The organism is Proteus sp. G2300, from assembly GCF_009915965.1.
Classification (GTDB): Bacteria; Pseudomonadota; Gammaproteobacteria; order Enterobacterales; family Enterobacteriaceae; genus Proteus; species Proteus vulgaris.
In genome coordinates, this window is sequence record NZ_JAABNK010000014.1 from 57672 (window position 1) to 173014 (window position 115343).

95 protein-coding genes, 1 tRNA gene and 1 pseudogene (2 of these 97 cut by a window edge) are annotated in these 115343 nt (G+C 36.7%); 32 read left to right on the forward strand and 65 right to left on the reverse strand.

The features are described from left to right. From GWI97_RS08100 to GWI97_RS08110, 3 genes are all read right to left on the reverse strand, one after another. Positions 1–180: the beginning of a lysophospholipid acyltransferase family protein gene (locus GWI97_RS08100; protein ID WP_036934744.1), read on the reverse strand. 543 nt of this gene lie to the left of the window's left edge; the window shows 180 of its 723 coding nt (coding positions 1–180); its start codon is at positions 178–180; its stop codon lies beyond the left edge, outside the window. A 3-nt stretch (positions 181–183) separates the two neighbouring features. Further along, positions 184–846, reverse strand: coding sequence for a CDP-alcohol phosphatidyltransferase family protein (locus GWI97_RS08105; RefSeq protein ID WP_036934743.1), 663 nt, complete (start codon positions 844–846; stop codon positions 184–186). A 942-nt stretch (positions 847–1788) separates the two neighbouring features. After that, a complete protein-coding gene (locus tag GWI97_RS08110) occupies positions 1789–2424 on the reverse strand; it encodes a response regulator transcription factor (RefSeq protein WP_036934742.1) in 636 nt (211 codons plus the stop codon). Positions 2425–3704: 1280 nt separating this feature from the next. Between GWI97_RS08110 and GWI97_RS08115 the strand changes: the two genes are divergently transcribed. The 3 genes from GWI97_RS08115 to purT all read left to right on the forward strand — a co-directional run bounded on the left by GWI97_RS08115 (position 3705) and on the right by purT (position 7098). Beyond that, complete coding sequence (locus GWI97_RS08115) at positions 3705–4652, forward strand: aminoimidazole riboside kinase (protein ID WP_161751900.1); 948 nt, start codon at positions 3705–3707, stop codon at positions 4650–4652. Positions 4653–4878: 226 nt separating this feature from the next. After that, positions 4879–5790 (forward strand): EamA family transporter RarD, encoded by a 912-nt coding sequence (rarD, locus tag GWI97_RS08120; protein WP_036934740.1) that lies wholly within the window; start codon positions 4879–4881, stop codon positions 5788–5790. 123 nt (positions 5791–5913) lie between these two features. Beyond that, positions 5914–7098, forward strand: a complete 1185-nt coding sequence (gene purT / locus GWI97_RS08125) for a formate-dependent phosphoribosylglycinamide formyltransferase (RefSeq protein WP_123822365.1) — start codon at positions 5914–5916, stop codon at positions 7096–7098. Between the two features lie 43 nt (positions 7099–7141). Here purT and GWI97_RS08130 read toward each other — a convergent pair whose 3' ends face one another. Beyond that, positions 7142–7861 (reverse strand): substrate-binding domain-containing protein, encoded by a 720-nt coding sequence (locus GWI97_RS08130; protein WP_123822364.1) that lies wholly within the window; start codon positions 7859–7861, stop codon positions 7142–7144. A gap of 11 nt (positions 7862–7872) precedes the next feature. Beyond that, positions 7873–8925 (reverse strand): ABC transporter substrate-binding protein, encoded by a 1053-nt coding sequence (locus tag GWI97_RS08135; protein ID WP_161751901.1) that lies wholly within the window; start codon positions 8923–8925, stop codon positions 7873–7875. Between the two features lie 197 nt (positions 8926–9122). On the opposite strand from GWI97_RS08135, the gene htpG reads away from it, so the two are divergent. From htpG to GWI97_RS08160, 5 genes are all read left to right on the forward strand, one after another. Further along, complete coding sequence (gene htpG, locus GWI97_RS08140) at positions 9123–11006, forward strand: molecular chaperone HtpG (protein WP_036934733.1); 1884 nt, start codon at positions 9123–9125, stop codon at positions 11004–11006. A 181-nt stretch (positions 11007–11187) separates the two neighbouring features. Further along, on the forward strand, positions 11188–11832 hold the full coding sequence (adk, locus tag GWI97_RS08145) for an adenylate kinase (protein ID WP_036934729.1): 645 nt from the start codon (positions 11188–11190) through the stop codon (positions 11830–11832). Between the two features lie 163 nt (positions 11833–11995). Beyond that, positions 11996–12976 carry a ferrochelatase gene (hemH, locus tag GWI97_RS08150; RefSeq protein WP_036934727.1) on the forward strand — a complete coding sequence of 327 codons (981 nt, stop codon included), beginning with the start codon at positions 11996–11998 and terminating at the stop codon, positions 12974–12976. A gap of 163 nt (positions 12977–13139) precedes the next feature. Then, complete coding sequence (gene wzz(fepE) / locus GWI97_RS08155) at positions 13140–14258, forward strand: LPS O-antigen length regulator Wzz(fepE) (RefSeq protein ID WP_036934725.1); 1119 nt, start codon at positions 13140–13142, stop codon at positions 14256–14258. 103 nt (positions 14259–14361) lie between these two features. Then, positions 14362–15672 carry an inosine/guanosine kinase gene (locus tag GWI97_RS08160; protein WP_036934723.1) on the forward strand — a complete coding sequence of 437 codons (1311 nt, stop codon included), beginning with the start codon at positions 14362–14364 and terminating at the stop codon, positions 15670–15672. Between the two features lie 119 nt (positions 15673–15791). Here GWI97_RS08160 and ybaL read toward each other — a convergent pair whose 3' ends face one another. Then, entirely contained in the window at positions 15792–17552 is a 1761-nt protein-coding gene (gene ybaL, locus GWI97_RS08165) for a YbaL family putative K(+) efflux transporter (protein ID WP_161751902.1), read from the reverse strand. A gap of 238 nt (positions 17553–17790) precedes the next feature. Beyond that, entirely contained in the window at positions 17791–19026 is a 1236-nt protein-coding gene (locus tag GWI97_RS08170) for an MFS transporter (RefSeq protein ID WP_082239443.1), read from the reverse strand. Positions 19027–19287: 261 nt separating this feature from the next. Between GWI97_RS08170 and ushA the strand changes: the two genes are divergently transcribed. Beyond that, positions 19288–20952 (forward strand): bifunctional UDP-sugar hydrolase/5'-nucleotidase UshA, encoded by a 1665-nt coding sequence (ushA, locus tag GWI97_RS08175; protein WP_036934719.1) that lies wholly within the window; start codon positions 19288–19290, stop codon positions 20950–20952. A gap of 120 nt (positions 20953–21072) precedes the next feature. On the opposite strand, the gene ybaK is transcribed toward ushA, so the two are convergent. The 4 genes from ybaK to copA all read right to left on the reverse strand — a co-directional run bounded on the left by ybaK (position 21073) and on the right by copA (position 27182). Next, positions 21073–21552: a Cys-tRNA(Pro)/Cys-tRNA(Cys) deacylase YbaK gene (gene ybaK, locus GWI97_RS08180; RefSeq protein WP_036934717.1), complete on the reverse strand. Its 480-nt coding sequence runs from the start codon at positions 21550–21552 to the stop codon at positions 21073–21075. Between the two features lie 34 nt (positions 21553–21586). Further along, positions 21587–22396: a TraB/GumN family protein gene (locus GWI97_RS08185; protein WP_036934715.1), complete on the reverse strand. Its 810-nt coding sequence runs from the start codon at positions 22394–22396 to the stop codon at positions 21587–21589. Positions 22397–22505: 109 nt separating this feature from the next. Then, complete coding sequence (locus GWI97_RS08190) at positions 22506–23858, reverse strand: YadA-like family protein (RefSeq protein ID WP_161751903.1); 1353 nt, start codon at positions 23856–23858, stop codon at positions 22506–22508. A gap of 381 nt (positions 23859–24239) precedes the next feature. Then, positions 24240–27182, reverse strand: a complete 2943-nt coding sequence (gene copA, locus GWI97_RS08195; protein WP_161681367.1) for a copper-exporting P-type ATPase CopA — start codon at positions 27180–27182, stop codon at positions 24240–24242. A gap of 134 nt (positions 27183–27316) precedes the next feature. On the opposite strand from copA, the gene cueR reads away from it, so the two are divergent. Further along, positions 27317–27721, forward strand: coding sequence for a Cu(I)-responsive transcriptional regulator (gene cueR, locus GWI97_RS08200; RefSeq protein WP_036934712.1), 405 nt, complete (start codon positions 27317–27319; stop codon positions 27719–27721). On the opposite strand, the gene GWI97_RS08205 is transcribed toward cueR, so the two are convergent. The 5 genes from GWI97_RS08205 to tesA form a co-directional block, all read right to left on the reverse strand. Then, the gene (locus GWI97_RS08205; protein ID WP_036938847.1) at positions 27681–28172 is read right to left on the reverse strand and encodes an NfeD family protein; all 492 of its coding nucleotides are present in this window, start codon (positions 28170–28172) and stop codon (positions 27681–27683) included. The genes cueR and GWI97_RS08205 overlap by 41 nt on opposite strands. Continuing rightward, positions 28172–29098, reverse strand: coding sequence for an SPFH domain-containing protein (locus GWI97_RS08210; protein ID WP_036934711.1), 927 nt, complete (start codon positions 29096–29098; stop codon positions 28172–28174). The genes GWI97_RS08205 and GWI97_RS08210 overlap by 1 nt, the downstream gene beginning before the upstream one ends. 39 nt (positions 29099–29137) lie before the next feature. Beyond that, positions 29138–29995, reverse strand: a complete 858-nt coding sequence (locus GWI97_RS08215; RefSeq protein ID WP_036934709.1) for a co-chaperone YbbN — start codon at positions 29993–29995, stop codon at positions 29138–29140. 84 nt (positions 29996–30079) lie between these two features. After that, positions 30080–30865, reverse strand: a complete 786-nt coding sequence (locus GWI97_RS08220; protein WP_036934707.1) for an SDR family oxidoreductase — start codon at positions 30863–30865, stop codon at positions 30080–30082. A 50-nt stretch (positions 30866–30915) separates the two neighbouring features. Beyond that, positions 30916–31545, reverse strand: a complete 630-nt coding sequence (tesA, locus tag GWI97_RS08225; protein WP_036934704.1) for a multifunctional acyl-CoA thioesterase I/protease I/lysophospholipase L1 — start codon at positions 31543–31545, stop codon at positions 30916–30918. Here tesA and ybbA point away from each other — a divergent pair. Beyond that, a complete protein-coding gene (gene ybbA, locus GWI97_RS08230) occupies positions 31516–32202 on the forward strand; it encodes a putative ABC transporter ATP-binding protein YbbA (RefSeq protein ID WP_036934702.1) in 687 nt (228 codons plus the stop codon). The two genes, tesA and ybbA, sit on opposite strands and share 30 nt — an antisense overlap. Continuing rightward, on the forward strand, positions 32199–34640 hold the full coding sequence (gene ybbP / locus GWI97_RS08235) for a putative ABC transporter permease subunit YbbP (protein WP_087803077.1): 2442 nt from the start codon (positions 32199–32201) through the stop codon (positions 34638–34640). The genes ybbA and ybbP overlap by 4 nt, the downstream gene beginning before the upstream one ends. Positions 34641–34728: 88 nt before the next feature. Here the strand turns inward: ybbP and GWI97_RS08240 are convergent, their stop codons facing one another. The 7 genes from GWI97_RS08240 to ppiB all read right to left on the reverse strand — a co-directional run bounded on the left by GWI97_RS08240 (position 34729) and on the right by ppiB (position 42495). Continuing rightward, positions 34729–36891, reverse strand: a complete 2163-nt coding sequence (locus tag GWI97_RS08240; RefSeq protein ID WP_123822361.1) for an ornithine decarboxylase — start codon at positions 36889–36891, stop codon at positions 34729–34731. 176 nt (positions 36892–37067) lie between these two features. After that, complete coding sequence (locus GWI97_RS08245; RefSeq protein ID WP_123822360.1) at positions 37068–38093, reverse strand: mechanosensitive ion channel family protein; 1026 nt, start codon at positions 38091–38093, stop codon at positions 37068–37070. Positions 38094–38162: 69 nt separating this feature from the next. Continuing rightward, entirely contained in the window at positions 38163–39422 is a 1260-nt protein-coding gene (locus GWI97_RS08250) for an MFS transporter (RefSeq protein ID WP_036934696.1), read from the reverse strand. A 123-nt stretch (positions 39423–39545) separates the two neighbouring features. Then, positions 39546–40613, reverse strand: coding sequence for a 5-(carboxyamino)imidazole ribonucleotide synthase (purK, locus tag GWI97_RS08255; protein WP_036934694.1), 1068 nt, complete (start codon positions 40611–40613; stop codon positions 39546–39548). Continuing rightward, complete coding sequence (gene purE / locus GWI97_RS08260) at positions 40610–41131, reverse strand: 5-(carboxyamino)imidazole ribonucleotide mutase (protein ID WP_036934692.1); 522 nt, start codon at positions 41129–41131, stop codon at positions 40610–40612. The genes purK and purE overlap by 4 nt, the downstream gene beginning before the upstream one ends. Positions 41132–41265: 134 nt before the next feature. Beyond that, complete coding sequence (locus GWI97_RS08265) at positions 41266–41988, reverse strand: UDP-2,3-diacylglucosamine diphosphatase (protein WP_036934690.1); 723 nt, start codon at positions 41986–41988, stop codon at positions 41266–41268. A 12-nt stretch (positions 41989–42000) separates the two neighbouring features. After that, positions 42001–42495 (reverse strand): peptidylprolyl isomerase B, encoded by a 495-nt coding sequence (gene ppiB, locus GWI97_RS08270; RefSeq protein WP_036934689.1) that lies wholly within the window; start codon positions 42493–42495, stop codon positions 42001–42003. A 375-nt stretch (positions 42496–42870) separates the two neighbouring features. On the opposite strand from ppiB, the gene cysS reads away from it, so the two are divergent. Further along, a complete protein-coding gene (gene cysS, locus GWI97_RS08275; RefSeq protein ID WP_036934688.1) occupies positions 42871–44262 on the forward strand; it encodes a cysteine--tRNA ligase in 1392 nt (463 codons plus the stop codon). A 97-nt stretch (positions 44263–44359) separates the two neighbouring features. On the opposite strand, the gene GWI97_RS08280 is transcribed toward cysS, so the two are convergent. From GWI97_RS08280 to folD, 4 genes are all read right to left on the reverse strand, one after another. After that, entirely contained in the window at positions 44360–44803 is a 444-nt protein-coding gene (locus tag GWI97_RS08280) for a hypothetical protein (protein ID WP_036934686.1), read from the reverse strand. Between the two features lie 236 nt (positions 44804–45039). Continuing rightward, positions 45040–45981 (reverse strand): 1-phosphofructokinase, encoded by a 942-nt coding sequence (fruK, locus tag GWI97_RS08285; protein ID WP_036934685.1) that lies wholly within the window; start codon positions 45979–45981, stop codon positions 45040–45042. A gap of 652 nt (positions 45982–46633) precedes the next feature. Further along, positions 46634–46846, reverse strand: a complete 213-nt coding sequence (gene ybcJ, locus GWI97_RS08290; protein ID WP_036934684.1) for a ribosome-associated protein YbcJ — start codon at positions 46844–46846, stop codon at positions 46634–46636. A gap of 3 nt (positions 46847–46849) precedes the next feature. Next, positions 46850–47722 (reverse strand): bifunctional methylenetetrahydrofolate dehydrogenase/methenyltetrahydrofolate cyclohydrolase FolD, encoded by an 873-nt coding sequence (gene folD, locus GWI97_RS08295; protein ID WP_036934683.1) that lies wholly within the window; start codon positions 47720–47722, stop codon positions 46850–46852. 190 nt (positions 47723–47912) lie between these two features. Here folD and GWI97_RS08300 point away from each other — a divergent pair. Beyond that, positions 47913–47989 (forward strand) — tRNA-Arg (locus tag GWI97_RS08300). A 21-nt stretch (positions 47990–48010) separates the two neighbouring features. Here the strand turns inward: GWI97_RS08300 and GWI97_RS18370 are convergent. Beyond that, positions 48011–48141, reverse strand: a pseudogene (locus GWI97_RS18370) (integrase); the annotation flags it as partial. Between the two features lie 260 nt (positions 48142–48401). Between GWI97_RS18370 and GWI97_RS08305 the strand changes: the two are divergent. Continuing rightward, the gene (locus GWI97_RS08305; protein ID WP_036935162.1) at positions 48402–49544 is read left to right on the forward strand and encodes an alpha/beta hydrolase; all 1143 of its coding nucleotides are present in this window, start codon (positions 48402–48404) and stop codon (positions 49542–49544) included. 284 nt (positions 49545–49828) lie between these two features. Here GWI97_RS08305 and GWI97_RS08310 read toward each other — a convergent pair whose 3' ends face one another. The 21 genes from GWI97_RS08310 to GWI97_RS18590 all read right to left on the reverse strand — a co-directional run bounded on the left by GWI97_RS08310 (position 49829) and on the right by GWI97_RS18590 (position 75778). Further along, complete coding sequence (locus GWI97_RS08310) at positions 49829–50722, reverse strand: hypothetical protein (RefSeq protein ID WP_087803150.1); 894 nt, start codon at positions 50720–50722, stop codon at positions 49829–49831. Positions 50723–51456: 734 nt separating this feature from the next. Continuing rightward, on the reverse strand, positions 51457–51783 hold the full coding sequence (locus GWI97_RS08315; RefSeq protein ID WP_036935158.1) for a helix-turn-helix domain-containing protein: 327 nt from the start codon (positions 51781–51783) through the stop codon (positions 51457–51459). 532 nt (positions 51784–52315) lie between these two features. Then, positions 52316–54052: a type VI secretion system baseplate subunit TssF gene (locus GWI97_RS08320; protein WP_161751904.1), complete on the reverse strand. Its 1737-nt coding sequence runs from the start codon at positions 54050–54052 to the stop codon at positions 52316–52318. Positions 54053–54100: 48 nt separating this feature from the next. Next, a complete protein-coding gene (locus tag GWI97_RS08325; RefSeq protein ID WP_115370711.1) occupies positions 54101–55432 on the reverse strand; it encodes a VasL domain-containing protein in 1332 nt (443 codons plus the stop codon). A gap of 39 nt (positions 55433–55471) precedes the next feature. Then, complete coding sequence (gene tssM / locus GWI97_RS08330; protein ID WP_087803155.1) at positions 55472–59020, reverse strand: type VI secretion system membrane subunit TssM; 3549 nt, start codon at positions 59018–59020, stop codon at positions 55472–55474. A gap of 2 nt (positions 59021–59022) precedes the next feature. Continuing rightward, entirely contained in the window at positions 59023–60486 is a 1464-nt protein-coding gene (gene tssA / locus GWI97_RS08335; protein WP_161751905.1) for a type VI secretion system protein TssA, read from the reverse strand. A gap of 5 nt (positions 60487–60491) precedes the next feature. After that, complete coding sequence (gene vasI / locus GWI97_RS08340) at positions 60492–61142, reverse strand: type VI secretion system-associated protein VasI (protein ID WP_036935145.1); 651 nt, start codon at positions 61140–61142, stop codon at positions 60492–60494. Next, positions 61139–61936 carry a Fis family transcriptional regulator gene (locus GWI97_RS08345; protein ID WP_161751906.1) on the reverse strand — a complete coding sequence of 266 codons (798 nt, stop codon included), beginning with the start codon at positions 61934–61936 and terminating at the stop codon, positions 61139–61141. The genes vasI and GWI97_RS08345 overlap by 4 nt, the downstream gene beginning before the upstream one ends. Further along, positions 61933–64569: a type VI secretion system ATPase TssH gene (gene tssH, locus GWI97_RS08350; protein WP_103004937.1), complete on the reverse strand. Its 2637-nt coding sequence runs from the start codon at positions 64567–64569 to the stop codon at positions 61933–61935. Before tssH ends, GWI97_RS08345 begins: the two co-directional genes overlap by 4 nt. Before the next feature lie 9 nt (positions 64570–64578). After that, the gene (gene icmH, locus GWI97_RS08355; RefSeq protein WP_103004936.1) at positions 64579–65334 is read right to left on the reverse strand and encodes a type IVB secretion system protein IcmH/DotU; all 756 of its coding nucleotides are present in this window, start codon (positions 65332–65334) and stop codon (positions 64579–64581) included. After that, a complete protein-coding gene (gene tssK, locus GWI97_RS08360) occupies positions 65327–66685 on the reverse strand; it encodes a type VI secretion system baseplate subunit TssK (protein ID WP_087803161.1) in 1359 nt (452 codons plus the stop codon). Before tssK ends, icmH begins: the two co-directional genes overlap by 8 nt. 2 nt (positions 66686–66687) lie before the next feature. After that, entirely contained in the window at positions 66688–67242 is a 555-nt protein-coding gene (tssJ, locus tag GWI97_RS08365; RefSeq protein ID WP_036935131.1) for a type VI secretion system lipoprotein TssJ, read from the reverse strand. A gap of 1 nt (position 67243) precedes the next feature. Beyond that, positions 67244–68485 (reverse strand): type VI secretion system-associated FHA domain protein TagH, encoded by a 1242-nt coding sequence (tagH, locus tag GWI97_RS08370; protein ID WP_087803163.1) that lies wholly within the window; start codon positions 68483–68485, stop codon positions 67244–67246. Positions 68486–68490: 5 nt separating this feature from the next. Continuing rightward, a complete protein-coding gene (tssG, locus tag GWI97_RS08375) occupies positions 68491–69540 on the reverse strand; it encodes a type VI secretion system baseplate subunit TssG (RefSeq protein WP_036935126.1) in 1050 nt (349 codons plus the stop codon). Continuing rightward, on the reverse strand, positions 69504–71288 hold the full coding sequence (gene tssF, locus GWI97_RS08380) for a type VI secretion system baseplate subunit TssF (RefSeq protein WP_036935123.1): 1785 nt from the start codon (positions 71286–71288) through the stop codon (positions 69504–69506). Before tssF ends, tssG begins: the two co-directional genes overlap by 37 nt. A gap of 1 nt (position 71289) precedes the next feature. Further along, on the reverse strand, positions 71290–71727 hold the full coding sequence (gene tssE, locus GWI97_RS08385) for a type VI secretion system baseplate subunit TssE (RefSeq protein ID WP_036935121.1): 438 nt from the start codon (positions 71725–71727) through the stop codon (positions 71290–71292). A gap of 5 nt (positions 71728–71732) precedes the next feature. Next, positions 71733–73211 (reverse strand): type VI secretion system contractile sheath large subunit, encoded by a 1479-nt coding sequence (tssC, locus tag GWI97_RS08390; protein WP_036935118.1) that lies wholly within the window; start codon positions 73209–73211, stop codon positions 71733–71735. Positions 73212–73231: 20 nt separating this feature from the next. Beyond that, the gene (gene tssB / locus GWI97_RS08395) at positions 73232–73729 is read right to left on the reverse strand and encodes a type VI secretion system contractile sheath small subunit (RefSeq protein WP_036935117.1); all 498 of its coding nucleotides are present in this window, start codon (positions 73727–73729) and stop codon (positions 73232–73234) included. Between the two features lie 744 nt (positions 73730–74473). Continuing rightward, the gene (locus tag GWI97_RS08400) at positions 74474–74620 is read right to left on the reverse strand and encodes a hypothetical protein (protein ID WP_158482376.1); all 147 of its coding nucleotides are present in this window, start codon (positions 74618–74620) and stop codon (positions 74474–74476) included. Beyond that, on the reverse strand, positions 74617–74958 hold the full coding sequence (locus GWI97_RS08405; protein ID WP_036935114.1) for an RHS domain-containing protein: 342 nt from the start codon (positions 74956–74958) through the stop codon (positions 74617–74619). Before GWI97_RS08405 ends, GWI97_RS08400 begins: the two co-directional genes overlap by 4 nt. A 691-nt stretch (positions 74959–75649) precedes the next feature. Further along, positions 75650–75778: a DUF2569 family protein gene (locus tag GWI97_RS18590; protein WP_115370967.1), complete on the reverse strand. Its 129-nt coding sequence runs from the start codon at positions 75776–75778 to the stop codon at positions 75650–75652. 739 nt (positions 75779–76517) lie between these two features. Between GWI97_RS18590 and GWI97_RS08415 the strand changes: the two genes are divergently transcribed. Next, on the forward strand, positions 76518–76811 hold the full coding sequence (locus GWI97_RS08415) for a helix-turn-helix domain-containing protein (RefSeq protein WP_036935109.1): 294 nt from the start codon (positions 76518–76520) through the stop codon (positions 76809–76811). A gap of 110 nt (positions 76812–76921) precedes the next feature. Here GWI97_RS08415 and GWI97_RS08420 read toward each other — a convergent pair whose 3' ends face one another. The 8 genes from GWI97_RS08420 to GWI97_RS08455 form a co-directional block, all read right to left on the reverse strand. Next, entirely contained in the window at positions 76922–77659 is a 738-nt protein-coding gene (locus tag GWI97_RS08420) for an ankyrin repeat domain-containing protein (protein WP_179951908.1), read from the reverse strand. Positions 77660–78465: 806 nt separating this feature from the next. After that, the gene (locus GWI97_RS08425) at positions 78466–79047 is read right to left on the reverse strand and encodes a DJ-1/PfpI family protein (protein ID WP_036935106.1); all 582 of its coding nucleotides are present in this window, start codon (positions 79045–79047) and stop codon (positions 78466–78468) included. A gap of 5 nt (positions 79048–79052) precedes the next feature. Next, the gene (locus GWI97_RS08430; protein WP_036935104.1) at positions 79053–79694 is read right to left on the reverse strand and encodes a bifunctional 4-hydroxy-2-oxoglutarate aldolase/2-dehydro-3-deoxy-phosphogluconate aldolase; all 642 of its coding nucleotides are present in this window, start codon (positions 79692–79694) and stop codon (positions 79053–79055) included. Further along, the gene (locus tag GWI97_RS08435; RefSeq protein ID WP_072024196.1) at positions 79675–80646 is read right to left on the reverse strand and encodes a sugar kinase; all 972 of its coding nucleotides are present in this window, start codon (positions 80644–80646) and stop codon (positions 79675–79677) included. Before GWI97_RS08435 ends, GWI97_RS08430 begins: the two co-directional genes overlap by 20 nt. Continuing rightward, a complete protein-coding gene (locus tag GWI97_RS08440) occupies positions 80643–81497 on the reverse strand; it encodes a tagatose bisphosphate family class II aldolase (RefSeq protein ID WP_161751907.1) in 855 nt (284 codons plus the stop codon). The genes GWI97_RS08435 and GWI97_RS08440 overlap by 4 nt, the downstream gene beginning before the upstream one ends. Positions 81498–81611: 114 nt before the next feature. Further along, a complete protein-coding gene (locus GWI97_RS08445) occupies positions 81612–83087 on the reverse strand; it encodes a DUF2264 domain-containing protein (protein ID WP_036935098.1) in 1476 nt (491 codons plus the stop codon). A 54-nt stretch (positions 83088–83141) separates the two neighbouring features. Next, on the reverse strand, positions 83142–84752 hold the full coding sequence (locus tag GWI97_RS08450; protein WP_087803165.1) for a sulfatase family protein: 1611 nt from the start codon (positions 84750–84752) through the stop codon (positions 83142–83144). A 38-nt stretch (positions 84753–84790) separates the two neighbouring features. Continuing rightward, complete coding sequence (locus GWI97_RS08455; RefSeq protein ID WP_036935092.1) at positions 84791–86026, reverse strand: anaerobic sulfatase maturase; 1236 nt, start codon at positions 86024–86026, stop codon at positions 84791–84793. A 535-nt stretch (positions 86027–86561) separates the two neighbouring features. Here GWI97_RS08455 and agaR point away from each other — a divergent pair. The 11 genes from agaR to GWI97_RS08510 all read left to right on the forward strand — a co-directional run bounded on the left by agaR (position 86562) and on the right by GWI97_RS08510 (position 96580). Beyond that, positions 86562–87341 (forward strand): transcriptional repressor AgaR, encoded by a 780-nt coding sequence (gene agaR / locus GWI97_RS08460; RefSeq protein ID WP_036935089.1) that lies wholly within the window; start codon positions 86562–86564, stop codon positions 87339–87341. A gap of 53 nt (positions 87342–87394) precedes the next feature. Next, positions 87395–88675: a tagatose-bisphosphate aldolase subunit KbaZ gene (gene kbaZ / locus GWI97_RS08465; protein WP_036935088.1), complete on the forward strand. Its 1281-nt coding sequence runs from the start codon at positions 87395–87397 to the stop codon at positions 88673–88675. A gap of 12 nt (positions 88676–88687) precedes the next feature. Next, positions 88688–89878, forward strand: coding sequence for an SIS domain-containing protein (locus GWI97_RS08470; RefSeq protein ID WP_036935086.1), 1191 nt, complete (start codon positions 88688–88690; stop codon positions 89876–89878). A gap of 24 nt (positions 89879–89902) precedes the next feature. Further along, positions 89903–90397 carry a PTS N-acetylgalactosamine transporter subunit IIB gene (gene agaV, locus GWI97_RS08475; protein ID WP_036935083.1) on the forward strand — a complete coding sequence of 165 codons (495 nt, stop codon included), beginning with the start codon at positions 89903–89905 and terminating at the stop codon, positions 90395–90397. Between the two features lie 47 nt (positions 90398–90444). After that, positions 90445–91212, forward strand: a complete 768-nt coding sequence (gene agaW / locus GWI97_RS08480) for a PTS N-acetylgalactosamine transporter subunit IIC (protein ID WP_036935079.1) — start codon at positions 90445–90447, stop codon at positions 91210–91212. Then, positions 91202–92092, forward strand: coding sequence for a PTS system mannose/fructose/sorbose family transporter subunit IID (locus GWI97_RS08485; RefSeq protein ID WP_023581442.1), 891 nt, complete (start codon positions 91202–91204; stop codon positions 92090–92092). The genes agaW and GWI97_RS08485 overlap by 11 nt, the downstream gene beginning before the upstream one ends. Positions 92093–92191: 99 nt before the next feature. Continuing rightward, positions 92192–92626: a PTS galactosamine/N-acetylgalactosamine transporter subunit IIA gene (gene agaF / locus GWI97_RS08490; protein WP_036935076.1), complete on the forward strand. Its 435-nt coding sequence runs from the start codon at positions 92192–92194 to the stop codon at positions 92624–92626. Further along, positions 92623–93792 (forward strand): N-acetylglucosamine-6-phosphate deacetylase, encoded by a 1170-nt coding sequence (gene nagA, locus GWI97_RS08495; protein WP_036935074.1) that lies wholly within the window; start codon positions 92623–92625, stop codon positions 93790–93792. The genes agaF and nagA overlap by 4 nt, the downstream gene beginning before the upstream one ends. A 43-nt stretch (positions 93793–93835) precedes the next feature. Further along, on the forward strand, positions 93836–94666 hold the full coding sequence (gene kduI, locus GWI97_RS08500) for a 5-dehydro-4-deoxy-D-glucuronate isomerase (protein ID WP_036935072.1): 831 nt from the start codon (positions 93836–93838) through the stop codon (positions 94664–94666). 79 nt (positions 94667–94745) lie between these two features. Continuing rightward, entirely contained in the window at positions 94746–95501 is a 756-nt protein-coding gene (gene kduD / locus GWI97_RS08505) for a 2-dehydro-3-deoxy-D-gluconate 5-dehydrogenase KduD (RefSeq protein ID WP_036935070.1), read from the forward strand. Between the two features lie 17 nt (positions 95502–95518). Then, positions 95519–96580: a glycoside hydrolase family 88/105 protein gene (locus GWI97_RS08510; RefSeq protein ID WP_036935067.1), complete on the forward strand. Its 1062-nt coding sequence runs from the start codon at positions 95519–95521 to the stop codon at positions 96578–96580. Positions 96581–97274: 694 nt separating this feature from the next. Here GWI97_RS08510 and GWI97_RS08515 read toward each other — a convergent pair. The 8 genes from GWI97_RS08515 to GWI97_RS08550 form a co-directional block, all read right to left on the reverse strand. Further along, positions 97275–100316 (reverse strand): chondroitinase family polysaccharide lyase, encoded by a 3042-nt coding sequence (locus GWI97_RS08515; RefSeq protein WP_115370714.1) that lies wholly within the window; start codon positions 100314–100316, stop codon positions 97275–97277. A gap of 54 nt (positions 100317–100370) precedes the next feature. After that, positions 100371–103436 (reverse strand): chondroitinase family polysaccharide lyase, encoded by a 3066-nt coding sequence (locus GWI97_RS08520; RefSeq protein ID WP_036935063.1) that lies wholly within the window; start codon positions 103434–103436, stop codon positions 100371–100373. A gap of 11 nt (positions 103437–103447) precedes the next feature. After that, positions 103448–105613, reverse strand: a complete 2166-nt coding sequence (locus GWI97_RS08525; protein WP_036935061.1) for an autotransporter family protein — start codon at positions 105611–105613, stop codon at positions 103448–103450. Between the two features lie 36 nt (positions 105614–105649). Further along, positions 105650–106534 carry an OmpG porin family protein gene (locus tag GWI97_RS08530; RefSeq protein WP_036935059.1) on the reverse strand — a complete coding sequence of 295 codons (885 nt, stop codon included), beginning with the start codon at positions 106532–106534 and terminating at the stop codon, positions 105650–105652. Positions 106535–106680: 146 nt separating this feature from the next. Then, the gene (locus GWI97_RS08535; RefSeq protein ID WP_036935057.1) at positions 106681–108237 is read right to left on the reverse strand and encodes a sulfatase-like hydrolase/transferase; all 1557 of its coding nucleotides are present in this window, start codon (positions 108235–108237) and stop codon (positions 106681–106683) included. A 326-nt stretch (positions 108238–108563) separates the two neighbouring features. Beyond that, positions 108564–109055: a hypothetical protein gene (locus GWI97_RS08540; protein WP_036935055.1), complete on the reverse strand. Its 492-nt coding sequence runs from the start codon at positions 109053–109055 to the stop codon at positions 108564–108566. A 228-nt stretch (positions 109056–109283) separates the two neighbouring features. Beyond that, positions 109284–110018, reverse strand: a complete 735-nt coding sequence (locus GWI97_RS08545; protein WP_269814802.1) for a YadA-like family protein — start codon at positions 110016–110018, stop codon at positions 109284–109286. A gap of 245 nt (positions 110019–110263) precedes the next feature. Beyond that, on the reverse strand, positions 110264–111094 hold the full coding sequence (locus GWI97_RS08550) for a MurR/RpiR family transcriptional regulator (protein ID WP_036935051.1): 831 nt from the start codon (positions 111092–111094) through the stop codon (positions 110264–110266). Between the two features lie 494 nt (positions 111095–111588). Between GWI97_RS08550 and GWI97_RS08555 the strand changes: the two genes are divergently transcribed. The 5 genes from GWI97_RS08555 to GWI97_RS08575 all read left to right on the forward strand — a co-directional run. After that, the gene (locus GWI97_RS08555; RefSeq protein WP_036935049.1) at positions 111589–111789 is read left to right on the forward strand and encodes a hypothetical protein; all 201 of its coding nucleotides are present in this window, start codon (positions 111589–111591) and stop codon (positions 111787–111789) included. Positions 111790–112111: 322 nt separating this feature from the next. Then, positions 112112–112666, forward strand: a complete 555-nt coding sequence (locus tag GWI97_RS08560; RefSeq protein WP_036935047.1) for a cytochrome b — start codon at positions 112112–112114, stop codon at positions 112664–112666. 33 nt (positions 112667–112699) lie between these two features. Continuing rightward, positions 112700–113278, forward strand: a complete 579-nt coding sequence (locus tag GWI97_RS08565) for a YceI family protein (RefSeq protein ID WP_036935045.1) — start codon at positions 112700–112702, stop codon at positions 113276–113278. A 244-nt stretch (positions 113279–113522) separates the two neighbouring features. Further along, the gene (locus tag GWI97_RS08570; RefSeq protein WP_036935043.1) at positions 113523–114608 is read left to right on the forward strand and encodes a linear amide C-N hydrolase; all 1086 of its coding nucleotides are present in this window, start codon (positions 113523–113525) and stop codon (positions 114606–114608) included. 22 nt (positions 114609–114630) lie between these two features. Beyond that, positions 114631–115343: the 5' portion of an NAD-binding protein gene (locus GWI97_RS08575; RefSeq protein ID WP_036935041.1), read on the forward strand. 460 nt of this gene lie beyond the right edge of the window; only the first 713 of its 1173 coding nucleotides appear in the window; its start codon is at positions 114631–114633; its stop codon lies beyond the right edge, outside the window.

The window sequence follows — 115343 nt, forward strand, 5'->3', positions numbered from 1 at the left end:
AAGACAAGACCAAATGACTAAGCCATCAAGATGGCTAGAGTGGTTAGCGTAATAAATACAAGGTGTATCCTTCGCAATGGGAGAGGTCTGTTTTGCACGAATTCCAGTTAGAAAACGGCAGATAGAAACTAATACAGATGAGACCACTTTTGCGTCTAAAGCAAGTTTTCCATTTTTCATTAATTAGGCACCTTGTGCTAAATCCCGTAAAATTCGACGGGTTCTGAAAATTGTAGTAAGTGTTGAACCTAAAATAATAATCCATAATGCAATAAAAAAGAGCCATATTCCCCAAAGGTTAGGAATCAAAGCGGCAATAACAGCAACCGAAGTGAGTAAAGCCATTCGATGTTGTTTCGCCATGGGGCCTGTAAAGTGTTGATCTAATCCACAGCTTCCACCTAATACTCGAACATAAGCGGTCATGACCGCAAAAAACGCACCTACCCAGCCTAAAGTTATCGCCATCGAAAAGTCAGCGGATAATCCATAGCCCACACCTAAAATAATCAGAGTATCTGCAATTCTGTCTGGTAATTCGTTATAAACAGCCCCAACAGGGCTTTTCATTCCGCCTTCAACAGCAACCATACCATCTAATAAATTACAAATAAGACGACCTTGGATCATTAATGCACCAAAGATCAACAAAAATGAGCGTAATAGACCATGAGAATAAGAAAGGGCAAAGAAGAGTAATAAGCTAGCAAGTAATGCAAATATAATGCTAAACACCGAAATACCATTGGGTGTTGCTCCTTTTTGCTGTAAGTAGCGACTACATTTTGTTGCCCAGTTTGTTTGTCTTGCTTTTATAGGACGGCGATTTTTATCTTGGTTATTCATTTTTTTTGTAAAAAAGCGAGTTAGGTGGATATAGCATAAGACTATTTGTTCAAAGTGAGAATAAGAAAAAACGTATAAGTTTATCTTATATTTCAAAGATACGAATTTATTCCATATTTAATAATCAAATTAAGACTATACATAAATTATCAATAAATATTTACTTTTCTAAGGGTTAGTACTTATCCCATGATAAGAGGTTATACTTACCTTGAGAGATCATTTAATGATAATCTTTATTGGAGTATTATTAAGTAGAAATGATAAATAATGTATTACATTAATTAAACTATAAAGAGAATAAATTTCTTAAGTAAGAGGGAGTATAAAGGGTAATAATAATTATTATTTCTTATTTTACTGCTAAAATGACGGTAATTAAAACACACTAGTTAGAATTTTCTTATTAAAAAAATTTTGTTTAAGTCAAAAATAAAATCGCATAAAAAATCTTTAAATGAACATAAAAAAAGAGACAAGGATTTCTTTTGTATTATTTTTTAATCGTTAATAATTTTCTTCGTGAAATAAGAATAAAGAATAATAAGAATTAAAAATGAGAAGATTCATATTTATAAAAAGTAAAAAATGATTTATATCAAATGAAATGCTTCATCTATTCTTATATTACTATTATTAATAAAAAACAGTGATTATAGTTATTAATAATAGCGATTATGAGAATAAAATATACAAGTGTTTTAAATTGAAATTAAGCGAACACTAATGAAAGGGTGGCATCAAAATAAGTTGCCGCCCCTTCTATCGTAGAATGGAGTCTAACGTATTAATTATTACCATATTAGGTACAAATCATCCAAAATAGAATGTTTTTAGAAGTACAGTTTTCTCTCATTAATAGAAAATAATGAAAATTGAACAGGCTATATCGTTATATCGTAGATATTAAACCTATTGATAAATAAAATTCACATGAGTAAATCAGCCAGCTTTTAAGTCATATTTCTTAAAGAAATCATATTCTTGAACCAATTGTGGTAGTGATCTTATTTTCAATTTTGTATACATATTTGAGCGATGTACTTCAACAGTACGAGGTGATAGCGAAAGTTTTTCTGCCGCTTCTTTACTCGTATTTCCCTCAAGGATCATCTCCATAACTTCTTTTTCTCTATTTGATAACTTACCAAATTTATCTTTTAAAGATATATATGTTCGAAATTGCTCTACTTCACTTTCATAATGTAGAAAGGATTCAGAGACAATATTAAGAAGCTCATTTACATTCAAAGGGCGAGTTAAATATTCAAAAGCGCCTGATTTAAATGCACTACGACAACTCTCAATGGAACTATCCCCAGAAATAATAATAACAGGGATGATGTTTTTCAATTTGTTGAGTTCTTTAATCAGTGCAATTGATGGTGCAGCACTGTTTTTTGTATTAATGATGATACACTCTTTATGCGCTCCTTTTGTTGAAGAAAAATAGTATTTCAAGAAAGCCTGTTCATTTGAATAGGTTTTCACATTAGCTGCTAAAGAAGAAAGAACAGCTTTAAGTTGAACTTTTGTACTGTCATCTTCAAAAGTGATTAAGTGGATTATTGATTCCATATGTTGCTCCTGGTTTTACTCAGCTCTTAACTAAAAAGTGAATAAGTAACGAAATTTGACTAATTTATAAGTTTTTTGTGTAGGGTAACATTCACGTAACGGAGCCATATTCAGAATATATCAAATTAAAAATGATTAATACTTCTGTATTATATTATAGATAAAATATCAGAACTTTGTTTTGTTTCAATATTTGTATTTTATAGATAAGAATAATTTATTTCTATAATGGATTTTCGGATAACTATTATTAATTGTAACTAAGTTTTTTACCGTAAGTGATTTTAACTATATTAAACGCAGTTAATAAGTAAAAAAATAATATATTTAGGTGCTTATTGGTAACGAATTTAATCGTAGTATTTAGTTACAATAAAATTCCTTTTGTGTTTGGTTGACTTTACTTCTTGTAAAATAGAACTTTATTTATATCTAACCTTGTTAATAACTTCATCGATCCAATACTGGGGGGTATCACTGAAAAAGGTAGCCCGACTTGAATCTATTTCTTTTATGATAGTCTTAAAGGCGATTAATAATCCTGCGTTATTAATACCAAAGACACTGAAATTTAATCAAAATACTATTGATCAATGTATCTATGTTCCAGATTATTCTGCATGAAAAATTTATGATGAGACACAACGTCTCTTCAATTGATGATGTTTTGAAAACAGATACCAGAGAGATATCATTTCTTATTGAAATAATCCCCCCTTAATCGAATGACAAGAAAATTTAGGGAGCGTTCATTTGTTGTCAATCTGATGGCACAGGATTGTTACAAAAAGACCCTTTAGTAACTTTTAGATCAGTGTTTTGACGCTATTATCTACACTATAATGGGGTTACGTATTCTATATCTGGATCTGGTTGCTGTTTTAGGATATGGCAATATGATGGAGTGCTGTTTTATTCGCTATTAACAACGATTCAATTACCTTGCTAATTAGCTGAACACGACGTTCTGTCAAAATTATGTTTTGTCATCGAGATAGCACTAGTATTTTTTTAAGTAGTCGATGCTATTTAACCGCGACTATTTACCTGATAACAACGTTACTTCACCACTCATAGCAAAAAGGTAAAAAACATGTGTCTTGTGGTGAAAAGACAATTACACATTCCTTTTCTTGATTAATGGAGAAGAAATCCAGGCACTCACTTATAGAGGTGTTATTAGTATGGATTGATGTGCAATATCTTCCTTTAATCGTTATGAATTGTGATAAAAACAGAATATAGTGAAGAAAAATAAATGCTTATCTTCAGGAGAGATTATGAAAGTCTGGTCTTTAGGTGATGCTGTTGTCGACCTGATCCCATTACAAAATATGCAATATGAGGCGTGTGCAGGTGGTGCTCCAGTTAATGTTGCTACTGGTGTAGCCAAGCTTGGTCAACAAAGTGGTTTTATTGGACGTGTTGGGGAAGATGCGTTCGGCCATTTTATGCAAAAAACATTGTTTGATTTGGGGGTTGATACTCGTGCAATGGAGTTTGATGAGTTTCACCGAACCAGTACTGTTCTTGTTTCTTTACAAGAAAATGGTGAGCGTGATTTCACCTTTTTAGTTGCCGAATCCGCTGATCAATTTTTAACAGAAAAGTCATTACCAATATTCGAAAAAGATATTTTGCATTTTTGTTCTTTGGCATTAGTGAATCCTATTTGTCGCTCAACCTTGGATACAGCAATCAATCGCATTAAAGAGACAGATTCATTGTTAAGTTTTGATATTAACTTACGTCCTCAAATGTGGCGTGATCACGAAGAAATGCGCAAAGTTATCGATGATTATGCACATAAAGCCGATATCTTGAAACTATCGGAAGATGAACTTACGTGGATGACTCAAGAAGTAACATTGGATCATGCACTAAAAAAATTAGAAGGTTATCCTGCGCGTTTAAAAATGATCACACAAGGCTCTAAAGGATGTTTAGTGTTAACTCCAAACACTCAGGTCGCATTTAGTGCCTTTACCGTTGAATGTATAGATACAACTGGGGCGGGTGATGCTTTTATGTCTGGTTTGTTAGCCGCACTTGCTGAATATGGTTTTGCTGAAGATGAACAATACTTATCAAAAATAGTGACGCAAGCAGCTGCTTGTGGCGCTTTAGCGACAACTCAAAAAGGGGCAATAGCCGCTGCACCGAGTCGTAAAAAATTACAGGATTTTGTTCAGCAACAACCACCTTTACATGTCAGGGACATTTTCTAACAACGTACTGATTTTTTCTGGTTGCGGTTTACAGTGGTTTTCCTTAATCGTATTTTCTTTCTCGCCATTAATAATTACTTTTTTCGAAGTGGTTATTAATGGCGTTTTTTATATCTTCTATGCGGTAGGGCGGATGTTTAATCAATCAGCGATGCTGATCATATTGTTTTATCTATTTTAAGCGTATGATATTAAATCATATCGACTTTTATTAATGGAATATTAAATGTGGGCTCAATCGGGGGCAGTATTAGCCATTTTTTCTTATATTCTTTGGGGGATCACACCTCTGTTTTATCGGCTTTTACCCGGCGCTCAACCGTTAGAAATGTTAGCTCAGCGTTTAATTTGGTCTATTCCTTTATTATTGCTGGTACGACTTTTTATTAAGAATAGAACTCAATGGCGCGCGATTTTCCAGGATAAACGTTCTGTTTTTATGTGTTTATTTAGTTCAATGGCTATGGCGGTTTCTTGGTGTACGTTTACTTATGCATTAACACATCAACAAGTATTAGAAGCGAGCTTGGGGTATTTTATTAATCCTCTTTTCTCGATTTTATTAGGTGTGATATTTCTTAAAGAAAAGCTTAATCCAGCAGAAAAATGGGCTGTTACCTTAATTTGTGCGGGTGTGGGATATCAGTTGTGGATGTATGGTGAGTTACCTATTTTAGCTATTATGATGGGGGGTGCATTTGCTGTATATGGGCTAATTCGTAAGTTTATTCGTTTTGATGTAATAACGTCTTTATTTATGGAAACGCTCTGGTTGATGCCATTAGCAATAGGTGTGACTGTTTGGTTTTTTATAACAGATAAAAGTGCACTTCCTTCAGCTGATAATTTGACTCGTTTTTATTATGTTTTAACAGCACCGGTTACAATATTACCATTATTATTTTTTACAGCAGCAGTGAAACGAACGACGTTAACAGTCATTGGATTAGCACAATATATAGAACCTACTATTCAATTTTTACTGGCTGTTTTCTTATTTCATGAAGCTTTTGATGAAGTTAAAGGTGTCAGTTTTTCTCTGATTTGGTTGGGACTTTTATGCTGTATTCTTGCACTGATCCGAAAACGTCTTAATTATCTAAAAATCCAAAAAGGGAAACGTAGTCAAACATTGTGATTTTTCACTTTTTTGTTTGATTATTTTTTTGTCTGACTATTTTTCTATCACGTAAAATCCGTTATGCTATATAAAAGCAATCGTTTGCGTTATTGCAATTTTTATTAATGGTGAGGATAGATAATGACTGTGCTGGGTACGGCTCTTACTGCAAATGCAACAAAAGTGATGTTATTAGGGGCAGGTGAGTTAGGTAAAGAAGTCGCTATAGAGTGTCAACGCTTAGGCGTTGAAGTTATTGCGGTTGATCGCTATTCCAATGCACCAGCCATGCATGTCGCACATCGTCATTATGTTGTAAATATGCTTGATAGCAATGCATTAAAGCTAGTTATTGAACAAGAGCAACCTGATTTTATTGTTCCAGAAATTGAAGCTATTGCAACAACGTTACTGGTTGAGTTAGAACAAAAAGGGCAAAAAATTGTTCCTTGCGCGCGTGCTGTAAAACTGACGATGGACAGAGAAGGGATCCGTCGTTTAGCTTCGGAAACGCTACTTTTACCGACCTCAAATTATCAATTTGTTGATGATGAAGTGAGTTTTAAAGAAGCTGCTTTAGAAATAGGTTTTCCTTGTATTGTCAAACCTGTTATGAGTTCATCAGGTAAAGGGCAAAGTGTTATTCGTAACCAAAATGATTTAGCTCATGCTTGGGCTTATTCGCAAGAAGGCGGTAGAGCAGGGAAAGGACGGGTTATTGTTGAAAAAATGATCCCCTTTGATTTTGAGATAACCTTACTTACTATTCATGCTGTCGATGGCATTCATTTTTGTGCTCCAATTGGTCATCGACAAGAAAAAGGAGATTATCGTGAATCATGGCAACCTCAAAAAATGAGTGATATTGCACTTGCTAAAGCAAAGAATATCGCGAGCAAAATAGTTGAGAACTTAGATGGTTATGGTTTATTTGGTGTGGAATTATTTGTGCAGGGCGATGAAGTATTTTTTAATGAAGTCTCTCCTCGTCCTCATGATACGGGATTAGTGACACTCATTTCACAGGACTTATCAGAGTTTGCGCTTCATGTCCGTGCTTTTTTAGGTTATCCCATTGGGGGGATTAGACAATTAGGTAATTGTGCTTCAGCAGTTATTCTACCAGCGCTTTATAGTACAAATATTATCTATTCCGGTATTGAAAAAGCATTAAAAGCGAATCGCCAGATCCGCCTTTTCGCTAAGCCTGAAATTGCGGGCTCTCGTCGTTTAGGGGTAGTGCTTGCCCACGCTGATACAATAAAACAAGCACTCGATGAGGCCAAAGATGGCGCTCATGCGATAGTTGTGGATGATGCTAAATAATAATATATCATCAGTTATCTATTTTACTGCTAAGTAAATACCATCAACTTAGCGGTAAAAATCCAGCTTTAATAAAATAGTCTTTTGCATAAGGGGATAAAATTTCCTGATATAAGCTATAAGCTTGTGAATGAATAAGTGTTGCACAATAGTGAGCCGTGGCATTAAAAGGTTTTGGAATAGTGAATATTTTTAATTCAGGAAATTCACTTAATTGTTTTTGATAGTGCTGGTAACCAATAAAGGCATCCGCTTGATGTGTGGTAATTAAATAGTGAGCAGCTATTCTACCTTGAGGAATGGTAAGTGAATGCTCACCTCCAACCAAAGAAAGAGCTCGCATCTTTAATGCCTGACTTAACTTTGGGTCAATCTGCGCAATATTATCAAACAGTTGCCAACTATAATCCCCTGATGGATCTGCTTTTGGTGTGGATATCCCTAATTTTAATACGGTATTTGATAATACGCTAAGCCAGTTATCTTCTTCATTTACATCATTACGCCGAGCTGTAATACAAAGCTGATTGGCAATAAAAGGAGCATATTGTAGTGCAAAACCTTTATTGATTAATTGCTGTGCATTATTCTCATCAGCAGAAAGAAATAAATGACAAACTTCCCCCTGTTCAATACGTTGGCGTAATAATCCTGCTGGCCCAAATGTAAGTGTCCACTTTTCACTAGTTTTTTGCTGATAATGCTCAATAAAAGCAGGTAGCGTTGCTTTTAAGCTACCCGCTGCAAAAAGGGAAAATGTCATTGTGCTATATCCTACTCTTTCCCTTGATATTGCGTGCGATAGAATTTTTGATACCAATCATTAGCGGCTTTTGGCATATCGATATCGCTAAATTTTTCAGGATATAATTTTTTAGCCATCCACAACTCACCAATTGCCATGGCTTCTGGCATTGGATACCCCCATGCTTTTGCATATTCAGGCATTAAATAGATTCGATTATTTTTAACGGCACTAATGACTTGCCAGCGTGTATCTTGTTTTATTTCATCAACGACTTGTGGGTATCTGTCTTGAACAAAGATAACTTCAGGATCCCAAGCAATAACTTGTTCAAGAGAAACTTGTTTATACCCTTTGACGGTTGATGCCGCGACATTGAATGCGCCCGCGTGCTCCATCATCAAGCCGGTATACTTACCTGAGCCATAAGTGGTTAAGTCAGGGTTTGCCATATAGGCTCGTACACGTTGTTCTTTAGAAATATCTTGTAAGCGCTGACTTACGTGCTCACGTTGTTTAAAAGTATCATTTACTAAGGCTTTTGCATTTTCTGATTTATTGACGATATTGCCAATCAGTAAAATTCCCTCTTTTAGCCCTTCGTTATAGGCTTGCTCTTCATTTTGTAATGTTGGATTAAGTGTTGATTTATCATCATTAATTTCTTTACGTAATGAAATAGCGACCACTGGAATACCAAGAGTTGAGATCTTATCGATCATTTCTTTAGGAGCATAATTAGTGACAAAAACAACTTGAGGTTGCAGTTTTACTAGGCTTTCAGCATCGAAACGAGTGAGATCGCCTACTTTGGGTATATTTTCCAGTGATGGCGCTAATTGCGCATAGCCATCACCTAATTGTTGTTTCCAGTTAGACATTACACCAACAATTTTATCTGTAGCATCAAGTTGAACCAGTAAGTTCAGCGTTTGATGTTGTAAAACAACAGTTCTTTCTACTTTATCTGGAATGGTTACGGTACGACCAATTTGGTCTACGATTTGTCTGTCTGCGTAAGAAAGTGACGAGAGAAAAAATAAGCCAATACCAAATAAACCGTATTGTAATAAAGATTTCATAATAATAAACCTGAGTAAATATCGCTGTATAATAAAATATACAACAAGTATTATTTTAGCTCAAACTTTAATCCTATAAGTTCTTTTATTGTTTTTATTGGCTTAATTTTTTACGTTACCCTTGAAACTTGCTTAACTATCCCCACTTTTTACTCATATTGATTTTTTTCGCCAAATTAGGATTAATTGAGGTAAAAATGAGTATGAAAGGTCAGGAAACAAGAGGATTTCAGTCAGAAGTTAAACAACTTCTTCAATTAATGATCCATTCTCTTTACTCCAATAAAGAAATTTTCCTTCGCGAATTGATTTCTAACGCATCAGATGCGGCTGATAAATTGCGTTTCCGTGCATTATCAGATGCAACTCTTTATGAAAATAACGGTGAATTACATGTTCGCATTTCCACTGATAAAGAGAATCGAACTCTGACTATCAGTGATAATGGTATTGGTATGACTCGCGATGAAGTCATTGATAATCTAGGTACTATCGCAAAATCAGGTACCAAATCATTTTTAGAATCTATCGGACAAGATCAAGCTAAAGATAGCCAATTAATTGGTCAGTTTGGTGTCGGATTCTATTCTGCGTTTATCGTTGCAGATAAAGTGACAGTACGCACTCGTGCAGCTGGCGAAAGTGCAGATAAAGGTGTTTTTTGGGAGTCTGAAGGCGAGGGTGATTACACCGTTGCTGATATTGAAAAAGCAGATCGCGGGACTGAAATTACGCTTCATTTACGTGAAGGTGAAGATGAGTATCTAGACGATTGGCGTCTGCGTAGCATTATTAGTAAATATTCCGACCATATTTCTTTGCCTGTTGAAATTGAAACGAAAAATGAAGAAGACGGCACAGTAACTTGGGAGAAAATTAATAAGGCGCAAGCACTTTGGACTCGTAATAAAGCTGAAGTAAGTGATGATGAATATAAAGAGTTTTATAAGCATATCTCTCATGACTTTGCTGATCCATTAAGCTGGGTACACAACCGCGTTGAAGGTAAACAAGAATACACAAGTTTATTATATGTGCCTTCAAAAGCGCCTTGGGATTTATGGAATCGTGAACAGCGTCATGGCTTAAAACTGTATGTACAGCGTGTTTTTATTATGGATGAAGCTGAGCAGTTTATGCCTAATTACCTACGTTTTATTCGTGGGTTAGTTGATTCTAATGATTTACCACTAAACGTTTCGCGTGAAATTCTGCAAGACAGCTCTGTTACACGTAACTTACGTAGTGCATTAACTAAACGTGCATTGCAAATGTTACAAAAACTGGCAGAGAATAAGCCTGAAGAGTATCAAGCATTCTGGAAAGAGTTTGGTTTAGTCTTAAAAGAAGGCCCAGCAGAAGACTCATCTAACATTGAAACTATTGCTAAGTTACTACGTTTTGCATCAACACATAACGACAGTGATGCTCAAACCGTTTCACTGGAAGATTATGTTAGTCGCATGGTGGACGGTCAGGAAAAAATCTATTACATCACCGCTGATAGCTACGCTGCTGCAAAAAATAGCCCTCATTTAGAGCTGTTCCGCAAAAAAGGCATCGAAGTATTGCTGTTATCAGATCGTATTGATGAATGGATGATGAATTATCTGACAGAGTTTGATGGCAAATCATTCCAGTCTGTTAGTAAAGCAGATGAATCTCTTGATAAACTGGCTGATGAAGAAAAGCAAGCTGAACAAGAAGAAACAGATAAACAATTAGCACCTTTCGTTGAACGCATTAAAACGTTGTTAGGTGACAAAGTGAAAGAGGTGAAATTAACACACCGCTTAACGGATACACCTGCGATTGTGACAACCAGTGCGGATGAAATGACCACACAAATGGCTAAATTGTTTGCAGCTGCAGGACAAGCCGTACCTGAAGTGAAATATAACTTTGAGTTAAACCCAAATCACCCATTAGTGAAACAAACATCAGAGTTAACCGATGATGCTTTATTTGCTGATTGGGTAAATTTATTACTGGATCAGGCATTATTTGCTGAAAGAGGCTCTTTGGAAGATCCAAACCAGTTTATTCGCTTAGTGAATCAACTTTTAGTTCAAAAAGCGTAACTGTTTTCGTTTTCAAACATTTAAACCACGTTTCTCTGAAAAGAGAGCGTGGTTTTTTCTTTTTCGACAAAAATAAAATGCAATCGCTACCGTGATTTCTTGAGCGATGACCTCACAAAATGGTATGGTAATGCGTTTTCGAGTTTAAATATAAAAAATTAAATGCAAGGGGATTTACGCGATGCGTATCATTCTGCTAGGCGCTCCAGGCGCTGGTAAAGGCACTCAGGCTCAATTCATTAAAGAAAACTATGGTATCCCGCAGATTTCAACTGGTGATATGTTACGTGCGGCGGTTAGCGCAGGTACAGAACTAGGACTGAAAGCCAAAGCGTTAATGGACAATGGTCAGTTAGTTACTGACGAATTAGTGATTGCGTTAGTTAAAGAGCGCATCAAACAAGACGATTGCCGTAATGGTTTCTTGTTGGATGGGTTCCCAAGAACAATTCCACAAGCTGATGCAATGAAAGAAGCAGGTATCAACGTGGATTTCGTACTGGAATTCGCTGTACCTGATGAAATCATTGTTGAACGTATTATTGGCCGTCGTGTTCATGCACCATCAGGTCGTGTTTATCATGTGAAATTTAATCCACCTAAAGTGGAAAATCGTGATGACGTGACAGGTGAAGAATTAACAACACGTAAAGATGACCAAGAAGAAACTGTTCGTAAACGTTTAGTTGAGTACCATACTCAAACTGCACCGTTAGTTTCTTATTACCAAAATGAAGCTAAAGCAAGCAATGCGAAATACTTCAAAGTTGATGGTACACAAAAAGTAAGCGAAATTAACGCTGAACTGAAAAGTATCCTTGGCTAATTTCGTCATTGTGATGACTAATCCCGGTTGAGCCGGGATTTTTTTTATCTAAATAAAATAGGGGAAAAGAACAATCCAATAAATTGACAAGCACAATCTATTATTTTCCTTTATTCTTCTACTCTTTGGTTATCCTAATAAAATAACTCTAAGGAGTCATAGTATGAATTATGCTAAGTATGGTGTTCTTTTGGTTAATCTTGGCACACCTGATGAGCCGACAACGGGTGCTGTTCGGCGTTATTTAGCACAATTTCTTAGCGATCCTCGTGTTGTTGATGTTTCTCCTTTGATTTGGAAACCAATATTACAAGGGGCGATATTACCGTTTCGCTCACCTAAAGTGGCTAAGTTATACCAACAGATTTGGATGGATGAAGGATCACCACTTTTAGTTTACAGCCGAGCGCAACAACGTGCTGTCGCTGAGCGATTACCTAATATCCCCGTAGAGTTAGGGATGTGTTATGGCAATCCATCGCTAAATGAAGGGGTTGAAAAGTTATTACAACAAGGTGTTGAAAAGATTATTTTGTTACCGCTGTATCCTCAATACTCTTGCTCCACTTCTGCTGCGGTATTTGATGGTGTTAGTCGCATTTTTAAAGATATGCGCACAATACCTTCTCTTCACTTTATTCGCAGTTATCCTACTCATCCGCTTTATATCAAAGCGCTTGTCACCTCTATTGAGAAAAGTTTTCAGCAATATGGCAAACCCGATCGTTTAATTCTCTCTTTTCATGGTATTCCTGAGCGCTTTATCAAAACGGGCGATATTTATTATGATGAGTGTTGCCTCACAACAGAAAAGCTAAAACAGCAATTAGAAGAACAGTTAGGTTATCCTAAAGAGCAAGTTATGTTGACATTCCAGTCCCGTTTTGGTCGCGAACCTTGGTTATCACCTTATACTGATAAAACCATGGAAAAACTGGGAAGTGAAGGCATTAAACACGTTCAAGTTGTCTGTCCAGGTTTTTCATCTGATTGCTTAGAAACATTAGAAGAAATTAACGAACAGAACCGCGAATTCTTTATTCATGGTGGTGGCCAACAGTATGAATATATTCCGGCATTAAATGATGATCCAACGCATATTGACCTGCTAGAAGCGTTGATCCGTGAGGTATGCAAAAAATAGTTACTGAATTCTATAAATAAAATTATCGGATTTGATGATATATTAATTTGATCATATTTCAGTTATATATAAACTTATCTTTTCTCATTTTTTAAGTGTTTTAGTGTTAGTCACTAAAAATGCTGATAAACGGACACTGCATTACATAAATTTAGGCAGGAAAATGAATAGTAAGCTTTCAAAACCACAATCTTCAGAAATTGATAAAGGGCAATTTGACGACTTTTATCTAAAACAGAATGATGAAATCGATCTTTTTGAATTATTTTCTGTTATTTATAAATCGAAATTTGTCATTATTGGTATCACGTTGTTATTTGCTATCGTTGGCTTTACTGTTGCAAGCTTTTTGCCACAAAAATGGACAAGTCAAGCTGCAATTACCAAGCCAATGCTCGATGAAATGAAGCAATTAAGAGCGACATTGACAGAGCTAAGCCTTGTAGATGTTGATACGGGTGTTAATGGCTCCTCCGTTTATCAAAAGTTTATCAATAACTATAACTCTCGTGTATTACGTGAAGAGTATTTGGTCAGTACAGATTATTACAAAAGCTTAATTGCTAAAATGGAAAATCCAACACCTCTGGATAAACGTCGATTAATTGAATCTATTGTAACGAAAGATATTAATTTAAAAGCTTCAGATGATAAAAAGAGTGAAGAAGAGTTTAGTGGTGAAATTAATCTAAGCTTCACTGCCCCAACGTCTGAAGAGGCTTATGATTTGCTGTCTGGTTATATTCGTTTTATTTCTACAAAAGTACGTATGGAAGTGAAAGATGAAATTGATGACCAAATTGAGCGTAAATTAAGTTTTGCTCAAAAAGCGTATGAAATGGATTTAGAACGTATTGCTAATGCACGTAATGTGAATGTGCAACGTTTGAAATATGCGTTAGAAATTGCTAATGCTGCTGGGGTTAAAAAACCAATTTCAAGCGAAGGCGCACAAATTAAAGATGATCCTGATTACTCTATTGCTATGGGGGCTGATGCATTAAGTAGTAAATTAGCTATCACCGAAGCTATCACTGATCCAACTACAGTCAGCACTGATCTGAAAAACCGCTTATATAACATGAAACAGTTAGAAAAAGTGAAATTAGATGAGCTTCAATTTGTCCCCTTCAAATATATGTTGAAGCCTTACGAACCTACTAAAAAAGATGCACCTAAGCGAGCTCTGATCCTAGTGGGAGCAGCCTTTGTTGGCTTCATTCTTTCTGTTATGGGTGTTTTACTGAGCTATATGGCAAGAAGCCGTCGTAAAACCGCATAAAAATATCTCTAAATAAGTAGGTGTACTGACGTACACCTACTGTCTCTCCTATAATATTGTGTTAACATTGCGCATCTTTTTTAGCTTTGTAGCATCGTTCACAATGAAATTCCCTGGCAAACGAAAATCCAAACACTATTTTCCCGTTAGTTTACGAGATCCTTTATTACAACCCATTATCAATATGACGGAGAGCGAATCCTCTCGCGCCTATATCGTTGGCATTGACCAAACATTGGTTGATATCGAGGCGAAAGTTGATGAAGCGTTTATTACCCGTTATAACTTGAGTCAGGGACACTCTCTCGTTATTGAAGATGATGTCGCAGAAGCGCTTTATCGTGAATTAACCGATAATAACTTAATCACTCACGAATTTGCGGGTGGCACTATCGGTAACACGCTCCATAACTATTCTGTATTAGCTGATGATCGCTCTGTATTATTGGGTACCATGTGTAACAATATTCAGATAGGTAGTTATGCTTATCGTTATTTATGCAACACCTCTAGCCGTACTGATCTGAATTACCTTCAAGGTGTTGATGGTGCTATTGGGCGCTGTTTTACGTTGATCACGGAAAATGGTGAACGGACTTTTGCTATTAGCCCAGGTCAAATGAATCAACTTGAGCCTGAAAGTATTCCAGAAGAGGTGATTGCAGAAGCTTCAGCACTTGTATTGACGGCTTATTTAGTGCGTTGTAAACCTGGTGAACCAATGCCTTTAGCCACCATGAAAGCGATTGAATACGCGAAAAAACATGATGTCCCCGTAGTGCTAACATTAGGTACAAAATACGTTATTGCTGATGATCCGCAATGGTGGCGTGATTTTCTCAAAGAGCATGTGTCTGTTGTGGCAATGAATGAAGATGAAGCGTTTGAGTTAACAGGGCATGCTGATCCTCTGCTGGCTTCTGATGTTGCTTTAGAATGGGTTGATTTAGTGCTTTGCACTGCGGGTCCTGCAGGGCTTTATATGGGCGGTTATACGGAGCATGATTTTAAACGCCAAACAACACATCCTTTGTTACCAGGTGCCATTGCTGAATTTAATCGTTATGAGTTTAGTCGTGCAATGCGCCGTAAAGATTGTGAAGAGCCTGAAAAAGTTTACTCTCATATTGAACCTTATATGGGGGGGCCTGAGAAAATCATGAATACAAATGGGGCGGGTGATGCTGCATTGTCAGCATTGTTGCATGATATTACGGCGAATAGCTATCACCGGATTAACGTACCAAATTCGAGTAAGCATCCTCGGACTTATTTAACTTATTCTTCTTTAGCGCAAGTGTGCAAATACGCTAATCGAGTGAGTTATCAAGTGCTCAGTCAACATTCTCCACGTTTGACTCGTGGTTTACCTGAAAAAGAAGATAGCTTAGAAGAAGCCTATTGGGAACGTTAAGTTTATATTGTTTCTAAGTCTTGTTTTTATCAGTGTGAAATAAAAAAACCTATCAATGAATGTTGATAGGTTTTTTATTTACTTAAAATAAATATGTTTAAGTTGTTATATATATTGTCTTATTGCGCCGCACTTGGCGAAATAATTTGCTGACCATTTTCTGGGGTATCATCAATAGCACAACCAAACTCGACTTCTTTCACTAACATATCAGCCATCGCAGTTGCTGTTTGATCTTCATCGATAATGACGTGATTTGCGCCTTTCTCAAGGATAAAAGAAGCCTCTTCATCGTAGTTAGCACGAACAATAATATCGTCGAAATGAGCGCGAACAATGATATTTAAATCAGGGTTCATACTTCTCGCGGTTTCTGCAATATCTGCGGCCTCATAACCATTAGGGATCGTTAGTAATAAAGATTTGGCACAATCAATACGGGCTAAAGCAAGTGATTCTTTTGTTGATGCATTACCCAGTACCGTATTTAAGCTTTTCTCTTTTAATTCTGCGAATTTATTACGGCTATTTTCGATAATAACCAATGGAATAGATTGAGCTAATAATTTTTCAGAAAGCATACTGCCTGCGCGTCCATACCCAACGATAATGGCGTGACCACAAATATCAACAGGTACTGGCATCTCTTCTTCAAGCTCTTCTTGTTGTAGTTGTTCCATTTCTTCTTTGGTTTCTGTTTTTGCCAGATAACGGTCTAATAAAGAGAATAATACTGGGTTGAGCATAATAGAAACCAAAGCACCGGCTAAAACAAGATTACGCGCATCTGGCTCTAAGACATTGAGTGCAACACCAAGACCAGCAAGAATAAAAGCAAACTCACCAATTTGAGCAAGGCTGGCTGCGATCGTTAAGGCTGTTCGACGAGAATGCCCAAACATTCGTACAAGCACTAGTGCGGCTACAGATTTACCAATAATAATGATCGCGAGCGTAGCTAAGATACCGAGTGGATGTTCAATTAAGACCATTGGATCAAATAACATGCCAACAGATACAAAGAACAGAACCGCAAAAGCGTCACGTAGTGGCAAGGTATCTTGAGCCGCTCGATGGCTTAAATCTGATTCATTGAGCACCATACCTGCAAAGAATGCACCTAATGCGAAAGAGGCATCAAACAAGGTTACAGCGGCATAAGCGATACCCAAGGCGAGAGCTAATACACATAACGTAAAGAGTTCGCGAGAGCCAGTAGCCGCAGTTTTGGCTAAAATCCAAGGAATAAGCTTACGGCCGACAATCATCATGATTAAGATAAAGGCAACGACTTTACCAATCGTGATACCTAAATTAATCATCAGTTGAGAAATACTGGTTTGGTCACTACTTTCCAGCATATTGGCTGCAGCAGGGAGGAGTACAAGGGCTAATACCATGGCTAAGTCTTCAACTATCAACCAACCAATCGCAATTTGGCCTCGCTGACTATCAATAAGCCCTCTTTCTTCAAGTGCCCGTAAAAGAACGACGGTACTTGCGGTTGAAAGGCATAAACCAAACACAATACCACTAAATAAACCCCAACCAAAAAATGCTGATAATCCCAAGCCTAATAATGTAGCTACTGCAATTTGCGCAATAGCACCAGGAATAGCAATAGTTTTTACCGCCATAAGATCTTTTAAAGAAAAATGTAAACCTACGCCAAACATTAGCAGAATGACGCCAATTTCAGCGAGTTCAGGGGCGAGAGAGGTATCAGCGACAAAACCGGGGGTAAAAGGGCCAGCGAGTACACCCGCAGCAAGATATCCTACTAAAGGTGAGATTTTTAGCCGTTGAGCAATCATGCCTAAAATGTAAGCAAGTGCTAATCCACCAACAATGGTGGTAATGAGGGGGGTTGAATGCGGCATCAATTCTCCTTCTTTTTATAAAACTACATGTATCGGGGGGCGAGTAATATAGCAGGCTGACAGTTTAACGTATTTATGCAATAAATTCGCTAAAAATTATTGATTATTTATAAAAATAGCAAGTTGGTTGAGTTTTTTGATGCAAATGCTCATTTTTATGTTATTTTAGTCAGTTCTCGCCTTTGATGCTTGTTATACCCTGTTATCAATTCATTTATATTACAGGGTGATGTACAGCTTATTCGGTTTTTTCTACCCCAATATTGGGTAGAAAAAGGGTGAAAATACCAAGTAGTGGTAGATAAGCACAAATATGATAAACATATTCAATACTTTTCTGATCTGCGATATACCCTAGGACAGCAGCACCAATTCCTCCCATCCCAAAAGCAAGTCCAAAGAAAAGTCCTGAAATCATGCCTGTTTTACCCGGGATGAGCTCCTGAGCATAAACTAAGATAGCAGAAAATGCTGAAGCCAAAATCACACCAATAAATACGGTTAAGATACCCGTCCAATACAAGCTGGCATAAGGCAAAATCAATGTAAAAGGCGCGACACCTAGAATAGATCCCCAAATAACATATTTTCTACCAATTTTATCGCCAACAGGTCCGCCTATCATCGTGCCCGCGGCTACTGCAAAAAGGAAAACAAATAGGTGAATTTGTGCATTTTGTACAGAAACGCCAAATTTATGGATCAAATAGAAAGTATAGTAGCTACTGATACTCGCAAGATAAAAATACTTAGAAAAAATCAGAATAAGCAAAATACCAAGAGAGCCAAAGATAGCCTTGCGAGGCAATAATGCTTTAACTTGCATCACATGAAACTGTTTCTTTTGAGCTTCTTGCTGAATTTTATACCAACGACTGACTTGTAATAACACGACGATTGCCAGCAATGCAGCAAGAGAGAACCAACCGACATTTCCTTTGCCATACGGAGCAATAATTAAAGCGGCTAAAAGTGGCCCTAATGAACTGCCGAGATTTCCGCCCACTTGGAAAAGTGATTGTGCAAACCCATGTCTTCCTCCTGACGCCATTCTGGCAACACGAGAAGATTCAGGGTGGAAAACAGATGAACCTGTACCTACTAATCCAGCTGCCAGTAATAACATAGGGAATGTGTCTGCAAAGGCGAGAAGAATAAGCCCTGTTAGAGTGAATCCCATACCAATAGGTAATGAATAAGGCTTAGGATATTTATCAGTATAGAGCCCAATAAAAGGTTGTAATAAAGATGCTGTAATTTGATACGTTAAAGTGATCATCCCAATTTGCACAAAGCTCAAGGAAAACTCAGATTGCAACATTGGGTAAATAGCCAATATCAATGATTGGATCATATCATTGAGTAAGTGTGAGAAGCTTATTGCAGTTAAGATGCTGAAAACGGTATTACGTTTATTGGCTTTTCGCTGTAAAACGTGCGCTTTTATGGGGATTGTCGGGTCGGTATTACACATTTTAATTCCCTGTCACATCATTTTGTTAATAAATTGTTTCTGTTTTTATTGGTCTAGTTTACATCTATTTGGAATAGAGTGCTTTTGTGAGAAATAGAGTTTGATTCATGTCTCAAAAAAACTATTGGAACAATGAAATAATAAAAAAATTATATAACCTACGTCATAAAATACAGCAAAAGTATTTAACTTCTGTCTTTTTTTTCTACAGTAGATGCATGGCAGAACCTTCTCAATAATTAATATACATGGGGATATACCATGAGCTTATCTTTTAAATTATCGGCATGCGCGTTGACCGTTTCTTTGGCTATGGCGCCTGCGTTGTCTCAGGCATGGGAAAAGGATAAAACGTACGAAATCACTATTTTGCATACTAATGATCATCATGGCCATTTCTGGCATAACGATCGTGGTGAATACGGCTTAGCAGCTCAAAAAACTGTTGTTGATAATATTCGTGATGAAGTGGCTAAAAAAGGCGGTAGTGTTCTGCTGTTATCAGGCGGTGATATCAATACAGGGGTTCCTGAGTCTGACTTACAAGATGCAGAACCTGATTTTAAAGGAATGAATCTTGTTGGTTACGATGCCATGGCATTAGGTAACCATGAGTTTGATAATCCATTAGAGGTATTACGCCAACAAGAAAAATGGGCCACATTCCCATTCTTATCTGCAAATATTTATCAAAAGAGTACTGGTGAGCGTTTATTTAAGCCTTACACTATTTTTGATAAGCAAGGTGTGAAAATTGCAGTATTAGGCCTAACAACGGACGATACTGTTCGTATTGGTAACCCCGCGAACTTCCCTGATACCGAATTCCGCAAGCCTTCTGATGAAGCTAAAAAAGTGGTAGAAGAGTTACGTACAACGGAGAAACCAGACATTATTATCGCAGCAACTCATATGGGTCACTATGATGATGGTCATCATGGCTCTAACGCACCAGGCGATGTAGAAATGGCGCGTGCTTTGCCAAAAGGCTACCTTGATATGATTGTGGGTGGTCACTCACAAGATCCAGTCTGTATGTCTCAAGAGAATAAAAACTACAAACAAGCTGATTATGTACCTGGAACACCTTGTGCACCTGATAACCAAAATGGCACATGGATTGTTCAAGCTCATGAATGGGGCAAATATGTTGGTCGTGCAGATTTCGAATTCCGTAATGGTGAATTCACATTAAAGCATTATCAACTTATTCCAATTAACTTAAATCAAAAAGTGAAGAAGGACGACGGTACTACGGAACTTGTCTACTACACAGAAGAAATTCCGCATAATCCAGAGATGATGAAATTGTTAACCCCTTACCAAGAAAAAGGTGGCGAGCAACTGAATGTTAAAGTGGGTGAGGTTGTTGGAAAATTAGAAGGTGATCGTAGTAAAGTTCGCTTTGTTCAAACCAATATGGCACGTTTATTATTATCAGCTCAAGCTGAACGTGCGAATGCAGATTTCGCAATTATGAGTGGCGGTGGTGTTCGTGATTCAATTGAATCTGGTGATATCACTTATAAAGATGTTTTAAAAGTTCAACCATTTGCTAACGAATTGGTTTATGTTGATTTCAAAGGCGAAGAAGTAGAACCTTATCTATCAACTGTTGCATGCATGAAAGTCGATTCTGGTGCGTATGCTCAGTTCTACAATGTTAGTTTAACCGTCGATGCCGATTGTAAAGTTAGTGATGTTAAAATTGCAGGCAAACCATTAGATAAAACACAATCTTACCGTATGGCGACATTAAACTTTAACGGTATCGGTGGGGATGGATATCCTAAGATTGATACACACCCTGGTTATGTCAACACGGGGTTTGTTGATGCTGAAGTATTAAAAGGTTATATCGAATCGCATTCTCCATTGAAAGCTGCTGATTTCGAACCTAAAGGCGAAATTGTTTACAAAAAATAAGTTTTATCAATAATGCTTATATAGACAAAAGGCGACATTAATGTCGCCTTTTATTTTTGGTCAAGATCACGGTAATTTCTTATTTTGAGGATGAACCTTAAAATAAAAAATCATTTATGATTATGACTCCTTACGAATAAGTGCAAATTGAGCACCTAATACGGCACTTAAATCTTTCGCTGATAATTCAATATCTAAGCCTCGTTTACCACCAGAAACAAAGATCGTATCAAATTCAAGAGCCTGTTCATCGATCACGGTCGGTAGGCGTTTTTTTTGACCTAATGGACTGATCCCACCAACTAAATAACCTGTTACCTTCTGTGCAATTTGTGGGTCTGCCATATCCGCTTTTTTTGCTTTAAAGCATTTAGCGATAAGTTTTAAATCTAACTGACCAGAAACGGGAGTGACTGCAACAGCTAGATTTTTAGCGTCACTATTTAAAGAAACTAAAAGAGTTTTAAAGACTTGGCGATTATTCAAACCTAGTTTTTCAACGGCTTCATCACCAAAATTATGAACATTAGCATCATGCTCATAAGGATGAAGGGTAAATTTTATTTTCTTTTTTTCCAGTAAATTTACAGCGGGAGTCATAATTATTCCTATTTACAAGGTTAGAACAATATCTTTATGCTTGGTGAGTTAATAAATCGACCAAATTCTCTTCACCAAATAAATGAAGGGCACCTACAGTCACTACATAACGGCCAGCCGGTAATTTTAATAATATACTGACCCATTTTTGGTTACGGCTTTCCATTAAAATATCAAATACCGCTTTGCTAAAGGTGTTTGGTAAAGGTGGCTGTTTCTCTCTATTATTATAATTTAACCACCAATTGATCATGATTTGCAATGTACGTGCGTTATCGTGCCAATTTTTTAGTGTGTCTTCGAGCAATTGCTGACCATCATCAGGAAAATTCAATAGTAATGAGACCTGATCCTCAATACCTTCGAGTTCAATAATATTTTTTTTGTATTTATTAGCATATTGGATAACTTGATAATCAATACCATATTGAGGCTGTAATCCAAGTTGCATTGCTTGGGTTGATTGCAAAATTAAGGCAATTTGCCAAAGTGGTTTATTTTCGATCTGATAAAGAGAAAGAGGGAGAGCTTCACAGTGTTGTGTAATTTGAGAAAAAAGAGAGCTATTTAAGCGTGTTTCTAGTGACGCTCTAAAAAGTGAGGCTTGATCAAAAGGTTGAACGCTTGTTGAGATATCTGCTTCAACAATAACCGCATTTGCATTCTTTATTTCGTTAATAAACACATTGGAAAGCGGTGACATAGTAGGCACACCCATATGAATACTACCCACAAGGTGTAAAGAGACATTATTCGGTAGCGTAATATCAACAGCAGGATAAGGGTATTGGGGCGTATTTTTTATTCCTACCCAATGTTTTATTTTTTGAAAAATCCCCGTCATTGATAGGCTCCTTTGAGCATAAAATCACAAAGTTTTAGCATAACGGATTTGATATGGAATGATACAGCGAAAACTAAGCTTTACTTAGTTTTCGCAGTTTTTACGTTATTTACCAGCTTACACCAACACCACCAGCAGAGACCCAATTTGATTCATTCCATGCTGTAGAAGCTCTTACTTTAATATTTTCATTAATACGATATTGCATACCCCAAGCAAGCGCAGTGGCATTACGATAATTACCAATACCAATAGCGGTACTAAATGTCGCTGAATCAGTAAAAGGTAAATTACTCATTGCTGCAACAGAAGCAATACCTTGATTGGCACGTTTTTCTACTTTATAAAAACGATTTTGAGTGTCAGATTTAAATTGTTCAAAATTGTTTTTAAGCGCATTAAATTGGCTTCTGTTTGTTGATTGTTCATTATATAAATGAGAAAGATGGTTTTTTAAAGGTAATTTAACGTTATTAATATTAATATTAATATTATCTATAATATTTTCTTTTATATCATCTATTATTGATGCATTATAGTTAATGTTATCTCTATTTTTTGTTATATGATTTTTATTCTCACTAATATCCGCTTTATTTTTTTTAATTGCGTCTTCATGTGTGATGATACTATTTATATTTTGTGTTATTTTTTCATCATGCTTTGCAATATCGTTCGTGTTTTTCGTTATTTTTTCATTGTTTTCTTGAATGCTATTTTTATTTTTATTTGTTTTTTGGTTAAGATCATTGAATTCTTCGTTTGTTCTTTCTTTAAGATCGCGTATTGAGTTGTTGAGCATACCATCGGCTTGTTCTAATTTTGTTATTTCACGCTCAATATGTTGGCTTAGTACCATGATTGTTGAATTTCTTGGTTTGTATTTATCTGTATTAATGTTAAATTCAGCTATATCTTCAGGGAGATCTGCGCCATCTTCTCTTAGCTTATCTAGCTTTATTCCTGATTGTGGTGTTCTTTCGAGAAGGATATTTTTATTTCCTTGCATGATACTTAAAACGCTGTCGCGATTCATTGAAAAATTTGAATATTCTGAATCTGGGTTATGACGAAAAGAGAAGAAATCTGTGATTACATCTCTTACTTTTTTATCAGAAGCATTAATTTGAATATATCCGTTAGGTATTTTAATCAGTTTATCTTGTATTTTATTCGCTTCATTTGTTAACCCTCTATTTTGTAAATAACTAGCTAACTCTGAAAGTAGTGGTTTATCTATACGTAGATAAGAGTAATTCTGATCGTTATCTATCCAAACATAACTGTTGCTGATAATTTTATCTGCTACCGGTTTTTTTAAAAAATGAGGGGTAGATACTGAAGGTTGAAACTCAGGAATAATTGTATCTTGTGTGCTTTTTTTTATTTCTATAGTGTTGGAAAAAACAGTGGAAGAGTAAATCAAAGAAAAACTAATAATAAATAATTTGTTATATCTCATGTATAAATCCCTTTAAAATTAAATTATATTAACAATGTTTTAATTCTAATATTTTAAACTCTAGCTTTTATTTCACTATAAATTAATAACCTTATTATTGAAGTGCTTTTAATATCAATGTTATATTTATTTTAAGAGTAATAAAATTTAATGAAATATTTATAAGATATTGCTATTCTAGCACTAAGAGAGCGGAGTAATGACTCTCTTGTATAATGAGAAATTCCTCTTTGACTGGCCGATAGAAATATCGGCTTTTTTTTAACCTTTTGATAATATTACCAATCATCAAAGAAATGTGAAAACTAAGATAATAAAAACCCCTTTTATAGATAAGTAAAAAGGGGTTCAGTATGATACTTATTAATATATTGTTAGGCTTTATTGCTTAGGTTTAAAACGTAATAAGCGGTTTGCATTACTCACGACAGTGATTGAAGACAGAGCCATTGCTGCACCAGCAACAACAGGATTTAATAATGTGCCTGTAAATGGGTATAGAAGGCCTGCCGCAATAGGAATACCTAAACTGTTATAGATAAAAGCGCCGAATAAGTTTTGTTTCATATTGCGTAGCGTACCTTTTGATATTTCAACGGCATCAGCAACACCATGTAAGCTATGGCGCATCAACGTGATAGACGCAGTTTCAATCGCGATATCACTACCTCCTCCCATCGCAATACCGACATCCGCTTTGGCTAATGCGGGGGCATCATTAATGCCATCACCTACCATTGCTACGCGACGACCTTCCGCTTGAAGCTCCATAATAGCTTGTGCTTTACCCTCGGGCATTACGCCTGCAATAACTTGATCAATACCGGCTTCTTTTGCAATTGCATTTGCAGTAATCGGGTTATCTCCTGTTAACATCACTAGACGATAACCTTGATTATGTAAACGTTGCAACGCACTGACAGTATCTTCTCTAAGTGGATCTCGTATAGAAAGCAGTGCCGCAATTTTGCCATCTTGTGCTAATAAAACGGGCGTAACACCTTTGGTTGCCTGTGCATCAATCAGTGGATTAATTTCACTAATATCAATACCCGATCCAAGCATGAGTTTAGGGTTGCCTAAAAGCACTGTTTTACCATTAATCTCTCCCCTTAATCCCATACCTGCGAGTGTACGGAAATTGTTTATTTCAGGTAAATCAATGCCTTCAGCACGTGTTAAAATTGCTTTAGCTAATGGGTGATTAGAACCATTTTCCAGTGATGCGGCTAACGCAAGTGCTTGTGTTTCATCTACTTGATTGAAAGTATGAATTTCAGTGACCTGAGGCATACCTTCTGTCAATGTTCCTGTTTTATCAAAAACTAAAGTATCTAATTTACTCGCTTGTTGTAGTGCATCCGCATCACGAACAAGTACTCCATATTCAGCTGCACGACCAACACCTGAAATAATCGACATCGGCGTGGCTAAACCTAAAGCACAGGGGCAAGCGATGATGAGCACCGTTGTAATAATCACCAGTGCATACGTAATTTGAGGCGAAGGGCCAAAGAAATACCAAATAGCACCAGCAATTAAGGCAATAGCAACGACAATAGGAACAAAAATACTTGAAATTTTATCTGCTAACTGACCTATTTCAGGTTTGCTGCTTTGTGCTTGGCGAACTAATTTAATGATACGAGCCAGCGTCGTTTTACTTCCCACAGCAGCTGCTTTAAATAGGACTGAACCATCTTGGACTGTGGTTCCGGCATGAATAGTATCACCTACTGTTTTTTGTTGTGGAATGGGTTCACCTGTCAACATGGCTTCATCCATCCACACTTCACCTTGGATAATTTCACCATCAACCGGTACTTTATCACCTGTTGCTAAACGTAATGTCATTCCTTGTTTAACATCAGCCAATGGCATTTCAACTTCACCGTTTTCAGTGATGACTCTGGCTGTTGGTGGCGTTAAATCTAATAAACGCTCTAGTGCTTTAGAAGAACGCTGGCGTGCCCGCTGCTCAAGCATATGACCCAGATTAATTAAACCAATAATCATTGCACTGGCTTCATAATAGAGATGTCGAGCTTGAACAGGAAAGACTTCTGGCCATAAGTTTACTGTTATAGAATAGAGCCATGCAGCCCCTGTACCTAATGCAACTAAGGTATCCATTGTTGCATTACGGTTTTTTAAACTCTGCCATGCACTACGATAGAAATGGCCACCAGCAACAACCATGACAAACAGTGTTGCAATACCAATACTCAACCAAATGCCATGGTTAGCCTCTGTGAGCATCATATTGTCGCCGATCATTCCCCAAATCATGACAGGAATACCAACAATTAAGGCTAATGCAGCTTGCCAGCGAAAACGTTTCATATTAGCAACAGCGACTTCTTGCTGACGCTCTCTGCGTTTTACATCATCTTGAATAATTTCAGCGCCATAACCTGCTTTTTCAATGGCAGTCACTAGTGCATCATGTTCGATTTCACCTGTCACTAATGCGCTACGTTCAGCAAGGTTTACACGCACATTCTCAACACCATCAACAGATTGTAATGCTTTGTGAACCTTGTTTACGCAACTTGCACAGGTCATGCCATCAATTAAAAGTTGAACACTGCTGTCATCGTCAGTGTCTATTTCTGGGCTGTTCTCAATGTCAGCATTTTCAACTGGAATGTCGCAAATAGCCGCTGACGATGCTTCCAGTTGTGCATGCGTTTGCGTCAGCGGCTCAGTTTTTGGGAAATCAGTACCTGCTCGTTGTGCTTCAAAACCAGCATCTTTAATAGCAGCTATTAATGATTCTGTGGAGGCGGACCCGATTACTTTTGCGTGAGTTAATTCAACTTCAGCGCTTTCAACACCTGTCGTGGATTCAAGGGCTTTTTTAACAGTACCGATACAATGACCACAATTTAAACCAGAAAGAGTTAAATAAATGGTTTCATCAGTCGGCGCTAAACTTGCTTGAAAACCTTCTGAGGTGATAGCTGAAATCAAAGTATCAGCATTGGCATCACCAAAGATCTCAGCCGTTTCTTTAGTGACATTAACAGCAACAACACCATCAATATCTAATAATGCTTTTTCGGTTTTACCTATACACTTCATGCAGTTAAGTCCACTTAGACTTAATTTTACATCAGGTTGTGTTGCAATTTTAGCTTCATAACCAGCATCCTCAATCGTTTTGATTAAACTTTCAGCGGTTGCATCACTGTCAATTTTAGCGTATTGAATAGTCACATTTGACTGTTCTATATCATTGCGAGCATCAAGTGCTTTTTTTACACTGTTAACACAGTGGGAGCATGAAAGCCCTTGTAATGCGAGTAGCGTAGTTTTTGCCATGTTAGTTTATCTCCGAAATAAAAAGCGTTACCTCTATTATTGCGCAATATCTGGTAACTTGCTTTCTTTAAAGGTTTTTTCTTATCAGAGATAAAGGCTAAACCTTTCCGCAAGGGGAAGGTCAAGGGGGAATTTTGAATATTAGTGAAATCGCACACAAAACAGGGTTAACAGCGAAAGCTATTCGGTTTTATGAAGAAAAAGACTTGATTACACCTCCAGGGCGAGGTGAAAACGGCTATCGCTATTATCAAGCGCAACATATTGAAGAGTTAACATTATTGCGACAAGCCAGAGAGGTGGGTTTTAACTTAGAAGAGTGTCGCGCACTGTTAATGTTATTAAGAAATCCATCACGACATAGCGCTGATGTGAAAGAAGCGACGTTAAAAAAGGTTGCTGAAATTGAGAAGACGATTAACGAGCTTAATGCCATTCGTCAACGTCTTCTCTTGTTAGCCAGTGAATGTCCCGGCGATGATGGTGCAGATTGCCCGATCATTGATCATTTGTCAGGATGTTGCCATCATCAGAAGTAGTCGGTTTAAGTGGAATAACGTGCAAAGTAATGCCATCAATAGCAATAATTTCAACCTTATCACCTGCTTGCAATGGCGTGTCTGAATAAACACGCCAACTGCCATCAGCTAGCTTTACACGACTAAATCCATTTTCTGTATCTGATAATAAAACAGCATGAACACCAATCAGCTGATGACTTTTCTGATTTAAGTTCTCAGCTTCTTTTGATTGCTTTCTACGTTTAAGCCAAAGGTGCCAAAGTACAGCACTAATAACCGTTAATATCGCAAATAACACACCTTGAATAGGCCAGTTAATAGGTAGCATCCATGCGAGCAAAGAAACGCACAGCGCTGCCATTCCTGACCATAAAAGGTATCCTGCTGTTCCTAGCATTTCTGCAATTAACAGCAAGCCACCAAGACAAAGCCAGAAAAGTGCGGGGTGAGCACTTATCCATTCAATCATCATGAATTACTCTTGTTACCAGAGTCATTTTTCTGGGTTTTCAATAGTTCTGAAATACCGCCAATTGCGCCCATTAAATTACTGGCTTCTAGTGGCATCATCACTACTTTACTGTTGTTGGCAGAGCCAATTTGTGCGAGTGCATCCGTATATTTTTGAGCAACAAAGTAATTGATCGCCTGCATATCCCCTTTAGCGATAGCTTCAGATACCATTTGTGTCGCTTTGGCTTCAGCTTCTGCAGCACGCTCACGGGCTTCTGCTTGTAAGAATGCAGATTGACGCTCACCTTCTGCTTTTAGAATTTGTCCTTGTTTCTCACCTTCAGCCTTTAAGATAGCGGCTTGACGAACACCTTCAGCTTCAAGAATATCAGCACGTTTAGTACGTTCTGCTTTCATCTGGGCATTCATTGCAGAAATCAATTCTTTAGGGGGGCGAACATCACGAATTTCAATACGGGTAATTTTGATGCCCCAAGGGTTTGTTGCATCATCCACAATCAGTAAAAGGCGACTATTGATTTGATCACGTTGAGAAAGGATTTCATCAAGTTCCATTGAGCCTAGGACTGTACGGATATTCGTCAGTGTTAAGTTAATAATCGCAAGTTCGAGATTATTAACTTCGTAAGCTGCTTTTACAGGGTCGATCACTTGAATAAAGCAGACTGCATCGATGCTGACGTTGGCGTTATCACGAGAGATCACTTCTTGAGATGGAATATCAAGCACTTGTTCCATCATATTAATACGGCGACCAACACGATCGACAAAAGGAATAAGAATTTGAAGTCCTGGAGTGAGTGTTCGAGTGTAACGACCAAAACGTTCGACAGTCCACTGATAACCCTGTGGAACGGTTTTAACACCGCTTATAACTAAAATAATAGCGAATAAGATGATAATACCAATGACTATTTCCATATACCTGTCCTAAGTCTGCTTTTTTATAAGAAAATAAAACTAATAAAGTAAAGAATACACCATACGGCGATATTTAGACGCCAAATTATCATTAGTGCCTAATGCAGATAAAATATCCATCAGGGTTTTCTTAACTTGCCCGTCACCTGCATTCAAATCTTTTTTGATAAAGCTAAATAGCAATTCTAGTGCTTCTTCATTACGGGCAACTTCATGTAATTTTAGTGCAAGTTGAATGGCAAGATCCGTATTTTCAGGCTGTTGATCAAAATCATTTTGTAACTGTTGAATTTCAGGCGTATCAGCAGCCTGTTTTTGTAATTCAATTTGCGCTAACAAACTATGATAGTAACTATCTTGGTCTTGTAATGGGATAGTTATTAACAAGGTTTGAGCTTCTTCATTTTTATTTAAAGAAATTAAAGCACCTGCTAGCGCAAGTGTAATTTCACTATTTTTAGGAGCGAGTTGGTGAGCCTCTTTTAGCAGAGGTAAAGCTTCGTCTGCTTTGCCTTCAGAAAGAAGTTGTGCTGCTTGTGTCGCTTTTAGTTCTTCAGGTTTTGGTAATACATTGGCTAAAACTTGACGAATTGCTTCTTCAGGTTGAGGGCCTTGGAAACCATCGACAGGGCGACCTTCTTGCAAAATATAAACAGTTGGAATTGCGCGTAGGCCAAATTGTGACGCAATCATTTGTTCTGCATCACAATCCAATTTTGCCAAAATAAATTGATCGGCAAATTCGGCTGCTAGTTTATTCAATGTTGCACCAAGCTCTGCACAATGCGGGCTATGTTCTGAATAGAAATACATCATGACTGGCTTAGTCATGGACTGTTCTATAACTTGTTGAATATTTGATTCATTTACATCAACAATGTGTGCAGTTGCTAACATTAACTTGTCCCTTTTTTAGAGTTTTAAATATAGATGCGATTTATAAAGCTTATTTATTAATAAGTAAGGGTGAAACCCGAAAAATCAAGCCTTGCCATTTTGGCGACCTAAAATTGCATCCATCAAGGCATCAGGTAGAAAACGTTTTAATATTTTGACAGCATAAGTTAATAGCGTTATCGGATAACGTATCTTAGGTTTTGGACTTTCTAAAGCATGGATAAGCTTTTTCACTACATCTTCGGGTGTTAATGTGAAACGACTCGCAATCCCCGGATTTTTTACGGGTTTATCTTTTTCCGCTTGTGCCACATTTTCTGTAAAGCAAGTTCGTATCGGGCCCGGCTCAATTAAACTGACTTTAACACCGGTATGCACTAATTCCATTCTTAAGGCATCGGACCACGCCTCTACGGCATATTTACTGGCAGCATAAGCACCTCTGCCTGGCGTTGAAATTATCCCCATCACTGAACTAGTTTGAATTATTCTTCCTTCACCATGAGGCAACATAGCCGGTAACAGTAAAGTTGTTAATTGATGCAAACCAAAAAAGTTTGTGGAAAACTGTTTTTCCATTTGTTGGCGACTAATGGCCTCTAGCGGGCCGTATACACCAAATCCACCATTATTAAATAACCCATATAAACGACTATTTGTTAGGTGAATAACCTCTAATGCCGCTTTTTCAACACTTTGAGCATCATCAAGATCAAGATAAATAGGCTCGAATCCTAGTGTTTCCATGCGTTTAAGGTCGTCATCTTTACGGCAAGCAGCAAGGACTCGATAGCCTCTTTGCTTGAGTGTTTTAGCTGCACAAAGCCCGATCCCACTAGAACTTCCTGTAATCAATACCGTTTTTTGCATAATTTTACAATTAATCTCGTTTAATCTACGTTAACTACTGTCAGAATAGCCTAACGTGTTAAGTAAGGGGATAATGTTTTATCCATCCATTGAGCAATAAAAGGCTGAGCATCTTCATTGGGGTGTATGCTGTCATTTTGCATCCACTCAGGCTTATCAGCGATTTGCTCCATATAAAAAGGAAGCAGAGGAAGCGCATTATCTTCAGCGAGTTTTGGATAGATCGCTGAAAACGATTGTGTATAACGTTTACCGTAATTAGGTGAAATCATTATTTGCATAAAAAGTGGCGTTGCACCGGCATCTTTCACTAGTGTAATGATGTTTTGTAATGCCTCTTTTGTTTGTGCAACAGGGTATCCCTGTAAACCATCATTTGCACCTAATTCAATTAAAACCCAGCGTGGTTGATGCTGTTTTAATAAATCAGGAAGCCTATTTTGTCCCTGAAAGGCAGTTTCACCACTAATGCTTGCATTAACAACATTAATTTCAGGGTGGGTTGTTTTCCATTTATCAGCAAGACGTTGTGGCCATGCGCTTTCAATCGGAAGACGGTATCCTGCACTCAAGCTGTCACCAAAGATCAAAAAGGTATCAGCAGCAATTGCCTTAAAGCTAAACATCATCATAACGATAAGGAAAAATGTATGTCGACGGAAAAGGTTCTTGAAGTTCATCAGTTAACCAAACAAGTAGGACAAGGTGATAGTCAGATCTCTATATTGCAGGGTGTTGAGTTAGTTGTCGAGCCTGCACAAACAATTGCGTTAATTGGTGAGTCAGGATCGGGTAAATCGACCCTGTTAGGGATCATTGCTGGATTAGATGATGGCACCTCTGGCAGTGTACATTTGATGGGTGAAGATCTCACAAAAATGAATGAAGAAGAGCGAGCCAAATTGCGTGCTCAACATGTTGGGTTTGTTTTTCAATCATTTATGTTGATCCCAACATTGAATGCACTCGAAAATGTGCAGTTGCCCGCATTATTAAAAGGTGAGTCAGAAAAGCACAGTCATGCGCGTGCAGTTGATTTACTTAAGCTGTTAGGATTAGGTGAACGTTTATACCATATGCCAGCACAGCTTTCTGGCGGTGAGCAACAGCGCGTTGCATTAGCAAGAGCATTTTGCACTCAACCCGCCATTCTGTTTGCGGATGAGCCAACAGGGAACCTTGACCGTAAAACAGGTGATAAAATTGCTGACTTGTTGTTCTCTCTTAACCGAGATTATTCAACAACATTGATTTTAGTGACTCATGACAATGAGCTGGCAGCTCGTTGTCAAAGACGATTACGATTAGTCGACGGACAACTTAAGGAGGAGTCATGATTTGGCGTTGGTTTTGGCGTGAATGGCGTTCTCCTGCACTATTAATTGTTTGGCTTTCTTTGGCGCTGGCAGTTGCTTGTGTGCTTGCTTTGGGGCGTATTGGCGATCGCATTGATAAAAGTATTTATGCTCAAAGTCGAGATTTAATTGCGGGCGATCTAGTGTTACGAGCATCTTATCCCGTTGATGAAGACTGGCTTGCTGAGGCGAAAAAAAAGGGGTTAACCCTCAGTCGCCAAATGCAATTTACGACGATGTCTTATGCGCCAGAAGGGGATACGCCTCAGCTTGCTTTAGTCAAGGCCGCTGATCATTTATATCCTCTTTATGGTGAACTAGAAACAGAACCCGCAGGCTTAAAACCAGAAAAAGGAGCTGCGCTTGTTGATGCCAGATTATTGGAACTACTGGATATAAAAGTTGGTGATAATATTGATGTAGGTGATGCTACATTTACAATCAGTGGTGTATTAATTCAAGAGCCTGACAGTGGATTTAACCCTTTCCAAATAGCGCCTCGTATTTTAATTAATCTTGACGATGTTGAATCAACAGGGGCAGTACAACCCGGTAGCCGTCTAACGTATCGCTATATGTTAGCGGGTGATGAACCAGCGATTGATAGCTATAAGCAACGCTTTGATCCCCTATTAAAGCCCGATCAGCGTTGGAATAGCTTAAAACAAGAGAGTGGTGCACTTTCACAATCGATGGAAAGAGCAAAAAACTTTCTTTTACTTTCTGCGCTGTTAACATTATTACTTGCGATATCCGCAGTTGCCGTTTCCATGGCGCACTATTGTCGTAGTCGTCATACCTTAATTGCGGTACTAAAAACCTTAGGTGCAGATAAACGCGCATTGCGAAAATGGATAGTAGGACAATGGGGCGTCATTCTCGTTGGTGCCATTATTGTTGGTTCATTGACGGGACTTCTTTTTGAAGCTGTCCTACTACAAATTTTAGCCCCGGTTTTACCTAAACGTTTGCCTGAAGCAAGCTTTTTACCATGGTTTTGGTCGGTGGGCTCTTTATTGTTAATTGCCTTACTCACAGGATTAAGGCCTTACTACCAATTAATGGCAACTCAGCCTTCTCGTGTATTAAGAAGTGATACTACGGCTCCAGTCTGGCCACTACGTTATTATTTACCACTTGTGGCGTTAATTATTGTCGGTACTTTAACGCTTTTTGCTGGAACGGGTGTTTTATTGTGGTCAATTTTATTCGGTGTTGTTGTCATCGCCTTTTTACTTGGGGTCATTGGTTGGCTTGGATTGTGGGTATTAAAACAGTTTAAATTCCGTCAACTCAGTGCTCGTTTAGCGGTGACTCGTTTATTACGACAACCATTTCAAACGATGACCCAGCTTGCGGCTTTCGCGCTCTCATTTATGTTATTAACACTTTTAGTCCTTATTCAAGGTGATTTGCTAGACAAATGGCAAAAACAGTTACCAGAAGATAGCCCTAATTATTTTCTAATCAATATGTCAGCGCCTCAAGTTCAAGAAATTAATACCTTATTGGCAAAGTATAACGTTGAACCAACGGATGCATTTCCTGTGGTATTGGCGCGTTTAACACAGATTAATGAGAATAATGCCAAAGAGTGGGCAGATAAACGTGATGCAGGTAATAACACCGTTCGTCGAGAGCTTAACTTAACATGGCATAGTGAATTGCCAAAAGATAATGTGATTGTTGAAGGAACATGGCCTCCTGTGGGGAATGGGGTTTCTCTCGATCAAGGTGTTGCTGAACAACTTGAGATTAAGCTGGGCGATGAATTAACTTTTGTCGGCGATACTCGTGAATTTAAGTCCATTGTCACTAGTATTCGTCATGTTGATTGGGAAAATATGCGCCCTAATTTCTTCTTTATTTTCTCTGAAGAAGGGTTAAGTAATCAACCAGAAAAATGGATGAGTAGCTTTTATTATAATGGTGATGGTGCATTAATTACGGCACTTAATCGACAATTTCCAACTGTCAGTGTGTTAGATACAGGCGCACTCATTCAGCAAGTTCAGCAAATCTTACAGCAAGTTAGTCGTGCATTGGAGATTATGGTTGGATTGGTGATGATCTGCGGTATGTTGTTGTTAGTTGCTCAAATTCAGGTAGGGATGACACAACGACGCATTGAGCTGGTGGTATATCGCACATTAGGTGCAGGTAAATCATTACTAAGACGGACTCTTTGGGCTGAATTTGCATTATTAGGCTTAATGGCCGGATTAGCTGCAGCGATTGGTGCTGAGGTGGCATTAGGTTTATTGCAAAAATTTGTATTTAATTTTTCTTGGCATCCTCAATGGGGAATGTGGCTTACTGTACCTATTATTGCTGCACTTCTATTGTCGCTGTGTGGCAGTATTTTAGGTGTAAGGCTGTTGCAAGATAAAGGGCAATATCGTCGAATCCAAGGTGAGTAGTTGCAATAAACAAGATCTATAAATAGAGTTAAATAAAATGCTGATGTTTGATGACATCAGCATTTTTTTATGAGAAAAGATAAGGCAATTATTCTTTTATAACATAAGCATAAATTCGCTTACTGCCATCATCTTCATCATAAATATAAACCCCTTGAAGTTCAGTTGAAAAGCCGGGTAGCTGATTAATTGTGACTTCAAGCGCCTGAAAATAACGTAAAACAGCACCGCTCCAAATTTCACCTGGTACAGCACATAAAACACCAGGTGGATATGGTAATGCTCCTTCTGCGGCAATTCGTCCTTCTAATTTATTTAAAGGTAACAAATCAAGGTTACCACGAACAAACTCAATATTAGCCTGTTGCGGGCTTAAGACTCGCTTAGGGAAATGTTTTTTCCTAAACATCTGTTTTTGTAATAGCTTGATATTGTATTTGACACAAATATCATGCATTTCCTGACAGAGTTGACGTAATGTATAACCCTGATAACGAGATTGATAACGACGACAAATCGAAGGTAATACCCGTGCTAATGGGGCGTCATCAATTAACAATTGTTCAAATCTCACAATTAATGAAATTAAACGTTCAAATTTTTCACTATGCTCTGCGGGGGTGAGCAAAAATAAAATAGAATTTAAGTCACTTTTTTCAGGGATAACGCCATGTTCCCGCAAATAATTTGCCAAAATAGAAGCGGGTACACCAAAGGCTTCATATTCTCCTGTATGAGGATCAATGCCCGGTGTTGTGAGCATTAATTTGCAAGGATCAACAAAGTATTGATTGGTGGCATAACCTTCAAAAGCGTGCCAATTATCATTAGGAATAAAATTGAAAAAGCGTTGATCGTGAGCGATTTCATCTGTGTCGTGATCTTGCCAAGCAATGCCATCAACAACTTCAGGAATAAATGGCTTAATAAACTGGCACTGTCTTAGTAAGGATTTACGAGCCTCGATGCCTTGCTTAACACAATTTATCCACATTGCTTCACCACTTTTATCCGAATGCATTTTTGCATTGACATCAAGAGCCGCAAAAAGAGGGTAAAAAGGGCTGGTGGATGCATGCATCATAAAGGCATTATTCATACGTTTATGATTAACATATCGAGATTGCCCTTTGATATGCGCATCTTTTTTATGGATCTGGGAGGTTTGTGAAAAGCCGGCTAGTTGCTTATGAACAGATTGAGTGACGAGAATACCAGGATCGTTTTCATTGAGTGTCAGCAACAAAGGCGAACACTGTTTCATCATTGGAATAAACTGTTCATAACCGACCCAAGCGGAATCAAATAAAATATAATCACAAAGATGACCAATTTTATCAACAACTTGTCTTGCATTGTAAATCGTACCATCATAAGTGCCTAGTTGAATAACGGCCAAACGAAAAGGGCGCTTATCGAATTGGCGTTCAGGCGTAATCTCTGCAATTTGTTGGCGTAAATAGCTCTCTTCAAAGCAATGTGCATCAATGCCACCGATAAAACCAAAGGGATTGCGAGCTGTTTCTAAATAAACAGGCGTTGCACCCGCTTGAATTAGTGCACCATGATGATTGGATTTATGGTTATTTCTATCAAATAACACTAAATCATTTGGTGCCAATAAGGCATTTAATGCGACTTTATTTGAAGAAGACGTTCCATTTAAGACAAAATAGGTTTTATCAGCATTAAACACTTGCGCGGCGAATGCTTGAGCATCATAAGGTGCACCCTCGTGGATAAGTAAATCACCCATTTCCACATCAGCATTACAGAGATCAGAGCGAAATAGATTCTCACCAAAATATTGATAAAACTGTTCCCCTGCGGGATGACGACGGAAAAACTCTCCGCCTTGATGACCGGGACAATCAAAAGCAACGTTCTTTTCGGCAACATAATTCACTAAGCGTGAAAAAAATGGTGTTGTCAGACTCTTTTCATATTGCTGTGCAGCTTCATTAATCAACGTACTATTTTTTTGATGCGCGCTTTTATCAGTGATCAAAATCCCTGAAACTTGATTAAGTAATTCAGCACCGACTGTATCATTAAGATTAACTGCAATAAATACGGGGAGTTGAAAGCCTGTTTGATGAATGCGATATAGTTCGCCAGACTCAATATCTGACAATGACAATACTACTGCTGACACTTGCGTTAAATTTGCATCAACAATATCAACAATCGGACGTTCACAATAAAAATAGTGTGAAAGCGAGGGGCGACACGCCAACTTCATTTTTTTCATTACACTCGTGTTTAATCAATAGGAGAATTGGCGAACAATATACTTGGTTGTGAATATGATTGAAATAAATTAAAGAGTAAAAGGAGTTTTTTATGCATGGTATCTGCATAAATTACCAGTCTGATAAATAAGTTAATGGATAAGTCTATAGAAAAATAAACTTATCCATTGTTTTATTATTGGGTAATAGGAGTGGGTTTTTCGATATAAACAGTTTGAGATGGAAATGCAAAATCGGCACCATGTTTATGCACAATCTCAATTATCTTCAAATAGACTTCTTGCTGAGCTTCTAGCCACTGTGCCCAGACGGTTGTTTTGGTGAAACAATACACCATAATATTGAGTGAAGAGTCTGCAAATTGATTAAAATAGACTAACAAGGTTTGTTGTGTATCGATTTTTTCATTTTGCATGAGCATAGTGCGAATATCTTCAACGATAACACCAATTTTATCTGAATCTTCGTAACGTAAACCAAGTTCAGTTTCAATGCGCCGGTTCGTCATTCTCCCCGGATTTTCTACGCTAATGGAGGAGAAAATTGAATTGGGAATATAAAGTGGCCGGTGATCGAAGGTAATAATTTTAGTAATACGCCAACCAATCTCTACTACTGTACCTTCAATATTACGATCAGGCGAACGTACCCAGTCACCAATATTAAAAGGACGGTCGAAATAGAGCATAACACCCGAAAAAAGGTTACTGAGTACATCTTTACTCGCCATACCAATGGCAATACCGCCTAATCCGCCAAAAGTCATTAAGCCAGATAAACTCATACCAAAATGTTCACCAAACAATAAGATGATGATGACAAAAAGGGTAATTTTAAATATACGAGAAATAATACGAGCAGAAGTAGGATCGCTACCTTTTCTGATTTGTGATTGCTCTAATTGATTAATAAGTAAGAAAAATTTTTGCATTAAAATTAAGGCAATGCCGATATAAGTTAAGAAATTAATCATCCTAAAAGAGATAAAGTGGAGATTAAAATCAACAACGGCCATTTCACAATATTGGCTTAAGATAATCACTAAACTACAAAGGAAGATGGCTTGGCTAATATGAATAATAATATTTCTACGACGTTTTTTCTTTTTATCATGAAAAAGAGAGACGGCAACAAAACCAACAAAGCAGGCTAAAGCAATGCCGACACCTATTGAGTATTTTATTATTAATGCATCATTCATCAGCTTAACATCTCCTTAGAAAATGCGTTTTTTATAATATGAAACACGTTATCTTACTTATTTTAATCGTTACTTTTCCTGTTCATTTGCATGCTGAAATTTAGGGTAAGTCGGTGGTTTCATAAAGAGTGTTACTGCTAGGATCAATAGTACAGGTACGGTTAAAATTAAGAATGCAGGAGTGAAACTTCCTGAGATATCTTTTATTGCACCCGCAAAGAACGGCGCTAAGCAAGCAAGAGTTGAGATTAAATTCATCACTGAAAATAGCTCAAGATAAGGTGAGCGGCCAAAGTAGTTAGCCAGCAATATACTTGATGCTAAAAATGTCATGCCATAGCCGATACCGACACAAACCGTAAATAGGATCAGGTAAATCCAGGAGTTCGCCATACTGAGTGCTAATAACCCGATAATGATAATACTTAAACTAGCGATAAGTAATTTTTTAGGCTCTAACCATTCACCAATCGCCCCCCCCGCTAAGCGTGAGAAGGCGTTGATAAATGCCATGCTACTTAATAAGGTTGCTGCAATGGTTTCGCCAAAGCCATTTTCAATAATATGAGCAACGGCAAAACTATTAACGGTAATACCACACCATAAAAAAGCTGTGTAAGTTGCCGCGATAACATAAAATTGCCACGTTCTTAAAGCATGACGTGCCGTCCAAATTTCTTTGGTTTGATAGATACGTTTTGTACTTTGGCGCTGGCTGATCCTTTTGGCGTGCTCTTGCTCTTTGCTTCCTTCTCGTAAAACGAGAATAGTGAAAAGAGTAACAACGGTAAGCGTGATCGCTGAAATAAGCCAATGCATACGCCATGTATGCCATAAATGCGTGGCTAAAAAGTAGATCCAAGGCCCCGCTACACCGCCTAATCCACCAATCGTAAAATAAACACCGAAGGCAAAAGATTGCTTTTCAAATAAACGAGAAATAACGTAAGTTCCGGGGACTGTTGCAAGCAAAGTAAAACCAATACCTAATAATGCAGTACCAAGGAAATATTGTGCTATGGTGTAGGTTTCATAAAGAAAATAAAAACCGCTGACGAAAATTATCAGTCCAATAAGAAGAGTAAATCGAACACTTAATTTACGAATAAGTAAGGTGGGTAAAAAACTAGCGAGACCACAGGTTAATCCTAATAACGTAAAACCAAGGCCCGCTTGTGTCCAATTCCACTTCAGCTCGCTTATCATGCTAGGAAGCACAACACCCAGAGATGTAAATGTGGTTGCGGTAGCTAAAAAATAGACAAAACCCAGTAATATCAGCATACTCCACTGATAAATAGGTCCAAAATTCTGTTGCGTGGCTTGCATCCTGACTCCATCAAACGGGTGCAGTAACCTGAATAATCAGGAGAAAATAGCGAATAACAGACCTCTTTAATTAAGGTCTGTTCGTTTAAAGGCTATTATTCTCTAACTTTATGAGTCGGACTGCTAGCTTAATTTTCCTAAAGCCCATTCGATAGGATACTGATAGGCATCATCAAGCATTGGACTTAAGGATTTGAGTGTGTCTTTCAGTGGTTGGTTATTACGATGAACAAGATTGAGATGACCCACTTTACGCACAGGCCGAACTTCTTTTTCATACCAATGTAGATGTACTAAGGGTAATGAAAGCCATTGCGGATTTATATTCGTACCAATCAAATTAATCATCACTGCTGGTTGGCACACTTCGGGTGTTGGCATTGGTAAATTTAAGATTGCACGTAAATGTAACTCAAATTGGCTAATTGAGGCGCCGTTTTGTGTCCAGTGACCACTGTTATGGACTCGGGGAGCTAATTCGTTGATAAGTAATTTATCACCGACAATAAAACACTCCATCGCCATCACACCCACATAATTGAGTTTATCAAGGATAGATGTCAGCATTTTTTCTGCGGATTGTTGTAATTCTGGGGGGGGCGTTGGTAATGCAACACTCATACGCAAAATGCCATCTTGATGAAGGTTATGTGTTAAAGGATAAAATACACAATGGCCTTTTTTATCTCTGGCTCCTACTAATGATACTTCACCAGAAAAAGGAATACCTTGTTCAACGATACATTCACCATAAATTTCAGTGGGTAACTGTTGCTCCTCACCGGGGTGAATTCGCCATTGCCCGCGACCGTCATAACCACCAACACGACGTTTCACAATAATAAAATCACCCAATTGAGCAAAAATATCAGGCCACTGTGTGGGAGATGTTAAGGGTTGCCAAGGTGCGGTGGCTAAACCTAGTTCATCAAGAAGTTGTTTTTGAGGTAACCTATCGGCAAGCAAAGGGAAGATATCACGGTTTACAAAGTTAGTATGACGCTCTAACTCTTTGGTGAGTGCAGTTTCAGGCCAGCGTTCAATTTCAGCCGTGATTATACTTTTTTGATAGGGAACGGCTTCTGGTTCTGCATCTAAGCCTATGGGGTAAACAGCAATGCCTAAAGGTTCACCTGCTTGTCTTAGCATTCTGCCTAATTGACCATTTCCGAGGACACAAACCGGTTTCATAGTGCCTCTCTTGGATCTGGGTTATTTAATACATTGTCGGTTTGTGCTGTGCGCCATGCAGTCAATGCATCTAAAATAGCAGGAGAATGTAACGCTAAAACTTGAGCCGCTAATAAAGCCGCATTGGCAGCCCCTGCTTTACCAATCGCTAAGGTTCCTACAGGGATACCTTTTGGCATTTGTACGATTGAATAGAGGCTATCAACACCGCTTAATGTCGCACTTTGAACAGGAACACCAAATACGGGTACTAACGTTTTAGCTGCAAGCATTCCTGGTAAATGGGCAGCTCCTCCTGCACCAGCAATAATGACATCAAAGCCATTACTTTTTGCTTTTTCAGCAAAACTAAATAACTTATCAGGGGTTCGGTGTGCAGAGACAATCTCAACATGGTAAGGAATTTGTAGTGTATCTAATACATCTGCGGCATGAGACATGGTTGCCCAGTCACTTTTGGAACCCATTACAATGGCGATACGAGGGTAAGTGGTATTTAGACCAACGTGAGAAGACATTACTTAACTGCTCCTGTAAGCATAAACGGATATAGCCTAATAAACTGAGAATGATAGTATCATGCTAATACGTCAAGGAAAACGTTTGCGTAAAGAAAAAAAGGCTCTTTATAGAGAAAAATAAGTGAAAGAGCTTAAAAGGGAAAATGAATCAGTTCTATTTTTTTAGCGGTTACTTTAAACATTGAACCTTCTGTATGCCAAGCACCCAGTACACCACGATAGTATGTTTTACCTTCAATATGGACAGTATGAACAGCGGGGCGGTGTGTATGTCCGTGGATCATCCATTGTGTATTGAAATGTTTAAAGGTATCAATCACCGCTTGTGGGTTAACATCCATAATTGCATCAGATTTATATTGGTTTTCGTGTTGACTACGCGAACGCATTTTATCGGCAATACGCAGTCGAACAAATAGAGGTAACAATAAGAAGAGACGCTGGATAAATTTATTATGTACTTTTTTACGATAACGTTGATAAGCATCATCATCTGTACAAAGTGTATCACCGTGCAAAATTAAGATGTGATGTTGATAAATTTTGAGTACTTTTTCTTGGGGAAGTAGAATGATCCCACTCTCTTTTGCAAAACGAGTGCCAATTAAAAAATCACGATTGCCATGAATAAAATAAACAGGAATACCCGCATTTTTTAGTGTCATTAGTGCTTGAGCAATTTGTTGATGTAAAGGATTGGGGTCATCATCACCTATCCAAAAATCAAAAAAATCACCTAGGATATAAAGCGCTTTGGCCTGAATCGCTTGTTCCTTTAAAAAGCGAAGAAAACCGGCAGTGATTGCCGGTTCATGTTCACTTAAATGTAAGTCTGCAATAAAAAGCGTACACATAAAGAGTGAGGCTTATTCGCTAACCGTTACACTTTTAATGATGATATCTTCACGAGGAACATCTTGGTGGAAACCGCTACGACCTGTAGAAACCGCTTTAATTTTGTCGACAACGTCCATTCCTTCAACAACTTCAGCGAAGACACAATATCCCCAACCATTTGCATTTTCAGCACGGAAGTTTAAGAAATCATTATCTGCAACGTTGATAAAGAATTGAGCCGTTGCAGAATGTGGATCGTTAGTACGAGCCATCGCCAATGTACCACGGTTATTAGCAAGTCCATTGTTTGCTTCGTTTCTAACAGGTGCTTTGGTTGCTTTTTGGTTCATACCGGGTTCAAAACCACCACCTTGGATCATAAAACCGTTAATGACACGGTGGAAGATAGTGTTATCGTAGAATCCTTCTTTACAGTAGTCTAAAAAATTTTCTACGGTTGCAGGCGCTTTGTCTGCAAATGTATTAATCACGATATCGCCGTAATTGGTATGAAAAGTAACCATATTCAGATCCTAATATAATTTTAGCTTTACCCAGATTGGGGCATAAACAATAGTCCCGTTTTTTATATCACAGTTGCCTTATTTAGTCAGTATTCATCTTTTTTTCAGATGATTTTTCTAGCTAAACAGACGTATAAAATGAGAGAGAAACACTTTTAGCCAAAATTTAGCGAAATAACAGAAGTTTGATTGTTCACTATCAACGATTGAACAGTGAAAATAAATATTAAGCAGAGTAATATAAAGGCGCTAATCTTGAGTTTGCTTTGCCTTCAAGATCCAATATCCTAATAAATATCGTGCTATAGTAGTTGTTATTTTCTTTTATATAAAAACGTAATAAACACGTACAGTTGAAAACGGGAACGTCCACTGATGCTAAAGATTTTTAATACTCTCACTCGCCAAAAAGAAGAATTTAAACCTATCCATGCAGGGAAAATAGGTATGTACGTGTGTGGCATCACTATTTATGACCTGTGTCATATTGGTCATGGACGTACATTTGTGGCGTTTGATGCCATAACCCGTTATCTGCGTTATTTAGGCTATGACGTTAATTATGTTCGTAATGTGACGGATGTGGATGATAAAATCATCAAGCGGGCGATTGAGAACAATGAAACGTGTGAGCAATTAACGACTCGTATGCTTGCTGAAATGCACAAAGATTTTGATGCATTAAATATTGCCCACCCTGATTCAGAGCCTCGTGCAACACATCATATTGCTGAAATTATTGAATTAACTGAAACGTTAATCAAACGTGGGCATGCTTATGTTGCTGAAAACGGTGACGTTATGTTTGCGATTGATACGGATCCTGATTATGGCCTACTTTCTCGCCAAGATTTAGAGCAATTGCAAGCTGGTGCTCGTGTTGAGGTGGCGAACGTGAAACGTAATCCAATGGATTTCGTGTTATGGAAAATGTCCAAACCGGGTGAGCCAAGCTGGAAATCTCCATGGGGAGATGGTCGTCCTGGTTGGCATATCGAATGTTCTGCAATGAATGGTAAAGAGCTAGGACATCATTTTGATATTCATGGTGGTGGCTCAGACTTAATGTTCCCTCATCATGAGAATGAAATAGCACAATCAACTTGTGCTCATGATGGCCCTTACGTTAATTACTGGATGCATTCCGGTATGGTGATGGTAGACAAAGAAAAAATGTCTAAGTCACTTAATAACTTTTTCACCATTCGTGATGTATTAGCTTATTACGATGCTGAGACGGTGCGTTATTTCTTATTATCGGGCCATTATCGTAGCCAACTTAACTATACTGAAGAGAACTTAAAGCAGGCACGTACGGCATTAGAGCGCCTCTATACTTCATTACGTGGTACTGATGCAAATGCACAACCTGTAGGGGGAGAAACGTTTGAAGCACAGTTTATTGAGGCTATGAATGATGACTTCAATACACCAGAAGCGTATTCAGTATTATTTGATTTAGCGCGAGAAGTAAATCGCTTAAAAAGCGAGGATATGAATAAAGCTAATGGTTTAGCTGCCATGTTACGCAAATTAGCTAAAGTATTAGGTCTGTTAGAGCAAGATCCGGAAGCCTTTTTACAAAGTCGTGCTAAAGCAGACGATGCTGGTGAGGTTGAAAAAATTGAAGCTTTAATTCAACAACGTAATAATGCACGTAAAAATAAAGATTGGGCTGCTGCCGATATTGCGCGTGATGCGTTAACTGCGATGGGGATTGTCTTAGAAGATGGTCCTCAAGGAACAACTTGGCGTCGTAATAATTAATATAATTAACGAGTTGTTACACTAAATACGTGTTTTTATAAAAATATCGGATATTTATTATCCGATATTTTTTGCTATTTATTATTTAATATTTAATTTATTGGCTAATAATACTGGTTTCTCTTTCATTATCTTCTTGTTTATTTTTAAAATAATTTATGACATGCTCAGAAAAGAAGAGTCTATGAGTTAAGATAACTATAATAGAAAAAGTTATAAAACCAATTTCAGATATATTCGTTAATGACATAGAAATGCTAAGTATAAAAAATAAAGAAATAGATAAACATACCCATGAAATTTTTAAAAATGAGTAAGCATTTTTACTGTTTCTTGCAAGTTTTATCCATGCTGTAACTTGAATTATCATTGTTATAATTAAGCATAGCATGATGAATAAGCCTACTAGCATTGTTTTGCCACCCCCCATTGCCATGGCTAATAAATAAATTGGAGCTCCTGCAACCAATATAAATAAACTTACACCTAAAAATAATACTGAAATAATTTGGATCCATAAAAGTACTATGGGCCTTTCCATAATTTCTCCTAAAAACAAAATAAGTTTTTATTGGCTTTAGAATATCGTTATTAGCTTTTAATAAAGTGAAGTTTATCGAATAACTGGAAAAAATAAAGTTTGATTTAATAATAAATAATTATTAATCAATTTAAGAGATTCTATTTTGGAGTTTTTATAAATATGACGTTAATATATTTAATTGGAATAGTGGTAATTCTACTTAATATTATTCGATATACCACTGGTATTATTACTTATAATTTTAGAGGGGTTAATTCTACTTCTGCCATCATTTTTGCCAATTGTTCTCGATCACGAATACCAACATTGGTCTGACTTACGGCAAGTGCGGAAACGGCAGTTGCAAGGCGTAAAGTATGCTCGCTGGTTTGCCTCATCATTAGTCCATAAATTAGGCCACCAACCATTGAGTCGCCAGCACCTACAGTACTAACAACATCGCATTTCGGGGGAGTTGCCATCCATGCGCCAGATGCATTTACCCACATTGCACCTTGCTCACCTAATGAAATTACAACGTGAGCAATACCTTGTTGACGTAATGCTTGGGCGGCTTTCACAACATCAGAGAGTTCAGGTAAAGGCCTACCTGCCCAAATCTCTAACTCATGATGATTTGGTTTAACAAGCCAAGGTGAGGCTTTTAATCCTGCGACAAAAGCATCTCGGCTACTGTCAAAGATCAAACACATACATTCGCTACGTAAACGTGTCATCCATGCGGTGAAATCATTAAGATCAACGCTAGAAGGTACACTGCCACTGACACAGATCATATCAAATTGACCCGCCCAACTTAGGGTATCATTAACGAAACGAGCCCAATCTTGTTTTGTAATTTCAAAACCAGAAAAATTAAAATCGGTGACTTTACCATTTGGTTCGGTCAGTTTCACATTGATACGGGTACGGCCTTCAACCATTTGAAAACGGTTAGCAATACCTGAATCACTAAACTCTTTTTGAAACCCATCTTGATTTTCTTTGCCTAAAAAACCGCCAACAGTGACATCAACACCGAGGCTTTTTAAGACTTTAGCTACGTTAATACCTTTACCGGCAGCATGAAAGCCTGCTGTTTTAACACGATTAACTTCACCAAGTTCAATAGGATCACTTAAGCCAACAAGATCATAAGCAGGGTTAAGTGTGATGGTTGCAACTCTGCGTTTCATGCTAGTTCCTTACCTTCAATAAATGAACAGGCATCGTTTTTTGCTGTGGTTTAGCAAAGGCAGAGATACCTTGAATGGGTAAGCCGAGCATAAAATCTCCTGTTAGATAAAGGGCAAAAAAGACCTAAATATCACAAAATAACAACTAAAATCGTATCATTAGGCTGAATCGTTTCAAATTATAACGTGTAATTTAGTACAAACAATCTTCTTTTGCCTAATGAAAGTAGAAATAAATTAGATCTAAATCACGTTTTAGTGCATTTAAACATGAATAAATGAGTAAAAAATGTCAACAAAAAGGTTTGTTGCTGAAGTTTTACAGTAATAGTTTAAAAGTGTTATCTATATATATAATAATAACTTACATTATCTTTTTTTATCTATATCTTGATCAAATGTATAATATGCTGAAGATCTGTGAGAGATTATATCAAGAGATAAGCCAAAAAATGATGATCTAAATTTAATTAAACTAAACTAAATTTATTGATTTTCTTTTAATTCAATTGGTTGTGATTGTCTTTTTTTAAAAAAACAGGATTAAATAAAGAAAAGTAGAGGAAAAAAGAAGAATAAAGAGAAAAAGTAGTAAAAAGAAAAAAAGCGTCACTTAGAGTCGTAACGCTTTTAATATTAATGGATTTGCTGATTATTTGCTGACACTAACTGAGAATTCACCAAAGGTGACCACTTTCCCATCCATAATTTTACAGCGTTTACGTGTTTCAACTACACCATCAACGCTAACTAATCCTTCAGCAATGACAATTTTAGCTGCCGCTCCACTTTCAGTCCAACCTTGAAGTTTTAATAGATCACAAAGCTCAACATAGTCGTGTCCATCTAATTGAAATGTTTCCATTGATTAGTTATTTCCTATTTCAGGGTCGTGATATTCTTCACATGCTTGTAAAGTATTTTGAATCAGTGTGGCGACTGTCATTGGGCCGACACCTCCAGGTACGGGTGAAATCCAACCTGCACGTTGTGATGCAGCTTCAAATTCAACGTCTCCCACTACTTTACCATTTTCAAGACGGTTAATACCGACATCAATGACAATGGCTCCAGGTTTAATCCACTCACCGGGAATAAAATTAGGTTTACCTACCGCGACAACGACTAAATCAGCGTGTTCAACATGAAAACGCAAATCTTTAGTAAAACGATGAGTAACGGTTGTTGTACAGCCTGCGAGTAAGAGCTCTAAGCTCATTGGGCGACCCACAATATTTGATGCACCAATGATAACGGCATTTAAACCATTCATCGGAATATTGCAACGCTCTAGCAGTGTGACAATACCACGAGGTGTACAAGGGCGTAATTTTGGTGCTCGCTGGCATAGACGACCGATATTATAGGGATGAAAACCATCCACATCTTTATCAGGGTGAATGCGTTCTAACACCTTAACATTATCAATTCCAGCAGGTAAGGGGAGTTGGACGAGAATACCATCAATGGAGTTATCTTCATTAAGCTGGTCGATAAGGTTTAATAAATCCGCTTCACTGGTAGTGTCTGGTAAATCATAAGAGCGAGATATAAAACCAACTTCATCACAAGCACGGCGCTTACTTCCGACATAAATCTGTGATGCTGGGTTATCACCCACTAAAATAACAGCTAAGCCAGGTGCTCGTTTTCCTGCATTAATACGTTGTTTTACTTTTTCTGCCACTTCGCTTCTGATGGTCTGCGCAATCGATTTCCCATCTATAATTCTTGCTGACATCTATACATCCAAATTATTCAATTACGGTATCGCTCTATTTTGTCAGATCAAGAGCAATCTGTCAGTCGAATACTTGCCATATTTTGACCATATAGTTTGAGAGGGTTGAAAAATCGTTGACTCTCAGAATGTTGAACGTATAATTCACACCCGTTATCAGCAGTGATTGCTGACGTCTAATCTCTTCTAGGCGCCCTTAGCTCAGTTGGATAGAGCAACGGCCTTCTAAGCCGTAGGTCACAGGTTCGAATCCTGTAGGGCGTACCATTTAAAATCAATTGGTTACATTCATTTCAAATTTACTATTTTTGTATCGTGAGACGTATTTGTGTCGTTTTTATTAAAACGTCATCAATTTTACGTGCATGTTCTGTTAAATGGTTCCGCGCCAAGTGAGTATACTTGCTTACCATCTCTATACGAGATAACTGTTTATATAAACAGTGAAGTGGTTGCGCTTTGAATAAGATTAGACTACTCTCTTTAAATAGTGGGCTATTTATCATTTAGCCCACTATTTGATTTTATCAAGACCTCGCTTCGGCGGGGTTTTTTGTTATCTGAATTTAGCCAATGGCTAAGTGAAAAAGCAAATGCTTACCTTGAATTAACACGTTAATTGTAAGTTTAATGGCATTAAATGGAATTAGAAATTCATCAATAATATAAGGAAATATATATGAATGACTGTAATAAAACATCATCATCTGCCTCTTTATTCTCTACGGATAGCACAGTTAATGTAAATCTCTCTAATGAGACGGGAGTCATAACTCATAGGCAAGTGCTGGAGCCAGATTTGGGATTAAGTGAGGCCTTTGAGCAATACAAAGTTTCTTATACTTCTTGTGATAGTGTGCATGGTGAGATTATCCGTGAAGATACTGGTACTGTTTTCATACCTAAAAGCCAGGCTCCTGAAAACGGATGGCCCGTAATTGTTTGGAACCATGGTACTGTAGGGATTGCTCCGACTTGTGCCCCTTCATTGACGCCTAAAAATAGCCGTGTCACTCAATATTTAAATACTTGGCTATCACTTGGATTTGCAATAGTTGCTCCTGATTACCCGGGATTAGGTTCATCTGGATTGCATCATTATATGGATGAAAGGGCGACGGCATGGAGTTCTTTAGATAGTATAAAAGCGGCCCTTAAAGTATTTCCATTGAGTAATAACATTATTTTTATCGGTCATTCTCAAGGTGCTCACGCAGCATTTGCATCGATAGGTTATCAACCTGAATATGCGCCAGAGTTAAATGTATTGGGTGTAGTAATGACAGGAACACCTTACTTTAGTGACAATTTACTCGAAAATTTTGTTAGCGATGATATCCGTGAGGAAGGTGATAGAAAACTACCTTATGCGATGTACTTATATCTTTCTGCCTCTGATAAAAACCCAGACTTAAAAGTAGGCGATTACTTCCAAGAACAAGCTATTCCCTATGTTGAAAAAGCGAAAACGCTTTGTCTTAGTCCATTAAGTCAGTTAATTATGGATAATAAACTTAATGGTGTTAATAGTTTAAAGCCTAAATTTAAAGAACTGCTAGAACAAGAATCTTCAAGCCTAAATTATAGAAAGCTTCTTATTGATAAGCCCATATTGATTGGAATTGGTTTAGAGGATATTCACGTATTAACTTGTTGGCAACAAGAGTTTGCAAAGGATGTATTGGACGCAGGAACAGATGTAAAGGTATATGAATATCCTAATATTGGGCATTTGGATGTATACAATGTTTCTTTGCGTCATTCGGTACCCTTTGTTTTTGAGTTGATGAAGAATGCGCAGAGTGAACTAAACGCTATTTGATAAATAACCATTTTGATCTTATTCATTAGGATCGTTGTGTAATTAGGGGCGCCCGATAATGTTTTGGTTGATCGATCTCGGGTGTTCCTTTCCATTTTAATTTCCAGAATTAAAGAAAATAACTTATTTTCATAAATAAATATCAGAGTAATAAAACGTTTTGATAGAGTGTACTATTTTCAAATATTTTAATGACAAGCATTATCCATAAAGCCCTTATAAAATCAGCCTTAGTCAGGATCTACAGTATTCCGATATCTATTCATATCTATTGGAACTTAGATCTACCTGATCCCCAATGTGAGAGCGATACCATGAGCATTGTCGCTTGATAGATAGCCAATCCCTGCTTTTATTTTTACTTGGTTATCGTAAAATTTAATAGGAGTTTCTAATGCTAATGAAGTATTGTTAATAAAACCAAAAGATAATTCTCTATAGTCTTTCCCATAGAACCCACCGATGTCATTGGATAAGATTAAATTAAAATTCATACCATTTAAGTTAATTAAATCAGTCATAATATATTCACCACCAATAGACCATGTCCCTGTATTATTATTAACGTTTAGTTTTTTTTCGTTGCCAACGCTATTTGTAAACATATATGATACATGGCCATATATATTAAACTCATCATTATTATTTAATTTATTCGTATTTCTCAGCCCAAATTTTGGTGTTATATGAAATGTATTTATACTCCAATCTAATAAACCTTCATCACGCAATATTTCTTTCATTTTTTCATTACCATGAAATGAAGATTTATTATTCATATTTGAATAACCAAATTCTAATTCATTCTCTAATCTAAATTTTTCATTTATTGGATAGATGATTTTTGGTGCAGCAGAGAGGCTAAAAATATCCCACTGAGCACGCAAGTTACCTAGGGGGTCAATATTGGTTGGTGAGGATTTAATTTTAAGATAGTTACCATTTAACTTCATAGATAAGAAGTAATTTTTTGTTACATAAAGATTTTTGAATTCATAAGGTAAAGAATATTTATTATAGCTAAGTCCATCTGAGTTTAGTTTTGATGCGTTAATATCATTAGTCAATGAAAGAGCAAGTAATTTTGCATAACCCGCATTTAGATTTTCATCGCTATAGGCATTACATGCATACAATGTGTAAAACAAGAAAAATGATTTTAGATATAAAAATTTCATTATATATTCCTATTGGTAAGTGATAATAATGATTTAATTTTCATTATGTTAGCTTGATTAGTAACTAGAAAGAGTAAAATAGCAATAAAATAAGTTAAAAAAGCTTTACTAGAGCTATATTACATTAAAATTTATGGTAAAAAAATAAAATTGAATATGACATTTTATGATGATACTAATATGAATAATCGAGAATGATCCCGAATTTAAAACGATGGTAATGAATTGGAATACTCAAGTAGTTACACTTTATTAAATTTAAGATTTTCGTGATTATAATTTATAGGTAAGTAAAAAATTATAGAATATATTTTAATAAAGTGAAGTGTTGAAATAATCTTATTTATATGGAGTTGATTAATATTATTAAGTTTATATTTATATTTAGTTGTACTGGGTAATTTCGTTAACCTTGCAAAATGAGTTTTTTATTAGAAATTATTTATTATTATAATGAGTATATTAAGCTTGAAGAGGTTGATGATTGATTATCAGAAGAATAGTTATTTATTTGATAAGAGAAGACAACAAAATATTACCCAATATTGCACGAGTTCTATCTAAATATTAATTTTCAAAAAAGTTAACAACTGGTTATTTATTTTAACAATAAATCAATCGATTGATTTATTAAAATAATATAAATTTGATAAAATAAGAAAAAATGATTTTCTTTTAACTAAGGTATATTAATAAGTATTAGGCTAGATAGTGTATAATAATATTAATATTTTTTATTTTAGGCTACGACGCTTCCTATCTCTTGATATAACAATATCTTTTGATACAACAATATCTCTTGATGATAAAACTGTTTCAGACCATGTTTTTATCATGGGGGACATTATTTCGGAATGAAGCAATAAACTTTGAGGAGAAACTCCTAATATTAGGGCAATGGTAATTAGCTGATCGACGGTTATTTTTATATGGCCATTTTCCAAGCGTGAATAGTGTTGTTGACTCATACCAAGTCTGCGTCCCATCTCAACACCTGTTATTTTTAACTGCTTTCTTTTTTGTTTAATTCTCTGAGCTACAACAATATTAACTGAATTCATATTAATTCCTCTTTTTAAGTGATATTACAGTAAAAATACTTAAAGATCGATATAAGCGATCAAAAATAGATTATTGATAGCTGGTGACTATCAGTTTTTACTTATTAAAAGATTTAAACCGTTTTACCTAAATCAAATAATTAGATAAATTACATTAGTATTTATTAGTATTTTTGTTTGTTGATGACGAAATAAGAGTGTTAATTAAGAATAATATGAGTTAATTAGCGTTTGCTCAGAAATGAAGATCCTTTTTTGATGAGGGGCGTTAAGAGAGATATAGGTAAAAATAAGTTAAATCCTTTAAAGGGTTATTTTTTATCATAAAATCGTATTCATTTGTCTAACTTACTTCTCAATTAATTAGCTTACCAAGTTGATTTTAAAAATGATTTTTTATGATATTGATGTAATAAGGCTATTGTAGCTGTTTTATCTTATTCGATAAAAATGTAAAATTTTTATGATATATTAAGTAATTCTAAACTAAAAAAGAAATTTAAAAAAAAGCTCCATTAGGAGCCCTTTATAATCATAAGAGTGACTTATAGCCTTTTAATGGAGAGGGTGATAAAAACCATTTTACATTATCATTATCATTAAATTTAATTTTCATTTCTAATAGCATATTCTCTGATAAACAGAATGGAAAAAAATGATAAAGATGAGAAACAAAAATAAATGCATCTCCTTCATTTTCAAAATAATTAGTATCAATAGTTAAGGTTAAAGATAAGCAACGATGTGGTTTCCCTTTTAAGATATAATCATAAGTATAACTCTTTAAATCAATACACCCTTCTAGTGAATGTTTTATTTTTCTCGTGATCTGTTTATCTAGCTCTGCATATATTAAATAATCACTCAGCATATTTTTAATTGTTGAGATAGACATTAACATAAACGCATTAGCACTATAATGTGATAATAAATGCCAATAATACTTATCATCAACAATAGGAGGAAAGCATTCTGATAATGGTGTTATATTTGTGAGTAATAAATTATCAGGTATATTCTCACTATGTGCATTTAATATACCAATACGGTTATCTTTATATTTTTCAAAACCAACATAGGTACAAGAAAAATGCAAACTAGGTGGGGAGATAAGTCCTTCACCTTTGTTATCATAAAAATGAACAGTATAGAATGTTCTTCCTGTAATATCTTTATCGATAGTTAATGAATAAAAAAGAGAGTTTTGATATTGAGGTAATAGACGAGACGCAGATGTTAGCTCTGTAATTGAATAAAAATGACAATAAATACCACGTTCCTTTTCATGCGGTTCAAGGGAAAGCATGATTTCAGATAAACTTGAAAGATAATGGTTATTTGGAATAGGCAGTAAATAAGATGATTTATTCTCTTGAAAATCAATGATAACTGTATGATCTTTCTCTTTATCAACGGTAGGAATGCAGTTAAGTAAAAAACAGTTTTGACATTGTTCTTTCGTTAGCGAAATTTGCTTATTTAAATAGATATTAATTGTAAGTTGAGTGCTTTTTTCCCAATTTAACTGCTTGATAATCATTGGAATATCTAAGTTAATAAAGTGGTGAACATGAGGAAGATACAACCCCTCTAATAATTGTTGTGGCGCTTTCGGTGTGTTTTCTGATTGTGGAAAAATAGGATAATCTTTACCAATTTGAGAGTTAAAACAAAAAGTTGCATTATCACCATGATAACTTTGATCAGCATGTTTTAATTCAATATAGTCAAAATGCTGTGTTAACCCAAGTAACAAGGTATCTGCAATATTCTTGATTGGGCTAAGAAATAAATTTAGCGAGCAAGATTGTATATTCTCGATATTACCAAGATATTTAAATGTTAAAGAAATACAACTTTTATTGGGTTGGTGTGTCACTTTTTTCTCAATAAGAGAATAAGGCTCAATATATAAATCACGACAAGTTGAAAAACACTCGTTATTATTACCTAATGCACTGCTATTTTTAGGAATAAAATAACTGTAATTAATCTCCTTTTCACAGCTAATTTGAATAATGGATGTTGAGGGTATCCCTTTGATTGCTTGAGAGCCTAAACGTTGTAATAGAGGAAGTGTAATTTCAGGAAAGGCATCATCAATTTTTTCTTGTAAGTGAGCAGAAAGAAAAGCAAATCCTTCCATTAAATAGCTTGTTTGTGGATCATCTGGCTCTAAGACTTCTGCTAAATGTGGTTTTTTTTGCGCGTAGATTTTAGCCAGTTTTTGTAGATGTTGCTTTTCTTTTAAATATTTAATTTCGCTCATATTAATCTAATATCTAACCTTTAATAATATCTGTCATGATTTTTATTTTTAATACGAATAAGGCTTTAACCCTAACTCTTCAGCTTCTTTTTGAAGGAAATAATATCGTGCTAATAATCCATTAACGTCTGTATCAAGATTATTAATTAAAGCAGGTGAGATAGCCTGTTCTTTATTTATTGTTTGTGAAAACTCATATAGCTTATTCTCAATAGGAATTGATTTATTATGGCTTTTTTGGATTTCATAAATGGCTGTTTTTAAATAAGAAAGAGTAAAGCTTCCTCGATTACGTTCTTGCTGAACAATTCTGTCAGAAAGTTGTTGAATTAATTTATTGGTATCAGACCAACTACTGTCAATCGGTGTATTTTCTAATCGCGTGGTGAGGATATTTTGCCACTGTCGTGTAGCGTAAGACTGATCAGCATTATTAGGCCAAAGCTTTTTAGCCACCTCCAGCATATGATCTGATTTTCTTAAGGCAAATAGAGGGGACTGTTTTTCCATTAAAATAAGGTTATTTGCGTATGAACTAATATTCGGTTGATATAACCACTGTGTAATGGCACCTTCAGGTTGAGATGTAATAGCAGATAACTCTTTTTGCATCGGCAAATATAGCGATACACCAATAACAGTAAAAATAACACTGCTAGTGAATAGTCCAATAAGAAACCCTTTTTTTGCACTTATTGATTTTTTCTCAATAGGAGGATCGTCATATAAAACAACTTCGGTGATGGGATTAGGTTTAGACGCATTATTTTCCTTTATCTCATCAGATGGGCTGATATAGACAATAGGGGGGATCTTAACCGTAGCATTGTTACTTTTTTGTGTTGTACTTTTTGTTGTTTGTTCTAATGTTTTTGCTACATTTTGGAAAAACCAGAGTAAATTTTCTAGCTTTGGTAATTTCGGCCAATCTGTATAAGCAATTTGATCAATAATTAATTGTAGAGCTCTTTCTGAACGATAAATTAAACGTAAATCAGAAGGAGAAAAGGTTAATTGCCGTAATAAAGTACCCGCTTTGGTATTAAACCAATTTAATACATCACATCGATGATTTGATTGGAAAGGCCAAAGGTTATCCCATTGACTCACCACAATATTGGCAAGCAATTCACACCCTTCAGTAAAACCATTCAACCCATTAATATGAAGGCGAGCAAGTGTGTAATATATACCGCTTTGCAAGTCGATACCGTGAGTTTTAAATAACGTTAATGAGAGAGACTCAATAAGTGTCCAACTGATCTCAGGCTGAGAAGGATGATTGAGTTTATTAAATTCCGCTTTTAATGCGATAAATTCAGGGATATCTAAAGGAGAGCCTGCAATTTTTATCACAAATTTTTCTTTTGGCGTATTCATGAAAGATCCTATCCCCTCATAAATATGAGGGGAAATCAGTTAATAAAGGGTTTCTGGTAATTTGAAGCGTGTAAATAATCCACCAAAGAAAGGATTATTAGATTCATCGATTGTGATCCGATATGTCATATCACCACCATCAAGAGTGAATTTCACATCGAAAGAGTGTGGTTTTATGTTGGTAAGTCTGCCACCATTAATTAGTCGCATTTGTGCCCAAGGACCGCTAAATAAAATAGCTCGCGGTGATTTATCGCCAGAAATAGGCACTAAAGTGAGTTTGCTTTCAACATTTGAACGCATTGAATTGGGCCAAACCATATGTACGGTATGGCTTCTTCCGTGGGAATAATCAAGTAATTGACCATCAAGATTTAAAACACTACGGCGCTTATTACCAGTCAGCGATAGCGCTTCAATAGCAAATTGCGCTTCTAAATTGCCTTGTGCATTAAAGAATGTCTTTCTAATTCGATTTGCAATTTCAAATTGTTCTAATACATCCGGACGAATAAGTGATTGGCCATCGCTGTTTTCAATCAGGTTATTTTCAACAAAAAGGCGTAGGTTTTGCTGATAGAAGCTATCTAATGTGCCATTCGGTTTAAAAAAACGTTCAAACTCACTTAAAGGTACATCTTGTGTAGCCACTGCGTTAAACGGATAACGACCTATAATGTAGGTATGATATTGCTTAACGACGGTTTCATTCCACTCAATTTCCATATAGCGGATTGCTTCTTTTTGTACAACATTCCAAGCTTGATCCGCTAATTGACCAACCCAACGATTCATTGGTTCAGGCAATGTTTTAGCTGATTGAGATAATTCAAAGATAATGTCGCGATTATTATCTTCAAGACGAGAGGTCACTGCTTTTAATGCCGCTTTACCTGGTACTGGTGAATTATAAATGCCTAATAAATAGCGATGTAATTCATTTAATTTTTGATTAAGATTTTGCAGGTTTTCACCATTATTACTGACTAAAATTTCAGTTTGAGGTGCAAATTCTTTATCTAACCGTATGAGTAATCTGTATTTTAATTCATTCATTAAGGCTTTTTGCTCAGCAACGGGCAGTGAGTTATCTATTTTGGGTAATGTTGTATTATCTTTTAATACTTGTAATGCTCGTCGTATTGGTTGTTCACCACTAATAATTTGTTCTAATGCATTAATTTCATCTTGTAGTGATTCAAATTCTCTTATTTCAAGGTTACTGATAGCAGCGCGCCATTGAGCTGTATAATCATTAAGATATTGTTCCGTGATTTGGCGTTGGATCTCTTTTCTATCACTTTCACTGTATTGGGTGTTTGTACTTAAATTTAATACCCATGCATCTAAAAAGGTCAGATCCACCAGCTCATCATTATGTTGAGTAAAATAGTTTGTTAACCCATACAGTGTAAGAAGTTGAGGCATTTGAAGTTTATCTTCATTAATAGCGGTAAAAATAGAGTCAAAGCTAGGGCCAACTTGATGACGTATATTTAATGGCGATGAGAGAACTTGGTTCGCTTTAAGGCGCAATGTTTGATAAACACGTTGATAAAGCGGTAAACGACTTAACTCTTTTTGCGCTGTATTGATTGGCTGAGTAAATGGTGTAAAAGCATTAATAGCAGTTACTTCACCTGCCTTGCGTTGAGCTTGCCAATCGGTATGTTTTAATGCGTATTGCAAATGTGACATTAATTGAGATTGAATATCACGCTGACCCGTAAATAGGCGACTCCAATAATTAGCCATAAAATTTTCAACAATCTCATTATTGCGTCCGCTTTTGTCTTCAAGCATGCGCATAATGCGCAATATCTCGAGTTTTTCCTCACTTCCTGCTTTGGCTTTATTTAACTCAATAAGTAAAGAATTCATTATTGAAGGCAAATAATGTTCTGTTATCAATTGAAGATAAACATTTTCGACATATGGACCTACATTCTTTCCTTGATATAACCCAAGATCAGAAAATAGATCACTTTTCTCACGATAATTACCATAAGCTAATGTGGCATCTAATAACGGATTTAATACGGCAAGTTGTTCTTTTCCGGCGGTATTTGTCGTAATAGTGGTATCAGAAGTGCGGAAGGCTTTTACTTCATTGAGTACATTTTCACCAGACTGATAGTTTTTGCTGTAATAGTGACTCCAGCCATTCCACAAAGCGATAATGCCAACAAAACTGATAGCAGAAGCTAATAGGACTCTTCTGCGATGCTTTTTAAGCCAAAATTGACTTTCAGCAGCCAGATTGGGCTCTGATAGCAAAACATCTTGAAAAAGTGATTGTGTAAAATAGCTGTGAGTTTCAGCAATTGGCCAAGTGGCTAAAGGTGCTGTTGGTAAATGATATTGCACAGATGCAGTTTGGCTAAAGATATTATCAACTTGCCCGACTTGTGTTGCAGATGTGAGATACACACCGCGTAATTTAATATCCTGTTGTTTATCACTAGATGCTAACGCATCAATTAGATTGGTTACGGTAGTTTTCAACCCTTGAATTTGTCTAATAAAACTAAATAATTTAGTGCGTTGGCTTTCATCTACACGATTAATCATCATCTCAGGAAGGGCGCTATTCATTTGGCTTACCCATTGTTCCCAAAATGCATTCAGCTCTTTTTCCCAGTTATTTTTATTATTTAATTGAAATGTCACACCCAAAATATCATCACGTTGTTTCGTTTCTAATGATTGAAACATCGCATCAAATCCCTGTAATAAATCGAGTTTTGTAAATACGATATAAATAGGTAATTGACTATTAAATGTGATGCGAATTTCTTGTAACCGCATATGCAATGAGGCAATAAATTGGCTATTTTTCTCTTTGTCGTTTGTCAGTAGTTGTAATATATCGATAGTAAGAATAATGCCATTCATCGGTTGACGAGCACGATGTTCATTTACCCAGATTAATAATTCATTCCATAGTCGATGATAAAGTTTTGGTTTTTCTAAAATGAGATTAGGCTGTGTAATTAACTTTCCTTCAGGAATTAATAATATTGCTTGATCAGCAAGTCGCATTTTTATATGTAAAGGCAGTTTTTTCTCGCTAATAATATTTTCAATAGGTGCAATATCTAAAGTATTTAGGCTATTTTTTAATAAGGTATTTTTGCCACTTTCATCAGTACCTAAAACAAAATACCAAGGCTTTTGATAAAACGCATTGGTATGTCCATTTTGATGTTTAATAAATTGTGATTTCCAGTAATTTAAATAACGAGTTTGGTGCTCAATATCATTACGGACAGGATCTACAATGGCTAATTCTACCTCTAATTTCAGCCCTTCAAGTTTTTTAACTCGAAGCCATGTTGCAATTCCAACCCAACTGACAACCACTAAAATAGTGATAACAGTCGCTAACCAACGTGCACTCAGTGAACGTAATGGATAATCACCTTTAAATTCGTAGTTTGCTCCCCACCACCAGATCCAAATAACAAACAACGCAGGAATTAAAGCAATTAAAAGTAAAAATAGGGATTTAATTTTTGATTTATCAGAATAGAAAAATTTTTTTATAAAATCTGCTATTTTTTTTCCAGAAAGAAATGACCAATTCATTATTATTCCCTATGAGAAAACGAGTTCTGTTGATGTTCCATTTTTGATGCCAATTGATTTAATAAATTGGGTTCCCACTCTGATAATGAATATCGAAGCGCATCCTGATAAAGCTGATTAAAATAAACATTTGCGATGGAACTCATTTTTGACGCTTCAAAAAGCTGAGCAGAAAGTAACTGTAGATAAAATCGTTGACGGGGTTCGGCCGTCACTGAAATAGCGTTATCAATCATTAATAATGCAGCATTAAGACCTTCTTGTTCAAAGCAATCCATAATTTCTTGTTGCTCATTATTGTGTCGTGATAACGAAGAGCTTACTTTATTGTTAGCTTGGTTTTCTAAACTCCCTAGCCATTGGTGGGTTTCTTCTGAAATAAAAGGCGTCATATCAGAGAAATAGAGATGATTAAGCTGAGGTAATCTGGTTAAAAACAGTGAAAGCTCTTGAGCAATTGCTGATGAAACATCGATTAGTCCTAATCGTTGTGCTGCTTGAGCCGCCATAAAATGCCCATCTAACCAATAAGGCGCTAGCGTTAAGCTCTGCTCAATATCATTAAGTAATGAGATTGAGGGGTATGAGAGTTGCGCTTTGTAATCAGTCACTCTATCAATCGCCACGGCAGCTAAAGGGGTTTTACCTTGCTTATCGCTGATGGGAAGTGTTTGAATAGTGTGCCAAATGGCATATCGGCGTAGACGGTAACCGACGGCGTCATTTTGCGCTTGTTCACAAAGAATGCCTGCAACTTTTAATAATGTCTGTTTCCATTGGCGATCATCACTTTGATTAATTTCAACATGAGGTTGCTGTATTACAGGAGCAGGGATCATGTTCGCTGATGTTTTTGGTGATATTTTTATTTCATTCGCTGTTTCTAATTTGACACTTTCTGTCACAGCAAGGGCTGATTTTTGTGTATTTTCTATATGTTGATATGCTCGGCTTAATTCATCCACTTGTGTAGATAAATTAGGCTGATTGGAATGCCAAAATTGTGCTAAATAGGCAAACTCACCTAAAATTTCATCGCGTTGTTCAGGTGTGGCTTGCTGGCAAAAAATGTTTTTGACTGATTCAAAACGTTTAATAATTTGTTGTGCTAAACGGAGTTTTAAACGCGAATTATTTGGATAACTAGTATCCCAATAATGTTGTATATAAGTACTCGTAATTGTCGATGCCATCACAAGCTCTTCGGGAATACCTGCGTGTTGTAGCGTTCTTAAAAAATGTACAAGCAAGCGAAAATCTTTGGTTTGTGTAGCAAAGAGTTGTAATGCTCGACGCTGAATATCATCAATATCTAAAGTGCTGTGGCTTAGTGAGCCAAATTTTATCATTTCACTTTCGATATATTCCCAATCAGGGCTATTTTCATCAAGTTGACTGCTCACTTTGGCTTCATCTAAAGGCACTAAAAGCTGTTCTCGCCATGCACTGAGTGTTTTTGTTGTCATTATTATCACCAATGACAGGCTGAACGCAGAGGTTTTATCTCTTTGTTAATGCCTGAAATATTAAAGGTTAGTTGTTCATCATTTGCTAATTTGATGGTTAATTTTGTGCTAGAGAGTAATTGCTTGATTTCATCAATGCCGGGTATACCGCGACTCGCTTCAAGCAGATAACCGTCTTCTCGAAGAAACCATTCACTACTTAATTGGGTTTTATCTGTGATTAGCAGGACATTTCCGGTTGCTTGTTTTTTTGTTAGCGCAATTTGCATACGGGTAATATTGTCGATACAACTCAACATAAGGATGGGGCGAGGTGGCTGATATCCCATTGCTGGAATAGTCATAATAACGGGATAAGTGCCTTTATTGTGAGCTGTAACCATAAATCCAGCGGTGTGATTTTCACGTTTCATTTCATGCTCTACCGCTAAACGCCAAATATCACCCATCGCACTAACATCAACAGTAGAAACGGGTTTGTTTCCAACGTTAATTTGGTCATAGCAAGATAAGCGAAGAAGTTGAGATAGCTCTTTACGACACTCAAAGAGAGCTAGTTCAGTAAGATTGGTTTTATTTTCTTGCTCTTGTGCAAAAACGTGACTTATTGAAAATAGAGCGAGAAATATAAAATAAAGGGATCGTAAATAAATCATTTAAGACATCCATATTTTTTTAATTTATATAGAAGCGATCGCTTTGAAATATTTAAGTTTTCAGCAATTAAATTGAGATCGTCATTACTGTTTTCTTGTTGGTAACGCAGAATTGACGCTTCATAATGTTCAGTGGCTAAAGTAAGATCGTTCACCTCAGCAAAAGAATGAATTGGAATTTGTGTTGGCGTTAAATTTGATACGGATAATGAAAGTAAGGTTTTATTTATTTTCTCTTCTTTTTCTTGTTGTAATTTCAATAAATATTGCAGATCGGCAATTTTCTGTTGTGATTGAGAAAATGCCAAAATGCTTTTTAATTGATGATGAAATACATTGCAGTAAATAGAAAAAATACCTTGCTCATAAATTGTTTCATCGAGATCTTCCCCTAACATAATAATTAGCCCATAAGGTTTATTATTAAGATCAACAAAGGGAATACTAAACAGTCCGCAATGCACAGGTTGTTTGGCGATAAATTGCTGTAAAGCATGATCGCTTATATAACTGCCTTGTTTTAAATCATTCCAGAGAATAGGTTGTGGTTGTGATAGAAGCTGGATCAACGGGTGATCCGCTACTGTAATATCGACATCCAAATGTTTTTTCTCTACTTTTTCACTAAGATCAATACTCCAGCTCTCTAACCGGTTCTCTGATTTATTAATCATTGAAACAATGAGCGCGCTGAATGGACTACGAGGCATACTCAGCTCAAGAAATTGGCTGGTCAGTGAGTCCACATCTAAACAAGTTAAGAGAGAGAGCGCATTTTTCAGTCTGTGCTTCATAGTTCTACATTTACCTCTGCAATGAATTGGTTATCTTGTGTTGATAACCGTATCGTCCTGATATCTTCATTTTTTGCACTGTGTTGCAACAGAAGAAGTGAAAGAGGTGGTAATAACGCACCATCAATAATGGATTCTAAAATTCTTGCACCGTTTTCTGCTCTTGAAGCGCGGCGTAATATTTCATCGGAAACGGCCCCTTCCAGTTTGATCTCTGCGTGAAAACGTTGCGTAAGTAATTGGGTTAAACGTGTTAGTTTGTGAGCAATAATTTCTTTGAGAATAACTTGCGTTAACGGTAAGAATGGGATCACTTCCATACGCGCTAAAAGGGCAGGTTTAAAGAAGGTGGTTAATTCTGGATAGAGCACATCATGCAATTCATCCGGTTTATCGGCATTAGCCATAATGGCGTGATCACCTAAATTAGACGTTAGGAAAAACGCAACGTTTTTACAGTCAATAACACGACCTTCACCATCGGCTAATTCTCCTTTATCAAAGGCTTGATAAAACAGATTTAAAACATCGGGGTGTGCTTTTTCTACTTCGTCCAGTAGTACAACGGAATAAGGTTTTTTGCGAATAGCTTCGGTTAATACTCCACCTTCACCATAACCCACATAACCTGGTGGTGAACCAATTAGGCGAGAAACTGTATGTTTTTCTTGAAACTCTGACATGTTGATCGTGGTGAGATATTGTGTTCCACCAAACATCAACTGAGCAATTTGAATTACTGTTTCTGTTTTACCAACGCCACTTGGCCCGGCTAATAAGAATGCCCCCAATGGACGGCCTGAACGGCGTAAATCGGCACGAGCGGTTAATAAATGCTTATGAAGATGTTTGATTGCAAGTGATTGGCCTTTAATACTTTGCTCAAGGTAGGTTGGTAGCTCTGCCACTACTTGTAATGCATCTTGTGATAAGCGATTAAGTGGCACGCCAGTCCATTCCGCAATCACGGCAGCAATTTGTTTTTTATCGACATGGGGAGAGACTAATAGAGAGTGTTGATGTAATTTATCTAACTCTTTATTTAGCGTATTTAATCGAGATTTCAGTTTAGCCTTATTATTTTCAATGTCGTCACTGTTTGCTTCTTCTTCAAGTGATTTAGTTAATGTTGATAATAAAGTTGACCGTAATTCGATAGTTTCACGAACAATATTTTTCTGCTTTTCCCACGCCTGTTGAAGCATTTCAATTTGTGTTTCAATCTCAATAGACTGATTTTCTAATATCGCCAAGCGCCCTGAATGATCTTTTAAACCTAATTGCTGTTCGCGCATTAATACATCGAATTCCATCTTGGTTTGATGACGTTGCGTTTTTAATGCTGATAGCTGTTTAGGAGGAGTTGAAAGATTGATAGCCGCACGAGCACAAGCGGTATCAAGTACATCAATGGCTTTATCTGGAAGTTGGCGTCCTGAAAGATAACGTTCACTTAATTGTGCTGATGCACAAAGCGCTTCATCATCAATAAAGACGTGATGTGCTTTTTCATAAATAGAGCGCAATCCACGCATAATAATAATGGCTTCATCAGCGGTGGGCTCTTTGACTTGAACAAGTTGGAAACGGCGCGCTAGTGCTGCATCTTTTTCAAAGTATTTTTTATATTCACTCCATGTGGTTGCGGCAATGGTACTTAATTCGCCACGGGCTAATGCAGGTTTTAGCAAATTGGAGATATCTAAGCCACCTTGCTGATTTCCAGCACCAATCAAGGTATGGGCTTCATCAATAAATAAGATAATAGGAGTAGGTGATTGTGCTACTTCTTGCATAATGCCTTTAAAGCGTTTTTCAAATTCCCCTTTAACAGCCGCGCCTGCTTGTAATGCACCTAAATCCAGTGTTAATAACTCACATTCTTTGAGTTTTTCGGGAATTTCACCCGCAATAATGCGTAAAGCTAATCCTTCAATTAAGGCACTTTTACCCACACCCGCTTCACCGACCACCACAGGGTTGTTTTTCCGACGACGACAGAGAATATCAATCATTAAATCAATTTCATGGTCGCGACATAAAACAGGATCGAGTTGGTTATCCTTTGCTTGTTGTGTCATATTTTGTGTAAAACGTGCAAGCATAGAGTCTGATTGAACATAGCTATTGGATGATTTATTCGCTTCTGTTATTGGTGCTTCAGCAGATGTTAGTGTCCATTCATTAAAATTGAGTTTGAGTTGTTCTCGATTGATTTGCGATAGTAATTCCGCCGCTACTTTTGAGAGATAACGATGGGGCATTTGCAATAAAGTGAGTAATAAAGCACCTGAACGTAATTCGTTATGGCTAAGTTCTGCTGAAGCCAGTAGCCAGCTATCTTTTAGCCATTCCACTAACAGTGGTGAAAAATTAGGGTAACTTTGTGTCGCGCTCTGTTGTTGTACTGTGTGGAGATTTAAAAGCTCCGTTAATTCAGTGGGATTGATATCAACTTTATTAAAGATAGTGCGGATATCCGTCAGTGGTGTTTCCAGCAGTTGTTGTAATAATTGATCTACTGTAATTTCGAGTTGCTGGTGACTTACACAAAACGCAGCCGCATTTTCTAAAGCGTGTTTAGCAATAGGGTGAAGTCTATTAACTAATGTTGAGAGATCAATCTGGATCATAAGGGCGTCCTAGCTAAGAAGTGTATTAAGCTGTTCCAAAATATTGAGAGTTTGATGTCTCAATCTAGAAGCATAAACAGTGTAAATAATAGTGGCGAAGATCAGTGAGCCAATGGCGATATAACGAACCCCAAAGCGCTGTCCTAAACGGTATTGATGTGATTTATTTCCATTTTCTTTATATAAAATAACAGACTGAGGTTCACCTTTAAGTTGTTGGATTTGCTTTTGAAGTTGGCGAAGTAATTTATTAAAGTCATCCCCATAGCCATTGCTGACTTTATAGCGACCGCGATAGCCAAGGCATAAGCAGAGATAAATAAACTCTAATAAATCGAGGTAGCGTTTGGGCTCACCTAATAAGCGCTCGATTAATACGAAAACTTTTTCGCCACCCCAAGATTCATTGTGGAAATGAACGAGTAAGGATTGTTTTACCCAATTATTATCTTGATCCCAACCCAGCTCTAATGCTGTTTCATCAATAAATGTGCATAACACATAACGGAATGAAACAATGGCACCCGGTTCATAACCGTGAGTTTGAAGTTGTTGCTCAATGGCTTGAATGTCAGTCACTACTTGCTGAAAAAGTTTGTCTGATAGTGGTGTTGCAGACATTGATTTCATTCTAATCACCATGCCCAATAATGGCGTTGCAGTATCAATCATTGGGTTAATGTTGTTACCACGTAATGGCAATTGATATGATTTATGGCTCACCTTTTTTTCAGCGATCTCTTGGATTAATGATTGATCACTCATGTTGCGTTCCACTTCTTATTGCCCAAAGTTGAATATCAAGTTCGGGGAATTGTCCTGATACGTGAAATGCAATATTTCCGTGTTTTTGTATATCAGCCCATGATTCGCCTTGAGGATCTAAGCGGAAATAGGTATAGCCTGAGTGATATGGCAATTGACGAGGGGCTGTGGATAACGGAATAAAACCCACGCCAGGCATCTGAACACTGACTAAATCACGAATTTGATTCACTGAAGTCACTTTAGCCTGTTGTGCGAATTGTCGGCGCAGTTGCTCTTGAGGTAACTGAGCGCGCACTGCAATAATAAATTCAGCAGTTTGCAGAAGTTGCCTATCATGAATTGTCGCAACTTGAATACCGTGTTCTTGTTTTTGTAATGGGATCGGTACCGCTCTTGGTGTTAGAACCACACTTAGCGCTTGTCGAATGGATTTAATCAGAGGTAAAAAGCCAGATGCCAAGTCATAGTGTCGATAACTCGGTAATTTATCAGGCAAACGAGAGCCATTAGTAAAGGTTTGAATTTCACCATTAAATTGAAGTAGCTCTTTAAAGAGTTGCTCTGGGTGGACGACTGTCTGCTTAGATAAATGTGAAAATTGAGGATAAGCGCGATTAAGTAGCTGTAGCATCATAAATTCAGCCACATCGGCAATTCCTTGCTGACCGGGAGAGCCAATTCTTTCTGCTATTTGGCGGCCTCGTTCAAATAATGCACCTTCAACTTCGGCTAAAAATTCCGATAAAATAGGGCAAATTCTTGAGTTTAAGCAGGTAGGAATGAAGTTTTTATCTAGAGTTAAACTCCCATCAGCACTAATTTCTCTTATTTTGCAAATCGGAAGCATTACATAAGCATCTAATTCTGTTTTTCCTAATTTCAAAATAGGATTGAGCTTCGCAATATTAAGCTGGCTGATATCCCCATTCTCAGTATGCAAATCACGTACTTGTGTTAACACACCGTTATAACGGGCTAACAAATGATTGCCATTATGGGAATGAGAGATTTCACTGACTGTACTGTTTTGTAATGGCAATGCTAAATAGACAACATTGTCACTGCCTTCATGAATTTGTGAAATATCAATAGGTGAAGGAAGATTATCTTGTTGTGGAATAGAAAATAGTGTGCCATCAGGCATAATGCCGGCGGCTTCTTTAAGACCAATACGACCAAGACTTAATAATTCCGTATTTAGCGTCAGTTGGCTTAAGCCATAATAATGAGCGTGGTAGGTTTTGATCAGCGTTTCAATCATGTAATCTTGGTAACGTTGCTGTTGCTGAAAATGTTGAGGTTTAATAAATAACCCTTCATGCCATATCACTTTATTTTTTGTCAACACTGTTATTGTTCCTCTTCTTTTCTAAATTCAATTTCATTTTCTTTGATATGGACTAGTAGATTGTAATGGCGACCAATCCCATTGATTTTTAATATTTTTTTCCATTGAGTAATATTGACATCGGAGTAATAAGCGATGATCCCGATATACTTATTCTTTTTATCCAACTCAATGAGATCGAGTGGTTTATATTGATCAGGCAAAAGAGTGTAATCTTGATGATCGATATAATTTCTTTTTAATAGCTTTTTCAGATCGCAATTTTCTTCAATAATTTGGTCTTGATCTAAAGAAGCAAAGAGCGAATCTTCATTCATATAAACAATTTGTAATTGGACGGGGGTTGCCTCTCCTTGATCGTTAGGATTGATTTCAGGATCTGCTAATAATGTGAATGCAACGACGGAAGGTTGTTCTTTTTCTGCTCCTACAGGCGTTGAAGGATCCCACATGACTTTGCCTATTTTTGATATTGCTTCAAACGGGCCACTACACCCACTAAGTTGAGTGCTTGCAAAAATAAGAAAGAGATAAGTCATGAGTGTTTTTATCGGCATATCACACCTCATCAAGCCCTTTTCTTAAGGCTCGGTCATAAGCGTGGATATAAACCTCGTAAAATAGCTTCTCAAAACCTTGTTGGCGGGAAGATGCTAACTCATTGTAATAATTGGTATACATATTCCAAGCCCAAGCACTGTCATTTGAATTGTTATCGTAACTACGGCGATAATGAGAAAAGCGTTTTAATAAATGCTCTGGAGAAAATGCATCTAACAGGGTAGCTAATGCAGCGGAAATGGCTTCTTGATTGGCATGATAATGTAATTGCACATTATGTAAGCTTTCTGCAACAGCCGAAGGTGCAGATAAATGCACAGGGCTACGTTCATCCGTAAACATTAAGCGCATAACACTGTCATATTCATTATTTAAACGAAGCGGGTTATCTTCGATTGGTCGCAGTTGTTTATCTTGTAAATTTTCTTGCTGTTGTAATGCCAATAAACCTTTAATTGCAAATTGCGTCGTTTTTCCTAATTCAATAAGAAAATCATTCGCTTGCTGGGTGTTTTTTAAGTTAAGGTGTACACCTAGCCCTTTCATTAATGGATTAATTGCGACATAGTCTACGTCTGCATTTGTTTCATTATCTTGAGACGTTATTTCTGGCAAATCCATAAACTCCTGAACCATGAGATCTCCCTGGTTATCTGAACGAGGCGAAGAAAGAGAGTAGTGATGAGTGTTAGAAGATGATGACTGAATAAGCTCTAAGCTTTCGCTCTCAAGGGCTTTTAATGGATCATGCGTCATGGAGCCTGAAACCGTTGGGGCTAAAGGCATATGGCTTTCGGTTTTATGAACAGAAGGGGAATTTTTTTGTAGCAAAGGATCTAGCGGATTATCATCAGTCTCGATCAACGATTGTGGTGTCATCGCCATAAGATCAGGTTTATTGTTTTGCGTTAAATTGATATTAACGGATAAAACAAGTTGCCCAATTTTGACCTGATCATTTTGAGATAAACAGACCGCCCCAATATGAATAGGGATCAGAGCATTATTAATATAAATAGGCTCTGAAAGCGTTTTTAAACAAAACTGCTTATCTTGCCAAACAATAGCGCATTGTGTAGGAGCAATAGAGGATTGAGTATCTTGTATCACCCAGTGAGATTGTTTATTGCTACCAATCGTGCCACCAAGTTGGGTAAATTGACTATTCGGTACATAGCCACTTTCCAGCAACTCACTATTGATTAAGCGAAAAGAGATTGTGGGTAAATAATTATCCATAAATATTATTCCAAAATAGTCATTGTCACACTGGGATTGACTTCAGGTTTTCCTAGAAAGCTTTGCCAACCTAATTGGTTGTGTTGCGCTCTGCCTAGGCAAATTCCATTCGTTTGTTTGTCCGCAATACGTAGGCGTAAATCCCACGCAAGTTGCTCGTGCATGATGTAAGAAACAAAAGTAATGAGTGACAAAAAATCTTTGCCATTGGGAAGAAACGACATATAGCGTTCAATGGATAATTCACTGATTTCAATCGTGAACTTTCCATTGCAATCATAAATATGAGAGCCAATATTAAAATTCTCACCTAAAACCATTTTAGGTCGAGATTTCTGTCCTGAATGACGAGTAATAATGCCTAAACGATTTTGTTGATCTTCTGGAATAGGCACTTTGCGTATTTCCCATCCGATTAATTCAACTTTTTCTAAATCAAAACAGTGAGAAATTAAGCTACAAATAACATCAGGAGAACGACTTGGACTAGCAAGTAATCCGGCATAAGCAAGCATTTTGCTGTGGTTGATATTCATTATGCCACGATTGGTTTCACTTCCTAATCCCACAAGTGAAAACATATAACGAGAAAATGCATCATGCCCACCATCTTCAAAGCAAATGTAATAGCGGTATTTACGCCATATACGATGAAGTAATGTGACTAAGCGATGATTAAATAAATTAAGATAATCCGTTAATTGATTTGCTTGCTGCGCTTCCTCCCATGCGAAATGATCAAGATAATAACCGGGTAATGGTGATTGGCTACCATGTAATCCTAAAAAAGAGACTTCTAAATCAAACTGACCTTGTTCATCTTGGCGCAAGGAAACAACATCTCGAGTTGGAAATGCCGTATTGGCGCTTGATCTAAACTGAATAAAGCTTTCATTATTGAATGCTGTTTTTTGAGAATATAATTTATTAAGCAACTCAACTAATTGATAGAAACTATATTCAGTAACAGATTTGCCCGCTTTTTTATTTAGCCAGCTTTGTATTTTCTCAATATCTGTTATTTGAGTATTTGCTGGTTTATTTTCGCTGGCCAAAGATAAATATCCTTATTATCTAAATTAATAACTTCCAATTCATGAAACATATTAACGCTGGTATAAAGGGTAAAAAATTGTGCTAATACAGAACAAAATAGATACATGGCGCCTTCTGAAATAAACGCATTTTGGTGTATTGATAATGTTGTTTTTACTCCTCGGACAGGCAAACCTTTATATAAGTATTCGATAGACTCTGTTTTTAAATCAGTGATTGCATCAAGACACTTTTGAGACTGACGTGCAGATTGTTGAAAAAAACTCGCTTTAAAATCATACAACTGTAAAATTTGTTTAAGTGCCGTTAAACTTAATAAAGATTGATAATTAATGGATAAATTAGTCAACTCAGACCAATACAGCGTATTTCCTAATAAAGGATAAAGCGCTTTCGTTGGCTTAATAATATTGCTGGTAGATGAAATGCCAGCAATAGCAGTATGCTCATAAAAATTTATTGAATGAGATGATAATGAAGAGGCTAAAGTACGATTAGTACAGTTCATTGAGACTGAAATACTTTCTTCACAGTCGAGTAAATTTTCTTCATTATTTCGCACAAAAGACAAGGTATGTTGATAACCATAATTAGATTTATGGTGTGCGATTTTTAAGCGATAATAGCCTGTTCTTTCTGGGTTTTCTTGATTATTTTGATGATGAAAACTTTCAAAAGCAGTGTAATGAGTAATATAGGACTTCTGATTAGGAATATAACGCCAACCTTGAATGGTATTTATTGAAAAAATATCATAGCAATCTTGTTTTTTATGGCTTTTATTCAGAACATATTCCGTTTCTTTTCCCGTTAAATTAATCGCCTCACTCTCAGATTTAAATAAATTAACTGCAGGTACGCAATTAATCTTGATGCTCTCTTCAGTGATAAGCATTGCTTCTGGAATATCACATTCAAATTGAATTGATAATGTAAAAGCATCCGATCTTAATGCAGGTGGGAGATTGTCTAATCCCTTTATGGCAAGAGACAAAAATGCTTCAGGAAAACAAAAATACTCTTGTAATAAGCGATATCCGTCATAGCTATTTTTAGGATAAGGCAAAAGGGAGTCTTCAGGATGAAAGCCAATAGGCTCAACAGAAAAATGTTCTAATGTAATTTGATGTTTAACTGTGGCTATTTTTGCTTTTTTTATTTTGCTATTTAATAAATAAAATAACTGAGTCGTTGTATAAGAAAGCCCATTAAGGTAAATACACAGTTTCTCTAAGCCAACTGCGGCTAGCGACTGTAATTGGTTTAGAGAAAAATGAATATCCAACGTATCTTTATTTTGAGTAATACGTGTTATTTGTATGGGTAAAACCCATAAATCGCGACATTGTGTAAATTGGCATTGATGCCAATTATCATCATCATTTTGAGCCAAGTCATTTTGAACATATAGTGGGCGACTACTAAATGGTTGCCCTTTGGTTATTTTAATAGCGTGTTCTTGAGATGGCTCTGTGCGGTATTCCATAACCGTCATACTAGGAAATGGACGAGCGTAAGCAGGCCATAACATATTCACTAAACTGTTTGTTAGTTCAGGAAATTGCCTATCTATTTGTTCTCGTAAATTACCCGATAAATAAGCAATACCATCTAAAAGGCGTGCGGCGTCAGGATCACGCACTTTTTCAGATATTTGATTAATAAGCTGCGGTTTTTCAGTTGCAACATACTGTTCAAGCTTATTGAGATAGCTTAATTCATTATCAAAATAGTGATTTGAAGACATATTAAAATTGCGTCAATTGGTATCTACGGTTACTGTCTAATTGCACGTTAAATTCAATAAGCTGCTTTTTATTTTCTAATAAAATAAAAGCAGTAATACTAAATTGCAGTGACAATGGTTCGGCTTCATTTTCTATAAAATGAACAGTGACATTAGTTATTCTTGGCTCATAAGTGGTAATGCAATCCGCAATAATATTGGATAAATGAATCTTGAAATCGACTCCTGTTAATGTTGCATCATTTAAATCAGGAACGCCTAAAGCGGGAGTACTTTGGCAACCTAACGGTCTACTATTTAAAACCTGATTCAAATTTTGCTTAATTGACATGAGTAACGCCTGGATTTTTGCGCGTTGGGAAGAGCCTACACTCTTCCCTTGTATGCGCTCAAATAAACTGGAAGCGGGGTTATCTTCCAAGTTATACAGAGCTGTCATCGCACTTATTCCTTATCTAAGCGACCAACAAGAGATAATTCAAAGTTTGCACCCATATATTTAAAATGAGGGCGAACTTGAATAGCGACTTGATACCAACCCGGATCGCCATCAACATCCAGAACTTGGATTTGAGCTGAGCGTAGAGGGCGTCTACTACGAACGTCTGCTGGTGGATTTTCCTGATCCGCAATATATTGTTTTAGCCAGATATTAAGTTCTCGCTCAAGATCTTGACGCTCTTTCCATGAGCCAATTTGTTCGCGCTGTAGTACCTTAATATAGTGTGCTAATCGATTGATAATAAACATGTAAGGAAGCTGCGTTCCTAACTTATAGTTAGTTTCTGCTAATTTTCCTTCACGCGTATTAGGGTAGTTTTTCGGTTTTTGTACTGAGTTTGCAGAGAAGAATGCGGCATTATCACTACCTTTACGCATGGTTAAAGTGATAAAACCTTCTTCTGCTAATTCAAATTCGCGTCTGTCAGTAACTAAAACTTCTGTTGGAATTTTAGTTTGTAATTCACCCATTGCTTCAAAATTATGCACAGGTAAATCACCAACAGTACCGCCACTTTGAGGGCCAATAATATTTGGGCACCAGCGATATTTAGCAAAACTATCATTAATACAACTTGCTAATAAGAATGCAGTATTGCCCCATAAATAATGCTCATGATCTTGCTTCACATCTTCAGAGTAATTAAATAACTTAATTGGGTTTTCTGTCGGTGAATAAGGTAAGCGCACTAAGAAACGAGGTGCTGTTAAACCTAAATAACGCGCATCTTCAGATTCTCGCAGTGAACGCCATTTCGTATGAGCAGGGCCTTCAAAAACAGATTTAAGATCTTTAATTGCAGGCAATTCAGCATAGCTATTAATACCTAAGAAATTAGGTGAAACGGATGAAATAAAGGGAGCATGAGCCATTGCACCCACAGCACTAACATATTGCATTAATTTTAAGTCAGGCGTGGTGTTATTAAATGCATAGTTACCAATGACTGTCGCAACAGGTTCACCACCAAATTGTCCATAGCCAGAAGAGTAAACATGTTGATAAAAACCGGATTGAACAATTTCTGGTGAGAACTCAAAATCTTCTAATAGTTCTTCTTTTGTTGCATGTAATATATTGATTTTAATGTTTTCACGGAAATCAGTACGATCAACGAGTAATTTTAATGAACGCCATGATGACTCAATTTCTTGAAATTTTGGCGCATGTAAAATTTGGTCAACTTGGGCACTTAATTGAGAGTCCAACTCAACGAGCATTTTATCAATCAAAAGCTTATTAATAGGCTCTTCTTCTGACGGATTAGCAAAAATATTACTAATAAAAGCAGCAACGCCTTGTTTAGCAATATCATAGGCTTCCGTTTCTGGCGACATTCTTGATTGCGCCATAATTTCGTCAAGTAAAGAACCGCCAGATATTGCCACTTGCTCTTGTTGGGCTTCATTAACTAAAGACATAAGGTCATCCTCTGTAAATATTATTTTTGGCTAGCAATATCAAGTTCTTTCAGTAATTGTTCGCGAGTTGCTTCATTTTCCAGAAGTTCTTGCAGACGTTTTCTAAAAGCAGGGATATTGCCAAGAGGGCCTTTTAATGCGACGAGCGCTTCTCTTAGTTCTAATAGTTTTTTTAGCTCAGGAACTTGGCGTGCAATATTATCAGGAGAAAAATCTTGTAGTGATTTAATCTCTAAATTGACGTTAAGATCAGATTCACTTTTTTCATTTAAGGTATTTGGAACCGCAATATTAAGATTAATACCAGCGCTTTCCATAACGGAATTAAAGTTGTTCTGATGAATAGAAATGGTTTTACGATCTTCAATAGGGGTTTCTTCTGTCTTTCCTTTCATATCGCCCACAATAAGCATATTTAAAGGCAATTCGACTTCAGATTGAATACCACCATCATTAGGGATGTACTTGATATTAATACGTTCTTTGGGGGCAACACTACCAAGAGTATTTTTACTCATTTAAACTAAGCTCCTTATTTAGCTTAAGTTCTTAATTAAATGCTCAGCGTATTGATGAATAATTTAAATTAAGAAATACCTATCCTAGGCAATAATATAATTACCTTATATGAGTTCAATTTTCCTGGCGTAAATAAAATAATAACTAAAAATAAAATAATAAATAACTTTTTCTAATATATGCATTTAGTTTTATATAAAACAGTTCTTGAGTCAATAAGAAATATTTAACGTTTTTTACTTTTCCTTACAATTAATTAGTTTTGTATTTAATTTAAATATAATGATTTATCTTTATAAGTAAGTTTTTTTATCTATTTTACTCATTTTATGCAACTTGATAGGAACAAATTAATTTATATTTAATTTAAATTATAAATATTGAAAATGAAAATTTCGTTATGAATTATTTATTCTGTAATTCTATAAATATAAGATATTTAACGTTAATTTTACTTTAATTCCCATTTGTTATTTATTTTATTTTTTTATATATAATGCTTTTTTTGATGAAAAATAAAACTATGATATAAGTAGAAATAATGTAACCTAGTGTTATTATTATGCTTGAAAGTTAATTTTAATATAAGAAAATAATATTAAGTGAAATTATTTAAGAAAAACAAAAAGGAAATCTTATGTCACTTGAATATGACTGATAAAAAGTGGAGATAAAATATTATTTATCTCTACCTCTAGAGAATATATTATTTCACTTAATGGAAGATAATTTATCCGTTATTATTATCTTTTATTTCGTTTATGGAATGCTTTCCACTCGATATCGTTATTGAAATTTGAACGATAATGGCAGACGATAGAGCCTGAACAATTCAACGGATCGTAAGAGACACCGATATGCATTTTTTGACTTGCAATCGGGAGCTTCATGCCGGTTTCTTCTGGTCGTTATCGGCATAATCATCATGGGATTGCCAAAACGTCATTTTCCCCCAGGTATTTAACCGTCCCGCCCAGCTGACAATCCCTTTTTCGCTAAAAATTTCGCGTGGTGTACCTTGATGGTCAGTGACGACATAATGCAGTTTTCCACGTTGATAACGTGCCTTTGGGGTGATTTCACCGTGTTGATGAACCACTTTTTGCGTTAATCGACCATTAATATCGTAGTGATAGTCTTGATAACCTTTGGCGGTGATACGGCGAGTGACACGGCCTTTTTGTTGCTGTTGTGCCAGTTGTAAATAATCGTTTCTCAACAAAATCATTTTGTTGAAGTCCTTTCGATAAAAATCAGCCAGTGCATACTGCGATCTGATAAGAGTAGCTTAAGTAATTTTGAAGGGAAGTAAAGAAAGGAGAGGAGAGAAAGGGGGTTGTATCCTCGTAGGATAAGTGACTTAGCGTAAAGTAATTGCTCACACGATATTTACTGCTTTCGTTTCTTGTAATAAGCGTATTCACTTATACAATTAACTTTCGTAAATATCCGAAATCTCGCTAAAGCCAGTCCGTTCTGATGTACATGGGTTTTTAATATGTAACAAAGTGTATGTTTTGTTTTAAATTGTAACAGTGTTGATTTATAAGGAAAAATTAAGGTCTATTTTACAAAAATAATCAAAAAAAAGACTTATTTTGTTATTAGTTTAAAAGTAAACACTTAAAATTTGGTTGTGCAAAGAGATAAATATAATCTTAAGTATGGTCATTTCAATTACCTCCTTATTTTCTTCTGAATCACTATCAAATAACCAGCCCATTGTTATATTTCTTATCATTATCTCCTTTTTTATATACCCAACTTATTATCTTAGTAACATTAGTAATTTTGTGGATTACTTGGTAAAAAACCTGTTTTAGATCCAAAACCATTTAGTCTTTATAGATTCTAATTTAGCTAAAATACCAACACCCTCTTAATAGAGGGTTTTTTATATCCAATAACAGCTTTATTTTTTAATTCACAAAAGTGCTTTTAATGTGAACGGAGATTTTAAAATAAGATATCCAAATTACCACATGGAAAATACTTCTAGTAATATCTAGAATACATTGTACATCAATAAAATCATAGTTTCCTTTAATGCAATATTCGCTATTAGAAGGCTAATATCAAGAGTGGGGGCTTCTTACATTTTTGAAAGAAAAAATTGTGGTGATCACGATAAGCACGAATAATACTATATCTAAAGTAAATCCTAAACCAATAAAATAGTGTCCCATTGTTGTGGCACAACTATAAATTGGAACCACTTCAACGAGTGTTTGATAGAAGCTACATATTCCTGAAGCAAGCATAAATAGTAAGAGTAACGCAGGAAGTAAAATCTATCTCCCTATCTTTTTAAAGGTTTTTTCACGTTCGTCACAATACTCAGTATATTGAGGTATTTCTTTTTCACCATATTTAATGCAAGTTTATTTTATCATTTTTATTTCTTATTGTTGCTAAATTATTAATAAATTCTAATGTATTTTTATGTGAAAATAATATGTAAATAATTTTATAAAAAATAAATTAAAATTAAAAATAACCAATAAATATAATCAGTTAAAGTGGAAAATATTTTATTTTTATTTTAGTGCTTAATACTATGGAGTCACTCTAAATGTGAGTTATTTTAAAATAATCTATAGAAATGTAAATTATTTTAAATTTAAAATATCGGAATAACCTTATTAACAGGGTTAATAAAAATAAGTAGTGTTACTAGCATTCTATAATTAATGATTAAGTGTCTTCAGTTTATGATGTAATCGTTTTTAAACTGTAATTCGGTGTTCTATCGATATAATCATCTAATAAAAGAAGGAGAATAATGGGATGATTAACACCAAAGTTGGAAGTAGAATAAAAATGATAAGAAGACAATTGAAGATCACGGAAAATGAGATGTCTGAAAGGTTGGGAATAAGTATATTACATTATTCTCAATTAGAAAATGGACATTTAAAAATAACCGTAGATCAATTGATTACTATTTCTTATATTCTCGGTGTTACACCTCAAAGTATTATTTTAGAGGCTAAAAAAACAGATTTTATAATTTTTGAGGATAAAGAATCGATTGCACAACCCAGTGAGATAGTAATATTTAGAAAGAAAAAAATAATTTGAAAAATAGTATTGCTATATTTTTATTGATTTATTTTTTAATTAAATTTCTATTTTAAAAGATGATAATTAATAGTAGGAATGCCATCTTATATAAGATGGCATTTTGGGAATTAGTCACAGGATGTAGTTCCTGTTCTATGATTTATGGCACCATTTTTAATCAGTAGTATTTGCATGTCTTTAAGATTATTTTGGCAAGCATAGCTTAATGCACTATGATTATAAGAAAATAGAGATGTATCTTGTGTTGTGGTAACAAGATTAACATCTGCGCCTTTAGAAATAAGATATTTTACAGTATCAATGCGATTATTGCTTGCAGCAATCATAACAAAAGTTTCACCATCACTTTCTACTCTTTGATTATTGAGTTCAATATCACTTCTCATTAGGGCGTGAATTTTTTTTACTACATTCACATTATTTCCTAATACTGCTGACTTAAAGACATTATAAACATCACCTTTATCTGTAGCCCATAAATTAGCACCTTGAGAAATAAGATAATCAACCATCTCTTCATCACCAATAAATGCAGCCCAACCTAGTGCAGTTTGGTCTAAGCTACCAGTATCTTTGGCTTCAATATCTTGACCATTAGCAAGCATTTTTTTAACTTCATTTAAATCACCATGTTTAACCGCATCAAACCATAATGCATTTCTACCTGTGCTTGGTGAAGTATAGAAAATACGATGTGGTAAACGTGATTTATTAGCCAATTCAATCATATCAGAATAATTCGATTTAAAAGATTGATATTCTGGTGGATTATTTTCATTGATAATCAATGCTTGTGCGCCAAAAGAAACTAATAATAATGAAATAACAAACGGTTTCATATTCATTTATACACCTTGTAATATAATAATTAATAAAACTTATGACAGTTATTTTATTGAAGATTAATATTTATTAGTGTTGGTAATTGAAACAGAATGTAAGTGAGAGGCTAGGGTAATAAGTATTTTTAATGCAGATAAATCTTATTAATTGATTTGCGACTTTAGTGATTAAATATAAGTGTTTTTACTTGCATTTCATAGAGTATAATGAGAGTTATTCTTTTTTTGTCATCATATGACCATTTAATTGTATTATATCCTCATGTTTTATCACTATAATTTTATTATTCACTTTATTTTATTTTTTTAATTTGAGAGTTACTCTGTAATAATTGGTTACTTTTTAATTTATGTTACTATTACTAAAAATAGTACAATTATAATATTTATGATTTCTTGTATTTAAATTAATAATAGGTGTTTTTTGGGTTTTATAATCTTTTTTATCTATTATGATTTTTTATTTTAATTTTGAATATTTCCATTTAATTAGTTTCGGGTCTTTATTTTATTAAGTGTAATTAATGAGGAAATAAATGAATTTTAATTATTCCTATTGTTTAAATACCATTATCGTAATTTTTTTTATAAAATTGAGAGTGATATTTGAATGGGATTTTTATGTTAAAAAGAAAATAACATAATAATTGATTAAATTAAGCTCTTTATGAGAGTGTTTTTAATATGAGTAAAAAGAAAGTATTAGAAAGAAATTTATGGTTAATCTAACGTTTTTATGAGGGTAATTACTTTATATATAAATAGAAAGAAGATTAACTCCTCTTTCTATAAATTATAATTAAGTTTAATTATTGAAGGTAGCTTAATGGCCAGTGTTTGAAATAAATATGATTAGCTTGCCAATCGACCTTTTGGACATTATCACTGAGTAAATGTTTAGCCACAGTAAAGGCAAATTCAAAGCTAACACCTAACCCTTTTGCACTGATAAATTTTCCATCGACAACGACATCTTGATCAAGATAATTGCCATCATCATATTTATCTGCCAATTTATCACCTGTACTGTAATTACGACCTTCAAGAAGATGATGTGCAGCTAATACTTTTGCTCCAGAAGAGCATAGCGCACAAATATATTTATCTTCAGCAATATGGCGTTTAATAAATTGAATAACTTGCTCGTTAGCGCATAAACGATCGGTACCTTTAGGGCCACCCGGCATCATTATGGCGTCATAACTGTGTGTCAGCTTTTCTGTTAATAGATAATCAGCACTGATTTTAGTTTCAAAATAGGTATTCAATACTAGGGTATCCATACAAGAAAGTACATCAACATGGATATCAAGGCGACGCATGATATCAATAAAAACAACGGCTTCACCTTCTTCAAATCCATCCGCTAATAAAACGGCAACCTGTTTCATTTTGTTTATCCCTTATTTGTTTTTAGTAATGAGTGGATATTTTGAATATGATTAGCAATGGTCTCTTTATCTTGTTTATCAATCGTCTCTGCTGTAGCAACCCAACTTCCTCCACAAGCGACGACTTGTGGAATAGCAAGATAATCACTGACATTACTTAAGCTAATACCGCCGGTTGGCATAAATTGCGCTTGTGTGTAAGGTGCTACAAGCGCTTTTAGCATTTTTACACCGCCAGAGGCTTCTGCTGGAAAGAATTTAAGTAAGGTGAGGCCTCTTTCAAGGGCAACTTCGATTTGGCTTGGGTTATTAATTCCCGGCACAATGTCAATGCCATTATTCAGACAATAATCGACTGTACTTGGGTTATAACCCGGGGATATAACAAAGCTTGCTCCAGCTTCTTTTGCTATATCTGCTTGTTGCGCAGTTAATACAGTTCCTGCGCATAATATAAGTTCAGGAAAGTGTTCATGCATTAGCTTAATCGCTTTAGCGGCTACAGGAGTACGAAAAGTAATTTCGGCAACAGGAAGTTGATTTTGGGTTAAAATTTCACCCAGCCAGATTGCATCTTCGGCGCGATTAATTTGGATCACGGGGATCACTTTCAGTGATGAAAGTGTATCAACAATTGACTGTGTCATGGTTATCCTTAATGAGTGTATAGAATGAATCAGTAACTTGATGAGGAATGATGGCACCATGGTGTTGAATAACCAGTCCTGCCAAAGTATTACCCCATATACAACAGGTGGGTAAGCTGTGATTTTGTAGCCAAGCGGCAATAAAGCCTGCATTAAACGAGTCGCCTGCAGCTGTAGTATCAACAACAGAATCAATGGGGTTGGGCGAAATATATCCCGTATTTTGGCCATCAGACCAAAAAGCACCATTGGCCCCCAGTTTGACAATAACGCTCTGATTACCCCATTGATGTAGGCGTTGTGCAATGTTTTGTTCTGTTAAAGAGGGGTGCTGCCAAAGTATTTGTTCATCATCACCCGTGACTAAGGCGATGTCGCTAAGCTTATACAGTTTTTCAAACCATTCTTGCGCATGAGGTATTGAATCCCATAAGCGAGATCGATAATTAGAATCCACAATTAAGGTGATCCCGCGCTGTTTAAGGTGGGTTAATTGTGTGAGTAGCGATTCTTTTCCTTCCTGCGTTAAAATAGCAAGAGAAATTCCACTGAGATAAATCACACTATTATTCGGTAATGCATTGAGATGTGCGGTAAAGCGACTATCAGTTGCAATATAACGTGCAGCAGCGTCACTACGCCAATAATGGAAGCTACGCTCACCACAAGCATCAATTTCAATGGCATATAGACCTGGGAGTTTTTCAGGAATAGTCATGACAGATTGGCAGTTGATCCCTTCTTCTTCCCATGCTTTTTGCATTAAGGCACTGTAAGTATCAGTGCCTAAACCTGTTATATAGTGCGGATGTAATGTAGGGATAAGCCGCGCTAAATACAGTGCTGTGTTTAATGTATCACCACCAAAACGCTGTTGTTGGGGTAAAAAAGGTTGACCACTAAGCTCTATCATACATTCGCCAATAATGGCGACAGTTCTCTTTATTTTCACAGTTTCCCATCACTTTTACAGACGCGAATTTTATCTGCAACTACGGCTTTCATTGCGGCTTTGCCTGGTACAAGATAATGACGAGGATCACTTGCATCAGGGTTATCTAAAAAATACTGCTTAATTGCGTTAGAGAAAGCAATTTTAAGTTCAGTTGCAACGTTAACTTTGCAAATGCCTAAATCGATACAACGGCGTACATCATTATCAGGGATCCCTGATGCACCATGAAGAACTAACGGAATATCGGTCTTTTGGCGAATAATCGCTAAGCGATTAAAGTCAAGATGTGGTTCATGTTTGTACATACCATGTGCTGTGCCGATTGCTACAGCCAGTGAATCAATGCCCGTTGCTTTAATAAATTGTGCTGCTGAATCAGGATCAGTGAATAGGGCATCTTTAGCATCAACAACGAGATCATCTTCTTGTCCACCCAGACGACCCAATTCAGCTTCTACAGTACAATCCCAATGATGGCAGAAATTAACCACTTCTTTGACGATACGAATGTTTTCTTCAAACTGAAAATGAGAGGCATCAATCATGGCAGAACGCACACCTGAAATGACTTTATTGCAAATATCAGGAATATCTTCATGATGATCTAAATGCAGTGCAACAGGAATTCGGTATTGTTCAGCTGCTTGTTGACAAATAGAGATCAAATAATCGCTACCTGCATAAGCAAACGTGCTTGGTGTACCAGCCAAGATAACAGGTGATGCCATCTCAGCTGCCGTTTCCATCACAACTTGAATGGTTTCCAAATTATGAATATTAAAAGCAGGCACAGCATAATTTTCACGCTGTGCTTTATTGAGCATATTACGAGTAGAAACCAGATACATGTTTGCCTCTCATCTTTCGTTTAATTACGAATTATAATAAACGAAAGAAATAGAAAGGTAAAAGATCTAAATCACATTTTTATACCCTTCGCACTGAAAGCAAATGAAAGTAGGTTAGAAAAAATGTGCCATTTTAGAGCTATAACTGGTGATCCCTTTGCGTAACAAATTATTTTTTGGGCGTCTTGACTGTCCTATCACGGTTTCAGCAACTTTTTGTGCTAAGGTCTGTTTTTCTAAACGGCGAGTTAATGGAGTTTGCTGAGTTGTATAATCTTCGCAAAAAATAACGTTGACCTCTTGTGTTGCTTTTACGCCACTGACGAATGCTTGAATAGAGGGAATGTCGAAACGAAAGTTATCTTTTTCGATGGGTAAAGGGAGCGAGGGAGTTTGCCATAAATTGATACGCTCAGCACAATAAAGCGCAATAATCACGGCACGTAATGACCAAAAACTACTGGCAGGACCACTATAGTTATCAACTAAACGGGGATCGTGAGTAAATAAACCTTGTGTAGGTGCACCATTTTTTAATGCACCTTGAGAAATGAAATAACGTAAGCTACTTTCAAAGGCACGTTTTGCCTCACCAACTTTGACGGAAGGGCACTGTAAATCAACTCCGGCTAATAATGGTGCGGAAACCGCTAGGCGATAGCAGGCACTACGACCAAAGAAAGGAATACCTTTTGGGGTCATAAAATAAAGATAATGTTGATTAAAGGTATTAAGTGATTGAGTAATAAATGTGGTATCAAATTGGGGATCAATTTGTGCTAACCAATATAGCGAATAGTAAAAACCCCATGCATTGTAGTAATCATAATTACCTTTCGCACCATCACGAAACCATCCATCACCAACATAAAACTCTTTTAATCGTTCATAACGCCAATGAGCAATGGTATCTTTTCCTGTAAGTGCTTTAATGACAAATTGAACAGTAAGTGGGAAAAAATGCCAATTATTATCAACAATTTCACAGTGATTAACTTGTTCGAACCAAGTAATAATTTGTTGTTGTATTACGGGTGTTAATGTATCCCACACCCATTCACGGCTTATCCAAAGTGTGAGTGCTAAATCGGCAGCTTCACAAATTCGCTGATCGTAATTTTCAAGTTCTCCCCAATATCCTTTATGAAGTGGATCAGTACCATGAATAAAGCTTTGTTTGATCATTAATGGTAAATTAAAGGTTTGGTGATTTAATCCCATTAAGGTGCTTTTTTTACTGCTGACAGTCCATGCTGCCAATAGAGGAAGAACCCGACTCACACCTTCAAGGGCATCCGTTCTTACGGTCTGTTGACCCGGACTTCCTGGATAATAGGCATGTGAATAACCCCAGACTTGATAATGATGAAAAGCCTGAGTGACGTATTGTGTCAACATTTCACATAAAGAGAAAAGTGACTGAGTTTCGTCATTAAAAAAGTCAGTAATTGTTTTATCATAGCGACGATAAGCCGATTTTCTGACTAATCGTCGTATAATATTTTCCTTAAATAAGCGACGGTAAATTTTTACGTTTGGATGCTCATAAGGGAGTTTTGGACGTGCTGAAGATGCAATTTCAATAGCCATTTTCGTATCTCAGAAAAAAGACGCATCCTTGCGAAACAAAACGGAAGTTGAATATTAAGGTTTTGCAGAATCCACTAGTATTTGATAGTGATCTTGTCCCCAAAGAACGGGTTTCGGTTTATCTTTTATCCACTGATAATAAGCATTCTTTAATTCTGCTACTTTTTGTGGATTTTGATTAGCCAGATCGATTGATTCAGCCGGATCATCTTTATCATTAAAAAGTTGAGGCTGATTTTTCCCATCATCATAAAAATAGAGTGCCCATTCGCCGTCACGTACAGCCCAGGCACCTTTAGAGAGTTTTTCTAAATTAGGATTCGTAGGCGGTGTTTTGCGTTGGTAGGTTATCCATTGGTGATACCCATGCCAAAATTCTTGGTTTTCTTCACTGTAATGTTTAGTGCCTGGGCCTGCCCAATAAAGATAGTTGTGAGGAGATTTTTTTGTTTCGCCTTTAAGTAAAGGCATGATGTTTTTTCCTTCAACGTTTAAATTGTTTGGAATAGAAATACCTGCTGTATGTAGCGCGGTCGGTAAAATATCAAGAGCGGAGATCATCGCATCACTTTTTGTACCCGCAGGAATAGTACCAGGTTGATAGGCTATAAAAGGTACTCTAACGCCACCATTAAACATTTGTCCTTTGAATCCTTTATCCATTGCATTCATTGGCATTGGTGATTCATTAACAGCTCCATTATCTGATAAGAAAAAGATCAGCGTATTTTCTAACTCACCGTTTTCTTTTAATTTTGTAATAATTTGGCCGATACCTTCATCGGCTGCATTTAAGGCAGCAAAGTATTTATCAGCTTCAACATTACCTGTATCAAATTTCTCCATATATTTAGCTGGTGACGCTTGTTCTAACGGAATATGAGGAACACTGTAGGAGAGATTAATAAAGAATGGTTTATCTTTGTGCTCATCAATAAATTTTAGTGTTTCATCTGTTAATAGATGCGTGGTATAGCCCGGCGCTGGAACATTAGTACCATTACGCCAAAATGCTGGCGAATTCCATAAAGCCACGCCCGATGCGTAATAGCTAAAATCATAATCGAAACCACGTTCATGAGGTGCATAACCCGCTTCTGGCGTTGAGATCATATTGTCGTGATAATCGCGAGTTTGCTTACTTTCATTAATTTTCGGTTTGCGGATCACTTTTGCATTATGCCATTTACCAATACTTGCAGTGGCATAGCCATTTTCTTGGAAAAGTGAAGGTAATAGTTTGATATTTTGGGGAATACCTAAAATAGCATCGTCATTGCTGTAAGTGCCAAAGCTTGCAGGGGACCGCCCCGTAAAGATACCTGCTCGAGAAGGACCACAAACAGGGTGGGCAACAAATGCATTGGTCATTTTGGCACCATTTGTTGCCATTTCACTGACATTTGGCATCGAAATGCGTGCGGCTTCAATCATTTTATTGATATCGCCTTCATAACGCGCAGGTGTTGGTCGTTGCGCTAATTCATCAGCATTTAGGGTATCCAGTACGAAATCAAGTTGTCCTGTGCCTAAATCATCCATCACGATGAGTAAAATATTGGGCTTTTCAGGTGTTCCACCAGCATTGGCTGATATTGGGATGCTTAAACATGATGTAGCAATCAGCCCTGCGAGTAAGCTTTTTTTAACAGAAGGTAAGATCACGGATTGTCTCCATAATAAAAAGATAAAATAAAAAAGGGTTACTTTAGATAGTTTTTTTTCATTGCAGGAAGCGCGTCACTAGCAAGACCCCCACGAGAAATAGCTTGTTGCATTAATTGCATACCTATCGCCGTATGATGAAATATTTTTTTATAAGAGCGGCATAGGTAGTTATGGCGATATTTTTCGCCTTCAATAGCAATAATGCGATGTTTAGGGCAACCGCCATAACATAAGCTTTGTACTTCACACTGCTTACAAAGGCTCGTTTGTTTATCATATTTATTTTGGCCAAAGCGCTGTTGCTGTTTTGATGTGGCCAAATGAGCAAGACTATTTTGATGAATATTGCCTAAATTATTGGCGGGGTAGACATAGTGATCACAAGAATAAACATCACCATTGGCTTCAATGATCAATGCTTGGCCACAGGTTTTAGATTGAATACAGGTTGATGCAGGATAGCCCATCCATGTGCCTAGTAAACTGTCAAATAAGCGAATATATATTTTCCCGATGTCGCCTTGTCGTATCCATTCATTAAATACGTCTGTCATAAATTGCCCGTAACCTTCAGCTGGAACTGAAAACGGCGCTAATTGGGCATTGGGTCCAGGCGCATAATGCCCGCCATGAGTATGAGGAAAGCGTCTATCGACTTCGACGATGGGGATAAACTGAAAGAAGGTTGAACCTAACTCTTTTAAGGCTTGGTAGGTTTCTTTTCCTTTATTCCAGTTTTGATCATTAACGACAGTAAGTGTATTGAATTCAACACCATATTCATTGAGTAGCTTAATTGCACGCTTTACTCTTTCAAAAGTAGGGCTTCCATTGACAGAAATACGATATTTATCGTGAACCGCTTCAATACCATCAATTGAAACCCCTAATAAAAAGTGGTTATCTGCAAAGAATTGCGCCCATTGGCGATTAATGGCAATGGCATTGGTTTGTACACTATTTGTGATCGTTTTACCGTTAGCAAATTGCTTTTGGTATTTGACGACTTGTTCAAAGAAGGCTAATCCGGCAAGTGTGGGTTCACCACCTTGCCAAGAAAAATCAACCTGTTCGCCACCGTGTGACTGAATATAGTCTTTAATATAACGACGTAGTACACCATCTGGCATCACGGTGTGACCTGTTTCTTTAGTTTCATCTTGAAAAATATTTTCTTTTTCCAGATAAAAGCAGTATTCACACTTAATATTACAGTGGTAGCTTGTAGGTTTTGCCATTATATGAAAATAAGCAGGTTGATTTAATGCCATTAGTCATTTCCTGAGTCTCTTTTTTATCCTGTTACATTACGTAAAATTTATCAAAACAAAAGAGATTAAAATCACAAATACGAAACATCGAAAGTAAATGAAAGTGTTTTTCGAAAGATAAGTACCGTTATTTTCGAAAAAAATTCTTTCGATTTGATACTATTTCATATTCAATTAACTAAATAAGCTATTTATTTTGATTTACTTTTCGAAAATAAATGAATTCAGTGAAGTTTTAATCTGTATTTTGTGAAATGTAGCGAAATTAAATCTACATTATTGTGTTTTATCTAGCTATATATGGTGTAATCATAAGTATAGTGTTGCCTTATATCATTTTATTTATTGGAAACTGATGGCCTGAAGGCTATCATTGAAATGACACGAAAATAATCGTAAGCATTCGATGATGAATCGAAACTTTGTGAAAGAGATCAAAAGTTTTGTTTTTTTGCATTGTCGGTTAAAATTGGCGTAGTAAACTACATTCGAAACCAATCGAAAGAAAGTCTTTTGGTTTCGTAAGGAGACGAAAGTGAAAGCGGCAGTTGAGAGGCGTATGGAGATCCTCGATATGGTAAACCTGCAAGGTAAAGCCAGAGTCGAAGATCTTGCTGAATTATTTAAAGTCTCAAGTGTCACTATCCGCAGCGATCTAAGTTTTCTTGAGAAAAATGGTTATATCGTTCGCTCTCATGGTGCAGCAATTCCTAATACAGGATTTATTGCCGAATTGAGTATCCACGAAAAACGTGGACAAAATGCGGGCATAAAAACATTAATCGGGAAAGCAGCCGCAACGCTGATAAAGGATGGAGACACCGTCATTCTTGACTCGGGGACAACTACTCGCGAAATCGCGACACATTTAAAGTCGCGCGAAAATGTAGTGGTCATGACTAACGGTCTGGATGTCGCAATGGAGTTAGCAAATACCTCAGGTGTGGAAGTATTAATGACCGGTGGTGTATTGCGAAAAAGTGCGTTGTCTTTTTCAGGCTCACAAGCTGAAAATAGTCTTAGAAATTACCGTTTTGATAAGGTTTTTCTAGGCGTTGATGGATTCGATTTACGTGTTGGTATTACTACACACAATGAACAGGAAGCTAGTCTTAACCGTTTAATGTGTGATATCTCAGAAACGATTATTGCGGTTGCAGATTCTACGAAATTCAGTAAACGCAGCTGTCATATGATCAGAGAATTTGGTGATATCGATATTTTAGTGACCGACTCAGGTATTCCTGAAGAATATATTCAGGAACTGAAAGATCACAAAATCGAAGTAATTATCGTCGACGATAAGGCATCGTAATTTGCTAACTCCATTAGCAACACCGCCGGTGTTGATTATGGAGTTAGTATTTAATGCATCCTTTAGAAAAGATTGTTCAGCAACACAAATCAGGCAAACAGAATGGTATTTATTCTGTTTGTTCTGCCCATCCTTTAGTAATAGAAGCAGCTCTATTACAAGCGCTGGATAATGATTCCTTTCTGCTAATTGAAGCCACCTCTAATCAGGTTGATCAGTTTGGTGGTTATACGGGAATGACTCCCGCTGACTTCTACCAATATGTTATTGAACAGGCTGAAAAAGTCGGTTTTCCTATCGAGAAACTTATTCTGGGTGGTGACCATTTAGGGCCTAATCGTTGGCAACATCTTAACGCTAAAGAAGCGATGGCAAATGCGGATGTGCTGATTGCGCATTATGTTGCCGCTGGTTTCAAAAAAATCCACCTTGATTGCAGTATGTCTTGCGCTGACGATCCTATTCCTTTAACTGATGAAATTGTGGCATCTCGTGCAGCACGTTTGGCTGTCATTGCAGAAAACACAGCAAAAGAGGCCTTCGGCTCTAGTGATATTGTTTATGTTGTTGGCACAGAAGTGCCTGTTCCTGGTGGTGCTGCTGAAGAGCTAGATACCGTTGAAGTGACTTCACCTGCTGCTGCGCGTAAAACATTAGAGTGTCATCGCCAAGCTTTTCAAGATGCGGGCATTGGTGATTGTTGGACACGTGTGATTGGTTTAGTGGTTCAACCGGGTGTCGAATTTGATCATACGGGTATTATTGATTATCAGACTGAAGATGCACAAGCATTAAGCCAAGTCGTAAACGATTATTCTCATCTCGTTTTTGAAGCGCACTCAACGGATTACCAAACTAAAGAAGCTTATAAACAATTAGTTCACGATCACTTTGCTATTTTAAAAGTTGGGCCTGCACTCACGTTTGCTATGCGTGAAGGTTTATATGCACTTTGTGCCATTGAAGAAACTTTATTTCCGCAAGAACAGTGCTCAAAATTGCGTGAAAAAATGGAACAACTGATGTGCCGTGAGCCAGGATTTTGGCAAAAATATTATCATGGTGATGAGCGTCAACAAGCTTTTGCCCGAGTGTATAGTTTTAGCGATCGCATTCGCTATTACTGGCCCGATGCTGAAATTAATGACGCTATCGACACGCTAATGGATAACTTATCCGTTAAACCCATTCCACTACCGCTACTGAGCCAATATCTGCCTTATCAATTTACTCAATTTAGAGAAGGCATGATTGACGGAACACCTGAATCGTTTGTTATTGCGAAAATTCGTGATGTGTTATCGGTGTATGCCGATGCGTGCTATGTCCATTAATTGAGGGAAACCATGGAATATTTAAGTTATCAGACCGCTCAATTAGAGCAACTGAATGCATTTTGGACTGCGAAAGAAATTGAGCAACAACCGGAATGTTGGAAGAAAACATGGCAGTCAGTGAAAGAAAAACGTGCCGATATTGAAGCCTTTTTAAATAAAGCGCTTGCAGTACCTCATGCGCGAATTATTTTAACGGGCGCCGGCACTTCTGCGTTTGCTGGAAAAGCATTAGCCCCTATTTTAAGTGGTCATACAAAACGTCGAGTCGATGCGATTGCAACAACCGATTTAGTGGCTGACCCACAAGAATACTTAGCAGAAGATATCCCAACATTATTGATTTCTTTTGCACGTTCAGGGAATAGCCCTGAAAGTGTGGCAGCGTTAGATGTTGCGACTGAATGCTTATCGCAGTGTTATCACTTAGTACTGACATGTAATGAAAATGGCAAGCTTTATGAGTATTGCCAGAATAACCGCTACGCATTGGCATTACTGATGCCTGAAGAATCAAATGATCGTTCTTTAGCGATGACCTCTAGCTTTTCATCCATGATGATGGCGGCTGTGACTATTTTTTTAGGGGATAACGTCTTTAGTGATTCTATCGCTCCCTTTTTTAGTCACTATAAAGTGCAATTTAATAAAGCAAATCAAATTATTCGGGATAAATACGCAGGTAAATTTAAACGGGTTATTTATCTAGGAAGTGGTGGCTTGCAAGGTTTAGCCCAAGAAGCCGCGTTGAAAATGTTAGAGCTTACAGCGGGTAAAGTGGTTGCAAGCTTTGATACTCCATTAGGCTTTCGACATGGGCCTAAGTCTATCGTAAATAAAGAAACTTTAGTGGTGATGTTTTTCTCTAATGATCCTTATACACGTCAATATGAGACTGACTTATTACGAGAGGTTATTCACGATAATGCATCAGGCAAGGTGATCGCGATCACCGCACGAAATGATAACGCTTTTTCGCCTGAGAGTTTTGTTTATATTCCTGCGTTAGAGAACTGTCCTGATGTGGCGCTATTGTTCCCTTACTTGATGTTGGCGCAATCATTCGCATTTCACAGTTCCATTGCACTAGGGAATACGCCTGATAACCCGTCTCCGACAGGAGAAATCAACCGCGTTGTACAAGGCGTCACAATTTATCCGTTCTCACACAAAAAAGACGACACACAGTCTGTTTTAAATTAATAAAATATAATAAGAGAGCTAATCATGAACACACCGAATATTGTCTGGACCCGCATTGATGAACGTTTACTCCATGGTCAAATCCGCATTACATGGGGTAAACATACAGAAGCAAACCTGATTTTAGTGGCTAATGATGATGCAGCCGAAGGTCCTAATGCCGCATTTATGCAAGCAGGAATGAAAGCGTCAGCCGGTGGTGAATACGCAGTTCGCTTCTTCTCTATTCAAAAAACGATTGATGTGATTAGTAAAGCATCACCTCGTCAGAAAATTTTTGTTTTGTGTAATAACCCGACAGATGTTGCCCGTTTAGTGGAAGGTGGAGTGCCCATTACTCACTGTAATGTTGGCAATATGCATTTTCATGAAGGGAAACGCCAAATTGCGAAAACGGTATCCGTTGACGAAACAGATATTGATGCGTTTAAAAGCCTTGTCGCAAACGGCGTCACTTGCACAATCCAAAACACCCCCGATCAGACACCTGTTGATGTATTAGCGCTCGCATCAGCCTGATAATTTCCTGGATAAAAAACCTGCATTAGCAGGTTTGAGGATGATTTATGATTTTTGAAGCTTCTTTAGTGGCTTTATGGGCCTTCTTTTGCGGTATAGATAAGTATGACGTTGCATTAAATATTCACAGACCATTAATTACAGGGCCTATTGTTGGCCTAATTATGGGTGATATGCAAGTTGGATTAATTGCAGGTGCAACGTTAGAACTCGCGTGGCTAGGATTGGTTCCTAACGCAGGCGCTCAGCCACCTGATGTGACTTTAGGTACGATTGCAGCGGTTGCTTTTGCTGTGATGACAAAGCAATCACCTGAAGTTGCTATGGGTATTGGTATGCCAATTGCAGTGTTAATGCAAATGTTGGTGATTGGCTTCTTTGCTGTAACCGCTTTCACGATGGGAAAAGCGGATAGATATGCTGAAAGAGCCGATGCGGCGGGTATTTCACGGTTGCTTATTATCACCATTACGGTGCGTTCATTGCTCTACGCCTTAGTGGCTTTTGTGACGGTTTATTTCGGTGAGCATGCGGCTCAGTGGATTGATGAAAATACACCAAAAGTCTTGTTAGAAGGATTAGGTATCGGTGCGAAGATGGTTCCTGCTATTGGTTTCGCCATGTTGTTGAAAATCATGTGGTCAAAAGAAGTTGCAGGTGTGTTCTTCATTGGTTTCGTCATGACAACCTATTTAAAACTCCCAATTATGGCTGTCGCTATTTTAGGTGCATCAGCCGCCGCGCTCTATTTCTTCTTTAGTGGTAACAACAAAAATACAAATCAGCAAAATGAGGATTTCGAAGATGGTATCTGATAACAGCACCGCATTGAAAACGCAGGATAAACCAGAAACGGGTTCTTTGATTGATGGCATTGATGAGTATCAAGATACCACCGTCAGAAAAGTTATCACTAAAGGTGATCTTTGGAAGTGTGCATTCCGAGGTCTATTTATGGAAGGTAACTTTAACTTTGAACGTATGCAAGGTGGTGGGTTTGCCTTCTCAATTATCCCAGCATTAAAGAAAATTCATGGAAATAATAAACGTGACTATGCAACATCACTGAAAAACCATCTACAATTTTTCAATGCCAGTCCTAAGCTGTTTACCTTTTTATTAGGCACAGCGGTGGCAATGGAAGAAAACAAAGAAAAACCGTCTACTGTTAACGTGATGAAAGTTGCAGGAATGGGGCCAACAGGGGGGATAGGTGATGCTATTGACCATATGACCTTGATGCCATTGACCTTAGCATTGGGCGCATCTATTGCAATGGAAGGTTCGATTGCGGGGCCTTTTGTTTTCTTCTTTTTATACCAAATTGTACACTTTTTAGTGTATTTCGGGCTGATGTTTATGGGCTATCGCGCGGGAACAGCAGCGATGGTCAATATGAGTGATGCTACTGAAAAACTGGCTAAAGCCGCCAATATTATGGGGATCTTTGTCATTGGAGCGCTCTCTGCGACCTTTATCAAGGTGCAAACCACCGCCTCGTTAGAGCTGGGAGGGAAAGTGGTTGAATTGCAAACCGCGCTCTTTGACAAAATCATGCCGAATTTACTGCCTCTGTGCTTAGTTTTCTTGATGTACAAAATGGTAAAAAGCACCGGTTTTTGGGGTAAACCTCCGGTATTGATTTTCTCAACTCTTGCATTTGGCGTTGTCGGCCACGTATTAGGATTCTTATAACAGAGAGCCTTTACCACCGTCGTTATTGTCAATCGAAATACATTATTAACTTGCTATAAACGGGCAGGAGAGTCTTCTGTTGCCCGCAAGGAGTCACTCATGATAGGTCTTATTGTTTCAGGACATCTTAATTTTGCCTCTGGCATGGCATCAGCCGTAAAAGCGATTGCCGGTGAACAAGAAGATATTGCATTTATCGATTTTGTTGAGTCAATTTCTCCTGATGAACTTGAAGAAAAAATGCGTGAAGCGATTAACTCAATGTCATGTCAGCAATATCTGTTCTTAACAGATTTACCTGGTGGAACCCCTTGTAATCGGGCAATGGCCATTATGATGCAAAATCCTGCTGTTGAAGTGTTAGCGGGTGTGAATCTACCGATGATTGTTAATGCGGCTTTTGAACGAGAAGGATGTTCAACGTCAGAGTTAGTGCAAACGTTACGCGAAATAGGTCAAGATAGTATTCAAGATATTCGTGAGCAATTGGCACAAATAGACAGCAATGACGCTGATGAAGAAGACGGCTTATGAGTCAGCGATACGCCATTTTGGCAGATAGAACGTTTACGCCTGAAGGCATTCGTTATCTCTGTTATGTCTGTGTTAGGGGCGATGTCATTGAATCGATCACCACTCACGCACCAACAGATTGCCCTATTATTCGCCTAAAAGGGAAATCGTTATTACCCGGTTTTGTGGATATCCATATTCATGGCCGTGAAGGTGCGGATGTCATGGATGCGACTGAACATGGGTTACAAACCATTGCTGATGCTTTAGTAAAAACAGGCGTTGTTGCTTGGGTGGGGACAACCGTTACTGCACCTATAGATGATATTCGCCTCGCATTATCACAAGTGCGTGAGTTTTTATCAAAACCACAAACGTCGGGCGCATTGTTACTTGGAAGCTTTTTAGAGGGGCCTTATTTTACCGAGCGTCATAGAGGCTCTCACCCGGTGAAATATCTAAAAGCACCAACAATATCAGAGTTAGAAACACTGCTTGAAAGTGCTGGTGACACATTATTGCGTGTCGCTGTTGCGCCAGAAGCACAAGGTTCAATAGAAGCGATTGATTGGTTGGTCAATCGAGGTATTAAACCAAGTGTGGCGCATACAGCGGCAACTTACGAGCAAACTTCAGATGCTTTTTTACATGGTGCCGATTGCGGTGTGCATTTGTATAACGGCATGACGGGACTTCATCACCGTGAGCCGGGATGTTGTGGTGCTGTGTTATATCACAATGTATTAGCGGAGTTGATTGCCGATGGCATTCACGTTCATCCCGTGATGATGCAATTAGCGTATCGCATGAAAGGCTATCAACAAGTCGCGTTAATTACTGATTGTATGCGTGCAGGGGGATTGCCTGATGGTGATTATACCCTGGGTGCACAAACAGTGAGTGTTACTCATGGTCAGGCAAAAACGGCCGATGGCTCTTTGGCTGGGAGTACTTGTAGCTTAGATAGCGCATTGCGAAATATGGTGCAACTTGCCCATGTACCTGAGTGGGAAGCCGTACAAATGGCGAGTGCCATCCCAGCGGAGTATCTCGGCATCGGCGATAAATTGGGTTATATCAAAGTAGGGCGACAAGCCAGCTTTGCTGTGGTGGATGAGTGTTTTCATCTCACCGATACATTCATCAGAGGAAATCATATTTACTCTGTATCCGGGGAAAATGCATAGCTTTTTCAGTTATGCACCCATCAGTAAAAATGAGGTATTTATAATGGAAATTCGTCAGCCAATTCATAGTGAACATGCTAAAAGGCTTGATACAGACGGTCTTCGTAAGGAGTTCCTGATTGAGAACCTATTCTGTGAAGGGGAAATGAATCTCACTTATAGCCATATAGATCGTATTATTGTTGGGGGAATTGTCCCCACAACTCAACCTTTAGCATTAATGGCTGGTAAAGCGCTAGGCGTAGATTTCTTTTTAGAAAGACGTGAGTTAGGGGCCATTAATATCGGTGGTGCTGGTAAAGTGGTTGTTGATGGCGAAGTGTTTGAAATAGGCTCTCGTGAAGCCATTTATATTGGAATGGGTGCTAAAAGTGTTGAATTTATGAGTGATAGTGTGGAAACACCGGCTCGTTTTTATATGAACTGTGCGCCAGCGCATCACACTTATCCAACACGTAAAATTACTCAACAACAAGCATCACCTGAAAAATTAGGTAATACGGAAAATTGCAACGTTCGTACTATTTATAAATTCTTACATCCTTCAGTGTTGCCAACATGCCAATTATCCATGGGAATGACGGTTCTCGAACCAGGCAGCTTATGGAACACCATGCCTTGCCATACTCATGAACGTCGTATGGAAGTATATCTCTATTTTGATATGAAAGATGACAACGTGGTTTTCCATTATATGGGGGAACCAACGGAAACTCGTCATTTGGTTGTTCGTAATGAGCAAGCAGTTATCAGCCCTAGCTGGTCAATTCATTCCGGCGTGGGCTCAGCTTCTTATACTTTTATTTGGGGAATGGTGGGTGAAAACCAGGTTTTCCACGATATGGATCATGTTGCAATGAAAGATCTGAAATAACCACAAATAGTCACGTTTTATTTTTACCCTACATATAAAAAGGTGTGGCTATAAAGTCACACCTGAGAGGTTAATTGTTATGAATCTATTCGATTTAAGTGGCAAGGTTGCCATCGTCACAGGTTGTAATACAGGACTTGGTCAAGGCATGGCTGTAGGTTTAGCTCAAGCGGGTGCTGATGTTGTGGGAGTGGGTATTCAAGATGCACCAGAAACTCGTCAACAAGTAGAGTCATTAGGTCGCCGTTTTCATTACATTACTCAGAATTTAATGCAACAAGATGGGCTAGATGCTTTAGTTGATGAAGCCGTTTCGGTGATGGGGCGCATTGATATTTTAGTGAATAACGCAGGGATTATTCGTCGTGAAGATCTTTTGGAATTTAGTGAGAAAGATTGGGACGATGTGATTGATATTAATCAAAAAACACTGTTTTTCTTATCACAAAAAGTGGCTCGCCAATTTGTGAAACAAGGTGAAGGTGGAAAAATAATTAATATCGCTTCTATGCTCTCTTATCAAGGCGGTATTCGAGTACCTTCTTACACAGCAAGTAAATCTGCAGTCATGGGATTAACTCGAGCATTAGCAACCGAGCTTTCTCAATACAACATCAATGTAAATGCGATTGCTCCAGGCTATATGGCAACAGATAACACAGCAGCGTTACGTGCTGATGAAGCGCGTAATGCCGCTATTTTAGAACGTATTCCTGCAGGACGTTGGGGAACCCCCGAAGATGTTGCTGGCCCTGCCATTTTCTTAGCCTCTAAAGCTAGTGATTATGTTAATGGATACACAATTGCTGTAGATGGTGGTTGGTTAGCTCGTTAATTTCTTGGAGAAATAGGATGGAACACGCTAATACAGATACTTTGCAAAGAGAGCTTGTATTACAAAACATGAAGCGAGTGTATCGTTATCAATCGGCTAATCAAGTTCGTAGTGTTCGCCGTCGTAGTGGTAAAACCCGTTTTATTAAAGATACTGATTGGGAACGCGGTGTTTTATGGAGTTGTGTAAGCGCAGCATGGCAGGCAACGCAAGATGAAGAGTATCTCAATGGTGTGCTGAATTACACTTTACATACTGGGTTTAGAACAGGTCCCAACGCACGTTTTGCAGATGATCATGTTTGTGCACAAGCTTATTTGGCTATCAGCCCGCTTTTTGAGCACTCTGAAGTAATTGAACCAACAATCAAAGCATTCGATATTATGCTTAATGATCCTAAACCGGGTCGTGAAGACTGGTGGTGGTGTGATGCTCTCTTTATGGCGCCTCCTGGATTTGCTGCATTAGCTGAAATGACCAGTGAACGACGCTATTTAGATTACATGCATACAGCTTATTGGGATGCGATTGAGCATTTACGTGATCCTGAAACAGGGCTTATCTTCCGTGATCATCGCTATATTCCTGATGGGCAAGGTAATGAATTACGCGAAGCTAACGGTGAAAAAGTATTTTGGAGTCGTGGTATCGGTTGGGTCTTAGCTTCGATACCGCGTATTTTAAAATATATGCCTGATGATTATCATGGTCGTGAACGTTATATTGCACTGTTTAAAGAATTAGCGACATCCATCCTAGATTATCAACATGAAGATGGTTTTTGGCGAACAAGTTTACTCGATCCTGATAATTTTCCTGCACCAGAAAGCTCAGCAACTGCGCTATTTTGTTATGGATTAGCATGGGGAATTAATCAGGGAATATTAGAGAAAGAAATTTATTTTCCTGCTTTAAATAAAGCATGGTCGGCATTACAAACCTGTATTCATGACAATGGCATGATAGGTTGGGTTCAACTTCCAGCATTTAACCCTCGTGAAGTGAAGTTTGAACATAATATGGATTATGGTGCAGGTGCTTATTTATTAGCAGGAAGTGAAGTTTTAAACCTTTTGTAAAATTGCTAGACCTTTGATATTGACGCTTTGTTGTTTTTCTTGCGCTTTATATGCCTTCCGCGCAATATTTTCCTATCTAGGAGCCGACCAAAAATAGGGGTCGGCTTTTTTTATATTTAATATAATAAGAAGTAACAGATTATTGTTACCTCTTCTTATAAGTCAGGGTGCTGAGATAAACACACAATAATTGAAGATGGAAACTGTGGGGGGCACTGCCCCACAAGATTAATATAAAGTAAAAGCTATCTTAACCTGAATAATTAAATATTCATTGTTTGGTATGAGTCAATAAGATATTTACGCTCTAATAATACGTGATTCGATATTATCATCTTCACGATCATTAGTCCGATTAAAGAGTATTTTTTCATTTCCTCTTACACTCCTATAAAAAGGGAGGCAGAAACAAATTGTTTGTGTTTGAGTCCACCTCGGTTAATATGAATATATTACCCGGGGCTTTTTTCGTTCTGGTGCTTGCGATATGCTTGAACCAGATTGATCCAAGCATCCGCGCAGAGAATAACAAAATAATCATCGAGCACAACACATTTATTATCAATAATAAAGCTATCGATTTATTTTTTATTTTTCAAATAATTAATTCATTCGTTAACTTGTTTTTAATTTTTTAATAAAAAGAGTCTCGATATTTTTATGTCGAGACTCTTTAGTTTAAAAGTTACGAAATTTACTTAACTAAATTAATAACAGTAGGTGTTGCCTGTATGGTTGTTGTCGTAATAAGAGTGTTGTTATTGTGGTGCTTAATAATAACACCGGGTTGAGGTGTCGTTAATTTCCATATTCCTTTTACGGTAATAGTACTATTTGTTGATTGCGATTCTGCTGTAAGCCAATGACGAGAATAAACACTAACTTCGATTTGATTACCTTTATCATCAAATTGATCTTTTTCTCTACCTTGATATAAATTTAAATCAGGATTAACAATACTTAATGTTAATTGCTGATTTTGTATTTTAGCCATGACCATAACCGGCGCATCACTGGATAATAATGTTGCATCCGCTGATTTTAACTTAGTGGCTTCAAAAAAAGCATATCCCTCTTCTTGGGTTATTTTATCTTTTACCGCATGGAGCTGATCATTATGTTGTAATACTGTGTATTCGGGAGCTTTATTATTTTGTGCTTCGATAGCTATTGCATATTCATAATTTTCATTACTCGGTGCCTTACCATGAGAAATAACAGCTGTTGCAAATAATTGTTCTGTTGGTTTTGAATTTCTATCATCAAGTGAATGTTGTTTTTGATAACTAAATTTTACAGTTTGTCCTTTAGTGAGCTTATATAAATTGCCGGCAGGATCAATTAATGTATCTGCATTATTTAAAGTTAATTGAGTATCTAATTGATTTACCTTTTTGCCATTAATGATCACTGACTGTAATTTAGGGACGGCAAACTGGAATAGTGTTGTTTCGGTCGTATGTTGTTTATCATCATTTTCAATACCTGAGCCTAAAGCAATAACTCTATTATCAAATAAGAAATAGGATTTATTTGCCCTTAAGCTTTGTTGTTGATATTTACTGTGACCGTGTAATTTCATGGCAAACATACTGTTATTATTAAGGGTATTTGCACCAGAGTAACTTTCTGTTGAAAGCAACATTTCTTCAATACCTGCAGCAGGTAATTGATTAAGTTTTGCTTCAAGTTCGTTATAGGGAAGATGAATAGTTGTTGTACCTGGATATCTATTCCAATCCCATCCAGCATGGCTAAACCCTGATTGAGTTAAATCAGCTGGAATAATTTCCAATTGTCCATATTGTAAATAACGACCATAACGGTTGTTATTTTCATAGCTTTCATTACCAACAAGATAACGGCTAAAACCGCGCGCTATGGCGAGCCAGCTTTGTTGTGGTGATTGGGTCGATGCTCTTCGTTGTATTGCCATTGATGCATAATTCATTGCCCATGCGCCGACTGGCTCACTTTCAGCGTTAATGCCTTCAAAATGCGTTTTGTTGTCTAATTTTGCATAAGCGGCGGATAATGTGGTATCTAACTTTTGTTTGCCATCTGGGGTTCCTGCTAATGCCATCCATTTAAATGGCGCGATCCCTATTTTATGCAACCCAGTTGGATGACGACCACTTAATACCACAGGAATTTGTGTCTCTTTGGTGTAGATCCGCATTTTTAACAAAACATCTTTTAAACGCTCATGTGCTGAAGTAGATAAGCGAAAAGGTGAATCACTTAATGCATAAACACTGGGTGCTAAACCACCAAATGCATCTTTAGCATAAGCGGGGTAATGTTGTGAATGGTGAAAAATAGAACCATCAGATTTGAAACCGCCAGCAACACCTTTTGAGCTTAGAATGGTTTTATTTAGCCAACTTTGCAGTTGCGCTAAGGCTTGTTGACGTTGTTGATAATCCGGTAGCATCAATAAGCTTTTTATCATCCATTGCAATTGAGTATTGAGAATATCGACATTTGCATCAACAATTTCATTATCTTTTTCAAAAATACGTCCTGTGGCGTTGTACCACATCATAGCTTGTTGAGTGGGGGCTAAAAGGTTATTTTTTGCAAGAACATGACGGCCAATAAACCATGCATCAAAAAGTTCTCTGGTTTGGTAACCAACATGAGTAATAATTTGATAACCACTTCCTCGTGTAAAACCTTGTTCAAGGACATAACGAGTACCTAATAAATAGCGCTCTTCTAATTTTTTTCTATCAGTTGCTGATAATGAATCGCTACGCAAGTAAATAGCAGTTTGAAGAAGCGTTTTGCCCACATCTCTTAGCATATTGGCATCAAGTAATGCTTTTTGAGTCCCCTCACTAAATACACCTTCGACTTTCATAAAATGTTGCCGGTTAGGGTGATCAAGGGCTTTTCCTGTGATTGAGCCATCAGCGTGTTGTGTTAACCCCAATTTTTCCCATAACGCTAAATGTTTATCTAGCATATCTGGAGTAATTTTTTTATCACTACGAATTCCTTGATAATATTCAAAGCGCTGATAAATCGAAGCCATTTCTGTTTGGTCATCGCGAAATTCAGTATCGAAGTTTAAAGTAGGGTAATGGGCTTGAAACATCTGATCGTACATCAATAATGCACTCCAGTTTTTACTAACCATCGTGTTTACTGCGTTATTTACGTAAGGTGTTTGATAGTCAGGTACTGCCCAACGATTGTCTAACGGTACACTCATGATGATTTGATCAAAAAAGAGTGTTCCGGCTTGGTTTGGAGCGGTGATCACTAATTGATCAAGTTGACCTGTCGCAGAGCCTTGCATATCACGAAAAGGAACAGCAATACCTCGCCACCCCGTAAAATTAAGTTCAGCATTAAAACTTAGTGCAATTTTATTATTTTGTTTAAATGCTAACGTTAATGGGGAAGATTGAGGTTTTTCATTATAAATCCACATCATAAAAGTGAGTGGTGTGGCTGTATTTTTATCATCTTGGTAATTAACAATATTATTTAGTGTTAATGTTGCTTGTGGTTGATATTGCCATTTGAGTGATTGTTCACCATCTTTAGCATGCTGTTTGCTTAGCGATAATTGATTATTATTTGAAGTGGTAAGGATATTGGGTAATTCACCTTCAAAAAGATAAATATCGCCGAAAGCTTCATGAGACAGAGTGGGTAATGCTTGTGCGGGTAATGATAAACAGAGGCTTAATGTAACCGCGTGGGCTAAAGGGTTTTTTATTAGCATAATCAGATTTCCTGCAAATAAAAAAGGAACGCAAGAGCGTTCCTTTTGATTAAATCAAGGGAGTGGCGAGAGTTTGATTTCTTGTGGAATACCAAAGTAACTCGTAAACGTCAGTTCAGTGTTATCACCAGAAACCTGATATTTCACTTCACTATTTTTATCAGCAGATTGCCATTTGCCATTAATCGTGACATTGATGGTGACAGGAGTTGCTGCTTTTTGGCGAGTCATATTTAAATCAGGTGTAACTGCACTGACAATAAGAGTGTCTTTTTGTCGATGAGTCATCACAATTGCAGGTTTATTAACCTTTTTGATCCATTTGTCTTCAATTGATGCTGGCTGATAAAAGGCATATCCCGTTACATTGCTGAGTTTATCGAGAATAATATGAACGTCTTTATCCTTACGAAGAACCTGATATAACCCATTATTTTCACGGAATTTTTGTGCCATCTCTCCCATTTTTTCAGGTGTCGCATCTAAAAAGACCATATACTCATAACTGGCATCTTTGGGGCGAGTGCTGTGATCGATCCATGCCGAGCTAAAGTTTCCTTCTGTCGGTTGGCGATTTTTATTTTCCGCTGAAACCTGATGTTGGCGACTTACATTTACTTTTTCTGCTTGAGTAATTAAGTAACCATTGCCATTGCTATCAATTAACCAATCACCTTGTTGAAGTGTTGTTTGATAAGGCATGTTTTCTATCTTTTGTCCATTAATCCAAAGGGTATTTAATGTTGGAGTAATGGCATGTTGGAATAAGGTCGTTTCAACATTTTTATTTTTATCACTACTATTTATATTGCTACCAATAAAAATTAAGTGATTATCAGCGGCTAATACACTCTTTTTCGCAGTGAAATTAGGATCAAAACGCTCAAGATTGGCGGGATAAATAAGATCGAATGCCATCATGCCATATTGACCTTCAAGGGATGATGTTCCGCTAAATCCACGCTCTCCACGTTGCATTAAGGTATGAGGTTTAGGACTGTCTAAGTCTTTAAGAGGAAGGTGAATAGTGGTTGCCCCTGGCATTCTATTCCAATCCCAACCTTCTTGCTGATAGCCCTGTGAAAGCTGCGAGCCATTACTCACTATTTGAGCGACACCATGACTTTGGTAACGGCCATAACGGTTATCTTTGTTATAAATTTCAGATGACCAAACATTGGTGTTATAAGCTTTCAGTGTCACCATTTTATCTTGCCAACGATGAATACCAAAAGCACCGCCATTAAAGGCATAGAAACCTTGAGGTAAAGACGCTGGTGTAATAGTTTCTCCAAAAATAGCAGTTGATTCATTTTGTGTTTTATCACTAATCGCAAGATAAATAGATGCAAGTGTTTTATCAGGCGATGATTTTGCAGACATGGCAAGCCAGTAATAGCCTTGAGCGACTGATTTTAACGAAGGTGAGTTAAAAGGGTGTCTTCCTGCAAGCGGTAATCCAACTTCTGGATTACTGTAGATCCACGCTGAAACCATCGCTTTTTTCAGGTTATTCCAACCACTTTCACCCACTGAAAATGGTGTATCGCGTAATAAATAAATAAGCTGAGAGGCATTTTTAAAGGCTGGGAAAGAGTAGCCCGGATAATTGCCTTCATGTCGCCATGCTGTACCATCAGGGCGTAAACCATCTTTACCACCCGGTGGCACTTGCGTTAATGCGCCAGTGATATAATGGCTGAAAGTATTAACTAAGTTGATACGCTTTTGATCATCAGGCTCTAGTAGTAATAAGGCTAAATGTTGGCGAGATAAGGTATTGAAATAATCTAGATCAGAGCTATCAGCACTTACTTTCATATCAAAACTACTTTTAAACTCACGTGAATACCACAGTAATGAATCATAAACTTGAGTTTGTAGGTTCGCTTCTTTTAGTGCATCAGACATTAATAACGTGGAAATATACCACCAACGAGAACTGTATCCCCAGTGATGGGTTGTCACTAAAGCACTCCCTTTAACAAAGCCTTGATCTAATAAATGCTTTGTCATTAATAAGTACATCTGCTTTAGTTGCGCCTTTTGTGTGGGATCTTTTTCCAGCACATAAGCACGGCTAATATTAAACATTAATGTCGTGTAATTACCTAAAATAACATAATTATCAAATAGTTGTTTATCTTGAGAGTTAAGATTCTCTGGTTGATAAATAATGATTTGTTTATCAGTGATCAGATGTCTGCCTTGCGTTCCACCATTTGCTAAAGTGTGAATATTAAGAGCATCGAAATCACTTTTTAATTTGCTGATATTCTCTTCTAATGCGAGGTTTGTCTCTTTTTCACCTCCGACAAATTCATTAATTAGACGTTGGCGAATAAGATCAATGGCCGCTAAATTTTCAGGTGTTACAGGTAGTTGTGGCTTTACGTTGTGAAATTGAATTTCAGGTTCTGATAAGCGAGTTTTTACTTGATAATCAGACCATTGGTAGCGAGCATCATCGACAGAAAACATAATACGGTCGATATAGATTTCACCCTGACTCACATTAGAAGGCGCTTTAAAACGAATACTATCGACTTTAGCACCTAAAGAACGCCCAATGCTGTCTTGAGTACCATCAGAGGAGGTATTGGTTGCATTTAAGGTCATCTCTCGATTTTCAAGATCGTTATTTAAAGAGACTCCCACAGCACGCCAGCCAGTGAAATCTAATTTTACTTTAAAGCCTGCCTGAGCCTCACTGGTTGAAATGAGTTTTTCTCCGAAATCGATAGTAAGATAACCATCAATCGGTTTTTCATTGTAAAGCCAAAATGAGAAAACGGGGGTAGATGAGCGTCCCCATGCTTTAGATGCTTCTTTATCGGTGGGGACAATCAGTTTTTTATGTAAAGTAAAGCTACTACCACCTTTCCATTTCCATAAAAGAGATTGGTTTCCCATAATGCTACGTTTATCAGATAACGTTAGTATTGAGTTTTTATCTGATGAGAAGTCTGCTAATGGGTTATTTTGTGCAAAATGGTAAATTTCTGACTGCATCAGATTTTTAGGATCAAATGCAGGATTGCTGGTGGCTGCCATCGCGTTATAAGGGGCTGATAATAGCCCCAATGTCATTGCAAGTGCAGTAAAACGAAATATCGGCATTATTTTTCTCCTTAGAAACGCTGGCTAACAGTGAAACCAATGCGTCCTTCATTAAATTTGTCATAACGCTGATAGCCCATCGTTGTGCCTAAATTTAATGATTGAGTGATATCGAGATTTGCACCTAATTCCGCACTAATAATGTCACCACCAACGGTATTTCCTTTAATATCAAAGGTACTTCCCCCTGTATTAAAATAGGTAAGGCTGTGGCGTTGATTGATATCATTGTCACCTGCAATATCTTTGAAATAACGAAGATTAAGAGAGGGGGTTAATTTGCCATAAGCAGTCTGATAGCTATTCCATAAAGCAACAGACCCACCTAATTGATTAACTGCGTAGCGCTGGCCGTAAGTGCGCATGGATAATGCAGAGCCAGTTTCTTCCCAAGAATCAATATTGAGCCACTGATATTGGTAAGTCAGCATCGGTTTAATATGGATGAAATCAAAATCAAAATAGGTTCCGGCATTAATCTGATAACCTAATTGCACACTAGAATAATCACCTTTTGCTTTGGTATTTCCTTCCCATCCGGTATTGCCACCGATATCTCGCTCACTATCTACGGTGTAATAACCAATATTTAAATTACCATTTAGGAATAATGTGTCACTATACCAACCGGTGTAAGGCATAAATTCAAAATGGCTAATTTCTTTACTTGCGTTACGTTGTTTCGCGTCAGCTTTTGCGTAGTTATAAGCAAAAGAAACACCAATAAGAGCATCTTGATTAATTTCGTAATCAGTACCAATTTGGATACCAGTGCGATAAGTGTTGTAACCGTTTATTCCACCTTGATTACTTTGTGTGCCGTAACCGTACAACACATTAGCCCAGCTATTCCAGCCTGCTTCTCTTTCTTCAATAGGTAATTGGTTATCATAGCGTAAATAGCGATGAGCAATATTATTACGCATATCTTCAACCATGATTAATCCAGCTTGAATATCACTGCCATCAACAATAGGGGCTAAGTCATTCGATAACGTAGCAATATTATTATCGTCATTTCCTGCAGCAACTAATAAACTCAGAGCTTCATCTGAAACTTGACTACGCGTATTATTAAATTCATTTAAAACTGTTGGAATAATAAAATTAGCTGCCACTAATCCATTTTCACTGACATTGCCTCGTTTAGCCGCACTAATAAAATTATCTCCTCCTTCATAGCTAATACCATAACGTGCGACTAATTGATTACCACTGACACCACCACTAATATTCGGTGGCGTAGTTTCTAACCATGAATCTGTTTTTTCTAATAAAGGTGAAATATCTGGTGCAATGGCATTGGCATCAGTCACCGTAATTCCTGCTTCATCTTTAATCGCTGAATTAGAAGAAATTAAGACAATATCTTTATTTATGATGTTATCAACACTGGTACCTTTAAAATCCAATTTTGCTTGGCTACCTTTTTTAAAGGTAACATCGCCATCAATATGGAGAATGGTTTCATCGGTATTGGTATTGTCATCGAGGCGGAAAATAAGTTGGCTATTCTCCTTGTTGATAAAATTACCATCCCAGTGAATAGTCTTGTCTTTTCCTTGAATGGTTAAATTACCATGGTTTTCAATTAAAGGAACACCTGTGATTTGATAACCATCAAATAAGGCATTTTGAGCCCCACCTTGATATGCAAAGTTTATTTTAGTGTCAGCATGACCATTTCCTAATATATCGCCGTGGATCTCTCCATTTACATCACTTCTAAAACCCGTTTTTAGTGTTCTAAAATCAATAGCCGCTGTTTTTCCACGAATAATGGCACCATCTCTAACATAAACACCCGTACCACGTTTAGGAAAGTTACCTTCAACCAATATGGCTGTACCTTTTTCACTGGTTACGTTGGCACCATTCAAATTAATGTTACTGCTAAAAGAAGCGCCTTGATTTATCTTGATGGCACTTGCGCCCTCACCAGTAACAGTAATATTTTTTGTAATTGCTTGTGCTTTGTATTCTGTTGATGAGCCATTAAATACAACGCCATCACCTTGCGAAACAGTGACATCTTTATTTATTTGAGCCGTGTTACCGTCATTAACATTAACTGTTTCACAGATATTTAGAGTGGGATCACATTCTGTCGCCCATGCTGAACCATAAATAGCTGATAAAATAGCCACGCTCAAAAATAACAATTTTTTATTTTTCACAATATAACTCCATGAACAATTATATGGTTTTAATTATTAGAATGTTGCTCGGAATGACACTTTGAAATAATCCTGAGTCGATTTACTACCGTCATTTTTATTTTCAACTCGTTCATTATAATATTCCGTCATGACTCGCCATTGAGGAGATATTTGATAAGCCATTTGTAGGGTATAACGAGTCATATCTTTTTCGATATAAATGCCTTGATTGGTTCTATCTTCTATTTTTCCAAAAATAGATTTACGCATTGATGGAGAAATAATTAGCCCTATTGGCGTTGTCCAGTTTACATACATACGTAATTGTTGATTATGATTTGTTTCTTTTTTGTCGTATTCTTGATGTCGTATTGCTTGTTTCCCTCCATCAAAATAAGCAATGGTTGTATTAATATTCGGTGTTACAAAATAACGAATACCAGGTTCAATTTCCCAGCCTAAATAATCAGTATTGGTGATACCATTGCTACGTTTATCTTCTTTCTTTTGTAAGCCAAATAGAACACTACCCGTTAAAACCCAATCTTTATTAATTGGAAATTGGTAATTAGTTTTTGATTCATAAAAATCAATAGTTAATCGGCTACCATTATCATAGTTAGTGAGATCTTGACGGATTTTTAAACCAGGCTGGATCCAGCCATTATTCAACTTAAAGCGATAACTGCCTTGTAAATCATAGCGTTGATATCGGTTTTTATTATCATGTTCACGTTGACGAAAACCAACATCGAAATACCAGTTAGATTTATCTGGGTTAATATTAAAATCAACACGGTAACCAGCATAGTTATTGGACGTATCATAATCTGCTGTTTCCCAAGAAAACATAGCGTTGACATTAGCTGCTTGAGAATGAAAAGAAGTTAAACCTAAGCCAAGAAGAGGTAAGAAAAAAGCAATACGAAGTTTGTTCATGGTATATATCCAATTCTTTATTCGCTTTTATGAGTGCCAAATTTTAGGTGTAGGACGTCTTTCCTTTTATTTTATTAAAAGGACTTTTTATATTAGCGAATTGGGTTTATATATAGCGCCATAAAATTATGGCGCAGATATTTTTATTATTTTTCTTTACATGTCGATATTGTTTTATTTAATTTATTGGTCGTTGCTGTAATAAATTCAGTGGCACGCCAAGAATCTCCTGTTTTTTCCAACCAAGGGGTTAATTCTTCTTTAATTAATTTCTCAATTAAAGGCATATTGTCTTTAGCAATATTTTTCATTTGATAAGGATCATTTACATTGTCATATAAGGTATATTTCAATGGCTGTCCATCTTGCCTATCGATAACCAATGTATGTGTTTTGGTTCTGACGCCCCGCTTACCAAATGAAGGTTCTCCATAAGGAATAAAGAGATAAAGCTGCGAGTTTGCTGTGTCGCCTTTGCCTGTGACCACTCGATCTGAAAGATCACTGCCTTCAACGGAATCAGGTATCCATTCAGATAAGCCAAGTAGACCTAAGATAGTTGGGTAAATATCAGGCGCTGACATTAGTGCCTCGTCAGTGCCTGGTTTAATTTTACCCGGTAAACGAAACATCATAGGAACACGCATGGATTCTTCATAAGGATTATTTTTTGTTGCTTGTCCATTGGCTCCTAAGCAACTGCCATGATCAGAGAAGAAAACCACGAGAGTATTATCTGCAAGACCTTGTTTTTCTAATTCATCGACAATGCGACCAAATTGCTCATCAACACCGTTGACCATTGCCATATATTCTTTGAAATATTGAGGCCCATAGCCTTCTTGGTATTCACTTTCCCATTGTACGTTCGGGCGAGTGTTGAGTTCTTTTGACGTTTTACCTTGATAAGCATCGAGATATTTTTTCGGTACTTGGTCATAAGGCGAATGAGGTGGGTTCATTGAAACCACTAATGCAAATGGTTTTGAATTATCTCTAAATTGATTATTTTCATTTTTGAGGAACTTGATTGCCATATCTGCTTCATGTTCAGGCCCCCATTGATCAATGTAAATCGGCTTATCACGAGGAGTATCGTTTGCCCAATACATAGGTTTTAAATGTAGATCGTAGGTGCCATAAGAATACCAAAAGTCAAAACCATGGCGTCTATCAGGCGCTGCCCATTCATTCCAATAACGGCCTTCCATTGGATTATTATAACTTTCAATAAACGGCTCGTAAGGTGCATCAAGGTGCCATTTGCCAATATAGCCTGTGCTGTAATCGAGCGATTTTAAAACATCAGACCAACATTTTGCATAAGGCGATAAATCAATACCTACTTTGCCACCATAATCATGGGCATTTCCTGTAATTCCATTGCGAACAGGATATTGCCCAGTCATAAACATGCCACGGAAAGGAGAACACAGAGGATAATTTGAAGCCATTTGTGTCATTACTTTGGCTTGCTTCGCAAATTTATTCAGATTTGGTGTAATTGAGGGATCTTCTCCCATAAACTGCAACGCGTGAGCGCGCATTTCATCAGGAAAAACAATTAATAGGTTAGGGGCGTTTTCCGGACGTGATCGTGTGTTAGATGAGCCCACTGAATTAGCAATAACAGGGGTAGAAACAGTCATTGCTGCACCGCTGGCTGCTAGCCCTTTGATAAAAGTTCTGCGGGAAACAGTCATTGCTTCCTCCTATTTTACGTTTACTTTCGAATTGGTGTCTTTTATCTTATTTATACTTTTGTATAAGATCAAAAAGTAAGTTAACGAAAGATCAAGAATTGAAAGGGAGATCACAGAATAGTGTCAATTTGTAAGCAATTTGACAGATAAAATAGGCGTTGGAATATTGTTAAGAATAGATTAACTTTTTATTTGTTTTTATATGTTATTGATTTTATTTGATATCTTTTGTTTTGTGATGGCGGTAACAAAAAAATCTAAAAGTTTTCCTTTTTAGCGAGAAATAGAGATAACAGAAAGTGTAAGTCTTTTTCTTTCGTTTGTTTTCATTGCCCCTTTATGACCCACCAAGATGTTCCATTAAACTCAAAGGTTTTAACTATCTCCATACCTAACTTTTGATGTGCTTTTAGTGAGCGAATATTTTCATTGTTAACAAATGCAATGGGGTGACCACCATGTAAAGTACAGATTTGTTGGTAAAGATCGCTTAATAGTGATTTTCCTCGATGTGATTTATCAATACAAACAGGACCATAAAACCAATTATTTTGTGTTATTTCTGGAAAGCGTCGATTAATCTCTTGAGCAATAGGGGGAATTGAAAAAGACGTGACAGGAAAGCTGAAAACAACCGCAACGATATTGTCTTGGTAAAGTGCAACAATAGTATTTGTACTACTTTGATACATTGCCTCAACTTTATTTTGGGGATATTCGCCATATAAACCACCTTGTTGAGATTCTGAGTTTGCTTGCAATAATGTTGCTACTGAACTGATATCTTTAGACACCATTTTTCGAAATATATAACCCATTTTTTATTCCTTTTTATGCTAAATTATAATCTTAGTATATAAAAATAATGTATCTTATAAAAAGATATTAAAGATACTAAAGATAAATTTATCAATCTAAAGGTAGTTATTTAATTTTTTGTTAAATCTATTTTGGGTAAAATGTAATTAAAGCAGCAATAGAATATATTTATTACTGCTTAATTAATAATATGAGTTTTATTCTATATTTATAGACAACAAGTATGATTACCAGCCATAGGCTAATCCCCCCCCAATAATAATTTCTTGTTCACTATTTATTGATGAGTTTAATCTAAATGCAATGTCGTTATTTGGCTTATATTGTATTCCTCCGGCAATAGCCGTACCAGTTCGGTAATTACTAATACCAATTCCGCTACTTAAGGTGTGATGGCTAAGATAAGGAATATTCGTCATTGCAACAGATGAAGCAATACCTGCAAATACTTTCTTTTCTAATACGATGATTTTTTTATCTAAATTTGCAATTGAGTCTGTGATTTCAGCTTGCCTTTTCCTGTAATAGTGATCAAAATCATTAACATGGGTTTTTATATTATCGATGTCTGTACTAATACTTCTTTTTAGCTGATTGATGACATTATTTGTTGTTATTCTGTTTTTATCTACCATTTTTTTAGTTTGGATAAGATTGACAGCATCTGTATTATTTTTACCATCACTAATATTCACTAATCGAGAAGTCTGGTTATTTTCAATGTTACCAAATGAAACTGTATCTTCTTCTGTTGCTAATGCATTATGACCAATGGCAACAGCGCGTGTATTTTTAGCTTGGCTATTGACTCCTATGGCAATCGAACCATTACCTGAAGCATTACTGTTATCACCGAATGAAATACTAGGGATATTAACGATTATAGGTGTTTCAATATCTTCTTTTATTGAAGTCGTATTTGAATAAGAAAGTGAAGGAAATAATAGTAAAAATAAAAACAACTTTTTAAATAACATTTAATTTAATCCTGTCAGCAGAATTTTGGCGTAAATTAATGCTAAAGGATTGTTTTTTTCATCACAAATAAAATATTCTGAAATTACTCTTAAAAACAATTTCAAACAAAATTCTAAGTTATTTAATATAAAGTTAATTATTTTGTAGTCATTCTATTAAATAAAGTTATAATCGATAGGCTGTTAAATAAAAAACTGCATCTTTATTAAAATGCAGTTTGGGATAAACGTTAACTAATTTTTTTTCTAAAGGCAAAAGCAACAGAAATCGCTTGTAGCAAACACATTGTTGATGTTTGAGAGCGAAAGGTTTTTATTTGAGCTTCTTTTACCGTTAAACAAACATCACTCAAACTTGCCAATGGGCTAATGGGGCTGTCTGTAACAATAATTTGTTTAGCTTCTTTATATGTAGCCATTTCGCACATTTTTTGCATTTCATTTGAGTATGGATGGAAATGAATGCCAAAAAGTACATCTCGATGTGTAATATTTCTCAATTGCTCTTTGTACATTCCTCCTAAGCTGTTTACAAAAACAGTTTCACAAGGAATGTGCGAGAGAGCATGAAAGAAATAACTCGCAGCACTGAATGAGTGATGAAAGCCACAAATATAAATTGTTTCAGCATGTTCAAGTAATTGTAATGTTTTATTTAACATTTCTCTGTGAGTCTGATTTGCCAATTGTTGCAATGAATGGCTATTTGCTTGTGCAAATTCTTGCAAAATATAGGCAGGCTCATTCAGATTAGGGGGTTCCTCTTTATATTTCTGTTTATAAGTTAAATTTTCATTTTCATTTACCATTTCATTCATCAAATGATGTTGAAATAATTGTTTCATTTCATTAAAGCCAGTGAAATGAAACGCATTGGCAAAACGAATTAATGTCGATGGAGGAACATTTGCTTTATCTGCAAGGATTGCAATTGTATCAAATGCCACACTGTTTTTATTATCAAGTAGATAATGTGCAACCTGCTGTAGCCTTTTACTTAATCCATTATAGCGGGAGCGAACTTGTTCCTGTAGTTCATTCAGATTTGTTGCAGTAGACATAGTACCCTCAATAAAAATACTGTTGTAATTGTAGTGTTTTTTGAGTCGGAATTGAATGTTTTTAGCTAATAGCAATTAAAATGAAATATGGAGTTAATTCAAAGTAAATGAATAACCTAAAGGTAATTATTTGATGTTTAAAACTCTATTTTATTTATTCTTTATTGATTTTATTGTCACCTATCGAAATTAATTTTCTTTAATTGAAATTAAATGAAATTATTGTTTCATTTTGTTAATGTGATGGTAATAATGATATCGTTTTTATTTGCTCAATTTTATTTTATTTAACCTACATTGTTTTATATTATTGTTAATTTAACTTAGGTTGTTATTTTTTATTATTGATATTTCTCTTATTTAAGATTTGAAGTATTTTAATATCTTTGTGCGCAATGATTGATATTCATAATACAACACTTGTTTTATTTGCTAATGATAGTAATTTATCACTATCTTAATTTAAATTTACTTTTATTGGTTGAAATTTTTATATGCAAAACGATCATTCGTGGATTAATTTATTAATGCACTATTTTCATGATCACTACTCAGAAATGATGCCTATTATTTTTTTTGTATGTATTGTGGGGATTATTTTTGGTGTCGTACGTGAAATGCGTTGGTTATCTGTTTTTTTTACCGTCCCTTTAATTATTATTGTATTTTGCTTAATTAGTTCTAATTTAGGGTAAGTAAAAATATACAATTGTTATTAAGGTTGAACAATAGTTACATTGGTCTTATTTTTATATATTCTTATTTCTCTTATATTTTATTCTATTATTAAGCGTGATAACTCCGTCATCTGTTTATCCGATTTCTGCCATAAACTATTTTACAACAATACTATTGATTAAATAATAAACCAAGTGACTAATAAGAGCTTATTACTTATTGATTATTATTGATAAAGATAAGCAAATAATTTGTTGAATAATGGGCTAACATTTTATTCTCAATATACTAAACTAGATAACATTATTTTAATGAATTAGAAACTATTGGGTTTTTATTATGCAATGGCGAAATAACACGTCTCGCTACGGGCACTTGTCACTCATTTTACACTGGGGGTCCGCACTTACCGTTTACGGTATGTTTGCTTTAGGGTTATGGATGGTTACGCTCGGCTATTATGATAGTTGGTATCATTCAGCTCCTGAATTACATAAAAGTATCGGTATTCTTTTATTTATTGTTCTGATCTTGCGTGTGATATGGCGTTGGATGTCGCCTCCGCCTAAAGCATTATCAAGTTACAGTAAATTCACTCGCATTAGTGCTCATATCGCACATATGCTCTTATATTTCATTTTATTTTCTATTCTCATTAGTGGGTATTTAATCTCCACTGCTGATGGTCAAGCGATATCTGTTTTTGATTGGTTTTCTGTACCCGCTATTTTTACAGGCGAAGCCGAACAAGCAGATTTAGCTGGTGACGTTCATCTTTATTTAGCATGGTCAGTGGTTTTGTTATCACTATTACATGCAGCTGGAGCCTTAAAGCATCATTTTATTGATAAAGATGTGACGTTAAAACGCATGCTAGGAATGCGAACTAAATAATTAAACTGATAGAACAAGATTATGGAGATAACCATGTTTAAGAAAGCTTTATTGGGTTTAACAGCAGGTGCGTTGTTATTTAATGCGAGTACTACTTTAGCTGCAGATTATGCTATTGATAAACAAGGCCAGCATGCATTTGTACAGTTTCGTATTCAACATTTAGGTTATAGCTGGTTATATGGCACCTTTAAAGATTTTGATGGTACTTTCAGTTATGACAAAGAAGATCCATCTAAAGATAAAGTTGATGTTGTGATTAAAACGGGAAGTTTAGACACAAATCATGCTGAACGTGATAAACATTTACGTAGTGCTGATTTCTTTAACGTGAGCAAATATCCTGAAGCACGATTTGTATCAACCAAAGTCACTCGTGAAGGTGAGCATTATGTGGTAGTCGGTGATTTAACATTAAATGGTGTGACGAAACCTATATCATTAAATGCAAAATTAATTGGTGAAGGCACTGATCCTTGGAAAGGTTACCGTGCTGGTTTTGAAGCGACAGGTAAAGTAAATCTGAAAGAGTTTAATTTTAAATCAGACTTAGGACCAAAATCACAAGAAGCAGAATTAATAATCTCTGTTGAAGGTGTTAAAAAGGCTTAATTAAATGCTTTTTGTAGGGAAATAAAATTCCTGGTTATCTAGATGATTGATAAACCGATACCTTAGTGTATCGGTTTTTTTATGCGCAATTAAGATGAGTTGTTTTATACTTAGGTAACAGTTCTTATTTTCTAATCGAGTTAATCAAGAGCTATATATCAATTTATCTGTTTTATTTAAAAGCAAAAAATAAAAAAGAGGAATTTTCGCCATCTCATCCATTTATTTAACAGGAAAAGAGTCAATAATGAAAAAATTACGCCATACTTTTTTGGGCACTCTACTTATCTCTGGTTTTTTAACAACAGGAGTGACAGAGGTTAATGCATGTACTCGACTTGTCTATTTAGGCGATAATAATCAAATTATTACAGCTCGTTCAATGGACTGGAAATATGACATAGGAACAAACTTATGGATATTCCCACAAGGTATGCAACGTTCAGGTGAAGCGGGTGATAATTCCATTAAATGGACATCTAAATATGGAAGTGTTGTTGCATCTGGTTACGATATTTCAACAACAGATGGGATGAATGAAAAGGGATTGGTTGCTAATTTATTGTGGTTGGCGGAATCTGATTATCCTGCTTATACCAAAGAAAAACCGGCTATTTCGATTTCAGCATGGGCTCAGTATGTGCTAGATAATTTTGCTACCGTAGAAGACGCCGTGACAGCATTAGAAAGTGAACCTTTTATTGTATTAACGGATAAAGTACCAGGGCAGGACAGAATGGCGACGTTACATCTTTCTCTTTCTGATGCCTCTGGTGATAGTGCTATTATTGAATATATTAACGGCAAGCAAGTGATTCATCATAGTAAAGAGTATCAAGTAATGACGAACTCGCCCATTTTTTCAGAGCAATTAGCATTAAATAGTTATTGGCAACAAATTGGTGGAACTGTGATGTTGCCAGGAACAAATCGTGCATCAGATCGTTTTACCAGAGCTTCTTTTTATGTGAATGCCATTCCTAAGGCACAATCGAGTAAAAAATCGCTTGCCAGTGTCTTTGGCGTGATCAGAAATGTTTCTGTTCCCTATGGATTAAGTACTATTGAATCACCTGAAATTTCATCTACACGCTGGAGAACGGTTGCTGATCATAAAAACCAACTATATTTTTTCGAATCAGCATTATCACCGAATACCTTTTGGGTTAATTTAAAGGAAATTGATTTTTCAAAAGAGAGCGGGAAAGTTATGACCTTAGTATTAGGTGAAGAACAATCAATCATTTATTCCGCTAATGCGACAAGCCATTTTAAACCCGCAGAACCTTTTAAATTTCAAGGATTAGATAATATTCCTTTAAATAACTAGTTGAGTATTCACGATACCTAATATGAAATTATCCGTAATACTAAATGTGATAGAGACATCTAAAGTGACAAGAAAGATGATGTCTTTATTACTTATCTTAAATGGTATGTTTATCATTTACTCAATTCTGTTATCTCGTGGTATTTATCTGAATTGGGAAATTCATGGCTTTTCTGCGTGGCTTAAATCATTAGGGGTATTAAAATTACTAGATATCCCTAAGGTGATGCTAGCTTGTGCGTTAATTTTGCTCTCAATATTTATGTATTTAGGCGCAAGGATTGCGTGGTGTGTGTCTCTTATCTTATTAGCTACCATTGTTTTTCTTGATGTTGCGGTTTATCAGCAAATTGGTTTTCAGGCTTATTTTTCTTTTGCTTTGGCGATTGGATTATTAATAAGTTGGCGTGCCTTTCCGCATCATAGTTTAACTAGTGCTGGCTTTGTGGCTTTTATCTGTACCCTTTCTTTACTGTTATTCTCAATGTTGGGAAGCCTCTATATTGGGGACGAGTTCAAACCTCATATTACAACGTTAATGGATGCATTTTATTTTTCTATTGTCTGCATGACGACATTAGGATTTGGCGATATTGTGCCAATTAGTACAAATGCCCGTATTTTTACATTAACTGTTGTTATCTTAGGAATAACTGTTTTTACTACATCTATTGTGTATGTGATGGGGTTTCTTGCCCGAGGGACTCGCGATATTGTTAAGAAAAGGATCGCTAA

Coding starts and splice junctions, on each gene's coding strand:
- GWI97_RS08555 (WP_036935049.1), top strand. CDS start 111,589: ATGCAAAACGATCATTCGTGGATTAATTTATTAATGCACTATTTTCAT.
- ybaK (WP_036934717.1), bottom strand. CDS start 21,552: ATGACTCCCGCTGTAAATTTACTGGAAAAAAAGAAAATAAAATTTACC.
- GWI97_RS08170 (WP_082239443.1), bottom strand. CDS start 19,026: ATGTGTAATACCGACCCGACAATCCCCATAAAAGCGCACGTTTTACAG.
- icmH (WP_103004936.1), bottom strand. CDS start 65,334: ATGAGTGATCAATCATTAATCCAAGAGATCGCTGAAAAAAAGGTGAGC.
- nagA (WP_036935074.1), top strand. CDS start 92,623: ATGAGTCAGCGATACGCCATTTTGGCAGATAGAACGTTTACGCCTGAA.
- copA (WP_161681367.1), bottom strand. CDS start 27,182: ATGGCAAAAACTACGCTACTCGCATTACAAGGGCTTTCATGCTCCCAC.
- tssC (WP_036935118.1), bottom strand. CDS start 73,211: ATGTCTTTAGTTAATGAAGCCCAACAAGAGCAAGTGGCAATATCTGGC.
- tssE (WP_036935121.1), bottom strand. CDS start 71,727: ATGACAGCTCTGTATAACTTGGAAGATAACCCCGCTTCCAGTTTATTT.
- GWI97_RS08245 (WP_123822360.1), bottom strand. CDS start 38,093: ATGAATGATGCATTAATAATAAAATACTCAATAGGTGTCGGCATTGCT.
- ybcJ (WP_036934684.1), bottom strand. CDS start 46,846: ATGGAAACATTTCAATTAGATGGACACGACTATGTTGAGCTTTGTGAT.
- GWI97_RS08305 (WP_036935162.1), top strand. CDS start 48,402: ATGAATGACTGTAATAAAACATCATCATCTGCCTCTTTATTCTCTACG.
- rarD (WP_036934740.1), top strand. CDS start 4,879: ATGTGGGCTCAATCGGGGGCAGTATTAGCCATTTTTTCTTATATTCTT.
- tagH (WP_087803163.1), bottom strand. CDS start 68,485: ATGGATAATTATTTACCCACAATCTCTTTTCGCTTAATCAATAGTGAG.
- folD (WP_036934683.1), bottom strand. CDS start 47,722: ATGTCAGCAAGAATTATAGATGGGAAATCGATTGCGCAGACCATCAGA.
- GWI97_RS08105 (WP_036934743.1), bottom strand. CDS start 846: ATGAATAACCAAGATAAAAATCGCCGTCCTATAAAAGCAAGACAAACA.
- GWI97_RS08265 (WP_036934690.1), bottom strand. CDS start 41,988: ATGTGTACGCTTTTTATTGCAGACTTACATTTAAGTGAACATGAACCG.
- GWI97_RS08135 (WP_161751901.1), bottom strand. CDS start 8,925: ATGAAATCTTTATTACAATACGGTTTATTTGGTATTGGCTTATTTTTT.
- agaF (WP_036935076.1), top strand. CDS start 92,192: ATGATAGGTCTTATTGTTTCAGGACATCTTAATTTTGCCTCTGGCATG.
- vasI (WP_036935145.1), bottom strand. CDS start 61,142: ATGATTTATTTACGATCCCTTTATTTTATATTTCTCGCTCTATTTTCA.
- GWI97_RS08315 (WP_036935158.1), bottom strand. CDS start 51,783: ATGAATTCAGTTAATATTGTTGTAGCTCAGAGAATTAAACAAAAAAGA.
- GWI97_RS08205 (WP_036938847.1), bottom strand. CDS start 28,172: ATGATTGAATGGATAAGTGCTCACCCCGCACTTTTCTGGCTTTGTCTT.
- kbaZ (WP_036935088.1), top strand. CDS start 87,395: ATGCATCCTTTAGAAAAGATTGTTCAGCAACACAAATCAGGCAAACAG.
- GWI97_RS08345 (WP_161751906.1), bottom strand. CDS start 61,936: ATGAAGCACAGACTGAAAAATGCGCTCTCTCTCTTAACTTGTTTAGAT.
- GWI97_RS08420 (WP_179951908.1), bottom strand. CDS start 77,659: ATGAATATGAAACCGTTTGTTATTTCATTATTATTAGTTTCTTTTGGC.
- agaV (WP_036935083.1), top strand. CDS start 89,903: ATGAACACACCGAATATTGTCTGGACCCGCATTGATGAACGTTTACTC.
- tssM (WP_087803155.1), bottom strand. CDS start 59,020: ATGAATTGGTCATTTCTTTCTGGAAAAAAAATAGCAGATTTTATAAAA.
- GWI97_RS08440 (WP_161751907.1), bottom strand. CDS start 81,497: ATGTATCTGGTTTCTACTCGTAATATGCTCAATAAAGCACAGCGTGAA.
- tssB (WP_036935117.1), bottom strand. CDS start 73,729: ATGAGTAAAAATACTCTTGGTAGTGTTGCCCCCAAAGAACGTATTAAT.
- GWI97_RS08425 (WP_036935106.1), bottom strand. CDS start 79,047: ATGAAACAGGTTGCCGTTTTATTAGCGGATGGATTTGAAGAAGGTGAA.
- GWI97_RS08535 (WP_036935057.1), bottom strand. CDS start 108,237: ATGACTGTTTCCCGCAGAACTTTTATCAAAGGGCTAGCAGCCAGCGGT.
- GWI97_RS08130 (WP_123822364.1), bottom strand. CDS start 7,861: ATGACATTTTCCCTTTTTGCAGCGGGTAGCTTAAAAGCAACGCTACCT.
- tssA (WP_161751905.1), bottom strand. CDS start 60,486: ATGACAACAAAAACACTCAGTGCATGGCGAGAACAGCTTTTAGTGCCT.
- GWI97_RS08430 (WP_036935104.1), bottom strand. CDS start 79,694: ATGACACAGTCAATTGTTGATACACTTTCATCACTGAAAGTGATCCCC.
- GWI97_RS08250 (WP_036934696.1), bottom strand. CDS start 39,422: ATGCAAGCCACGCAACAGAATTTTGGACCTATTTATCAGTGGAGTATG.
- ybbP (WP_087803077.1), top strand. CDS start 32,199: ATGATTTGGCGTTGGTTTTGGCGTGAATGGCGTTCTCCTGCACTATTA.
- GWI97_RS08160 (WP_036934723.1), top strand. CDS start 14,362: ATGAAATTCCCTGGCAAACGAAAATCCAAACACTATTTTCCCGTTAGT.
- GWI97_RS08415 (WP_036935109.1), top strand. CDS start 76,518: ATGATTAACACCAAAGTTGGAAGTAGAATAAAAATGATAAGAAGACAA.
- GWI97_RS08220 (WP_036934707.1), bottom strand. CDS start 30,865: ATGCAAAAAACGGTATTGATTACAGGAAGTTCTAGTGGGATCGGGCTT.
- GWI97_RS08565 (WP_036935045.1), top strand. CDS start 112,700: ATGTTTAAGAAAGCTTTATTGGGTTTAACAGCAGGTGCGTTGTTATTT.
- ushA (WP_036934719.1), top strand. CDS start 19,288: ATGAGCTTATCTTTTAAATTATCGGCATGCGCGTTGACCGTTTCTTTG.
- GWI97_RS08445 (WP_036935098.1), bottom strand. CDS start 83,087: ATGGCTATTGAAATTGCATCTTCAGCACGTCCAAAACTCCCTTATGAG.
- GWI97_RS08470 (WP_036935086.1), top strand. CDS start 88,688: ATGGAATATTTAAGTTATCAGACCGCTCAATTAGAGCAACTGAATGCA.
- purE (WP_036934692.1), bottom strand. CDS start 41,131: ATGTCTTCTCACGTTGGTCTAAATACCACTTACCCTCGTATCGCCATT.
- GWI97_RS08510 (WP_036935067.1), top strand. CDS start 95,519: ATGGAACACGCTAATACAGATACTTTGCAAAGAGAGCTTGTATTACAA.
- GWI97_RS08520 (WP_036935063.1), bottom strand. CDS start 103,436: ATGCCGATATTTCGTTTTACTGCACTTGCAATGACATTGGGGCTATTA.
- GWI97_RS08190 (WP_161751903.1), bottom strand. CDS start 23,858: ATGAGATATAACAAATTATTTATTATTAGTTTTTCTTTGATTTACTCT.
- cysS (WP_036934688.1), top strand. CDS start 42,871: ATGCTAAAGATTTTTAATACTCTCACTCGCCAAAAAGAAGAATTTAAA.
- GWI97_RS08400 (WP_158482376.1), bottom strand. CDS start 74,620: ATGAAGCTCCCGATTGCAAGTCAAAAAATGCATATCGGTGTCTCTTAC.
- GWI97_RS08530 (WP_036935059.1), bottom strand. CDS start 106,534: ATGAACAAACTTCGTATTGCTTTTTTCTTACCTCTTCTTGGCTTAGGT.
- purK (WP_036934694.1), bottom strand. CDS start 40,613: ATGAAACCGGTTTGTGTCCTCGGAAATGGTCAATTAGGCAGAATGCTA.
- tssJ (WP_036935131.1), bottom strand. CDS start 67,242: ATGCCGATAAAAACACTCATGACTTATCTCTTTCTTATTTTTGCAAGC.
- GWI97_RS08240 (WP_123822361.1), bottom strand. CDS start 36,891: ATGAAAAAAATGAAGTTGGCGTGTCGCCCCTCGCTTTCACACTATTTT.
- GWI97_RS08485 (WP_023581442.1), top strand. CDS start 91,202: ATGGTATCTGATAACAGCACCGCATTGAAAACGCAGGATAAACCAGAA.
- ppiB (WP_036934689.1), bottom strand. CDS start 42,495: ATGGTTACTTTTCATACCAATTACGGCGATATCGTGATTAATACATTT.
- GWI97_RS08320 (WP_161751904.1), bottom strand. CDS start 54,052: ATGAGCGAAATTAAATATTTAAAAGAAAAGCAACATCTACAAAAACTG.
- purT (WP_123822365.1), top strand. CDS start 5,914: ATGACTGTGCTGGGTACGGCTCTTACTGCAAATGCAACAAAAGTGATG.
- GWI97_RS08185 (WP_036934715.1), bottom strand. CDS start 22,396: ATGACGGGGATTTTTCAAAAAATAAAACATTGGGTAGGAATAAAAAAT.
- GWI97_RS08115 (WP_161751900.1), top strand. CDS start 3,705: ATGAAAGTCTGGTCTTTAGGTGATGCTGTTGTCGACCTGATCCCATTA.
- fruK (WP_036934685.1), bottom strand. CDS start 45,981: ATGAAACGCAGAGTTGCAACCATCACACTTAACCCTGCTTATGATCTT.
- adk (WP_036934729.1), top strand. CDS start 11,188: ATGCGTATCATTCTGCTAGGCGCTCCAGGCGCTGGTAAAGGCACTCAG.
- kduD (WP_036935070.1), top strand. CDS start 94,746: ATGAATCTATTCGATTTAAGTGGCAAGGTTGCCATCGTCACAGGTTGT.
- GWI97_RS08550 (WP_036935051.1), bottom strand. CDS start 111,094: ATGTCTACTGCAACAAATCTGAATGAACTACAGGAACAAGTTCGCTCC.
- GWI97_RS08110 (WP_036934742.1), bottom strand. CDS start 2,424: ATGGAATCAATAATCCACTTAATCACTTTTGAAGATGACAGTACAAAA.
- GWI97_RS08560 (WP_036935047.1), top strand. CDS start 112,112: ATGCAATGGCGAAATAACACGTCTCGCTACGGGCACTTGTCACTCATT.
- GWI97_RS08280 (WP_036934686.1), bottom strand. CDS start 44,803: ATGGAAAGGCCCATAGTACTTTTATGGATCCAAATTATTTCAGTATTA.
- hemH (WP_036934727.1), top strand. CDS start 11,996: ATGAATTATGCTAAGTATGGTGTTCTTTTGGTTAATCTTGGCACACCT.
- htpG (WP_036934733.1), top strand. CDS start 9,123: ATGAGTATGAAAGGTCAGGAAACAAGAGGATTTCAGTCAGAAGTTAAA.
- tssH (WP_103004937.1), bottom strand. CDS start 64,569: ATGATCCAGATTGATCTCTCAACATTAGTTAATAGACTTCACCCTATT.
- GWI97_RS08310 (WP_087803150.1), bottom strand. CDS start 50,722: ATGAAATTTTTATATCTAAAATCATTTTTCTTGTTTTACACATTGTAT.
- agaW (WP_036935079.1), top strand. CDS start 90,445: ATGATTTTTGAAGCTTCTTTAGTGGCTTTATGGGCCTTCTTTTGCGGT.
- GWI97_RS08325 (WP_115370711.1), bottom strand. CDS start 55,432: ATGAATACGCCAAAAGAAAAATTTGTGATAAAAATTGCAGGCTCTCCT.
- GWI97_RS08405 (WP_036935114.1), bottom strand. CDS start 74,958: ATGATTTTGTTGAGAAACGATTATTTACAACTGGCACAACAGCAACAA.
- ybbA (WP_036934702.1), top strand. CDS start 31,516: ATGTCGACGGAAAAGGTTCTTGAAGTTCATCAGTTAACCAAACAAGTA.
- tssF (WP_036935123.1), bottom strand. CDS start 71,288: ATGTCTTCAAATCACTATTTTGATAATGAATTAAGCTATCTCAATAAG.
- GWI97_RS08210 (WP_036934711.1), bottom strand. CDS start 29,098: ATGGAAATAGTCATTGGTATTATCATCTTATTCGCTATTATTTTAGTT.
- kduI (WP_036935072.1), top strand. CDS start 93,836: ATGGAAATTCGTCAGCCAATTCATAGTGAACATGCTAAAAGGCTTGAT.
- tesA (WP_036934704.1), bottom strand. CDS start 31,545: ATGAACTTCAAGAACCTTTTCCGTCGACATACATTTTTCCTTATCGTT.
- GWI97_RS08515 (WP_115370714.1), bottom strand. CDS start 100,316: ATGCTAATAAAAAACCCTTTAGCCCACGCGGTTACATTAAGCCTCTGT.
- GWI97_RS08455 (WP_036935092.1), bottom strand. CDS start 86,026: ATGGCATTAAATCAACCTGCTTATTTTCATATAATGGCAAAACCTACA.
- GWI97_RS08215 (WP_036934709.1), bottom strand. CDS start 29,995: ATGTTAGCAACTGCACACATTGTTGATGTAAATGAATCAAATATTCAA.
- GWI97_RS08540 (WP_036935055.1), bottom strand. CDS start 109,055: ATGGGTTATATATTTCGAAAAATGGTGTCTAAAGATATCAGTTCAGTA.
- ybaL (WP_161751902.1), bottom strand. CDS start 17,552: ATGCCGCATTCAACCCCCCTCATTACCACCATTGTTGGTGGATTAGCA.